Source organism: Streptomyces sp. LARHCF249, from assembly GCF_052871255.1.
On sequence record NZ_JBIXJQ010000011.1, the window covers coordinates 1 to 111,809 of the forward strand.

Annotated in this window: 104 protein-coding genes, 2 tRNA genes and 1 pseudogene (1 of these 107 running past the window's edge); 62 read left to right on the plus strand and 45 right to left on the minus strand. The window is 72.2% G+C overall.

Annotation, left to right across the window (positions count from 1 at the left end; all coding sequences use genetic code 11):
• Positions 1-135: 135 nt before the first annotated feature.
• Together ACIPUC_RS28125 and ACIPUC_RS28130 are read right to left on the minus strand one after the other, a co-directional pair.
• Positions 136-324: a DUF397 domain-containing protein gene (locus ACIPUC_RS28125; protein ID WP_446593070.1), complete on the minus strand. Its 189-nt coding sequence runs from the start codon at positions 322-324 to the stop codon at positions 136-138.
• Complete coding sequence (locus ACIPUC_RS28130) at positions 321-1,163, minus strand: helix-turn-helix domain-containing protein (protein ID WP_446593373.1); 843 nt, start codon at positions 1,161-1,163, stop codon at positions 321-323. The genes ACIPUC_RS28125 and ACIPUC_RS28130 overlap by 4 nt, the downstream gene beginning before the upstream one ends.
• Before the next feature lie 127 nt (positions 1,164-1,290).
• On the opposite strand from ACIPUC_RS28130, the gene ACIPUC_RS28135 reads away from it, so the two are divergent.
• The gene (locus tag ACIPUC_RS28135; RefSeq protein ID WP_446593071.1) at positions 1,291-1,710 is read left to right on the plus strand and encodes an ATP-binding protein; all 420 of its coding nucleotides are present in this window, start codon (positions 1,291-1,293) and stop codon (positions 1,708-1,710) included.
• Here ACIPUC_RS28135 and ACIPUC_RS28140 read toward each other — a convergent pair.
• From ACIPUC_RS28140 to ACIPUC_RS28170, 7 genes are all read right to left on the minus strand, one after another.
• Positions 1,707-2,213: a septum formation family protein gene (locus tag ACIPUC_RS28140; protein ID WP_446593072.1), complete on the minus strand. Its 507-nt coding sequence runs from the start codon at positions 2,211-2,213 to the stop codon at positions 1,707-1,709. The two genes, ACIPUC_RS28135 and ACIPUC_RS28140, sit on opposite strands and share 4 nt — an antisense overlap.
• A gap of 157 nt (positions 2,214-2,370) precedes the next feature.
• A complete protein-coding gene (locus ACIPUC_RS28145; RefSeq protein ID WP_446593073.1) occupies positions 2,371-2,649 on the minus strand; it encodes a type II toxin-antitoxin system RelE family toxin in 279 nt (92 codons plus the stop codon).
• A gap of 3 nt (positions 2,650-2,652) precedes the next feature.
• Positions 2,653-2,934 (minus strand): type II toxin-antitoxin system Phd/YefM family antitoxin, encoded by a 282-nt coding sequence (locus tag ACIPUC_RS28150; RefSeq protein ID WP_446593074.1) that lies wholly within the window; start codon positions 2,932-2,934, stop codon positions 2,653-2,655.
• A gap of 32 nt (positions 2,935-2,966) precedes the next feature.
• Positions 2,967-3,827, minus strand: a complete 861-nt coding sequence (locus tag ACIPUC_RS28155) for a TIGR03619 family F420-dependent LLM class oxidoreductase (protein ID WP_446593076.1) — start codon at positions 3,825-3,827, stop codon at positions 2,967-2,969.
• A 113-nt stretch (positions 3,828-3,940) separates the two neighbouring features.
• Positions 3,941-5,302 carry an ADP-ribosylglycohydrolase family protein gene (locus ACIPUC_RS28160; RefSeq protein ID WP_446593077.1) on the minus strand — a complete coding sequence of 454 codons (1,362 nt, stop codon included), beginning with the start codon at positions 5,300-5,302 and terminating at the stop codon, positions 3,941-3,943.
• Positions 5,303-5,576: 274 nt separating this feature from the next.
• Positions 5,577-8,168, minus strand: a complete 2,592-nt coding sequence (locus tag ACIPUC_RS28165) for a bifunctional FO biosynthesis protein CofGH (protein ID WP_446593078.1) — start codon at positions 8,166-8,168, stop codon at positions 5,577-5,579.
• Positions 8,169-8,220: 52 nt separating this feature from the next.
• On the minus strand, positions 8,221-9,003 hold the full coding sequence (locus ACIPUC_RS28170; RefSeq protein WP_446593079.1) for an SDR family oxidoreductase: 783 nt from the start codon (positions 9,001-9,003) through the stop codon (positions 8,221-8,223).
• A 240-nt stretch (positions 9,004-9,243) separates the two neighbouring features.
• Here ACIPUC_RS28170 and ACIPUC_RS28175 point away from each other — a divergent pair, with 240 nt between their 5' ends.
• On the plus strand, positions 9,244-10,623 hold the full coding sequence (locus tag ACIPUC_RS28175) for a serine hydrolase domain-containing protein (protein WP_446593080.1): 1,380 nt from the start codon (positions 9,244-9,246) through the stop codon (positions 10,621-10,623).
• Here ACIPUC_RS28175 and ACIPUC_RS28180 read toward each other — a convergent pair.
• The gene (locus tag ACIPUC_RS28180; protein ID WP_446593082.1) at positions 10,620-11,840 is read right to left on the minus strand and encodes an aminotransferase-like domain-containing protein; all 1,221 of its coding nucleotides are present in this window, start codon (positions 11,838-11,840) and stop codon (positions 10,620-10,622) included. The two genes, ACIPUC_RS28175 and ACIPUC_RS28180, sit on opposite strands and share 4 nt — an antisense overlap.
• A 128-nt stretch (positions 11,841-11,968) precedes the next feature.
• Here ACIPUC_RS28180 and ACIPUC_RS28185 point away from each other — a divergent pair, with 128 nt between their 5' ends.
• Positions 11,969-12,814: a hypothetical protein gene (locus ACIPUC_RS28185; protein ID WP_446593083.1), complete on the plus strand. Its 846-nt coding sequence runs from the start codon at positions 11,969-11,971 to the stop codon at positions 12,812-12,814.
• A gap of 152 nt (positions 12,815-12,966) precedes the next feature.
• Here ACIPUC_RS28185 and ACIPUC_RS28190 read toward each other — a convergent pair whose 3' ends face one another.
• From ACIPUC_RS28190 to ACIPUC_RS28200, 3 genes are all read right to left on the minus strand, one after another.
• The gene (locus ACIPUC_RS28190) at positions 12,967-13,176 is read right to left on the minus strand and encodes a DUF397 domain-containing protein (protein WP_446593084.1); all 210 of its coding nucleotides are present in this window, start codon (positions 13,174-13,176) and stop codon (positions 12,967-12,969) included.
• Positions 13,177-13,384: 208 nt separating this feature from the next.
• On the minus strand, positions 13,385-14,278 hold the full coding sequence (locus tag ACIPUC_RS28195) for a helix-turn-helix domain-containing protein (RefSeq protein ID WP_446593085.1): 894 nt from the start codon (positions 14,276-14,278) through the stop codon (positions 13,385-13,387).
• Between the two features lie 208 nt (positions 14,279-14,486).
• On the minus strand, positions 14,487-15,221 hold the full coding sequence (locus tag ACIPUC_RS28200) for a GOLPH3/VPS74 family protein (protein ID WP_362594380.1): 735 nt from the start codon (positions 15,219-15,221) through the stop codon (positions 14,487-14,489).
• 325 nt (positions 15,222-15,546) lie between these two features.
• On the opposite strand from ACIPUC_RS28200, the gene ACIPUC_RS28205 reads away from it, so the two are divergent.
• The 5 genes from ACIPUC_RS28205 to ACIPUC_RS28225 all read left to right on the plus strand — a co-directional run bounded on the left by ACIPUC_RS28205 (position 15,547) and on the right by ACIPUC_RS28225 (position 22,448).
• Positions 15,547-17,985 (plus strand): D-alanyl-D-alanine carboxypeptidase family protein, encoded by a 2,439-nt coding sequence (locus ACIPUC_RS28205; RefSeq protein WP_446593086.1) that lies wholly within the window; start codon positions 15,547-15,549, stop codon positions 17,983-17,985.
• 133 nt (positions 17,986-18,118) lie between these two features.
• Positions 18,119-19,993 carry an MFS transporter gene (locus tag ACIPUC_RS28210; protein ID WP_446593087.1) on the plus strand — a complete coding sequence of 625 codons (1,875 nt, stop codon included), beginning with the start codon at positions 18,119-18,121 and terminating at the stop codon, positions 19,991-19,993.
• A gap of 99 nt (positions 19,994-20,092) precedes the next feature.
• Positions 20,093-20,293: a hypothetical protein gene (locus ACIPUC_RS28215; protein ID WP_446593088.1), complete on the plus strand. Its 201-nt coding sequence runs from the start codon at positions 20,093-20,095 to the stop codon at positions 20,291-20,293.
• Positions 20,294-20,469: 176 nt separating this feature from the next.
• Positions 20,470-21,108 (plus strand): sortase domain-containing protein, encoded by a 639-nt coding sequence (locus ACIPUC_RS28220; RefSeq protein WP_446593090.1) that lies wholly within the window; start codon positions 20,470-20,472, stop codon positions 21,106-21,108.
• Between the two features lie 32 nt (positions 21,109-21,140).
• On the plus strand, positions 21,141-22,448 hold the full coding sequence (locus tag ACIPUC_RS28225; RefSeq protein WP_446593092.1) for an ATP-binding protein: 1,308 nt from the start codon (positions 21,141-21,143) through the stop codon (positions 22,446-22,448).
• Here ACIPUC_RS28225 and ACIPUC_RS28230 read toward each other — a convergent pair.
• The 4 genes from ACIPUC_RS28230 to ACIPUC_RS28245 all read right to left on the minus strand — a co-directional run bounded on the left by ACIPUC_RS28230 (position 22,351) and on the right by ACIPUC_RS28245 (position 26,314).
• On the minus strand, positions 22,351-23,190 hold the full coding sequence (locus ACIPUC_RS28230) for a nitroreductase/quinone reductase family protein (RefSeq protein ID WP_446593093.1): 840 nt from the start codon (positions 23,188-23,190) through the stop codon (positions 22,351-22,353). The genes ACIPUC_RS28225 and ACIPUC_RS28230 overlap by 98 nt on opposite strands.
• Before the next feature lie 231 nt (positions 23,191-23,421).
• Positions 23,422-23,494: transfer RNA gene (locus ACIPUC_RS28235), tRNA-Arg, on the minus strand.
• A gap of 238 nt (positions 23,495-23,732) precedes the next feature.
• Complete coding sequence (locus tag ACIPUC_RS28240) at positions 23,733-24,953, minus strand: MFS transporter (RefSeq protein ID WP_446593095.1); 1,221 nt, start codon at positions 24,951-24,953, stop codon at positions 23,733-23,735.
• A 5-nt stretch (positions 24,954-24,958) separates the two neighbouring features.
• Positions 24,959-26,314 (minus strand): NAD(P)-binding domain-containing protein, encoded by a 1,356-nt coding sequence (locus tag ACIPUC_RS28245; RefSeq protein WP_446593097.1) that lies wholly within the window; start codon positions 26,312-26,314, stop codon positions 24,959-24,961.
• Between the two features lie 176 nt (positions 26,315-26,490).
• Between ACIPUC_RS28245 and ACIPUC_RS28250 the strand changes: the two genes are divergently transcribed.
• The 3 genes from ACIPUC_RS28250 to ACIPUC_RS28260 all read left to right on the plus strand — a co-directional run bounded on the left by ACIPUC_RS28250 (position 26,491) and on the right by ACIPUC_RS28260 (position 27,738).
• The gene (locus tag ACIPUC_RS28250) at positions 26,491-26,859 is read left to right on the plus strand and encodes an ArsR/SmtB family transcription factor (protein ID WP_446593099.1); all 369 of its coding nucleotides are present in this window, start codon (positions 26,491-26,493) and stop codon (positions 26,857-26,859) included.
• 62 nt (positions 26,860-26,921) lie between these two features.
• Complete coding sequence (locus ACIPUC_RS28255; RefSeq protein ID WP_446593101.1) at positions 26,922-27,248, plus strand: ArsR/SmtB family transcription factor; 327 nt, start codon at positions 26,922-26,924, stop codon at positions 27,246-27,248.
• Positions 27,238-27,738, plus strand: coding sequence for an N-acetyltransferase family protein (locus tag ACIPUC_RS28260; protein ID WP_446593103.1), 501 nt, complete (start codon positions 27,238-27,240; stop codon positions 27,736-27,738). The genes ACIPUC_RS28255 and ACIPUC_RS28260 overlap by 11 nt, the downstream gene beginning before the upstream one ends.
• 60 nt (positions 27,739-27,798) lie before the next feature.
• Here ACIPUC_RS28260 and ACIPUC_RS28265 read toward each other — a convergent pair whose 3' ends face one another.
• The 3 genes from ACIPUC_RS28265 to ACIPUC_RS28275 all read right to left on the minus strand — a co-directional run bounded on the left by ACIPUC_RS28265 (position 27,799) and on the right by ACIPUC_RS28275 (position 29,992).
• Positions 27,799-28,839 (minus strand): ArsO family NAD(P)H-dependent flavin-containing monooxygenase, encoded by a 1,041-nt coding sequence (locus ACIPUC_RS28265; protein ID WP_446593105.1) that lies wholly within the window; start codon positions 28,837-28,839, stop codon positions 27,799-27,801.
• Positions 28,836-29,615: an aquaporin gene (locus ACIPUC_RS28270; RefSeq protein WP_446593106.1), complete on the minus strand. Its 780-nt coding sequence runs from the start codon at positions 29,613-29,615 to the stop codon at positions 28,836-28,838. Before ACIPUC_RS28270 ends, ACIPUC_RS28265 begins: the two co-directional genes overlap by 4 nt.
• 62 nt (positions 29,616-29,677) lie before the next feature.
• Positions 29,678-29,992 carry an ArsR/SmtB family transcription factor gene (locus ACIPUC_RS28275; RefSeq protein ID WP_446593108.1) on the minus strand — a complete coding sequence of 105 codons (315 nt, stop codon included), beginning with the start codon at positions 29,990-29,992 and terminating at the stop codon, positions 29,678-29,680.
• A gap of 71 nt (positions 29,993-30,063) precedes the next feature.
• On the opposite strand from ACIPUC_RS28275, the gene ACIPUC_RS28280 reads away from it, so the two are divergent.
• A complete protein-coding gene (locus ACIPUC_RS28280; protein WP_446593110.1) occupies positions 30,064-30,495 on the plus strand; it encodes an arsenate reductase ArsC in 432 nt (143 codons plus the stop codon).
• A 397-nt stretch (positions 30,496-30,892) separates the two neighbouring features.
• Positions 30,893-32,266 (plus strand): acyltransferase family protein, encoded by a 1,374-nt coding sequence (locus ACIPUC_RS28285; protein WP_446593112.1) that lies wholly within the window; start codon positions 30,893-30,895, stop codon positions 32,264-32,266.
• A 22-nt stretch (positions 32,267-32,288) separates the two neighbouring features.
• Here ACIPUC_RS28285 and ACIPUC_RS28290 read toward each other — a convergent pair whose 3' ends face one another.
• Together ACIPUC_RS28290 and ACIPUC_RS28295 are read right to left on the minus strand one after the other, a co-directional pair.
• Positions 32,289-32,687: a TOBE domain-containing protein gene (locus tag ACIPUC_RS28290; protein ID WP_446593114.1), complete on the minus strand. Its 399-nt coding sequence runs from the start codon at positions 32,685-32,687 to the stop codon at positions 32,289-32,291.
• Positions 32,688-32,739: 52 nt separating this feature from the next.
• A complete protein-coding gene (locus ACIPUC_RS28295) occupies positions 32,740-34,017 on the minus strand; it encodes a M6 family metalloprotease domain-containing protein (protein WP_446593115.1) in 1,278 nt (425 codons plus the stop codon).
• Between the two features lie 247 nt (positions 34,018-34,264).
• On the opposite strand from ACIPUC_RS28295, the gene ACIPUC_RS28300 reads away from it, so the two are divergent.
• The 3 genes from ACIPUC_RS28300 to ACIPUC_RS28310 all read left to right on the plus strand — a co-directional run bounded on the left by ACIPUC_RS28300 (position 34,265) and on the right by ACIPUC_RS28310 (position 37,575).
• Positions 34,265-35,047, plus strand: coding sequence for a TetR/AcrR family transcriptional regulator (locus ACIPUC_RS28300; protein WP_446593117.1), 783 nt, complete (start codon positions 34,265-34,267; stop codon positions 35,045-35,047).
• Positions 35,048-35,120: 73 nt separating this feature from the next.
• Positions 35,121-36,659, plus strand: a complete 1,539-nt coding sequence (locus ACIPUC_RS28305) for an MFS transporter (RefSeq protein WP_446593119.1) — start codon at positions 35,121-35,123, stop codon at positions 36,657-36,659.
• 154 nt (positions 36,660-36,813) lie between these two features.
• On the plus strand, positions 36,814-37,575 hold the full coding sequence (locus tag ACIPUC_RS28310; protein ID WP_446593374.1) for a dioxygenase family protein: 762 nt from the start codon (positions 36,814-36,816) through the stop codon (positions 37,573-37,575).
• On the opposite strand, the gene ACIPUC_RS28315 is transcribed toward ACIPUC_RS28310, so the two are convergent.
• Together ACIPUC_RS28315 and ACIPUC_RS28320 are read right to left on the minus strand one after the other, a co-directional pair.
• Complete coding sequence (locus tag ACIPUC_RS28315) at positions 37,572-38,219, minus strand: Uma2 family endonuclease (RefSeq protein WP_446593120.1); 648 nt, start codon at positions 38,217-38,219, stop codon at positions 37,572-37,574. The genes ACIPUC_RS28310 and ACIPUC_RS28315 overlap by 4 nt on opposite strands.
• A 130-nt stretch (positions 38,220-38,349) precedes the next feature.
• Positions 38,350-38,485: pseudogene (locus ACIPUC_RS28320) on the minus strand (GNAT family N-acetyltransferase); the annotation flags it as partial.
• A gap of 248 nt (positions 38,486-38,733) precedes the next feature.
• On the opposite strand from ACIPUC_RS28320, the gene ACIPUC_RS28325 reads away from it, so the two are divergent.
• On the plus strand, positions 38,734-39,711 hold the full coding sequence (locus ACIPUC_RS28325) for a sigma-70 family RNA polymerase sigma factor (protein WP_446593122.1): 978 nt from the start codon (positions 38,734-38,736) through the stop codon (positions 39,709-39,711).
• A gap of 67 nt (positions 39,712-39,778) precedes the next feature.
• Here ACIPUC_RS28325 and ACIPUC_RS28330 read toward each other — a convergent pair whose 3' ends face one another.
• Positions 39,779-40,750, minus strand: a complete 972-nt coding sequence (locus ACIPUC_RS28330) for a helix-turn-helix transcriptional regulator (protein WP_446593124.1) — start codon at positions 40,748-40,750, stop codon at positions 39,779-39,781.
• 63 nt (positions 40,751-40,813) lie between these two features.
• Between ACIPUC_RS28330 and ACIPUC_RS28335 the strand changes: the two genes are divergently transcribed.
• The 4 genes from ACIPUC_RS28335 (at position 40,814) to ACIPUC_RS28350 (ending at position 46,314) form a co-directional block, all read left to right on the plus strand.
• Positions 40,814-42,400 (plus strand): MFS transporter, encoded by a 1,587-nt coding sequence (locus tag ACIPUC_RS28335; RefSeq protein ID WP_446593126.1) that lies wholly within the window; start codon positions 40,814-40,816, stop codon positions 42,398-42,400.
• Between the two features lie 133 nt (positions 42,401-42,533).
• Complete coding sequence (locus ACIPUC_RS28340; RefSeq protein ID WP_446593128.1) at positions 42,534-43,295, plus strand: DeoR/GlpR family DNA-binding transcription regulator; 762 nt, start codon at positions 42,534-42,536, stop codon at positions 43,293-43,295.
• Positions 43,292-44,242 carry a 1-phosphofructokinase gene (gene pfkB / locus ACIPUC_RS28345; protein ID WP_446593130.1) on the plus strand — a complete coding sequence of 317 codons (951 nt, stop codon included), beginning with the start codon at positions 43,292-43,294 and terminating at the stop codon, positions 44,240-44,242. Before ACIPUC_RS28340 ends, pfkB begins: the two co-directional genes overlap by 4 nt.
• A 20-nt stretch (positions 44,243-44,262) precedes the next feature.
• Complete coding sequence (locus ACIPUC_RS28350) at positions 44,263-46,314, plus strand: PTS fructose transporter subunit IIABC (RefSeq protein WP_446593132.1); 2,052 nt, start codon at positions 44,263-44,265, stop codon at positions 46,312-46,314.
• 3 nt (positions 46,315-46,317) lie between these two features.
• Here the strand turns inward: ACIPUC_RS28350 and ACIPUC_RS28355 are convergent, their stop codons facing one another.
• Positions 46,318-47,088, minus strand: coding sequence for a DUF6227 family protein (locus ACIPUC_RS28355; protein WP_446593134.1), 771 nt, complete (start codon positions 47,086-47,088; stop codon positions 46,318-46,320).
• A 192-nt stretch (positions 47,089-47,280) separates the two neighbouring features.
• On the opposite strand from ACIPUC_RS28355, the gene ACIPUC_RS28360 reads away from it, so the two are divergent.
• Positions 47,281-47,922: a vitamin K epoxide reductase family protein gene (locus ACIPUC_RS28360; RefSeq protein ID WP_446593136.1), complete on the plus strand. Its 642-nt coding sequence runs from the start codon at positions 47,281-47,283 to the stop codon at positions 47,920-47,922.
• 92 nt (positions 47,923-48,014) lie between these two features.
• Here the strand turns inward: ACIPUC_RS28360 and ACIPUC_RS28365 are convergent, their stop codons facing one another.
• Complete coding sequence (locus ACIPUC_RS28365) at positions 48,015-48,428, minus strand: rodlin (protein WP_446593138.1); 414 nt, start codon at positions 48,426-48,428, stop codon at positions 48,015-48,017.
• 269 nt (positions 48,429-48,697) lie between these two features.
• Between ACIPUC_RS28365 and ACIPUC_RS28370 the strand changes: the two genes are divergently transcribed.
• The gene (locus ACIPUC_RS28370) at positions 48,698-49,156 is read left to right on the plus strand and encodes a hypothetical protein (protein ID WP_446593140.1); all 459 of its coding nucleotides are present in this window, start codon (positions 48,698-48,700) and stop codon (positions 49,154-49,156) included.
• 142 nt (positions 49,157-49,298) lie between these two features.
• Positions 49,299-49,538, plus strand: a complete 240-nt coding sequence (locus tag ACIPUC_RS28375; protein WP_446593142.1) for a chaplin — start codon at positions 49,299-49,301, stop codon at positions 49,536-49,538.
• Positions 49,539-49,606: 68 nt separating this feature from the next.
• Here ACIPUC_RS28375 and ACIPUC_RS28380 read toward each other — a convergent pair whose 3' ends face one another.
• The 4 genes from ACIPUC_RS28380 to ACIPUC_RS28395 form a co-directional block, all read right to left on the minus strand.
• On the minus strand, positions 49,607-49,951 hold the full coding sequence (locus tag ACIPUC_RS28380; RefSeq protein ID WP_446593144.1) for a hypothetical protein: 345 nt from the start codon (positions 49,949-49,951) through the stop codon (positions 49,607-49,609).
• 180 nt (positions 49,952-50,131) lie between these two features.
• Entirely contained in the window at positions 50,132-51,301 is a 1,170-nt protein-coding gene (locus ACIPUC_RS28385; RefSeq protein WP_446593145.1) for a chaplin, read from the minus strand.
• 121 nt (positions 51,302-51,422) lie between these two features.
• Complete coding sequence (locus tag ACIPUC_RS28390) at positions 51,423-51,656, minus strand: chaplin (RefSeq protein ID WP_446593146.1); 234 nt, start codon at positions 51,654-51,656, stop codon at positions 51,423-51,425.
• A gap of 218 nt (positions 51,657-51,874) precedes the next feature.
• On the minus strand, positions 51,875-52,285 hold the full coding sequence (locus ACIPUC_RS28395; RefSeq protein ID WP_446593148.1) for a rodlin: 411 nt from the start codon (positions 52,283-52,285) through the stop codon (positions 51,875-51,877).
• A gap of 231 nt (positions 52,286-52,516) precedes the next feature.
• Here ACIPUC_RS28395 and ACIPUC_RS28400 point away from each other — a divergent pair, with 231 nt between their 5' ends.
• The 9 genes from ACIPUC_RS28400 to ACIPUC_RS28440 all read left to right on the plus strand — a co-directional run bounded on the left by ACIPUC_RS28400 (position 52,517) and on the right by ACIPUC_RS28440 (position 63,927).
• A complete protein-coding gene (locus ACIPUC_RS28400) occupies positions 52,517-53,698 on the plus strand; it encodes a DUF3344 domain-containing protein (protein ID WP_446593150.1) in 1,182 nt (393 codons plus the stop codon).
• 19 nt (positions 53,699-53,717) lie between these two features.
• A complete protein-coding gene (locus ACIPUC_RS28405; RefSeq protein WP_446593151.1) occupies positions 53,718-54,905 on the plus strand; it encodes a glycosyltransferase in 1,188 nt (395 codons plus the stop codon).
• A 2-nt stretch (positions 54,906-54,907) separates the two neighbouring features.
• Positions 54,908-56,440: an exopolysaccharide biosynthesis polyprenyl glycosylphosphotransferase gene (locus ACIPUC_RS28410; protein ID WP_446593376.1), complete on the plus strand. Its 1,533-nt coding sequence runs from the start codon at positions 54,908-54,910 to the stop codon at positions 56,438-56,440.
• Positions 56,440-57,864 carry an O-antigen ligase family protein gene (locus ACIPUC_RS28415; RefSeq protein WP_446593153.1) on the plus strand — a complete coding sequence of 475 codons (1,425 nt, stop codon included), beginning with the start codon at positions 56,440-56,442 and terminating at the stop codon, positions 57,862-57,864. The genes ACIPUC_RS28410 and ACIPUC_RS28415 overlap by 1 nt, the downstream gene beginning before the upstream one ends.
• Positions 57,865-58,214: 350 nt before the next feature.
• Positions 58,215-59,924 (plus strand): murein biosynthesis integral membrane protein MurJ, encoded by a 1,710-nt coding sequence (gene murJ, locus ACIPUC_RS28420; protein WP_446593378.1) that lies wholly within the window; start codon positions 58,215-58,217, stop codon positions 59,922-59,924.
• Positions 59,914-60,690 (plus strand): polysaccharide deacetylase family protein, encoded by a 777-nt coding sequence (locus tag ACIPUC_RS28425; protein WP_446593154.1) that lies wholly within the window; start codon positions 59,914-59,916, stop codon positions 60,688-60,690. Before murJ ends, ACIPUC_RS28425 begins: the two co-directional genes overlap by 11 nt.
• Positions 60,687-61,964 (plus strand): glycosyltransferase, encoded by a 1,278-nt coding sequence (locus tag ACIPUC_RS28430; RefSeq protein WP_446593156.1) that lies wholly within the window; start codon positions 60,687-60,689, stop codon positions 61,962-61,964. The genes ACIPUC_RS28425 and ACIPUC_RS28430 overlap by 4 nt, the downstream gene beginning before the upstream one ends.
• Positions 61,961-62,788 (plus strand): lipopolysaccharide biosynthesis protein, encoded by an 828-nt coding sequence (locus tag ACIPUC_RS28435; protein WP_446593157.1) that lies wholly within the window; start codon positions 61,961-61,963, stop codon positions 62,786-62,788. The genes ACIPUC_RS28430 and ACIPUC_RS28435 overlap by 4 nt, the downstream gene beginning before the upstream one ends.
• On the plus strand, positions 62,785-63,927 hold the full coding sequence (locus ACIPUC_RS28440; RefSeq protein WP_446593159.1) for a GNAT family N-acetyltransferase: 1,143 nt from the start codon (positions 62,785-62,787) through the stop codon (positions 63,925-63,927). The genes ACIPUC_RS28435 and ACIPUC_RS28440 overlap by 4 nt, the downstream gene beginning before the upstream one ends.
• A 5-nt stretch (positions 63,928-63,932) precedes the next feature.
• Here the strand turns inward: ACIPUC_RS28440 and ACIPUC_RS28445 are convergent, their stop codons facing one another.
• Together ACIPUC_RS28445 and ACIPUC_RS28450 are read right to left on the minus strand one after the other, a co-directional pair.
• Positions 63,933-65,657, minus strand: a complete 1,725-nt coding sequence (locus ACIPUC_RS28445; RefSeq protein WP_446593160.1) for a glycosyl hydrolase — start codon at positions 65,655-65,657, stop codon at positions 63,933-63,935.
• A 51-nt stretch (positions 65,658-65,708) separates the two neighbouring features.
• On the minus strand, positions 65,709-65,924 hold the full coding sequence (locus ACIPUC_RS28450) for a hypothetical protein (protein ID WP_446593162.1): 216 nt from the start codon (positions 65,922-65,924) through the stop codon (positions 65,709-65,711).
• A 27-nt stretch (positions 65,925-65,951) separates the two neighbouring features.
• On the opposite strand from ACIPUC_RS28450, the gene ACIPUC_RS28455 reads away from it, so the two are divergent.
• From ACIPUC_RS28455 to ACIPUC_RS28475, 5 genes are all read left to right on the plus strand, one after another.
• Complete coding sequence (locus ACIPUC_RS28455; RefSeq protein ID WP_446593163.1) at positions 65,952-67,310, plus strand: carboxylate--amine ligase; 1,359 nt, start codon at positions 65,952-65,954, stop codon at positions 67,308-67,310.
• Positions 67,311-67,341: 31 nt separating this feature from the next.
• Positions 67,342-68,607 carry an NAD(P)-binding domain-containing protein gene (locus tag ACIPUC_RS28460; RefSeq protein WP_446593379.1) on the plus strand — a complete coding sequence of 422 codons (1,266 nt, stop codon included), beginning with the start codon at positions 67,342-67,344 and terminating at the stop codon, positions 68,605-68,607.
• Between the two features lie 45 nt (positions 68,608-68,652).
• Positions 68,653-68,898 (plus strand): hypothetical protein, encoded by a 246-nt coding sequence (locus tag ACIPUC_RS28465; protein ID WP_446593164.1) that lies wholly within the window; start codon positions 68,653-68,655, stop codon positions 68,896-68,898.
• A gap of 14 nt (positions 68,899-68,912) precedes the next feature.
• The gene (locus ACIPUC_RS28470; RefSeq protein ID WP_446593165.1) at positions 68,913-71,000 is read left to right on the plus strand and encodes a SpoIIE family protein phosphatase; all 2,088 of its coding nucleotides are present in this window, start codon (positions 68,913-68,915) and stop codon (positions 70,998-71,000) included.
• A gap of 71 nt (positions 71,001-71,071) precedes the next feature.
• The gene (locus tag ACIPUC_RS28475) at positions 71,072-71,239 is read left to right on the plus strand and encodes a hypothetical protein (protein ID WP_362594444.1); all 168 of its coding nucleotides are present in this window, start codon (positions 71,072-71,074) and stop codon (positions 71,237-71,239) included.
• Positions 71,240-71,280: 41 nt separating this feature from the next.
• On the opposite strand, the gene ACIPUC_RS28480 is transcribed toward ACIPUC_RS28475, so the two are convergent.
• Positions 71,281-71,727: a DUF6299 family protein gene (locus tag ACIPUC_RS28480; protein WP_446593167.1), complete on the minus strand. Its 447-nt coding sequence runs from the start codon at positions 71,725-71,727 to the stop codon at positions 71,281-71,283.
• Positions 71,728-71,895: 168 nt separating this feature from the next.
• Between ACIPUC_RS28480 and ACIPUC_RS28485 the strand changes: the two genes are divergently transcribed.
• Together ACIPUC_RS28485 and ACIPUC_RS28490 are read left to right on the plus strand one after the other, a co-directional pair.
• Positions 71,896-72,516: a DUF4352 domain-containing protein gene (locus ACIPUC_RS28485; protein ID WP_446593168.1), complete on the plus strand. Its 621-nt coding sequence runs from the start codon at positions 71,896-71,898 to the stop codon at positions 72,514-72,516.
• A gap of 57 nt (positions 72,517-72,573) precedes the next feature.
• A complete protein-coding gene (locus tag ACIPUC_RS28490; RefSeq protein WP_446593169.1) occupies positions 72,574-73,068 on the plus strand; it encodes a DUF5949 family protein in 495 nt (164 codons plus the stop codon).
• A gap of 80 nt (positions 73,069-73,148) precedes the next feature.
• Here the strand turns inward: ACIPUC_RS28490 and ACIPUC_RS28495 are convergent, their stop codons facing one another.
• Both ACIPUC_RS28495 and ACIPUC_RS28500 read right to left on the minus strand, forming a co-directional pair.
• A complete protein-coding gene (locus tag ACIPUC_RS28495) occupies positions 73,149-74,402 on the minus strand; it encodes a cytochrome P450 (protein WP_446593170.1) in 1,254 nt (417 codons plus the stop codon).
• A gap of 76 nt (positions 74,403-74,478) precedes the next feature.
• Positions 74,479-75,627 (minus strand): low temperature requirement protein A, encoded by a 1,149-nt coding sequence (locus ACIPUC_RS28500; RefSeq protein ID WP_446593171.1) that lies wholly within the window; start codon positions 75,625-75,627, stop codon positions 74,479-74,481.
• A 248-nt stretch (positions 75,628-75,875) separates the two neighbouring features.
• On the opposite strand from ACIPUC_RS28500, the gene ACIPUC_RS28505 reads away from it, so the two are divergent.
• The 10 genes from ACIPUC_RS28505 to ACIPUC_RS28550 all read left to right on the plus strand — a co-directional run bounded on the left by ACIPUC_RS28505 (position 75,876) and on the right by ACIPUC_RS28550 (position 87,359).
• On the plus strand, positions 75,876-77,288 hold the full coding sequence (locus ACIPUC_RS28505) for an MFS transporter (protein ID WP_446593172.1): 1,413 nt from the start codon (positions 75,876-75,878) through the stop codon (positions 77,286-77,288).
• A gap of 178 nt (positions 77,289-77,466) precedes the next feature.
• Positions 77,467-79,737 carry a formate C-acetyltransferase gene (pflB, locus tag ACIPUC_RS28510; RefSeq protein WP_446593174.1) on the plus strand — a complete coding sequence of 757 codons (2,271 nt, stop codon included), beginning with the start codon at positions 77,467-77,469 and terminating at the stop codon, positions 79,735-79,737.
• A gap of 27 nt (positions 79,738-79,764) precedes the next feature.
• Complete coding sequence (gene pflA / locus ACIPUC_RS28515) at positions 79,765-80,565, plus strand: pyruvate formate-lyase-activating protein (protein WP_446593176.1); 801 nt, start codon at positions 79,765-79,767, stop codon at positions 80,563-80,565.
• A gap of 68 nt (positions 80,566-80,633) precedes the next feature.
• On the plus strand, positions 80,634-81,731 hold the full coding sequence (locus tag ACIPUC_RS28520) for an MFS transporter (protein ID WP_446593177.1): 1,098 nt from the start codon (positions 80,634-80,636) through the stop codon (positions 81,729-81,731).
• Positions 81,728-84,058: a molybdopterin oxidoreductase family protein gene (locus tag ACIPUC_RS28525; protein WP_446593179.1), complete on the plus strand. Its 2,331-nt coding sequence runs from the start codon at positions 81,728-81,730 to the stop codon at positions 84,056-84,058. Before ACIPUC_RS28520 ends, ACIPUC_RS28525 begins: the two co-directional genes overlap by 4 nt.
• Positions 84,059-84,064: 6 nt before the next feature.
• Positions 84,065-84,664: a 4Fe-4S dicluster domain-containing protein gene (locus ACIPUC_RS28530; protein WP_443299424.1), complete on the plus strand. Its 600-nt coding sequence runs from the start codon at positions 84,065-84,067 to the stop codon at positions 84,662-84,664.
• A complete protein-coding gene (locus ACIPUC_RS28535) occupies positions 84,661-85,320 on the plus strand; it encodes a QcrA and Rieske domain-containing protein (protein ID WP_446593180.1) in 660 nt (219 codons plus the stop codon). The genes ACIPUC_RS28530 and ACIPUC_RS28535 overlap by 4 nt, the downstream gene beginning before the upstream one ends.
• Entirely contained in the window at positions 85,317-85,685 is a 369-nt protein-coding gene (locus ACIPUC_RS28540) for a hypothetical protein (protein ID WP_446593182.1), read from the plus strand. Before ACIPUC_RS28535 ends, ACIPUC_RS28540 begins: the two co-directional genes overlap by 4 nt.
• A gap of 2 nt (positions 85,686-85,687) precedes the next feature.
• Positions 85,688-87,121 (plus strand): NarK family nitrate/nitrite MFS transporter, encoded by a 1,434-nt coding sequence (locus tag ACIPUC_RS28545; protein ID WP_446593183.1) that lies wholly within the window; start codon positions 85,688-85,690, stop codon positions 87,119-87,121.
• Between the two features lie 37 nt (positions 87,122-87,158).
• On the plus strand, positions 87,159-87,359 hold the full coding sequence (locus ACIPUC_RS28550) for a hypothetical protein (protein WP_446593184.1): 201 nt from the start codon (positions 87,159-87,161) through the stop codon (positions 87,357-87,359).
• Positions 87,360-87,399: 40 nt separating this feature from the next.
• On the opposite strand, the gene mscL is transcribed toward ACIPUC_RS28550, so the two are convergent.
• The 6 genes from mscL to ACIPUC_RS28580 form a co-directional block, all read right to left on the minus strand.
• Positions 87,400-87,900: a large conductance mechanosensitive channel protein MscL gene (gene mscL, locus ACIPUC_RS28555; protein ID WP_446593185.1), complete on the minus strand. Its 501-nt coding sequence runs from the start codon at positions 87,898-87,900 to the stop codon at positions 87,400-87,402.
• Positions 87,901-88,023: 123 nt separating this feature from the next.
• Entirely contained in the window at positions 88,024-88,671 is a 648-nt protein-coding gene (locus ACIPUC_RS28560) for a hypothetical protein (RefSeq protein WP_446593187.1), read from the minus strand.
• A 169-nt stretch (positions 88,672-88,840) separates the two neighbouring features.
• On the minus strand, positions 88,841-89,674 hold the full coding sequence (locus ACIPUC_RS28565; protein WP_446593188.1) for an S-methyl-5'-thioadenosine phosphorylase: 834 nt from the start codon (positions 89,672-89,674) through the stop codon (positions 88,841-88,843).
• A gap of 87 nt (positions 89,675-89,761) precedes the next feature.
• A complete protein-coding gene (locus ACIPUC_RS28570; protein WP_446593189.1) occupies positions 89,762-90,067 on the minus strand; it encodes an FmdB family zinc ribbon protein in 306 nt (101 codons plus the stop codon).
• 67 nt (positions 90,068-90,134) lie between these two features.
• Complete coding sequence (locus ACIPUC_RS28575; protein WP_446593190.1) at positions 90,135-91,472, minus strand: MFS transporter; 1,338 nt, start codon at positions 91,470-91,472, stop codon at positions 90,135-90,137.
• A gap of 393 nt (positions 91,473-91,865) precedes the next feature.
• Positions 91,866-93,413, minus strand: a complete 1,548-nt coding sequence (locus tag ACIPUC_RS28580) for a potassium/proton antiporter (protein WP_446593191.1) — start codon at positions 93,411-93,413, stop codon at positions 91,866-91,868.
• Between the two features lie 224 nt (positions 93,414-93,637).
• Between ACIPUC_RS28580 and ACIPUC_RS28585 the strand changes: the two genes are divergently transcribed.
• On the plus strand, positions 93,638-96,454 hold the full coding sequence (locus ACIPUC_RS28585; RefSeq protein WP_446593192.1) for a penicillin acylase family protein: 2,817 nt from the start codon (positions 93,638-93,640) through the stop codon (positions 96,452-96,454).
• Between the two features lie 9 nt (positions 96,455-96,463).
• On the opposite strand, the gene ACIPUC_RS28590 is transcribed toward ACIPUC_RS28585, so the two are convergent.
• Positions 96,464-97,075 carry a 5-formyltetrahydrofolate cyclo-ligase gene (locus ACIPUC_RS28590; protein WP_446593194.1) on the minus strand — a complete coding sequence of 204 codons (612 nt, stop codon included), beginning with the start codon at positions 97,073-97,075 and terminating at the stop codon, positions 96,464-96,466.
• Between the two features lie 95 nt (positions 97,076-97,170).
• Here ACIPUC_RS28590 and galU point away from each other — a divergent pair, with 95 nt between their 5' ends.
• The 9 genes from galU (at position 97,171) to ACIPUC_RS28635 (ending at position 108,177) form a co-directional block, all read left to right on the plus strand.
• Positions 97,171-98,073: a UTP--glucose-1-phosphate uridylyltransferase GalU gene (gene galU / locus ACIPUC_RS28595; protein ID WP_446593195.1), complete on the plus strand. Its 903-nt coding sequence runs from the start codon at positions 97,171-97,173 to the stop codon at positions 98,071-98,073.
• A 4-nt stretch (positions 98,074-98,077) separates the two neighbouring features.
• The gene (gene glp, locus ACIPUC_RS28600) at positions 98,078-99,424 is read left to right on the plus strand and encodes a molybdotransferase-like divisome protein Glp (protein WP_446593197.1); all 1,347 of its coding nucleotides are present in this window, start codon (positions 98,078-98,080) and stop codon (positions 99,422-99,424) included.
• 71 nt (positions 99,425-99,495) lie between these two features.
• Positions 99,496-99,975: a cyclic pyranopterin monophosphate synthase MoaC gene (gene moaC, locus ACIPUC_RS28605; RefSeq protein ID WP_362591752.1), complete on the plus strand. Its 480-nt coding sequence runs from the start codon at positions 99,496-99,498 to the stop codon at positions 99,973-99,975.
• Positions 99,976-100,031: 56 nt separating this feature from the next.
• On the plus strand, positions 100,032-100,556 hold the full coding sequence (locus ACIPUC_RS28610) for a MogA/MoaB family molybdenum cofactor biosynthesis protein (protein ID WP_446593381.1): 525 nt from the start codon (positions 100,032-100,034) through the stop codon (positions 100,554-100,556).
• The gene (locus tag ACIPUC_RS28615) at positions 100,553-101,182 is read left to right on the plus strand and encodes a GNAT family N-acetyltransferase (protein ID WP_446593382.1); all 630 of its coding nucleotides are present in this window, start codon (positions 100,553-100,555) and stop codon (positions 101,180-101,182) included. Before ACIPUC_RS28610 ends, ACIPUC_RS28615 begins: the two co-directional genes overlap by 4 nt.
• A gap of 159 nt (positions 101,183-101,341) precedes the next feature.
• Positions 101,342-102,382 carry a divisome protein SepX/GlpR gene (sepX, locus tag ACIPUC_RS28620; RefSeq protein ID WP_446593199.1) on the plus strand — a complete coding sequence of 347 codons (1,041 nt, stop codon included), beginning with the start codon at positions 101,342-101,344 and terminating at the stop codon, positions 102,380-102,382.
• A 78-nt stretch (positions 102,383-102,460) separates the two neighbouring features.
• Positions 102,461-102,534: transfer RNA gene (locus tag ACIPUC_RS28625), tRNA-Ala, on the plus strand.
• Positions 102,535-102,709: 175 nt separating this feature from the next.
• On the plus strand, positions 102,710-106,693 hold the full coding sequence (locus tag ACIPUC_RS28630) for a hypothetical protein (protein ID WP_446593200.1): 3,984 nt from the start codon (positions 102,710-102,712) through the stop codon (positions 106,691-106,693).
• Positions 106,694-106,836: 143 nt separating this feature from the next.
• Positions 106,837-108,177 (plus strand): CoA transferase, encoded by a 1,341-nt coding sequence (locus tag ACIPUC_RS28635; RefSeq protein WP_446593202.1) that lies wholly within the window; start codon positions 106,837-106,839, stop codon positions 108,175-108,177.
• 26 nt (positions 108,178-108,203) lie between these two features.
• Here the strand turns inward: ACIPUC_RS28635 and ACIPUC_RS28640 are convergent, their stop codons facing one another.
• The gene (locus ACIPUC_RS28640) at positions 108,204-108,698 is read right to left on the minus strand and encodes a GNAT family N-acetyltransferase (RefSeq protein WP_446593203.1); all 495 of its coding nucleotides are present in this window, start codon (positions 108,696-108,698) and stop codon (positions 108,204-108,206) included.
• A 38-nt stretch (positions 108,699-108,736) separates the two neighbouring features.
• Here ACIPUC_RS28640 and ACIPUC_RS28645 point away from each other — a divergent pair, with 38 nt between their 5' ends.
• The gene (locus ACIPUC_RS28645; RefSeq protein WP_446593205.1) at positions 108,737-109,540 is read left to right on the plus strand and encodes an exodeoxyribonuclease III; all 804 of its coding nucleotides are present in this window, start codon (positions 108,737-108,739) and stop codon (positions 109,538-109,540) included.
• Here the strand turns inward: ACIPUC_RS28645 and ACIPUC_RS28650 are convergent.
• Entirely contained in the window at positions 109,522-110,181 is a 660-nt protein-coding gene (locus ACIPUC_RS28650) for a MerR family transcriptional regulator (RefSeq protein ID WP_446593207.1), read from the minus strand. The two genes, ACIPUC_RS28645 and ACIPUC_RS28650, sit on opposite strands and share 19 nt — an antisense overlap.
• A gap of 198 nt (positions 110,182-110,379) precedes the next feature.
• Here ACIPUC_RS28650 and ACIPUC_RS28655 point away from each other — a divergent pair, with 198 nt between their 5' ends.
• A protein-coding gene (locus tag ACIPUC_RS28655; protein ID WP_446593383.1) for a flavin-containing monooxygenase crosses the window boundary here: on the plus strand, positions 110,380-111,809 show its 5' portion. The gene runs 94 nt beyond the window's last position; 1,430 of the gene's 1,524 nt are visible here — the first part of the coding sequence; the start codon lies at positions 110,380-110,382; its stop codon lies off the right edge, out of view.

Below are 111,809 nucleotides of genomic sequence, written 5' to 3' on the forward strand. Positions count from 1 at the left end.
GGTCGGTCTGTCAAGGGTGGCCGAAGGCCATCGCGAAGCGACGCGACGAAGGAGCGCCCTTGACAGGGCGGCCCGACCCGGAGAGACAGTGGGACTGGCGGGAAACCCCCAAACCCTCCCTGATGAGGCCCGGGGTCAGCGGGCCCCTGTGATCCCGCCCAAGAACGCGCTCCAGCTCGCGGGGGCCACCGCCAGCTCCGGACCGGCCGCCACCTTCGAGTCCCGGATGTGGATGGCTTCCGTACATGCGGCGACCTCGACGCAGTCGTCGCCGTCACCGCTGCTGTAGCTGCTCTTGAACCACTGCAACTGTGAGCTGTTCACAGGGATCCTCGCATTCGCATCAACAGACCCACGGTGTCCGCAGGATTGAGGGCCTGGATGCGAAGTTTGGCATACCGCTGGTGCAGGACGCTGAGGTCTTGGGGGTCGAATATGACCCGGCCCATCTGCTGCCCCTCGCTGTACCCGCACCACTCGTGTTCGTGTGTTTCCAGCAGGCGGAAGGGGCCTCCGAGACCGGCATGTTCCGGGCTGACCTTCGGCATGATCTGCAGGTCGACGTTTGGCAGCTTCGAGCACTCCACCAGGTGGTCGATCAGCTCTCGCGTCACCTCCGGGCCGCCCGTCTGCCTCTCGATCACCGACTCGTCAATGATGAAACTGAAGACGGTGAAGGGAGTGCGGTACAGCAGAGACTGACGGGCCAGCCGGGCAGAAATGCGCTCCTCCACCAGTTCAGGCGTCGGTGGGGGAAGGACGCTCTCGATCAACGCCCGGGCGTAAGCCTCCGTCTGTAAGAGCCCCGGCACGGACCGGCACTCGTACGTGTTCAGCGCGACCGCCTTCTCCTCCAGCTCCGCCCACCGCCTGAACCACCGGGCCAGCCCTCGCCGCCGCGTCAGCTGGGCCGCCGCGATGTGGATGACCCCGAAAGTGTTCAGCGCCTCCTCCACCCGGTCCACGAACTTCGTCGAGGGGTGGCGCCGGCCCTGTTCCACCGAGCCGACGTACTGGACCGAGTAGCGGATCTTCGTGGCCAGTTGCTCCTGCGTCAGGCCGGCCCTTCTGCGGGAGGCCTTGACCACCTCGCCGAAGTTCCGCAGGTCGTTGTCCGGCTCGACCTCGCCGTCACCGCTCTCCTCGGCATGCGCATGCGCCATCGCGGTCACCTCCCGGCGCTCAGGCTCACGGACGGTGACCGCTACTGTCCAGATACTCGACTCGTACAGTTGAAAAGTAGCGGTTGCCGTGCTGGGAACAGCCCAGGCAGCGCGGGAGGTTGATGCCATGACCACACCCATCACCCCCACCGGGACCCTCGTACGCGTGTTCACTCAGCGTTTCAGTTCCACCCGGCGCGGGGCACGGCTCGCCCGGCAGCTGGCGCTCGTGGAACTGCATTCCTGGGGCTTCCCCGAGTCCACCGCGCTGTCCGCCGGCGCCGGGCTCCTCGTCGCCGAGCTCGCCGCCAACGCCGTCATCCACGGGCGGGTTCCCGGGCGGGACTTCGAGCTGCGGCTGACCCTGCTGGAGGGGGTGCTCCGCATCGAGGTGTCCGACGCCCGCCGGGACCTGCGGCCCGTCCCCCTGCCCCACAGCTACGGGGCCGAGTCCGGCTACGGGCTGCGCATCGTCGATGCCGTCGCCGCCGACTGGGGAACCGTGGACCGGCTGATCGGCAAGACGGTCTGGGCCGAGCTGCGCTAGGGAGTGGTGGCGCGGAACGAGCCGGTGCTGGAGCCGCTGGTGTCACCCAGGAAGCAGGTGATGTCGCGGTTGCCGAGGGCCCAGTTGCTGGCCTGCGGGGTGTAGTGGTAGATCTGCAGGGTCTTCGGGAGCTTCGCGGACTTGCCCACGTAGTCCGTGAGCGCCTTGCCGGTGCACTTCTCGTCGGCGATCACGACGATCTTCTTGTCACCCGGGTACGGCCCGTCCGGCAACGGGATGACGGCGAACACCTCCGCCTCGTGGGGCTCGCTGCAGGGCACGACGGTCACGGAGGCGGCTTCGGTACCGCCCTCGGCCTCGTAGTCCTTCAGGTCGTCGTCCGTGTCGAAGCATTCCCCCACGCGGAGGTCCTGCGTGTCGCCGGCAAAGGCGCGGGGGGCGTGGCCCAGAGCGCCGGTCAGGCCGAGGAGCAGCACGAACATCCATGCGGCGACGGCGAGCAGGCGGTTCTTCTGCGACGGTGGTTGCGGTGATCTGGACATGCGTGTGGTCCTCCTCGCGCAGAGGATGAGACGCGACCGACAGCCGACCACCGAGGGCCAACGGCCGGGCGGTGCACCCCTACCCACGCTACTCCCCGCTCCCGGTGAAGCGCCTGCGGGAGGCTGCGGCCGTGCGCCGGCCCCGTTCGCGCCCGCCTCAGCGATCGCAGTAGACCTCGCGGCGGTGGCCTACGGCCAGTACCCAGATGACCAGTCGGCCGTTCTCGACGGTGTAGACGACGCGGTAGTCGCCGATGCGGAGGCGCCAGCGGGAGGCGTGGCCTTGAAGGGCCTTGATGTCGAACGCTGCTGTGTCTCCGGCCGTGAGTGCCTTCTGCAGTTCGGCGAGCCGGTGCAGGATCCGTACGGCATCAGGGCGGGGGACCTTCAGCACGTCGCGTTGAGCGTGCGGGGTGAACCGGGTGACGTAGCCCATCCGTCAGGCCTGCTGGTCGCGGAGGAGCGCGGCCATCTCCTCGAGCGAAACGGATCCCTCCAGGCCCTCGCTCTCGGCTTCGTCGGCCAGGTCGTTCAGCCAGGCCTCTTCGGCGTCGTCGGCGAGGCGGCGGAGCCGCTGGTACTCGTCGATGTCGATGACGACGGCCTCCTGCTTGCCGCGCCGCGTGATGATCGTGGGCACTCCCTCGCGGCGTGCGCGGTCTATGGCGTCCGCAAGGTGGCTGCGTACCTCTGCCATGGACTCGATCACAGGCTCACTCATGGCATGAATGTACCAGATGTACATGAACGGGGTCAGAGGTACTGCGCGAACTCGTCCAGGGTCCGCAGGACCTCCGGTTCCGGGGCCGAGGGGAGCTGGAGGACGACCTCCTCGATGCCGAGGTCGGCGTAGTGGCCCATCTTGCCGGGAGTGGGCTGGACGGCGTACGGGACCACCCGGAGGGCCTTCGGGTCGCGGCCGGCGGTCTCCCAGAAGCGGCGCAGCACCGGCAGGGACTCGGTGAGGCCGCCGCCGCCGATCGGCAGCCAGCCGTCGGCGTGGTCGGCGATGGCGGTGAAGAGCTTCGGGCCGGCCTGGCCGCCGATCAGGGTGCGGGGGCCGTACAGGGGGACGCCGGGGCCGAGTTCGCGCGGGGCCTGGACCGGCTTGGGGTGGGCGGAGCTGGCCTGGACGGAGGAGAACTCGCCGACGTACGCGGTCGGCTCCGGGGCCCACAGGGCGCGCATCAGGGCCATGCGGTCGCGGACCAGCTCGCGGCGGGTGCGCCACTCGACGCCGTGGTCGGCGGCCTCCTCGACGTTCCAGCCGTAGCCGATGCCGAGGGTGAAGCGGCCGCCGGAGAGGTGGTCGAGCGTGGCGACCTGCTTGGCGAGGCCGATCGGGTCGTGCTGCGCCACCAGCGTGATGCCCGTGCCGAGGTGGAGGCGCTCGGTCACGGCGGCGGCCTGGCCGAGGGCCACGAAGGGGTCGAGGGTGCGCCCGTACATCTCGGGGAGGTCGCCGCCCATGGGGGCGGCGGTGTCGCGGGTGACCGGGATGTGGGTGTGCTCCGGGAGGTAGAGGCCGGCGAAGCCCCGCTCCTCCAGGCTGCGCGCGAGGCGGACGGGCGAGACGGTGCGGTCGGTGAGGAAGATGGTCGTGGCGATCCGCATGGCTTCTGGCACCTCCGAGACGTGGGACCCGCAACGGTACGGGCTGGGGCCCGGAATGTTGAGGGTGCGTCAGGCCGGTGTCGGCGGGGTCGGCCGCCGCATCGGCCGCCGCGTCAGCCGCGCGGGTACCGGGCCAGCCAGCCGGGGGAGGCGGCCGTGGGGCCGTGCAGGGCCGGGCCCTGGGTCATCTCCAGGGCGAAGTCGTCCGCGAGCTCCAGCAGCGTGGCGCGGCCTTCGAGTTCGGCGAGCCAGGCGGCCGGGAGGGCGGTCTCGCCGTGCAGGGCGCCGAGGAGGGCCCCGCACAGGGCGCCGGTGGCGGCGGAGTCCCCGCCGTGGTTGACGGCGAGGCGCAGGCCGTGCGGGATGTCCTCGGCGACGAGGGCGCAGTAGACGGCGACGGCCAGGGCGGCTTCGGCGTCGCCGGCGGCGAGCGCTTCGACGGTCGCGGGGCCGGGTGCGCCCCGGGTGACGGCGGCCAGGGCGCGCTGGAGGGCGTCGGTGACGGGCTGGTGGCCGGGGCGGCTGCCGAGGAGGCCGAGGGCGCGCTGGACGGCGCAGTCCAGGGACTCCCCGCGGGTCAGGCCGTGGACGACGAGGGCGAAGGCGCCGGCCGAGAGGTAGGCGGCGGGGTGGCCGTGGCTCTGCGCGGCGCATTCGACGGCGAGCTGGAGGACCAGGGCGGGCTCCCAGCCGACGAGCAGTCCGAAGGGGGCCGAGCGGGTGGTGGCGGCGGCGTTGCCGGCGGTGGGGTTCTTGGGGTGGGCGAGAGTGCCCAGGACGTCGTCGGCGAAGCCGGTGAGGCAGGCGCGGTCCGGGGCGCGGCGGGCGTAGAGCCACTCCTGTTGCGCGAGCCAGCCGTTGTCCTTGCGGCGCTCGTCCGGGCCCCAGTCGTGCTGGGTGGCGGCCCAGCGGAGGTAGGCGCGGTGGACGTCGGTGGGCGGGTGCCAGGCGCCGGTGTCCCGGCGTACGTGGGCCCGTATGAGGCCGTCCATGGTGAAGAGGGTGAGCTGGGTGGCGGCGGTGACGGGGGTGGGGGTGGGTGTGGTCAGGCCCTGCGGGCCGTGTTCCTCGCGGATGGCGTCGAGGGGGAGCGGGCCGACGGGTGCGCCGAAGGCGTCGCCGATGGCGGAGCCGAGGAGGGTGCCGCGGACACGGCTGCGGAAGTCCTGCTGCTCGAAGCGGCCCCACAGGCCGGTGGCCGGCCCCCCGGCACGCCTGTCGCCGGCCGGCCCGCGCCCGTGCGCCGTGCCGCGGCCGTCGGTGGCCTGTGCCGGGCCGTGCGCGTGCGCCGTGCCGCGGCCGTCCGTCGCGGCCGGGCCGACGGGTCCCATGGCGATGCCGCGGCCGTCCGTCGGGGCCGGACCGGATGGGGCCGGGCCGCCGGGGCCCTGCGGCGGGCCCGGGGCGGGGTGGCCGCCTGGACCTGTCGCAGTGCCCTGAATGACCGCCGCGCCCGCGCCGGTTGTCGCGTCCATCGCCCTCACCGTCCCCCTGGCCGTACCTGCGGCCGCCGCCGCGGCAGCACTGGCGCGCACTGTAGTGGACGGCTTCGGCCGAACCCGGAAGCGGCCCGTCAAGCGGTCCGTAAGCATGCGGAGAACGGCCGGAAAGCGAAGACTTTCGGCCGCCGCCCCGTGGCTGATGGCGCGTTGTGCCACTCGCCGCCTCCGGCCGGGACCGCATCCCAGAACGCCGGAGCCCGACCGGGCGCCACACCCCGGCCGGGCTCCGGCGGTCCCCCGAGGCCGCTCAGTCCAGTACGGGCAGCAGCTCCGGCAGGTGCCCGTCCGAGGCGAGGGCCGCGTCCTGGCGTTCGCGCGGCACCTCCCCGTACAGCGTCGTACGGGCCTTCGCGGGCCGCCCGGCCGCCTCGGCGACGGCGATCAGGTCCCGGACCGACTTGTACGAGCCGTAACTCGATCCCGCCATCCGCGAGATCGTCTCCTCCATCAGGGTCCCGCCCAGGTCGTTGGCGCCGGACCGGAGCATCTCGGCCGCGCCCTCCGTGCCCAGCTTCACCCAGCTGGTCTGGATGTTGGGGATGTACGGGTGGAGCAGGATCCGCGCCATCGCCGTCACCGCCCGGTTGTCGCGGACCGTGGGCCCGGGCCGGGCGATGCCCGCCAGGTACACGGGCGCGTTGGTGTGGATGAACGGCAGCGTCACGAACTCCGTGAAACCGCCCGCGTTCTTGGCCAGCGCCTCCTGCTGGATCCGGGCCAGCGTGCGGAAGTGCCCGAGCCAGTGCCGCGGCTGGTCCACGTGTCCGTACATCATCGTGGACGAGGACCGGATGCCGAGCTCGTGCGCGGTGGTGACGACGTCGATCCAGTCCGCCGTCGGCAGCTTGCCCTTGGTCAGCACCCACCGCACCTCGTCGTCCAGGATCTCCGCCGCGGTGCCCGGGATGGAGTCCAGACCGGCCTCCTTGGCGGCCGTCAGCCAGTCCCGTACGGACATGCCCGTGCGGGTGGCCCCGTTGACGACCTCCATCGGCGAGAAGGCGTGCACGTGCATCCCGGGGACGCGCTGCTTCACCGCCCGCGCGATGTCGAAGTACGCCGTCCCGGGCAGGTCCGGGTGGATGCCGCCCTGCATGCACACCTCGACCGCGCCCACCTCCCAGGCCTGGGCGGCCCGGTCGGCGACCTGGTCCAGGGACAGCGTGTACGCGTCGGCGTCCGTGCGGCGCTGCGCGAAGGCGCAGAAGCGGCAGCCGGTGTAGCAGACGTTGGTGAAGTTGATGTTGCGCGTGACGATGTAGGTGACCTCGTCCCCGACCACCGATGCCCGCAGGTCGTCGGCGATCCGGCAGAGCGCGTCCAGGGCCGGTCCGTCGGCGTGCAGCAGGGCGAGGGCCTGGGCGTCGGTGAGCGCGGTCGGATCGTCGGCGGCCTGCGCGAGTGCGGCCCGTACGTCGGTGTCGATGCGCTCGGGCAGCATCCCGGGCGCGGCCGCCTCGCGCAGCGCGTCCCAGTCGCCGTAGACGTGGTCGAAGTCCTCGCGGCGGTCGCCGGTGCGGCCCTCGGTGTCGATGGCGGTGTGCAGATCGGTGCGCCCGTACGCGGTGAAGCCCTCGTCCGGCTCCTGCCACGGCAGGCCCGCGACCTCGGCTGACTCGTTCGCCAGCCCGGTCTCCGGGTCGGCCAGCGCGCGCACGTGCGGCAGCAGCCGCGGGTCGAGCCAGGGCTCGCCGCGCCGTACGAACTCCGGGTAGACGCAGAGCCGTTCGCGCAGCTCGAAGCCGGCCGCCGCGGACTGCTCGGCCAGCACGTCGATCTGGGGCCACGGGCGCTCGGGGTTGACGTGGTCGGGGGTCAGTGGGGAGACGCCGCCCCAGTCGTCGATCCCGGCGCCGATCAGGCGGGCGTACTCCCCGTCGACCAGGTTGGGCGGTGCCTGCAGGCAGGCGGACGGGCCCATGATGTGCCGGGCGACGGCGATCGTGGCGACGAGGTCGTCGAGTTCGGCGTCCGGCATCCCGCGCATCGCCGTGTCCGGCTTGGCGCGGAAGTTCTGGATGATCAGCTCCTGGATGCCGTGGTAGGCGCGGGAGACGCGGCGCAGCGCGAACAGGGACTCCGCGCGCTCTTCGTACGTCTCGCCGATGCCGATGAGCAGCCCGCTCGTGAACGGCACGGAGGAACGCCCGGCGTCCTCCAGCACGCGCAGCCGGACCGCCGGCTCCTTGTCGGGGGATCCGTGGTGCGGGCCGCCCGGCTCGGACCACAGGCGGGTGGCGGTGGTCTCCAGCATCATGCCCATGGACGGGGCGACGGGCTTGAGCCGCTGGAAGTCGGCCCAGGACATCACCCCCGGGTTGAGGTGGGGGAGCAGGCCGGTCTCCTCCAGGATCCGGATGGAGATGGCCCGTACGTAGGAGATGGTGTCGTTGTAACCCTCCGCCTCGAGCCACTCGCGCGCCTCGGGCCAGCGGTCCTCGGGTTTGTCGCCGAGGGTGATGAGGGCTTCCTTGCAGCCGAGCGCCGCCCCGCGGCGGGCGATGTCGAGGACCTCGTCCGGGGACATGTACATCCCGTGGCCGGCGCGGCGGAGCTTGCCGGGGACGGTGGCGAAGGTGCAGTAGTGGCACTTGTCGCGGCACAGCCGGGTCAGGGGGATGAACACGCTCTTCGAGTACGTGATGACACCGGTCCGCCCGGCGGCGGCGAGCCCGGAGTCCCTGACGCGTGCGGCGGAGGCGGCGAGGTCGTCGAGCGCCTCGCCGCGCGCCTGGAGGAGTACGGCCGCCTCGGTCGCGTCGAGCGCGACGCCGTCGCGTGCCCGCCGGAGCGCGCGGCGCATCGCGTTGTCGGTCGGAGCGTCACTCGGAGTGGTCATGGGCCCGAGCATACGATCCGGTCGTACCGGTACGGGGCGGTCGCCGGGATGCTCATCGCATCAGCTCACCGGCGTTGACCAGGAGCGACTGGCCGGTTATCGCCCGCGCCCGGTCGGAGGCGAGGAAGGCGGCGGCGTCGGCGACGTCCCCGTCGGTGGCGAGGTCGGGCAGCGCCATCCGCTGGGTGAGGCGGGCATGGACCGCGGCCTCGGGGACGTTCTCGGTGTGGGCGGTGAAGGTGACGAAGGCCTGCACGGGCGGGCCCCACATCCAGCCCGGGAGCACGGTGTTGACCCGGATCCGGTGCGGGCCGAGTTCGCGGGCCATGGAGTACATGGCGGAGGTCAGGGCCCCTTTGGAGGCGGCGTACGCGGCCTGCTGGACCTCGCTCGGCGCGGCGACGGCGGACTGGGTGCCGATGATGACGACGGAGCCGCCGTTCTGCTTGAGCGCGGGCAGGCAGGCCCGGGTCATCCGGAGCGTCCCCAGCAGGTTCACGTCGATGATCTGCTGCCAGGTCCCGAAGTCGGCGTCTTCCAGGCCGCCGAAGTACGAGTCCCAGGCGGCGACGTGCACGACGGCGTCGATGCGGCCGAAACGCTCCTGCGCGAGCGCGGCGAGGGCCTCGCACTGCCGCTCGTCGCCGATGTCGGTGGGCAGGTAGGCGGTGTGCGCCCCGTCGGGGTCGATCTCGGCGGCGGACTTGGCCAGATTCGCCTCGGTGCGCGCCCCGAGTACGGCGTTCCCCCCGTCCCGCACCACGGTGGCGGCGACCTGGTGCCCGAGCCCGGCCCCGACCCCGGAGACGATGACGGTCTTCCCTTGCAGCAGCATGACGGCCTCCAGGAGCTACGTATCTGACGGCTCGTCAGGCTAGGGTCCCGGCAGCGCGATGTGAAGGGGCGGGTCGGGGGGCCGTTCCCGCCGGGCGGGCTCCCGGAGCGCTCGCCTCGCGACCGTGTCGGGGCGGGCCTACGCTGGTCCTGCTGCCCGGGTCCGCGTGCGTGGTCCGCGTACTCGTACGTGCGCTCGTATGTGCACGGGGACCCCTCCCCGTACGACAGGAGGCATGCCGTGAGTCCGACCCACACGCGGCTGCGCCGGGCCTGCGTGGCCGCCGCCGCAGCAGGTCTGCTCGTCGCCCCGGCCCTCGCGGGCCCCGCGTACGGGGCTCCCACCCCGGGCCCGTCCGTCTCCGCCGCTCCGTCCCCGGACAGCGACGCGGACTTCCCACAGCTCACCCCGGCCGTCGCGGCGAAGCTCGACGCCGCGATCCAGCGGGTCCTGCGCGAGGCGCAGGTACCGGGCGTGATCGTGGGCCTGTGGGCTCCCGGCAAGGGAAGCTACGTACGGACCTTCGGCGTGGCCGACAAGGCCACGGGCTCCCCCATGGAGACCGACTTCAACATACGGATCGGCAGCGAGACCAAGACGTTCACGGTCACCGCCCTCCTCGAACTCGTCGACCAGGGCAAGCTGGCCCTCGACGACACCATCGGCAAGTACGTCAGCGGAGTCCCGAACGGCGACCGCATCACCCTGCGCGAACTGGCGGGCATGCGCAGCGGGCTCTTCAACTACAGCCTGGACGCGGACTTCGGCAAGGCGCTCACCGCCGGTCCGACCCGGCCCTTCACGCCGCAGCAGCTGCTCGACTACTCCTTCAAGCACCCGGTGCAGTTCGAGCCGAACGCCAAGTGGCAGTACAGCAACACCAACCTGATCCTGCTCGGCCTCGTGGTCGAGAAGGTCGGGGGCAAGCCCATCCAGGAGTTCATCCGGCAGGAGGTGCTGGAGCCGGCCGGGCTGCGGAAGACGGTCTTCCCCACCGACGCGCACTTCCCCGACCCGCACCCGCGCGGGTACACCGACGACACGACCTCCGGCGGGAAGATCGTGGACGCGACCGACTGGGACCCGTCCTGGGCCTGGGCCGCGGGGGCGATGATCTCCGACCTCATGGACCTGCGCAGCTGGGCGCGCACCCTGGCCACCGGCACGCTGCTGAAGCCCGAGACCCAGGCCGAGCGGCTGAAGACCACCTCGATCAACGGCATTCCGGGTGCCGGGTACGGGCTGGGCATCTTCAACATCCAGGGCTGGATCGGCCACAACGGCTCGCTGCCCGGGTACGAGACCCTGACCGTCTACCTGCCGGAGGCCCAGGCGACCATGGTCGTCCTGCTCAACACCGACGTCCTGCACGACGGCCAGGAACCCAGCACGCTCTTCGGTGAGGCGATCACCAGCATCGTGACCCCGCGCCACGTGTACCCGGGACACGTGCCCGTCGCCCCCGAGTCCAAGACGCCCACCCCGACCGCGCCTACGCCGACCGCTGCGACGCCGACCGAGCCGACGCCGACCGCGCCTACGCCGACAGGTGCGACGCCGACCGCGCCCACGCCGACTGCCGCGACGCCGACCGCGCCCACGCCGCCCCCGTCGGGTTAGGCCCGGGCCGCCCGCCCCAGGCGTGCCAGGCCCTCCGTGATCTCCTCCGGGGTGTGCGTCGTGAAGGACAGGCGCAGCGTGCGGGGGTCCGGGGCGCCCGTGAAGAAGGGCGATCCCGGGACGAAGGCCACGTCGTGGGTGAGGGCCGTCTCGAGGAGGGCCGTCGCGTCGTGGCCCTCCGGGAGGCGGGCCCAGACGAACATGCCGCCCTCCGGACGGTTCCAGGCCGAGCCCGCCGGCAGGGCCTCCGCCAGCCCCGCCAGCAGGGCGTCGCGGCGGGCCCGGTAGGCCGTGCGGACCGTGGCCACGTGGGCGTCCAGGTCCACCGCCGCCAGGTAGTGCGCGGCGGCCAGCTGGTCCACCGTCGACGTGTGCAGGTCCGCCGCCTGCTTGGCGACCACCGCGGCCCGCCGCAGCGCCGCCGGCGCCCGCAGCCAGCCCAGCCGCAGCCCCGGCGCCATGATCTTCGAGAAGCTCCCGAGCAGGGCGGTACGGTCCTCCGCTCCCGGGTGCGCCGCCAGCCAGGGCACCTCCGCGCCCTCGTAGCGGAGCTCCCCGTACGGGTCGTCCTCGATCAGCCACAGGCCCCGCCGCGCCGCGATCTCCGCCACCGCCGCCCGGCGGGCCCCCGGCAGGGTGCGCCCCGTCGGGTTCTGGAAGGTGGGGACGGTGTAGAGCAGCTTGGGGCGGTCCCGCGCGACGATCTCCTCCAGGGCTTCGGGAATCAGGCCCTGCGCGTCGCAGGGCACCGCCACCACCCGGGCCCCGGCCATCCCGAAGCACTGGAGCGCCGCCAGGTAGGTGGGGTTCTCGACCAGCACCACGTCCCCGGGCTCGACCAGCGTGGTGGTGAGGAGCGTGAGGGCCTGCTGCGAGCCCGTGGTGACGAGCACGTCGTCCGCGCCGGCCGGCAGGCCCCGCGCGGTCGCCCGCCGGGCCACGGCCTCGCGCAGCTCCGGCGCGCCCTCGGTGGTCGAGTACTGCAGCGCCCGCCGCGCCGACGCGGCGAAGGCGGCGTCGTACGCGGCCCGCAGGCCCTCGGTGTCGAAGAGCTCGGGCGCGGGGAGGCCGCCGGCGAAGGAGATCACCCCGGGGCGTTCGGTGAGCGCGAGGATCTCGCGCACGGGAGAACCCCCCACCGAGGTGGCGCGCGAGGCGAGGGCGGGCGGCGGGGCGACGGCGGAGTCGGAGACGGTGGCGACGGCGGCAGCAGGCACGGGTGGCTCCTCCGGGAGTGGCGTGCGGGCATCGTAGCCATAGAAAGATGCAGACGACACCTATGTGTCACATGGTGAACGGCCCCCAAGGACTCCCGATCTGACGTGACATCAGCTAGACCGGTCGCATGACGACAGAAGAGCGGGACACCCGCGCCGAGGACTACGCCGAGCTGGCGGCCGTCGGCCCGTACGGCGTCCGCCCCGGCCATGCGCTGATCACCATGGTGGAGCCGCATCCGGGCCACGAGTACGCGTACAACCGCTGGTACGAGGACGACCACTACTACGCCGGGGCCATGGCCATGCCCTGGATGTACGCCGGCCGCCGCTGGGTGGCCACCCGCGAACTGCAGGAGCTGCGCTATCCGGAGAAGTCGGCCGTCGCCCAGCCCGTCACCGCCGGCTGCTACATATCGACGTACTGGGTCACCGAGGGCCGCTACGACGAGCACATGAAGTGGACGGTGGGCATCAACAAGCGGCTGGGTCGCGACGGCCGGGTCTACCAGGACCGCACCCACGTGTTCACGGCCTTCCAGGACCACGAGGCCACCGTCTACCGCGACGGAGCCGCCGGTCCCCGGGACTTCCACGCGCTCGACCATCCGTACGCCGGCCTCGTGGTGCAGGTCGTCGACGCCGACGGGCCGGAGCAGCGGGCGGAACTGCTGGAGTGGCTGCGCGCCCGGGCCCTGCCGAAGCGGCTGCACGGCTCGCCGGCCGCGATGGTGACGGTCTTCCGGCCGACGCCGCTGCCCGGTGACCGGATGACGTACGTCAAGCAGGTCGAGGGGATCGACACCCGCCTGACGCTCCTGTGGTTCCTGGAGCAGGACCCCCGGAGCTGCTGGGACCGTTTCCAGGGGCTGGACGCGGAGGTCGCGGAGGCGGGGCTGGGGCGGGTGGAGCTGGTGGCTCCGTTCATCCCGACGGTGCCGGGGACCGACCGGTACGTCGACCAGCTGAGGTAGAAACCGGGGTGGAAGACGGGGTGGAAGACGTGCGCGGACATGGCCGAGCCCCCTCGGCCAAGACGGCGGACCGGTCGAGAGGGCTTGTACTGCCTGTACTGCCTGTACTGCGGTTAACTCGTTCGGGTCGGTCGGGGCGCATGCCGTGACGTTCAGGCGAGGCGTCCCAGCCGGCCCTCGTTGACGCCGTCGACGAACGAGGTCCAGGAACCGGGCGCGAAGGTGAGGGAGGGGCCGTCCTGCACCTTCGAGTCGCGGACCGCGATGGCCTCCGTGACGGGGGACTTGACCTCGACGCAGGCGCCGTTGGCGGAATAGGAGGACTTGGTCCAGTTGTGCGTGGCGCCCTGACGAATAGCCATGTTTCTCTCCGGTTCAGCGAGTAGTTCCGTTTGTCGCGTCGGCCGGCTGGTTTTTCCGGCCGACGTGATCGACGCTACCCGCAGCTCCTGACGGGTGAAGGAGCCATTCACCCGACCGAGTGGCATATTCCATTCAGGCCTTCTGTGGCTGGGGAGTGACGGTGTACGGTACCGGCCCTCCCCGACGCCCCAGAGGATTCCTGCGGATTTACCGCGACTCGCCGACCTTGCCCGCGTATCCGTCGATGATGTCGGAGATGAACTCCCGCGTCGCGTCGACATTGAGGGCCTGGGCGCGCAGGTGCTCGTACATCACGCTGTACTTCTGCACGTCGTTGGCCTTCTCCAGGTACAGGTCGCTCGTCACGCCCTCGATGTAGACCACCGTCGAGTCCGACGCGTCCGGGAATTCCAAAATCGCGTACTGGCCGTTCACGCCGGGGTGCGCGCCGAGGTCGAACGGCATCACCTGCACCGTGATGTGCGGCTGCTCCGACTGCTCTATCAAGAACTCCAGCTGCCGGACCATCAGCTCCGGGTCGCCCACGCGCCGGCGCAGCGCGGCCTCGTCGATGACCGCCCACAGGCGCAGCGGACCGAGTTCCGGATTGTTGTTCTCCGTCTCGGAGAGCCGCTTCTGGCGGTGCATCCGGACCTGGACGCGCTTCTCCACGTCGGCCGGAGCGGTCTCCGGCCACGCGCCGCGGACCAGGGAGTGCGCGTACTCCGTGGTCTGGAGCAGTCCGGGGATCACCAGGGGTTCGTACGTGCGCAGGCTCGCGGCGTCCGTCTCCAAGCCGATGTAGACGCTGTACGGGATGTCGCCGAAGGCGTGCCACCAGCCCTGCTGGCGGGAGTCCTTCGCCATCTGCATGAGTGAGTCCACGAGCCGGGGGTCCTCCACCTCGTACACCTCGCACAGGTCGCGTACGTCGCGCTGGCTGATGGACCGGCGGCCGTTCTCCAGCCGGCTGATCTTGGACTGGGAGACGAGGAGGCGCTCGGCGACCTGCTCGGCCGTCATGCCCTTGTCCTCGCGGAGCTTGCGCAACTCCATGCCCAGTCGGCGGCGTCGGACGGTGGGATTGACATTGGACGCCACGTGAACGGCACCTCCGCCTTCTTCTGTCGTGCAGCTGTCTGTCTCTCTGCGTGTCTGATGCTGAGCAGACTGCCACCGAAGGGTGCTGCGGCGCTGGGGAACGGCCCGGAAAAACAGACGCGCGGGGCGGCGGGACCGGCGGACCGGCCTCGCCACCCCGCGCGCCGGCGTGGTGATGGCGTTGCGGTGGAGCGGGTGGAGCGGTGGATCAGTGCGCGGCCGCGCGGGCCATCGCACCCGTCCGGCGCGGCTGCAGCGGAACGCTGCCTGCCGTGGCCCGGGCGGGCGGTACCGGGGCGCGGTCACGGCGCGGCTGTGCGGCCACACCGTTCTGGACGTCCATCACGGCGTGCGCCACGAGTCCGCCCATCGGGTCGTGCCGGATCAGGTCCCGCAGCCGGGATCTGGACGACCGCCCCTCGTTGCCGGGGTACAGGTGCTTGCCGAGTCCGACCGCGTGGGCCAGTGCGGCAAGCGCGGCGGTCCGCGGGTCCGGCGGGACGCCGGTGCGGATCGCCGTGTCCAGCCGGGCACGGATCTCCCGGCTGATCGCCGTGTCCGTCGCCTGGTAGCGAGTCGTCGGCAGCACCCCGCACATCTGGCCCGCGACGGCATGGACCATGCCGCAGCGCTCCAGGTGAGCGAGGTAAATCTGGCGGAGCCCCAGTCGGGGTCCGCCAATCCAGTGGACGGCCCGTACCGGACTGCCGCGCCTGCGCAGCAATTCCAGTGCGGAGTCCAGAGTCGGATCTCCTGTCGGCCGTGGCATCACCACGGCGATACGATCCCCGTCAGGGGCTATCCGTCCTGCCAGAGCCAGCTCCACTAGCTGTGCCCCGGCCAGGCCGAGGTCGAGCGACTGCGGCTGCGCCGTGGTACCCGTGGCCGGGTCCAAGGCGAGCAGCAGAAGCTCCTCCGGAATTGTTCTGCGGCTCCTGCCCATCCATGCCTCCCCGCGTGGATGAGTGACAGGGTGACGCCTCTCACATTCATCTGTCGAGAGCGCGTGGCCGCTTTGTGGGGGAACCCGCAGCTATGTCGTTCTCGTCTAGCACGGGGGCGATGCCCCCTAGACGGGACACTGTTAGACATTCGGACAGCCGGACGTGGCGACGATGGAGGAGGAACTGGTGGCGGGCGAGTCCCCCGACAAGTCGGTTGAAGAAGGAACGTCGGGGGCGGCGTCGACCTCCGCGGAGCGTGATCCGAGGCTGTCGGTGTTCCGGCAGAGGGATCCTGAGGGCCCCTCGGGTGACGTGGACACAGGCGTGGACACAGACGCTGACGCAGACGCGGAACCGGAGCCGGATGGTTCCGACAGCCGGGACGCCCTCCGCGACGCGGTCGCGGCGTGGGTCGCCACGGCGGACGAGCCGTCCGACACGCCCGAGCCCGAGCCGACCGATCCCGCCCCGGCCGCCGATTCCGCGTCGGCTGCGCCGGAGCCTGCCCCGGCCGACAGCGACCGCACCACTGCCCTCCGCGCCGTGAAGCCGGCTCCTGCCGATTCCGCTCCGGCGGCGCCGGAGGCCGGCCCGGCCGACAGTGAGCGCACGGCGGTGTTCCGCGCGGTGCGGCCGACGACGCCGAAGGACGCCCCGGCGGATTCCGCTTCGGCGGCGTCGACGCCTGCCCCGACCGCCGAGGCCGCCCCGTCGGCTGACGCTGATTCCGCTCCGGCGGTCGCCGACGACCGCACCGCCGCGTTCCGCGCCGTGAAGCCGGCTCCTGCCGATTCCGCTCCGGCGGCGCCGGAGGCTGCCCCGGCCGACAGTGAGCGCACGGCGGTGTTCCGTGCGGTGCGGCCGACGACGCCGAAGGCTGCCCCGGCGGATTCCGCTTCGGCGGCGCCGACACCTGCCCCGGCCGACGAGGCCGCCCCGTCGGCTGACGCTGATTCCGCTCCGGCGGCGCCGGAGGCCGGCCCGGCTGATTCCGCTTCGGTCAGCGGGCCGGTCGACGAGCCGGTCGGCGGCGACCGCGCCGCGAAGCCTGCTGCCGTCGAGCGGCCCGCCGACTCCGCTTCGGCGCAGCCGAAGGCCGCTCCGGCCGACGAGGCCGCCGACAGTGAGCGGACTGCCGTGTTCCGAGCCGTGCGGCCGGACGCGCCCGTCAAGGAGCCCGCGCCCCGGGAGCGGACCGGGGTGTTTCGGATTCCCGCCGTGGACGCCGATGCGGAGGCCGGCGACAGCGAGCGCACGGCCGTGTTCCGTGCCGTGAAGCCGGCGGCCCCCGCCGATTCCGCTTCCGCGCCGCCCAAGGCCAGCACCTTCGTGCCGCTGCGGACCGACGAGCCCGGAGAGCAGGAGCCCAAGGCCACGCCCAAGGCCACGCCCAAGCCGACGGCCAAGGCCCCGGCGCCGGCTCCGGCCCCCGCCTCGATGGACCGCAGCGAGCGGACCACCCAGCAGCCGCTGCCGCCCAAGCCGCCGCTCGACATGCTGGCGGACCTCACGAACAACCCGCCCCCGCCGCCGAGCCCGCTCCGCACCGCGATCCGGCGGTTCAAGATCTACTTCCCGCTCGCCGTGCTCCTGGCGATCATCCTCGCCGTCGTGCAGCTGGTGCGCCCCCTGCCCGAGCCGAAGCTCGTGATGACCGAGAAGTCCTCGTACACCTTCGGCGGCACCAAGCCCGAGCTGCCCTGGCCCAGCGAGGGCCAGGCCTACATGGCCGCCGCCGGCCTCGGCACGCTCGGCCAGTCCGGCGAGCAGAAGCCCGTGCCGATCGCCAGCGTCACCAAGTCGATGACGGCGTACATCATCCTGCGCGACCACCCCATCAAGAAGGGTGAGCAGGGCCAGATGATCGACGTGGACAAGCAGGCCGAGACCGAGGGCAAGAAGAACGACTCGGTCAACAACGAGTCCACCCTCGACACGGTCAAGGAGGGCGACAAGATCTCGGAGTACGACGCGATCGCCGCCCTCATGATCCCGTCGGCCAACAACATCGCGCGGCTGCTCGCGCGCTGGGACGCCGGTTCCCAGGAGGCGTTCGTCAAGAAGATGAACGACACCGCCAAGGAACTCGGCATGGCCAACACCACGTACACCGACCCCTCGGGTCTGGACGCGACCACGGTCAGCACCGCCGAGGACCAGGTGAAGCTGGGCCTGAAGCTCGTCGAGATCGAGGCGCTGCTGGACATCACCAAGAAGCCCAGCTGGGTCGACCCGTCGGGCAAGTCCTGGCGGAACTGGAACGGCCTCGTCCCGTACAACGAGTCGCTCGGCATCAAGACCGGTACGACGACGAAGGCCGGCGGAAACCTCCTGTTCGCCGCCCAGAAGAAGATCGGCAACACCAACCAGCTGATCGTCGGAGCCGTCCTCGGCCAGCACAAGCCGCCGATCATCGACAGCGTGCTCGCCGCGAGCAAGCAGCTGATGATCGCCACGCAGAAGGCCCTCGAAGGCGCGCCCGTCGTCAAGAAGGGCACTGTCGTGGGTTACGTGGACGACGGTCTCGGCGGCCGGACCCCGGTCGTCGCGACCGCCGACGTGCAGGCGGTCGGCTGGGCCTCGCTCACCGTGAACGTCAAGCTGGCCGACGGCGGCGGCAAGATCCCGCAGACCGCCAAGGCCGGCACCGAGATCGGCGTGCTCACCGTCGGCGAGGGCGCCAGCCAGGTGAAGGTGCCGGTGGCGCTCCAGAGCGAGCTCGCAGCGCCCGGCATCGGCGGCAAGCTGACGCGCGTCGGCTGACCGCCGGGTGAGAGCGCGGATCCGGCGTCCCGGGCAACCCCGGGGCGCCGGGACGCGTCTTGGGTCCGGGGACGTAGACGTATGGGCGTAGACGTGTGTGCGGGTGTGGACTCATGTGTTGGGGAGTACGTCAGTGACCACCGCTGAGCAGCGGCAGCAGCAGGAGGGCCGGCGCGGCGAGGGCCACGGCGGCGGCGCGACGGTGTCCGCGCTCCCCGGCCCCGACCCGGCCCCCGGCCCGGGCGGCATAGGAACGCGGGCTCTGGACCGGGTCCGCCGCCATCCCATCGCCGCGTCGACGCTGCTCGCAGGGGTGTTGCACGTCGTCTGGTTCTTCAGCTTCGCCAACAGCGGCGGCGACCTCGCCGCGCAGGACGCCTGGGCCGAGTTCGTGGGCCGCCACCCCGACTCGGCGTACAACCTCGCCTGGTACGGAGGCATGCACCCCGTCTCGTACAGCGTGGTCTCGCCGTACCTCATGCACATGCTCGGTGTCCGGACCACGATGATGATCGCGGGCACCGTCTCGGCCGGGCTGCTCGCCCTGGTCCTGACCCGCTGCCGCGGCGTCGTGCGCGAGCCCCTGTGGCCCGCGCTGGCCGGGGTGTACGGGCTGCTGTGCAACGCCCTGTCGGGCCGCGTCACCTTCGGCCTCGGCGTGATGTTCGCGCTCGGCGCCGTCGCCGCCGTGTTCTGCTGGCCGCGCAAGTGGGCGGAGCGGCGCTGGGCCAAGGCGGCCGTGGCGGCTGCGCTGGCCGGGCTCGCGACCGCCTCCAGCCCGGTCGCCGGGCTCTTCCTCGGGGTGATCGCGGCCGCGCTGTTCCTGAGCGGGCGGCGGCCGGGGGCGTACGCGCTGGGCCTGGCCCCCGTGGCCGTGGTCGGGCTGTCGTCCTGGCTGTTCCCCTTCTCCGGGACGCAGCCGATGAAGTTCGGCTCGGCGTGGCTGCCGTTCGTGTTCGCGCTGGCGGTCCTGTTCCTCGTACCCGAGCGGTGGAAGACGGTCCGGATCTCCTCGGCCGTCTACGCGTTCGGGGTGTTCCTGACCTGGGCGATCGACTCCCAGATCGGCTCGAACGTCACCCGGCTGATCATGCTCTTCGGCGGGGCGGTGCTGCTCGCGGCCCTCCCGTACGCGGTCCCGCGCACGCGGCGGTGGTACGCGCTGCTGCTCGCCTTCGCCGGGCTGAACATCTGGATCACCACCAACAGCATCACGGACATCGTCCGCACCACTCCGGTGGCCGCCTGGAACCGCGAGCTGGCCCCGCTCGTCGACCAGCTGCAGAAGGCGGGCGCCGATCGGGGCCGGGTCGAGGTGGTCCCGGCCAGCAGCCACCGGGAGTCCTCTGCCTTCCCCTCGTACGTGAACCTCGCGCGCGGCTGGAACCGGCAGGCCGACCTGGAGCGGAACCCGCTCTTCTACGACGACACCCTGACCGCCGACAACTACCGGGCCTGGCTCGAGCGCTGGGCGGTGCACTACGTGGTGCTGCCCGCCGACAAACCCGACTCGGGCGGGGAGGACGAGGCGAAGCTGCTGCGCGAGGGGCTCCCGTACCTCCAGCAGGTGTGGGGCGACGCGAACTGGCAGCTGTTCAAGGTCCACCAGCCGACGGACCTGGTGTCCGGGCCGGCGACGGTGGTCCGGGCGGGCGCCGACCGGCTCGTCATCGACGTGAAGCAGGCCGGGCGGGTGCTCGTACGGATCCCGCACTCGCCGTGGCTGGGGCTCGTGGACGGTGCGGGCAAGCCGGTGGCGCCGCCGGACGAGACCTTCGCGTCGAAGGCGAAGGCGGCTTCTCCGAAGGAGTACGCGAACACGGCGGGATGCCTGTTCAAGGCAGCCCCGGACGACGCGGGCGACGTCTGGACGGAGCTGCTGGCGCCGGCCCCGGGGGAGTACCGGGTGGCGGCGAAGTACCAGCTGCCCCGGGGCACGCCCTGCCCGGAGGAGCTGATCCACGGCACGCTGGGGCCGCCGGAGCGGGCGGCGCCGCCCCGGCCTTGATCCACCATCCTTTACGTCCGGTCCGGGTGCGTTGGGCCGTATATCTGCATACCATCCCAGTAGTCCGATTGGGTGCTTCCCGAAGGAGTTGACGACGGGATGAGCAAAGAGCAGAAGCAGGACTTCCGAGAGGTCCCCCAGGCGCACGAGCCGGACCGGCCGCCGCGCCCGCCGGGCCACGGCTTCGACGGTCCGCTGCGCAGCAAGGTCAAGGGCGGGGCGCACACGAAGGCGGCCCTGAAGCGGGCCGGCACTCCGCAGGGTGACCGCATCGGCGAGCGCAGCAGAGGCCTGAGCTGACTGATCTGACCCTTTCGAGACGCCCTTCCGGCCCCGGCCGGGAGGGCATTTTCGTGCCGTCGCCACACCGTGACGACGTCCGTGACGACGTCCGTCACGACTTCGCGGGCGAGTATCCGGACAACCGTTACATTGCCGACGGACGACCCACACACGCCCCTCGTAACGTCCTGCCCATGACCCGCACCCCCGCACCCGCCCGCCGCGCACTGGCGGTGACCGCCCTCGCCGTCGCCGTCACCGGCACCCTCGCCGCCTGCGGCTCCGGCTCCGGCTCCGGGACCGCCCTGCCCCCGGATCCCAAGGTCGGCAGTACGGCGGCCCCGGTGGCCGACACCGGAGGCGGCGCCCCGGCGCTGCCCCGGTCCGAGCCGACCGGCATGAAGATCGATGCGGCGGGGGTGGACGCGAAGAAGATGGTCGACCTGAAGGTGGACGCCGCGACCGGCGAGCTCGGGGTGCCCGACGCCGAGACCGACGCGAACAGCCCCGGCTGGTGGACGCAGGGCGTCACCCCGGGCGAGAAGGGCGTCTCCGTCCTCGTCGCGCACTTCGACACCAAGTACGGCCCGGCACTGATGAAGGACGTCAAGAAGATCAAGCTCGGCGACCTGGTGGAGGTCTCGCGCGAGGACGGCAAGACCGCCAAGTTCAAGATCCGCGAAATCGAGGACGTGAACAAGGAGGACTTCCCGACCGACAAGGTCTACGGCGACACCGGCCGCCCCGAGCTGCGCCTGCTCACCTGCGGCGGTGAGCTGAAGGACGGCCACCGCACCAACAACGTCATCTTCTACGCCGACCTGGTGGCGTAGCGCCCGGGAGGCCCCATTACCGTGACCTCACGATGACGACCCTTCGGCTGCCCGCCTGGACCTCGACCCTGACCTGGAAGGCCGCGGTCTTCATCACCCTCATGTGCTGCGGGCTCGCGGCCCTGCTCGGCGGCCTCGTCCACGGCGCCATGACCCACCAGACGGTCAGCACGGCGCGCGAGAAGGCGCTCGCCAAGCTGGACCGGACCATCGCGGCGTACGAGATCGGCGCGCGGATGGCGCGCGGCGAGGGCATCGACCCCGTCGGCCTGCCGCCGGAGCTGCGCGCACTGGCGCTCAGCGGCAAGCGCGCCACGGCCATCGGCGAACACCGCGGCCGCTCCGCGATGTGGGCGGCGGCGCCGGCCGACCAGGACACCGCGATAGCCGTGTCCGTGGACTTCACCGCCGCCGAGCGGACCATCGCCGAGCTGGACCGGGCCATCCTCGGCTCCTCGGTGCTCGCCATCGGCGGCACCCTGCTCATCGGCGCGGTCGGCGTCACCCGGATCACCCGGCGGCTGCACCTGACGGCGCAGGTGGCCCGCCGGATCAGCGCGGGCGACCTGGACGCGCGGGTCGACGACAGCGCGCGCAACAAGGACGAGGTCGCGGCGGTCTCCCGGGCCCTGGACACGATGGCCTCCACGCTCCAGTGCAAGCTGGAGGCGGAGCAGCGGTTCACGGCGGACGTGGCCCACGAGCTCCGCACCCCGCTGACCGGCCTGAACGCGGCCGCCGAGCTCCTGCCGCCGGGACGCCCGGCCGAACTCGTACGGGACCGCGTCCAGGCGATGCGCGCGCTGACCGAGGACCTCCTGGAGATCTCCCGGCTGGACACGGGCAGCGAACGCGTGGACCTGGACACGTACGACCTGGCCGCCCTGGCGGCCCGCACGATCCGCGCCTCGGGCACCGACACGCGGCTGGAGGTGGTCTCGTCCCTCCGGGTGGAGACGGACCGGCGGCGCCTGGAGCGGATCCTCGGCAACCTCGTCGCCAACGCCCACAAGCACGGCGCGGCCCCGGTCACGCTGCGGGTGGACGGCCGGACCGTGACGGTGGCGGACGCGGGCCCCGGCTATCCGGAGTACCTGCTCACCGCCGGCCCGCAGCGGTTCCGTACGGAGGGCATGAACAAGGGCCACGGCCTGGGCCTGACCATCGCCGCGGGCCAGGCCCGCGCCCTCGGCGCCACCCTCGCCTTCCGCAATCCGCAGGAGGGCGGCGCCGAGGCCCGCGTTACGCTCCCAGAGCCCGCAGCACCGGAAGCAACTGCGCCTCCTCGCTGTCGAGATGCGCCTCCAGCTCCCGGCTCAGCCGCTCCACCCGCTCGCTGAACCCGGCGTCGCCGTCACCGGGCGGCCCGTCCAGCGCGCGTACGAGCTCCTCCTGGAGCTTCGCGATGACCTGGTGCTCGCCATCGAGCCTGCGGAAGAACCCGCCCATGTGCGGATGCTGTTGCTCCAGGTACGGGAACAGCCCGGCGCCCTCGCTCCGGTGGTGGAACTCCAGGGTGTGGCAGAACGCGAGGCAGTGCTGGCGTAGTTGCAGCCCGAGCGACCCGGGTCCACCGCTGCGCGCCTGCTCCCGTACGAGGGCCAGCTGCGCCCGCAGCCACCCGTGCACCTCGAGCAGCTTCCCGGCGACCCCGCCCTCCGCGGCGGGCACCTCGTGCGTGCGCTGGAGCGCCACGACGGGAATCACCCGCCCGGTCCGCTCCTGGTACTCCCCGTACCCGGGCGCCTCGCCCACGACGCGCGCGAACAGCTCGTCCCGCCGCGCCCCTTCGGCGGGTACGGCGACGGCCTCGTACTCCTCGGTCCCGGTCTCGACCTCTACGAGGGGACGCGCGAGCAGATTGTGATACCAGGCGGGATGCCGGTCGGCCCCGGCCGCGGACCCGACGACGAGCAGCTCCCCGCTCCCGTCCTGTACGAACCCGAGCGGGACGGTGTGCGGCTTCCCGGACCTGGCCCCGGTGGTGGTGAGCAGGATCAGCTCGGATCCTTCGAAGGGCCCGCCGACCCGGCCGGCGTTCGCCCGGAACTCTTCGATGACAGCTTGATTGAAAGAAGACACGGAGTGTGGATTCCTCACGGTGTGTATGCGTGCGATGGCAGCGGTACAACCGAGGGGGATCACCCGTAGCCGGTGGCGTAATTGCCCATGGGCCCGGTCCTTCGACAACAGGTGCCTGCCCGACCACCGCCCGGCCCACATCTCAGTAGGCGGCGTCACGCGACACGGGAGCCATCCAACCACAACGCGACGAGGACCCCCAGCCGATTACGGCGGGAGGTCCTCGTGATGTGCCCTCGGCAGGATTCGAACCTGCGACACCGGCTTTAGGAGAGCCGTGCTCTATCCCCTGAGCTACGAAGGCGTGCGGAGACCTGGCTGTGAGGCCTGGCCACCGCGGTCAGTGTAGCGGGTGGCGCTTGATCCGCATCTGCGATCTACGGCGCCTGCGCTTCGAGGCGGGTGCGACAGCTTGCTGAGCCAGGCGCCGCCGATGGGGATGAGCGGGCGGCGTTCGCACCGTCGGCACGGACCCGCTCGTGCGGGTCGCCCTCGGTGACGCAGAGGTCGTGAGGCGGGGGTCGTCCACTGTCCGGCCCGCCTTAATTCACCTTCAGGAGTGCCTTCTTGGCGGGGACGGCTGCCAGTGCGGTCGCGATGAGTGAGATGGCGGCCAGGACTGCGAAGAGGTGCGGGTAGCCGCCGAGGGGGCCGGCGAGGGCGGCGCCTGCCCAGGGGGCGAGGGCTGCGGTGATGTGGGCCGGGGCGCCGAGGAGGGCGGAGAGGCGGCCGTAGTGGGTGGTGCCCCAGCGGTCGGTGACGGCGGTGGCCTGGAGGAGGGTGAGGTTGCCGCGGACGACGCCCGCCAGGACCGCGAGCAGGACCAGGAGGGGCACGGGGCCGGGGACGACGGCGAGGGCTGCGGTGGTCGCGCCGCCGAGGGTGATGAGGGTGACGGTGCGCGTCGTGACGGATGTGCGGGTGGACAGGCTCGCGTAGAGGGTGCGGCCGAGGGTCTGGCCTGCCCCGCCCAGCCCGAGTGCCCAGGCGGCCTGAGTGGGCGTGGCGCCGCGTTCGGTGAGGAGCGGGATGAGCCCCATGACGACCGCGTACATGGCGAAGCTGGAGAGGGTGAAGGCCGCGGCGAGCAGGAGGAACGGCCGGCTGCGCGGGATGGGAGTGCGGTCGACGGCCGGTGGCTGCGGTGGGGCGGCCGGCCAGGGGGCGCGCAGGGCCAGGGCGTGCGCGGGGACGGTGATGACCGCGAGGATCACCGCGAGGACCGCGTACGTCGCCCGCCAGGTCAGGTGCTCGGCGAGGAGCGCGGTCAGGGGTGCGAAGACGGTGGAGGCCAGTCCGCCGGCGAGCGTGACGATGGTCAGGGCGCGGACGCGGTCGCGGCCCCACCAGCGGGTCAGGGCGGCGAAAGCGGGCGGGTAGAAGGTGGCGGCCATGGCGACGCCCGCCAGCAGCCAACCGATGGTGAACACGGTCAGGTTGGGGGCGGCCGCGACGAGCAGCAGGGCGAGCGTCCCGAGTGTGGAGCCGGCGGTCATCACGGCGCGCGGACCTCGCCGGTCGAGGATCCGGCCGATCGGGATCCCGGCGACGGCCGAGACCAGGAGCGCGAGGGAGAACGCGGCCGTTGCCGCGCTGGTGGACCAGCCGGTGTCGGCGGTCAGGCGTGGGAGGAGGACGGGGAAGGCGTAGTAGACGATGCCCCAGCTGGTGATCTGCGTGGCGCAGAGGGCGGGCAGGGCGGCGCGCGGCCGCGCCCGGACTTCCGCCCCGGGCGCGGCCGCGTCGGCCTGAACGTGGTTCACGGGGGTCAGCAGCCGCCGGAAGAGGCCGGGGCGCCGATCGTGAGCGTGGCGGGGGCTGCGCAGCAGCCGCCACCGGTCGCCTCGGCGGCCTCGGGCTGGTCGAAGAGGCCGGCGCCGCCGCACACTCCGGTCTCGGGCAGGGTGAGCTCGACGCGCTCGGCGGCTTCCCGGTCGCCGGCGAGGGCGGCGGCGATGGAGCGGACCTGCTCGTAGCCGGTCATGGCGAGGAAGGCCGTGGAGCGGCCGTAGCTCTTCATGCCGACGAGGTAGACGTCCTTCTCCGGGTGGGAGAGCTCCTTCACGCCGTGGGGGTAGACGGTGCCGCAGGAGTGCTGGTTGGGGTCGATCAGCGGGGCCAGCTCCAGGGGCGCCTGGAGGCGTTCGTCGAGGCCCAGGCGCAGTTCGGAGACGAAGGACAGGTCGGGGCGCAGGCCGGTGAGGACGATGACCTCGTCGACCGGGTCCAGGCGGCGGCCGTCCTCTGCGATCAGGACCAGCCGGTCCCCGTCACGCTCGATGGTGTCGGTGCGGAATCCGGTGACGGCGTCGGCGTAGCCGTTGTCGACGGCGGCCTTGGCGGCGAGGCCGAGGGCGCCGCGGGCGGGGAGCTGGTCGGCGGCTCCACCGCCGAAGGTCGAGCCGCTGATGCCGCGGCGCAGGATCCATACGGAGTGGGTGCCCGGCTGGTCCTCGGCGAGGTCGGCGAGGTAGGCGAGTGCGGTGAAGGCGGAGGCGCCGGAGCCGATGACCGCGGTGCGCTTGCCCGCGTAACGGGCGGCGACGGCAGGGTCCTTCAGATCCGGGACGCGGTAGGTGATGCGGTCGGTTGCCGCCTTCTCGCCGAGGGCCGCGAGTCCGCTGCCGCCGGCCGGGCCGGGGGTGGACCAGGTGCCGGAGGCGTCGATGACGGCACGTGCCCGGATGCGCTGCTCGGCTCCGTCGGCGGTCGTGTAGTGGATGACGAAAGGCTGCGCCTCGCGGTCGGCGTCGACGATGCGGTCCCGTCCGGAACGGGAGACGCCGGTGACCCGCGCTTCGTAGCGGACCTGCTCGCCGAGGACGTCGGCGAGGGGCTGGAGGTAGAGCTCGGCCCAGTCCCCGCCGGACGGGTAGGTGGCCGGGTCGGGCTTGACCCAGCCGGTGGGGGCGAGGAGCTTCTCGGCGGCCGGGTCGACGACCTCGCCCCAGGTGGAGAACAGCCGCACGTGTGCCCACTCGCGGACCGCGGCGCCGGCGGTGGGGCCGGCCTCCAGGACGAGGGGTTCGATGCCGCGGTCGACCAGGTGGGCAGCGGCGGCGAGTCCGGCGGGTCCGGCCCCGATGACGACGACAGGCAGGTCGGTGGTGGCAGGCGCGTTCACGGCAGGCTCCTCTTTTGTTTCGACATCCGTCGATGCTTGCCTCTCCAGCATGGCACCTGCTTCGATGAGCGTCAACATAGACATTCATCAAATCGGGGGTCTCTTGTGAAGGGCGCGGACGGGCCGCATCAAGGCCGCCTCTGCCGACCTGGTTCGATGTGTGTCAACATAGATGCATGTCTAATGCGAAGGTTCTGCCGCTCCTCGAGCCCGAGGCCGTCGCGCCCTGCTGCCCGCCGCTGACCGAGCGCGCCATGTCCGCGAACGAGGCCGAGGCCGCGGCGAAGATGTTCAAGGCCCTCGGCGACCCCGTACGCCTGCGCCTGTTCTCCGCCGTCGCCTCCGCCGAGGGCGGGGAGGCGTGCGTGTGCGACATCTCCGACGTCGGGGTGTCCCAGCCGACCGTCTCCCACCACCTGAAGAAGCTGAAGGAGGCGGGCCTGCTGTCCTCCGAGCGGCGCGGGACCTGGGTGTACTACCGGGTCGAACCGTCCGTGCTCGCTGCGATGGGGGCACTGCTGGGCGGCTCCGCCCGCGAGGCGTAGGACTACGGGTGGGACGCGGGCTTCTGGCGCCGGCCTGATCTATCGATTATCGTCGATGGACGATGAAGACCAGCCTGCCGCTCAGTGAAGAAGACGCCCACACGTACGCGGGCTGGTTCAAGGCCTTGGCCGATCCCACCCGCGTGCGGCTGCTCCACCTGGTGGCCGGCGCGGACCGGGCGATGAGTGTGGGCGAGATCGTGGCGCGGGCCGAGGTCGGCCAGTCGACGGTCTCGCACCACCTCAAGATCCTGGCCGAGGTGCGGTTCGTCCTCGCCGAGAAGCAGGGCACCTCCACCCTCTACACGGTCAACCGCACCTGCCTGACGGTCTTCCCCCGCGCCGTACGCGCGATCCTCGGCGAGGGGGCGCCCTCCGATGGCTGCTGAGATCACCATCGCGGCGATGGTGCCTGCGCACGCGGAGCAGGTGCTGGCGATCTACCAGTGCGGGATCGACGAAGGCAACGCCACCTTCGAAACCCGCGCCCCGACCTGGGCGGAGTTCGACGCCGCCAAGCTCCCCGAGTACCGGTTCGCCGCCCTCGGCGCCGAGGAGACCGTGCTCGGCTGGATCGCCGCCACACGGGTTTCGGATCGGTGCGCCTACGCCGGCGTGGTCGAGCACTCGGTCTACGTCCACCCCGAGGCGCGCGGCCGCGGCGCCGCCTCCGCCCTGCTGAAGGCCCTCATCGACAGGACCGAGGCTGACGGGATCTGGACGATCCAGTCCGGGATCTTCCCGGAAAACGCGGCCAGCCTCGCTCTCCACGAGCGAGCGGGCTTCCGGATCATCGGTACGCGTGAGCGCATCGGCCGCCGGCAGGGCATCTGGCGCGACGTGGTCCTGCTGGAGCGCCGGAGCCCGCTGATCGGCTGAGCTCCCCGTCCGGGGTGAGCCGACGGCGGTGGAAGCCGAAGTGCCGAGCTCCTCGGCGGTTCAGGCGCCGAAGAGTTCGGCGATCTCGCGGGCTGCGTCGCGGGCGGTGCGGCCGACGCCGATGAGGGTGGCGGAGGCCGGGCCGGTCCAGTCGCCGTAGCCGAGGAGGTGGATCCGCGGGTCCGCGAGGGCACGCGTGCCTTCGGTGGGGATGCGGCCGCCTTCGGTACGGAGGCCCAGCGGGGAGAGGTGGGAGAGGGCCGGGCGGAAGCCCGTGCACCAGATCACCGCGTCGCACGGCCAGAGGGTGCCGTCGGCCCAGCGGGCGCCGTCGGGGGTGAGGGTGTCGAACATGCGGTGGTCGGGGATGAGGCCGGCGTCCCGGGCGGCGCGTACGGGCGGGACGGCGACGATGTCGCCGAGGTCGGAGATGCGGGGACCGCCGGACTGGACGCGCCGGGTGGCCAGTTGGAACAGGGCGCTGCCGTCGATCTCGTCCGGGAGGTAGCGGGCGGGCCGCTGGGAGACCCAGCGGACCGTGGCGTGCGGGGCGAGGTCGGCGGCGATCTGAGCGCCGGAGTTTCCCCCGCCCGCGACGATCACGCGCTGGCCGGCGTAGTCCCAGGGGCTTCGGTACTCCACCGTGTGGTGCTGGCGGCCCCGGAAGGCCGACCGGCCGGGGACGGCGGGCAGGAAGGGGCGCCACCAGTTGCCGGTGGCGCTGATCACGGCGCGGGCGGTCCAGGGGCCCGTGTCCGTCTCGATGCGCAGGAGGCGTGAGGCGTCGTGGACGCCGGTGACGCGGACGCCGCGCTGGAGGGGGAATTCGTACCGCTTCTCGTAGTCGGCGAGGTACTCCAGCACGTGCGAGACGTCGGGGAACGGCTTGCCCTCCTGCTGCGGCATGAGGCGGCCGGGCAGGGAGGAGTAGGCGGCCGGGGAGAACAAGTGGAGGGAGTCCCAGGCGTGCTGCCAGGCTCCGCCGGGAGTCGTCTGGGCGTCGAGGATGGTGAAGTCGATGCCCGCCCGGCGCAGGTAGTAGCCGGCGGCGAGCCCTGCTTGGCCACCGCCGACCACCACCACATCCGCGTGCCGCGTCATGCGGCGGGTGCCCCCTGCTCCGTCTTTCCGCGCATGAAGATGACCGCCACCAGGGCCAGGCCCAGTACGGCACCGGCCAGCTGGGCGCCGATGAAGGCCGGGACCGAGGCCGGGGCGATGCCCGCGAAGGTGTCGGTGAAGGCGCGGCCGACGGTGACCGCCGGGTTCGCGAAGGAGGTGGATGACGTGAACCAGTACGCGGCGCCGATGTACGAGGCCACCGCGACGGGCGCGAAGCGCAGGCGGTCGGTACGGGCGAGGCCGAAGATCAGCAGGATCAGTCCGGCGGTGGCCACGACCTCGCCGAGGAGCAGGTTCCCGGCCGAGCGGTCGTGGGTGGACCACTTCACCAGGGGCTCGCCGAACATCGCGTCCGCCAGGATCGCGCCCGCGATCGCGCCCGCGATCTGGGAGGGGGCGTAGACGGCCAGCTCGCGCCCCGTGACCCCCGCTCCACCGCGACGGGCCGTCCACCACTCGGCCAGCGTGACGGCCGGGTTGAAGTGGGCGCCGGACACCGGGCCGAGGAGCACGATGAGCACGCCGAGGCCGAAGACGGTGGCCGTGGAGTTGGCCAGCAGCTGCAGGGCGACGTCCTGGGTGAGCTCGGTGGCCTGGATGCCGGAGCCGACCACGACCGCGACCAGCGCGGCGGTGCCGACCAGCTCGGCGGCGGCGCGGGCGATCAGCGGCGTGCGCGGCGGGGTCGCACCGGGTGCGGGCTGCGGCGCGTCGGCGTCTATGACGGCCTCCGCTGCGGGCTGGATGGCGGACAACGACTTCTCCTCGGGCAGGTGCGGGTGCAGGTAAAGGTCGGGGGCAAGGCAGAGCGGGCGGACTACGGGCAGGACCGCTTGACGTTCGCCTCGGCCGTGGCGCGGGCGGTCTGGGCAAGAGCGGCGAACTGGCCGGCGACGGCTTCGATGACCTCCGGGCGCAGGCGGTAGTACGTGAATCTCCCGCATGGCTCCGTCTCGACGACTCCGGCCTCGCGCAGCACCTTGAGGTGGTTGGAGAGGTTCGTCTGCTTGGCACCCGTCTCCTCCACGAGGTGGGTGGTGCAGAGCGTCTCCTTGGCCAGGAGGGTCACGATCCGGAGCCTGAGCGGGTCGGCCAGAACCCGGATCAGATCAGTGTCGACTGACGTCATCATGTACTGATACTGTCACATCACGCAGGGCTGATACCAGTCCGGGCTGAGTTCTTGGATTGAAGGAAGAGACGATGTCCTCCACCCCGCTCGCATCCGTGCTGTTCGTCTGCATCCACAACGCAGGCCGCTCGCAGATGGCCGCCGGATTCCTGCGCCACCTCGCGGGCGACCGGGTCGAGGTCCGCTCGGCCGGCTCCGTCCCCGGAGAGCAGGTCAACCCCTCCGCCGTGGCCGCGATGGCCGAGCTGGGGATCGACATCTCCGACCAGAAGCCCAAGGTCCTGACCCCCGAGGCCGCCCAGGCCTCCGACTACATCATCACCATGGGCTGCGGCGACGCCTGCCCGTACTTCCCCGGCAAGACCTACCTCGACTGGCAGCTCGAGGACCCGGCCGGCCAGGGCGTGGAAGCCGTCCGCCCCATCCGCGACGAGATCAAGGCCCTCATCGAGGGCCTCGTCGCCGAGATCGACACCAAGAGCGCGAAGAAGCAGGAGAGCTGACCCCGTCATGACGAACGACGTACGCGAGGTCGTCAGCATCGGCTCCGGCCCGGCCGGCTACACCGCCGCGCGGCGCCGTACACGGCCCGCGCACAGCTGAAGCCCCTGCTCTTCGGCAGCGAATCCGAGCTCGTAGCGGCAGGCTGAGCGCCGAAGAGCAGGTGGGCACCGCTCAGCCTCCTCGCCATGGGGCTGTCGCGCCCGATCCCGAGTCGCTGGGGGCGCCCGACCGACTCGGGAGTGCACGACCTGCCCGACGACCCCGGGCCGGTCCGTCGTGATGGAGCGCGGGCCGGGCAGGGCCGCCGGCGCTGTCCGGCGGACCTGGTCGAGCCGCTGACCTCGGGCGGTCCGTGGGCGACGGCCGGCCGCCGGGGCGTCGGCTATCGTCCCTGCGGTGAAGCTCATACCCACACGCTCCCCGCGGACGTCCGCCCCACCGGCCGCCGCACCCGGTGTCCGGCTCGGCTGGTTGGACGCGCTGCGCGGCGTCGCCGCGCTGATCGTGGCACTGCACCACTTCGACGTGCTGAGGATGCTGCCCTTCGGGGGCATGGTCTGGCGGAACTTCGACATGGGCCTGTTCGGCGTCATGCTCTTCTTCATCGTGAGCGGCTACATCATCCCGGCCTCGCTGGAGCGGCGGGGCGATGTCCGCGGCTTCTGGATCGGCCGGATCTTCCGGATCTACCCGGCCCTGATCGCCGCCTTCGTCCTCTCGATCATGATGCTGCCGGCCGGGGACGGCTCGGTCTCGCTGCTGAGGACCGGCGACGACCCGTCCTCGCTGGTCGCGAACGGCCTGATGCTCCAGGACCTGCTCGGCGTCAAGAACGGTCTGAACGTCACCTGGACGCTGTGCTACGAGATGGTCTTCTACTTCTTCGTCACCGCCCTGTTCACCCGCGGCCTGCACCGGCACAGCGGGCCGATCGCGGTGGCTCTGGCCGGCGTCGCCCTGGCGGCCGGTACGGCCGTCGGCAGCCAGCTCCTGAGCGCGGAACTCGGCTCGACCCGGCAGCTCCTGCTGATCGTGACGCCGATCGTGCTCGTGGGCCTCGCCGGCGTGCTGAGCGGCCGCCGGATGCCGACCGGGACGGGCGCCCTGCTGCTCGCCGGGGTCGGCCTGGTCCTGGTCACGCTGAACAGCCGGGCCCCCGCCTTCGAGACCTGGATGATCTTCGCGACCATGTTCGCCGGCACCGTGGTGTACCGGGCGCAGCACGGCCAGCTCGCCCGGGTACCGGCCCTGCTCTCCTGCGGGTTCGTCGTCGTCGCGGGTGTGCTGACCGGCTGGCTGTACAACCGGGGCGAGGCTCTGGAGCGGACCTGGTCCGCGGGCTGGAAGGCCTGGTCGATCGCCTACCTCGCCGCATGGGTGCTCTTCGGCATCGGCTTCCTCCTGCGGGGGCGCCGCTTCCCGAAGGCGCTGACCTGGCTCGGCGCGGTCAGCTTCTCGGTGTACCTGCTGCACATCCCGCTGCTGCGCGCCGTCGAACCGCTCGTGGGCGTTCCGCCGCAGCCGTCCTCGGCGCTCGGTCGGATCGCCTGGACGGGGGTGTTCCTCGGCGTCGTGCTGGCCGTCAGCTACCTGATGTACCGCCTGGTCGAGATCCCGATGCAGCGCCTTGGCCGGCGCGTGCAGAAGGCGGCGGACCGCCGGCGGCCGGGAACCGTGCCCCCGGCACCCCCGGCACCCGCCTCACCGGCGGCCCCTGCCGAGGCCGATGCGGCCGAGCGCGTCGAGCTCACCCTCCCCGCGCGTCACTGACCGGGGGAGGGGGCTGACCCGCTCAGCCGCGGTCGATGTGCACACTGGTCGACTTCACCCGGGCGGTGGCCCGCATGCCGACCTCCAGCCCCAGTTCCTCGACGGCCTCCCGGGTCAGCAGGGACACCACGCGGTGCGGTCCGGCCTGCACCTCGACCTGGGCCGCGACGTCGCCGAGCTTGATCCCGGTCACGATGCCGGGGAAGGCGTTGCGCGCCGAGGTGTACGGGGCGTCCGAGTCCTCGGCGGAGGCGGCCTCCTGAGCGGCCTCCACGCAGAACGCCGCCAGGTCGGGACCGTCGACGATGCGGCGCTTGCCGTCCCGGCGGGTGGGAAAGCGGTCGGCGTCCGCCCACCGGCGGGCGGTGTCGACGCTCACGCCCAGCAGCCGCGCGGCCTGTCCGATGGTGTAGGACTCCATGCGGCCCACCCTAGGGCCTGCCCTTCGGATCGGGCCGGTCCGGTCCGGAACGTCAGGGCCGGATGATCCGCACCTGGTAGCTGCCGTTGCGCAGTTCGCCCACCACCGAGACGCTGATGCCCGCCTTCTCGTCGGTGAACGTCTCGCCCGGGCGGAACGGCGCGTCCGACAGCTCCGCGTGCACGTTGGGCCGCCGGGTGCAGCCGCCGCTCGAGGTCGCGCTGTCCGACACCGTCACCGGACCGCGCCCGGTGTCCACGTCGGAGTCCACCTTGTAGACGAGGACGCCGGGTTTGCAGACGGCCTCGTCGTTCCCGGCCTGCGTGCGGACCTCCACCGCGTACCCGGCGGTCTCGGACAGCGGGATGAACGCCAGCTTCGTCCCGCCCGAGACCGCCAGCGGCGACAGGACGTGGTCGCTGGCGCCGGACTTCGACGCGCAGCTGATCTGCGTGCTGTCCAGCCAGCCCAGCTTCCACTTGTGCCAGCCCAGCAGGTCGTTGTTGGAGCCCCAGTCCTCGCTCATGATGTCCCAGTGCCCCACGGCGCCCCCGCCGTCGGAGGTGTACAGGTCGGGCAGCCCGAAGACGTGCCCGTTCTCGTGCGGGAGCACCCGGTAGCCGGTCTCCCGGTAGGTGCCGGAGCCGTCGTCCTGGCGGCTGTAGACGAAGGACGTGTTGGCGAGCGGCACGCCGTCGGCGACCGGCGCCTCGCCGTTGCCCGAGAAGGTCACCGACAGGACGGTGTCCAGGGCGGACGGCCCGGCGTTCGGCGTCACCAGGATGTTGACCAGGTCGTAGGTGCTGAAGTCCACCTCGGAATCGGCGGCCTTCGCGATGTGCTCGACGAGCTGCCGGTAGCCCGGTTCGTACGCGGACCCGCGCTCGATCCCGTACGCCGCGAAGGGCATCGGCATCCGCAGCCAGGTCCTTATCGGGGCCTCGGCCCGGTAGCTGAGCCGACCGTAGGAGCTGGTCCGGAACCAGTTGGACGTCTGGGGGAAGAACTCCGCCAGCCGGTCCATGGCCGTGCCCTCGCCCTTGGCGTCGGGGAAGTCGATCATCAGGTTGAGCGCCTTGACCTCGCCGGTCGAGCGCGCGTACCCGGGCGGCGTCGGCAGGCCCTCGGACATCTGCACGCCCATCGTGCCGGCGATCCGGCAGGGCGCGAGAGCGGATTCGGCGGTCGTGGCCACGGGCCCGGCCGCCGAGTGGCTGCGGCCGGATATCCCCGTGCTCGCCGTCGCGGTGACGCCGAGGGCCAGTGCGGTCAGGCCGATGTACAGGCCGGTACGGCGTGATCTGCGTATCCGCCGGCGGGTCTGCGGCATGGAGATCGCCTTCGGGTCCGCGGCAGCCGGCCCTGTCCGGACTGCGCTCTGTTCGTCACCCTCCGACGGCTGCGGCGCGCCCGCGCGCCGGGAGAGGCCGAACGTGAAGCGGTGCGTGACTCAGGTCACACGGAGGGGTGAAATAACCGGGGAGCGGATCCCCGTTTGTACGTGAGTCCCGCGAAGTGGGGACCGGCTCCCCGTTTGGACGGGCGCCGTACGTGTCACCGCGCCAGGGAGGCCCGGAATGAAGCGCCCCAGCACCACCGCCCCGGCGGCCCTGCCCGTCAAGGGAGCGGCCGTGGGCCTGGCGGCGCCCGAGGCCGCGGCCGCTACCGCGCCGCACGCGCCCCATGCGGCACACCCGGCGCACGCGTGTCAGGGGTCTCCGGGCCCGGGCTCGGGCCCCGTCCCGCGCCCGCGCGCCGACGCCGTCCGCAACCGCGAGCGGATCCTGGCGGCGGCCCGCGAGGCGTTCGTCGAGTTCGGCTCCACGGCCGCCTTCGACGAGGTCGCCCGCCGGGCGGGCATCGGAAACGCCACCCTGTACCGGCACTTCCCCGACCGCCCCACCCTCGTCCACCACGTCGTGCTCTACGTGATGGGCCGGGTCAGCGCCCAGGCCGAGGCCGCGCTCGCCGAAGAGCCCGACGCCTTCGCCGCGCTGTGCCGGTTCACGCACGCCGCCGCCGACGAGCGGATCGGGGCCCTGTGCACCATGCTCGACGGCGACTTCGACCTCGAGCACCCCGAACTCCTCGAGGTGCGCGACGCATTGGAAGCCGGCGTCGAGGCCCTGCTGGCGACCGGTCAGGACGCCGGACTGGTCCGCACGGACATCGGCGTCGGCGACCTGATGGTCGCCCTCTCGCAGCTCAGCCGCCCCCTGCCCGGCACCGCCTGCCTCGACACCGACCGCTTCGTCCACCGCCATCTCCAGCTCTTCCTCGACGGGTTGAGGGCCCCGGCCCGCTCCGAACTGCCCGGCTCGGCCGCCACGTTCGAAGACTTGAGGCAGAAAACCATGTGACACGCCCAGAACTCCCTCAATAGGCTTTACCGGTCGATTCCAGTCATTCCGCACAGTGAAATCGGGTACACCCATGCCAAAAACAGCCGCGACACCGCAGCTGGCCGCCGACCCCAGCCGCTGGAAGGCGCTCATCTTCATAGCCCTGGCGCAGCTGATGGTCGTCCTCGACGCGACGATCGTGAACATCGCCCTCCCCTCCGCCCAGACCGACCTCGGCATCTCCGACGGCAACCGCCAATGGGTCATCACCGCGTACGCGCTGGCCTTTGGCGGACTGCTCCTCTTCGGCGGCCGCATCGCCGACAAGTGGGGCCGTAAGAACGCCTTCGTCGTCGGCCTCATCGGCTTCGCCCTGGCCTCCGCGCTCGGCGGCGCCGCGACCGGCGAGGCCATGATGCTGGGCGCCCGCGCCCTCCAGGGCGCCTTCGGCGCACTCCTCGCCCCGGCGGCACTCTCCCTGCTCGCGGTGATGTTCACCGACGCCAAGGAGCGCGCCAAGGCCTTCGGCATCTACGGTGCCATCGCGGGCGGCGGCGGCGCCGTCGGCCTGATCCTCGGCGGCGTCCTCACCGAGTACCTCAACTGGCGCTGGACCTTCTTCGTCAACATCCCGTTCGCGATCATCGCGGCCGTGGGTGCCTGGCTGGTCATCCGCGAGTCCGCCGGCTCCCGCAACCGCGCGCCGCTCGACATCCCCGGCGTGGTGCTGTCCACCCTCGGACTCGTCTCGCTGGTGTACGGCTTCACCCGCGCCGAGTCCGCCGGCTGGTCGGACGGCGTCACCGTGGGCATGTTCATCGCCTCGGCGGTGCTGCTGGCGGCGTTCGTCTTCGTCGAGTCCAAGGTGAAGTCCCCGCTGCTGCCGCTGCGCGTCCTGCTGGAGCGCAACCGCGGAGGCGTCTACCTCTCGCTCGGCCTGGCCGTCATCTCGATGTTCGGCCTGTTCCTCTTCCTCACCTACTACCTCCAGGTCGTGAAGGGCTACTCGCCCGTCATGACCGGCTTCGCCTTCCTGCCGATGATCGCGGGCATGATCACGGGCTCCACGCAGATCGGCGCCCGGCTGATGACCCGGGTCGCGCCGCGCCTGCTGATGGGGCCGGGCTTCCTGCTCGCCGCCACCGGCATGCTGCTGCTGACCCAGCTCGAGGTCGGGTCCTCGTACCCGGCGCTGATCCTGCCGGCGCAGCTGCTGCTCGGCCTGGGCATGGGCACGGCGTTCATGCCGGCCATGTCCCTGGCCACGCACGGGGTGAACCCGGCCGACGCCGGCGTCGCCTCCGCCATGGTCAACACCTCGCAGCAGGTCGGCGGCGCCATCGGTACCGCGCTGCTGAACACCATCGCCGCCTCGGCGACGACGGCGTACCTGACCGACCACGCGGCCGAGGCCGCTGCGGGCGGCGCGGCGGGCAAGCTGATCCAGGCCCAGGCCATGGTCGAGGGCTACTCCTCCGCGATCTGGTGGGCCGTCGGCATCCTGGTCGCCAGCTCGGTCCTCGCGCTGACCCTCATCAACACCGGCCGTCCCGGCGCGGGCGGCCCGGTGGCCTCCGGTTCCGGCTCGGCCGAGGACACCGAGGTCAAGGTTCCGGTGATCGCCCACTGACGGGGGCGACGGCGGGAGTACCCGACCCGGAATGACTGACCACCCCGCTTGGTTCAAATTTGAATCAAGCGGGGTTAGTCTTTTTGGGCGACCCCGTACGGAGGAGCCGATACCGACGACCGAGGAGCGCCCCGTGACCCCCGCCCCGACCCGCATGCCGGCGCTCTACCTCAGCCACGGAGCGCCCCCGCTCGCGGACGACCCGGTCTGGCCGGGCGAGCTGGCCGCATGGTCCGCGGAGCTGCCCCGCCCCACCGCCATCCTGATGGTCTCGGCCCACTGGGAGGAGGCCCCGCTCGCCCTCGGCGCCACCCGGCAGGTCCCGCTCGTCTACGACTTCTGGGGCTTCCCCGAGCACTACTACCAGGTCCGCTACGAAGCTCCGAGCGCTCCGCGGCTCGCCGAGTCGGTCCGCAAGCTGCTCCGGGCACCCGGCACGCCCGTCCAGGACATACCGGACCGCGGGCTGGACCACGGCGCGTACGTCCCGCTGGTGGAGATGTTCCCGGAGGCCGACGTCCCGGTCCTCCAGGTCTCCATGCCGACGCTGGACCCGCGCCGCCTGATGGACATCGGCCGCAAGCTGGCGCCCCTGCGCGACGAGGGCGTCCTGATCGTGGGCAGCGGCTTCTTCACCCACAATCTGGCCGCCCTGCGCCACGCGGGCGTGCCCGCCTGGTCGGCGGAGTTCGACGCGTGGGGCCACGAGGCCCTGGCGGCGGGCGACGTGGACTCCTTGCTCGACTTCGAGGCGAAGTCCCCCTCGGGCCGCCTCGCCCACCCCCGTACGGAACACTTCGCCCCGCTCTTCGTCACCCTCGGCGCGGCGGAGGCCTCCGGCGACCTCACCGCCCGCCGCGACGCGGTGGACGGCTTCTGGATGGGCCTCTCGAAGCGATCCCTCCAGTTCGGCTAGGACGGGGCCCGCAGCGCCCCCGTGATCGCCTCGCCGATCACGAACCCCTTGGCGGGCCCTTCGGGTACGACCACCTCGGTCCCGTAGGGCATCCGCACCTCGGAGGCGTACCGCGCCTCTCCGGGCACGGGTCCGCTCAGCATGCTGACGGTGCCGTGCCCGTCGTAGTCGTCGATGATCACGTACACGGGGATCCCGGCCCGGGCGTACGCCCGGCGCTTGCGTTCGCGGTCGCGCTCGAGGGATTCCTTCCCGGGTGACACCACTTCCGCGATGAGCTGGACCGCGGAGGCATCGATTCCCAGACCGTCCTCGGTGACGTGCTCCTCGGCGTCTTCCAAGGCGATGAAGACGTCCGGGATCCAGACCTTGCGCTTGTGGATGACGTTCATGTCCTGGCGGGCGCGGAACTCGCTCTGTGCGAGGAAGGCGACCAACTCGTCCCTCAGGCGATTGGCGATCCGACCGTGTGAGTAGCGACCCGTGGGTGACACCTCGATGAACCCCTCGACGATCTCGGCGTGGTAGCCCTCGGGGAGTTCCATGGCTTTCCATGCCTGCCACAGGACGTCGTCCAGGTCCGACGGGGAAGTCGCGACCTTCGGCATTACGGCCTCCAGCGTCTCGTGGGCGAGAGCGGTCATGTGCAGCACCTCCTCTGAGTGTGGGCGTCGCCGACCGGGCGGCACAAGCGACTCTCCGACGCTAGGGAGGCGGCGTCCCATGCCGCGGGAATATGCAGCGACCTCACCCGGACGGGGGGTGGCCCAGCCGTTTCCGGTGAAATGGGCTGCTTGTCGCGTATCCAGCGGTTCGATCGCCCGTCCAGGCAACCAGAAGCCGGTGCGGGCCGTCTTCAGGGTGGGAGTGCAGCCAGGGGTCGGAGCTGTTCCGGAGTCAAGACGTCCGTGGAGGTCCGCCTCCCGGTCCGGGCCTGACCTGCACTTCTTCGTCCTGCGACACCCTGCCCCCTCTCGTGGCGGCGCAGGATACTGCAAGATCTCGAAAAAGAGGGGGCGGCGTGGGAATTCTGTCCCGATTCCAGTCGTTGTTTCCTTCGGAAGCGGGCACTCGGGAGAGTGTCCGGGGATGCACCGCCCCGCCAGGGCGGCCGTCCGGCAGCCGCACCGCGACCGAACTCATCGCAAGGGAGCACGCATGGCAACCCGCGCCGTCGCCCGTCGTCAGTCCACGAGCAGCGCCCGCGCTGTGGGCGGGGAGATCGCAGACCGCGACCTGGTCGGCATGTACCTGGACGAGATCGCGCGCACCCCGCTGCTCGACGCGGCAAAGGAAGTGGAGCTCTCCCAGATCATCGAGGCGGGCGTGTACGCCCAGCAGATCCTCGACGGAGTCATAGAGCGCGAGGACGCCACTCCGTCCCGCGAGGAGCTCGAGGCGCTGGCCGCCGAGGGCGAGCGGGCCAAGGAAGTCTTCATCCGCTCCAACCTGCGCCTCGTCGTGGCCGTCGCCCGCCGCTACCCGCGCAGCGGCCTGCCGCTCCTCGACCTCATCCAGGAGGGCAACGCCGGCCTGGTCCGCGCGGTCGAGAAGTTCGACTACGCCAAGGGCTTCAAGTTCTCCACGTACGCCACGTGGTGGATCCGCCAGGCCATCACCCGCTCCATCGCCGACCAGTCCCGCACCATCCGCCTCCCCGTCCACCTGGTCGAAGAGCTCGGCCGGATCCGCCGAGTCCAGCGCGAGTTCAACCGCGAGCACGGCCGGGAGCCGGAGCACGCCGAGATCGCCGCAGAGCTGGACTCGACGGAGAAGCGCGTGGGCGACGTACTGGACTGGGCGCGCGACCCGGTCAGCCTCAACATGTCCGTGGACGACGACGGCGACACGCAGTTCGGCGACCTCCTCGAGGACACGTCCGCCATCTCGCCGGAGCAGTCCGTCCTCTCGCTGCTGCGCAGCGAGGAGCTGGAGGACCTGCTCGGCAAGCTCGACCAGCGCACCGCGTCGATCATCAAGATGCGGTACGGCATCGACGACGGCCGCGAGCGCACCCTGACCGAGGTCGGCAAGCAGCACGGCCTGACCCGCGAGCGGATCCGCCAGATCGAGAAGCACGCGCTGCTCGAACTGAAGCGGATGGCCCGTGACACCGGCTTCGACGCCGTGGCCTAGGCAGGCCCGCAGCCGAGCCCCCCTGACGAGCCCCGGCACCTATCCCCCCCCAGGTGCCGGGGCTCCCTCATGCCCGGGCCAGCCGCTCGGCCAGCGCGTGCGCCGCCGCCGAGAGCGCCGCCGGGGCCTGCACCGTGAACGGCAGTCCCGTGAGCGCCAGCCGCGCCACCAGCCACTCCGGAGCGTCCCCGCTGTCGAAGCGGACCCGCGTGCCGTCGTCGACAGCGCCGTCATCGACAGCGCCGCCGCCGTCCGCGTCGGCGACGGCGGCCTCCCGCAGCCACTCCGGCAGCTCCGCCGGGCCCGCCGCGAAGGTGACCTCCACGGCGTACGTCTGCCGGCCCCGCAGTCCCCTGCGGACGAACTCCCGCGCGTCCATGGGCAGTTCCCGCGGCGCGAACCGGGCCCCGGTCGCGAAGGCCTCACCCACCCGGTCCACCCGGAAGGTCCGCCAGTCCCCGCGCTCCAGGTCGTACGCGACCAGGTACCAGCGGCTCCCCGCGCTCACCAGCCGGTACGGCTCCACCAGCCGCCGCGACCGGGCGCCGTCCCCCGCCTCGTACGCGAACCGCAGCCGCTCCGGCCCCGCCACCGCCGAGGCGATCGTCGTCAGCGTCCCCGGGTCCACGCTCGGCCCGTCGCCCCGGGTCAGTGCGACCGTGGCCGACTGCAGCGCGCCCACCCGGTGCCGCAGCCGCGACGGAAGCACCTGCTCCAGCTTGGCCAGGGCCCGTACGGAGGCCTCCTCCACCCCCTCGATCGCATGCCCGGCGCCCGCCCGCAGCCCCACCGCGATGGCCACCGCCTCCTCGTCGTCGAGCAGCAGCGGCGGCATCGCCGCCCCCGCCACCAGCCGGTATCCGCCCTCCGCCCCCAGCGTGGCCTCGACCGGATAGCCGAGCTCGCGCAGTCGCTCGATGTCGCGCCGGATCGTGCGGGGGCTCACCCGCAGCCGCTCCGCGAGCTCGCTCCCGGGCCATTCGCGCGGGGTCTGGAGGAGGGACAGCAGGGAGAGCAGCCGTGCCGGGGTGTCGGTCATGCATTCAAGGTTGCCAGCGAAATAGGTCACAGACTGACCTAGACCCCGTCTAGGTTTCTCTCCATGAGCACCGAGACGTCCCAGACATCGCCCGAAAGAGAGAACGGGCCCCTACGAGAAGAAGCCAGTTCGCCCGCCGACCGCCGCCGCTGGCTGGCGCTCGCCATCGTGATGACCGCGACCTTCATGGACCTGGTCGACGTCACGATCGTCAACATCGCGATACCCAGCATGCGCCAGCACCTCGGCGCGTCCACCAGCGCGATCCAGTGGATCACCGCCGGCTACGCCCTCGCCTTCGCCGCCGGCCTGATCACCGGCGGCCGTCTCGGTGACATCTACGGCCGCAAGCGCGTCTTCCTCATCGGCATCAGCGGTTTCACGGTCGCCTCGCTGCTCTGCGGCATCGCCGAGAACCCCTCGATGCTCGTCGCCTCCCGCATCCTGCAGGGCGGCATGGCCGCCATGATGGTCCCGCAGGTGCTGGCGATCATCCACGTCAGCTTCCCGCCGCACGAGCGCGGCAAGGTCTTCGGCATGTTCGGTGCCGTCGTCGGCCTCGGCGCCGTCTCCGGCCCGCTGCTCGGCGCGCTGCTCACCGAGTGGAACCTGTTCGGTCTCGAATGGCGCCCGATCTTCCTGATCAACCTGCCGGTCGGCATCGCGGCCGTGATCCTGGGCCGGATGTTCATAGCCGAGTCCAAGGCCCCCAAGGCCCTGCGCCTGGACCTCGTCGGCGTGGTCCTCGCGACCCTCGCCCTGGTCATGCTGATCTTCCCGCTCACCCAGGGCCGCGAGAACGACTGGCCGATGTGGGGCTTCGCCTGCATGATCGCGTCGCCGTTCGTCTTCGGCGCGTTCATCGCCTACGAGAAGTACAAGGTCAAGAAGGACGGCTCGCCGCTCGTCGAGCTCTCCCTCTTCAAGGTCAAGAGCTTCTCCGGCGGTATCGCCGTCCAGCTCACCTTCGGCATAGCGACCGGCATCTTCTTCCTGGTCTGGACGCTGTACATGCAGATGGGCCTGGGCTGGGGGGCCCTGCGGGCCGGCCTCACCGGCATCCCCTTCTCCCTGGCCGTCTCGGGCGCCGCGGGCATCTCGGTCGGCAAGCTCGTGCCGCGCTTCGGCCGCAAGGTGCTCCAGGCCGGTGCGCTGATCATGGCCTCCGGTCTGCTCCTCTACATCTGGGAGTCCGAGCACTACGGCATGGAGATCGCCGCCTGGCAGATGGCCGCCCCGCTGATCCTCATGGGCATCGGCATGGGCCTGATCGTGGCTCCGCTCAACGACACGACGCTGTCCGAGGTGCCGCGCGAGCACGCGGGCTCCGCCTCCGGTCTGATCAACACCACCGGCCAGATGGGCAACGCGCTGGGTCTCGCCCTGACCTCCGTCGTCTTCTTCGGGCTGATCGACGACGACATGGTGTTCGGGACGCCGTACGTCGAGGCCTTCCGCGGCGCGCTGTGGTGGGTCGCGGCCGTCCTGGTCGTGATCTTCGCGGTGATGTTCATGCTGCCGCGCAAGCCGGTCCCCATGGAGCAGCGCGAGGGCGGCTCCGAGCACCCTGCCACGGTTGCGGAGAACGGCCCGGGGAAAACCCGGGCGAAGGCCTCCGAGGACACCCCGGAGAAGGTCCCGGCCGTCTGAGGCCCTCCGACCCCTTTCACGGACATGCCCGCCTTTGTTGGCGGGCATGTCCGTTTCTCTTTGTTCTGGCTCCGATCGGGCGTACTGTATGGGCTAACCCACGCAGTCGGGCATTGAACGGACGTAAATCCACATGTACGCACCGGAGCGCCAGCAGGAGATCCTCCGCCTCGCCCGCGAGGCGGGCCGGGTCGACGTGCTTTCCCTCGCCGATCGGTTCCAGGTCACCGCCGAGACCGTACGACGCGACCTGAAGGCCCTCGACCGGGCCGGCCTGGTCCGCCGCGTGCACGGCGGGGCCATCCCGGCCGGCCGCCTCGACTTCGAACCGGACCTCACCGAGCGCGAGGCCACGGCCGCCGACGAGAAGGACCGCATCGCGGCCGCCGCCCTCGCCGAACTCCCCGACGGCGGCAGTGTCGTCCTCGACGCCGGCAGTACGGTCGCCCGCCTCGCGGCGGCCGTCCCCGTCGACATCGCGCTCACCGTGGTCACCCACGCGCTGCCCGTCGCCGCCCGCCTGGCCGACCACACCGGCATCGACCTCCACCTCGTCGGCGGCCGCGTCCGCCACCGCACCCGCGCCGCCGTCGACGCGTGGGCGCTGCGCGCGTACGCCGAGATCCGCGCCGACGTCCTCTTCCTCGCGACCAACGGGTTCACGGCTGACGGCGGGCTCACCACCCCCGACCTCGCCGAGGCCGCCGTCAAGCGCGCCGCGGTGGCCGCCGCACGCCGCGTGGTCCTCCTCGCCGACTCGGCGAAGGCCGGACAGGAGCACTTCGCGTGCTTCGGCTCCTTCGCGGACGTCGACCTGCTCATCACGGACACGGGGCTCGACCCCGCCCACAAGGCGGCGATCGAGGCCGCCGGTACGGAAGTTGTGCTCGTATGATCCTCACCGTCACCCCCAACCCCTCCCTGGACCGGACGTACGAGGTCCCCTCGCTGGAGCGCGGCGAGGTACTGCGCGCCACCGGCGACCGGGTCGACCCCGGGGGCAAGGGCGTCAACGTCTCCCGGGCGGTGTCCGCGGCGGGCGTCCGCACGACGGCGGTCCTCCCGCTCGGCGGAGCCCCGGGCACCCTGCTCGCCGCACTCCTCGTGGCGCAGGGCGTGGACGTCACCGCCGTCACGATCGCCGGCGAGACCCGCGCGAACATCTCGCTCGCCGAACCGGACGGCACCCTCACCAAGATCAACGCGGCCGGCCCGGAGCTCACGCCCACGGAGTCCGCCCTCCTCCTGGACACGGTCCGCACCTGCTCCGGCACCGCCTCCTGGATCGCCTGCTGCGGCAGTCTCCCGCAGGGCCTGAGCCCCGAGTGGTACGCCGACCTCGTGGCCCGCGCCCACGAAGCGGGCGCCCGGATCGCCCTGGACACCTCGGGCCCGGCCCTGCTGGCGGCGCTGCCCGCCCGCCCCGACGTGATCAAGCCCAATGCTCAGGAGCTCGCCGAAGCCGTCGGCCGGCCGCTGTCCACCCTCGGCGACGTCGTCAAGGCGGCCGAGGAGCTGCGCTCCCTGGGCGCGGGCGCCGTCCTGGCCTCCCTCGGCGCCGACGGCCAGCTGCTGGTCTCCGCGGAGGGCGCCCACTACGGCACCGCGCCGGCCCCGGCGGTCCGCAGCAACGTCGGTGCGGGCGACGCCTCCCTGGCCGGCTTCCTGATCGCGGGAGGCAGCGGCCGCGAAGCCCTCGCCTCGGCCCTGGCCCACGGCGCGGCCGCGGTCCAGCTGCCCGGCAGTGCCATGCCGACCCCCGCGGACCTGCGCCCCGACGCGGTCCGCATCACCCAGGACCTCCCCCTGGACCTCCCCCTGTCCGAACCCGCCACGGCCTGACGCGAGCAAAGGAGCCCGCGATGAGCGAGATGATCACCCCCGAACTGGTCGACCTCGACCTGTCCGCCGAGTCGAAGGAAGCGGCGGCGCGTGCGCTGGCGGTACGCATGGTGTTGAGCGGCCGGGTCACGGACCTGGACGGGTTCCTGGCGGACGTCGCGGCGCGCGAGGCCCAGATGCCGACCGGCCTGGAGGGCGGCATAGGCATCCCGCACTGCCGCAGCGCCCACGTCACGGCCCCCACCCTCGCCTTCGGCCGCTCCCCGGCCGGCATCGACTTCGGCGCCCCCGACGGCCCCGCGGACCTGATCTTCCTCATCGCCGCCCCCGCCGGCGCCGATGACGCCCACCTGTCGATCCTGTCCTCGCTGGCCCGCCGCCTGATGCGGCCGGAGTTCGCAACAGCCCTCCGCGCGGCCGCCACCCCCGCCGAGGCCGCACGTCTCGTGTCCGGCGAATCGGCTCCCGCGGCCGGTGCGGTGGCGGCAATACCCTCGGTGGACCGGGGCTCCGCCCCGGACCCCGCGCCTCAAACTCCCCCAGCTACCGCTGGGAGGGGCCCCCAGGCGGGGCCGGATGTGGCGGATGCCGCCCGCGAAGTGTTCCGCGTCGTCGCGGTGACGTCCTGCCCGACCGGGATCGCGCACACCTACATGGCCGCCGAGGCCCTCACGCAGGCCGCGGCCGAGGCCGGGATCGCGATCAGCGTCGAGACCCAGGGCTCCGCCGGATTCACCCGCCTGGCCCCAGAGGCCATCGCAGCCGCCGACGCCGTCGTCTTCGCCCACGACGTCCCCGTACGGGACCGGGCCCGCTTCGCGGGGAAGCCCACCGTCGACGTCGGCGTGAAGGCCGGTGTCAACCGCCCCGCCGAACTCCTCGCCGAGGCCCGCGACAAGGCCGCCCGCGGCGAGGTCGCCGACCACACCCCGACCCCCGTCGAACGCACCGGAGAGGAGGCCGACGGCTACGGGGCGAAGCTCCGCACCTGGCTCATGTCCGGGGTCAGCTACATGGTCCCCTTCGTCGCCGCCGGCGGACTGCTCATCGCCCTCGCCTTCGCCATCGGCGGGTACGAGATCAACACCGCCCCCTCCGTCGCCGAGCACTTCGCCTGGACCGAGGCCGCCAGTTGGGCCGCGCTCCTGTTCCAGACCGGCGGCCTCGCCTTCGGCTTCCTCGTACCGGTCCTCGCCGGATACATCGCCTACGGCATGGCCGACCGCCCCGGCCTCGTCCCCGGCTTCGTCGGCGGCGCGGTCGCCCTCACCATCGACGCCGGCTTCCTCGGCGGCCTGATCGCCGGCCTCCTCGCCGGCGGCACCGTCCTGGCCGTCCAGCGCGTGCGGATCCCCGCCGCACTGCGCGGCATCATGCCGGTCGTCGTGCTGCCGCTGATCGGCTCGGCCGTCACCGCGTTCCTGATGTTCCTGGTCGTCGGCAAGCCCGTCGCCTCGCTCCAACAGGCCCTCACCCAGTGGCTGTCAGGCCTCTCCGGCGCCAACGCGATCATCCTCGGCGTCATCCTCGGCCTGATGATGTGCTTCGACCTCGGCGGCCCGCTCAACAAGGTCGCGTACGCCTTCGCCATCGGCGGCCTCGCCACCCCCAACGAGGGCAGTCTGAAGGTCATGGCCGCCGTGATGGCCGCCGGAATGGTCCCGCCGCTCGCGATGGCCCTGGCCACCACCGTCCGCAGCCGGCTCTTCTCCAAGACCGAGCGGGACAACGGCAAGGCGGCCTGGTTCCTCGGCGCCTCCTTCATCAGCGAGGGCGCCATTCCGTTCGCCGCGGCCGACCCGCTGCGCGTCATCCCCGCCTCGATGGCGGGCGGCGCGGTCACCGGCGGCCTGTCGATGCTGTTCGAGTGCACCCTGCGGGCCCCGCACGGCGGCATCTTCGTGATCCCGCTGATCGGAAACCCGCTGCTCTACCTGATCGCCATCGCCGCCGGCACCGCAACCACCGCCGGCCTGGTCATCCTCCTCAAGGGCATGCGCCGCACCGCCGGGCCCGAGCAGCCCCAGGCTGCCGAGCCGGCCGACCCGCGAACGGTCACGGCCGCGGCCTGAGCGTCAGCGAACCCGCGCGCGGAGCTCCATCGCTCCGCGCGCGGCCGCCTCGCTCTCGTACACCTCGCACATGTGCCGCCCGTCCGGCGTCGCCGTGTGCTCGACCTCCCACAGGCTGACCTCCTCCCCGTCCAGCAGGACGAAGGCGTGCTCGTACAGGCTGAAGCCGGCCTCCCGCCCGCCCGTCGGGCCGTGCCGCCCGCCGAAGGACTGCGTGATCTGGTGTGCGTACGCCGACCGCAGCCGCGCCGCCACCCCCTCGCCGGGCCGGTCCGCGTTCTCCGCGCGGCGCAGCACCCGCCGGGCGTGGTCGGCGGACTGCTCCACCGCGTACTCCCGGTGCGGCCGCGCCGACGCGGAGGCCGCGAACAGCGCGGTCAGTACCGCCACGTCGTCATCGGGCTCCTCGTCGCCCGGCAGGAGCGTCGGGTCGAGGGCCGCCTCGGACGGGGATTCGCCGAACAGCCGGGCCACGGCCAGGCAGGTCTCCGCCTTGCTCGCGAAGAGCTCGTGCCGGATCGTCCGGTCGCCCTCCTGCCGGTACACCAGCTCCCACAGCGACACCGAACCGCCGTCGGCCAGTAGGTAGGTGTGCCGGTGGGTCTCCCGCCAGACGCCCGCCGCCGGGCTGTGGTGGGTGGTGTAGAGCGAAGAGCTGTGGGCGAGCGCCGTGCCGAGGCGCTCGACCAGCCGGTCGGGCAGGTCGAAGGAGTTCAGGGCGCGGCCGAGGAGCCGGCCGAGGTGTGCCTCGGTTGTCTCGTACGGATCGCTCACGGTGGGTCTCCAGGCCGTCGCAGCTTGTCACTTTGCGGAAGCTCAACGTAACCCCTGGCTCTGACATCACGTCCGGGGTTCGGTAAAACGTCCGGGAAGCATCGGGGGTTCCCGCCACACCTTCAGGTCAACTTGCGTACGGATGGGCATGGTTAGGCCCTCTCTGTGGTGAAGCGCGGGACTATGGGCCACATGGCAACGAATACAGTGGGCGTCCCCCGCCAGCAGGGGCAGCCCCGCACTCGACACGAGAGCGAACAGGGCGCCGCGCCACGAGGGCCGGCCTGGCTGCTGGTCCTCACCGGGGCGGCCGGGGTGCTGGCCTCCTGGGTCATCACCCTGGACAAGTTCCTCCTGTTGGAGGACCCCGACTTCAAGCCCGCCTGCAGCCTCAACCCCGTGGTCTCCTGCGGCAGCGTGATGGAGAGCGACCAGGCGGCCGCCTTCGGCTTCCCCAACCCGATGCTGGGGCTGGTGGCTTACGCCGTCGTGGTGTGCGTCGGCGCGGGACTGCTGGCCGGCGCGCGCTACCGCGGCTGGTTCTGGCTGGGTCTGAACGCCGGAACCCTCTTCGGTGTCGGCTTCTGCTCCTGGCTGATGGTCCAGTCGCTGTACGAGATCAACGCGCTGTGCCTGTGGTGCTGTCTGGCCTGGGTGGCGACCCTGCTGATGTTCTGGGCCGTCACCGCGCACAACTCCCGTACGGGGATCCTTCCGTCGCCCGGCCCGGTCCGCGGCTTCTTCGCCGAGTTCGGCTGGGCCCCGCCCGCCCTGCACATCGGGGTGATCGCCATGCTCGTCCTCACCCGGTGGTGGGACTTCTGGACCGGCTGACGCCGATGTCGCGGCACGCGCGCGAGGGCCCCGGCAGCTGGAGGCTGCCGGGGCCCTCGTTGCTTCGCTCCACGGGCACCGGGCCCCGGAGATCAGCTGTTGGCGGAGAGGTTGCCCGAGAGGATCGGGATGTTGCTGAGGATGTGCGAGAGGGACTCGTCGCCCTTGGCCTGGGTGGAGTTCTCGGTGCACTGCTGGTTCATCGGGTTCGACAGGACGTTGATGTCCTGGACGCCGATGTTGGCGATGATCGCCAGCAGGGACTCCGCGTTGACCTTCGCCGGCAGGCCGATGCAGGGCTTGTTCAGCGTGCCCTGGACCAGGCCGAGCTGCGGGCTCTGGTCGCCGTGGGTCTTCTGGTTGCCGTAGATCTGCTGCGCGCCGTTGCCGTTGACGGTGTTGACCCCGTTGTCGTTGCCGATGGCCATGGCCGGGGCCGCGGCAGCAGCGCCCGCGCCGACCGCGGCGGCGGTGACGACGGCGGCGGTCATGATCTTCTTGAACATCTTGATCCTTCTGTCGCACGAGTGCCCGCTGATGGAGCGCCCTGGTCAACTGCCCTGCCCGGGGCTTGGTTCCGCTGCTTCACTCAAACGGCCCGTGCGCCGGGAGGTTTTCCCCGGCCCGGGTGAGGGGGCCCCGGACGCCTGCGCGAAGCCCGTACGCAGCGCGCAGTCGGCCCGCCTCCGGTTGCGCTCGGTGAAAGGTGTTCGCACGGTGGGTGAGGGAGCGGATCGCTCCGGTCCGTATCCGCGCGACCACCAAAGGAACTTCCATGCACCCCACGAAGCCGTCCCGCGCCCGCCGCGCCCGTCTCCTCGTCCCGTCGGCCCTCGCCGTCGTCATACTGTCCGGCGCGGCGGCCCCCGCGGGCGCCGTGGACAGTGACCGCGCGGCCGCCCGGCAGCAGTTCGACACGACGGGGCAGCGCGCAGCGGCCGCCGGTCCGATCGACGACCTCATCAACGGGCTCCTCGAGACCATCAAGGGCCTCCTGCCGCCGGGCGTCAGCCTGCCGGACATCAAGATCCCGGAAATCAAGCTCCCCGAGATCAAGCTGCCGGAGATCAAGCTGCCGGAGCTCCCGGGGGTCGAGCTCCCGGAGATTCCGGGCGTGGAGCTGCCGCCGCTCACCCCGCCGACGCTGCCGGACCCGGCGGCTCCGGTGGAGATCGTGCCGGAGCTCCCCGAAGTCGAGATCCCGGAGATCCCGGAGATCCCGGACCTTCCGTAACGTCCGAAGCCGTTCGTGGTTACGACTATTGAGCTGAACAGGTCTGATCGCGGATGAAACCGTGTCGTCGGGGAAGGTGGACCGTTTCGCTCGATGTGAGCCCCGGATCGGGGCAGAACATCGAACAGAAGGTGCACTTCCCATGAACTCTGCCAAGAAGGCCGCCCTGGTCCTGGCCACCGCCGGTCTCGCTGCGGCTGGTGCCGCCGGCTCCGCCGTCGCCGACTCGTCGGCCGAGGGCGCGGCCGTGGGTTCCCCCGGTGTCCTCTCGGGCAACCTGGTCCAGGTCCCGGTCCACGTGCCGGTCAACGTCTGCGGCAACACCGTGAACATCATCGCGCTGCTGAACCCCGCGTTCGGCAACGTCTGCGTCAACGACTGACACCGGTCGTAGAACGACTGTGGGCGCCCCGGCCTCGCCGGTGGCGCCCACAGTCACGTACGGACCGCTCAGCGGGCGCCGCCGTTGAGCTGTACGCCGCCGAGGAGCGGGGACGCCTGGGTGGCGCCGTTCGCGAGGCCGAGCAGCTGGCCGGGCACGTTGTTGCGGACCTCGTTGACCCTCTGGACGGTGCCCAGGACGGTGTTGACGTGCTCGCCCTGTTCGGCCAGACCGGCGCCGACGATCTGCGGGAGCTGCTCGGAGACCGGGTTCACGGCCTCCGTCACCGTCGTCGCCCCGCTCGTCAGGCTCATGGGCACCTCGGACGGGGCGTCGGCCGCGAAGGCGGGGGCGGCGGCGCCGAGGGCGGCTACGGAGCCGGCGACGACAGCGGCGACCTTCGTGAGCTTCATTATCGAAATCCTCATTCTTTTCGTGGGCAGAGGCGTCAGCGGCGACCGGTCGCGCCGCTTTCGCCATGCGTAACGATTCCCCGCCGATCCGGAAACGCGGAGCACGGGTACATGACAGCGGCCGGAGAATCCGACAAGGGATTCTCCGGCCGATATTTCTTCCGATTACCGGTATTGCCGTCAGGCGATACGGGACCGCCGGTACAGAATGGCGCCGCCGAGGATCAGTGCCGAGGCGAGGACCGCCGCGGCCGCGGGCTGTCCCGCGCCGGTCTCGGCCAGCATGGGCGCGGTCACCTGCGCGGGAGCGGGGGCCGGTGCGGGTGCGGGAACCGGGGCGGGAGCGGCTGCCGGGGGCAGGTGGACGGGAGCGTCGCCTGCGGGGGCGGCCGGGGGCTGGTCGGCCGGCCGGGCCACCTCCGGTGCCGGGTGCTCCACGGGCCGGCTTCCGTGCGGCGGCCCGGGCGCGGGCGCCTCCTCCACGACGGGGGCGGGCGCGGGAAGCGGTGCGGGCGCCTCCTCGACCGGGGCGGGAAGCGGTGCGGGCGCCTCCTCGACCGGGGCCGGGAGCGGTGCCGGAGCCTCCTCGGGGACGGGCTCGGGCCCGGGAGCGGGGGCGGGCAGCGGCTGCGGGGCCTCGTCGACCGGCGCGGGCGCGGGCGCCTCGGGACTCGGGGCGGGCGCCTCCTCGACCGGGGCCGGGGCCGGAGCGGGCAGCGGGGCCGGGTGCTCCGCGACGGGCTCGGGCATCGGGTGGGGCCGCTCGGGCGCCGGGGGCGCGTGGTGCACCGGCGGGGGCGGAGCGGACTCGGGGTGGTCGTCGCACTCCTCCTCGCCCTCCACTGCGCCCGGGCCGCCGTAGGCGCCTTCGTGACGCGGCTCCTCCTGGCGCGGCTTCGCGTGCCTCGGCCCCGCGTGGCGGGGTTCCCCGTGCCGGGGCTGCTCGTAGCGCGGCGACTCCTGGCGCTGCTCCGGCACCGCGTGCCGCGGTCCCCGGGGCTCCTCGCGCTCCTCGAGGTAGCGCTCGAAGGCCTGGGCGTTCTCGGGGCTGAGGTAGCGCCCGTAGTCGTAGCCGTCGTCCGTGTGCGAGCCGGTCGTGGTGACGCAGGTGTTCCCCATCGCAGGGTTGAGCGCCGCACCCCCGTCCACGCTGTTGCCGCACACGTTGGGCGCGAAGGTGACCGGTACCGAGACGCTGTTGCCGGCCAGCACACCCGGAGAGTGCGAGGCCTCGGCCGTCGCTCCCGGATGCGCGTAGGCCGCGCCGGTCGCGATCGACAGCAGACTCGACGCCGCCGCCGCCGTGAGCATCCCCTTGCCCAGTACCTGTCGGCTCAGTACCTGTCGCATGGGTCCTTCCCTGTCTACCGGCCTTGGTGCCGGTGCTGAATCGAAGGTGGCCCCGGAGTGCACCGCCGTGCACTCCGAGGCCACCCCGAGGAGGTTTGCCCGTGTGGGCCGGGCCGCTTCGTCAGTGGTTGATGCAGACGTTGCCGAACGCGGGGTTCAGCAGGCCGATCACGTTGACGCTGTTGCCGCAGAGGTTGATCGGGATGTGGATCGGCACCTGGACGTTGTTGCCCGACAGGACGCCGGGGGAACCCACTGCCGCGCCGGAGGCGTCGGCGTCGGCCAGGGCGGGTGAGGCGGCACCGGCTGCCATCAGGGCCCCGGCGGCCAGCACCACTGCCTTCTTGTGCTTCATTTTCTTTTTGATCCTTCCCGCAGAGGCGTATCCACTGCCGAAATAACAACGAGTGATCCGGGCAAAAGAAACCGCATGTTTTTCGTGGTCCTCCGGAATTCATCCCGATGCTCCGGGGAATTCGGGAAGCGCGTCGAAGGCGTGCCGCCATTCGCGCATTCACGCGGCGAGGCCGCCGCGACCCGTAGGTGCGACGGCCTCGCTGGGGCGTCCCTCGGTCAGCTGCCGGAGGAGACGTTGCCGGAGAGGACCGGGATGTTGTCCAGGATGTGCGAGAGCGGCTCGTCGCCCTTGGCCTGGGTGGAGTTCTCGGTGCACTGCTGGTTCATCGGGTTGGACAGGACCGGGATGTCCTGGACGCCGACGTTCACCAGAGCCAGCAGCGACTGGACGTTGGCCTTGGCGGGCAGGGCGATGCAGGGCTTGTTGAAGGAGCCCTGGATCAGCGCCATCTGCGGGCTCATGTTGCCGTAGGTGGCCTGGTTCCCGTAGATCTGCGCAGCGCCGTTGCCGTTCACGGTGTTGATGCCGTTGTCGTTCCCGATGGCCATCGCCTGCGGCGCCATGGCGGCGCCCATGCCCGCGACCGAGGCCGCAACCGCTGCCGTGGCCATCATCTTCTTGATCATTGTCGTCCCTTTTTTGCAGGATTGCCCGGTGCTGGAGTACCTGGGTCAACGGCCCGGCCCCCGGCGGGGTTGCGTGACTTCACCCGGATGCCGCCGTTTCGGGCCGCGAGGTTGACGTTCGGACGTGCCCGGGTTCCGCCATTTCGGTTCGAACAATGGTGCAAGCGATAACGACCCGCCCACTTCCAGGGTGCGTGTTATCGCCCAAAAGGCCGTACGAGCGAGTCCGACGTGATTTCCAGCCCGATTTCTGACAAAGTTCACTCCTGTTTTGTCCCCTTGATCGAAAATGGAGACGGGGTCATGGGTTCCTCCCGCAGAATCCTCGGCACGCTCGTTCTGCTGTCCGGCCTCACACTTTCCGCGTTCGTTACCGCTGCGCAGGCGGCCCCCGCTCCAGACGTCCCCGCTCCCCGGGAGATGCCCAGGATTCCGTTCACCCAGCGTTACCATGCCGTGCAGCACGGCGGGCTGGTACGGGCCTCCAACTCCGGCATCAGCTGCCGCCGGGAGGAGTCCCCGCAGGCCGAGCCCTGCGCCGAGGTCAAGCGGGGGGCGGCCGGGGTCAACGGCGACTTCGAGATGTTCTACAGCGAGGTCGACAAGGACCCGGACACCTACAACTCCACCCGCGCCGAGCTCAAGGTCCCGCAGGGCGCGAAGGTCTCGTACGCCCGCCTGTACTGGGGCGGGAACCTGCGGGTGGGCGAGCAGAAGCCCCCGGAGGACAACGGCCGGGTGCTGGTCGCCGAGCCGGGCGGCGCGTACAAGGAGGTCCTGGCCGACACGGTGATCGGCCACCGTACGGACGCCGGCAGCGACGCCTACCAGGCCTCGGCCGACGTGACGCCGCTGGTGCGCGAGGGCGGCACCGGGATGTGGACGGTGGCGCAGCTCAACATCGCCATGGGCCACTCCGAGGCGGGGGCCTGGGGCGGCTGGACGCTGGTCGTCGCGTACGAGCACCCGCAGGAGCCGGTGCGCCGGATCTCGCTGTGGGACGGGTTCGAGTCGCTCGCCGCCCGTCCGGGCACCGGCGACGGGCTCATCGCGATGGACGGTCTGGACGTGCCGGCCGGCGCCTCCGGGCGGGTCGGGGTGGTCGCGTACGACGGGGACCGGGGCACCTTGGAGGACTCACTCACCGTGACCGCGGACAGCGGCCGCCGGGTGAGTCTCAGCGATCCGGAAAATCCTTTTAATGATGTTATGAATTCCACGATCACGGAATTCGGACAGCAAACGTTCGTGCGCCAGCCTGATTATGTGAACAATCTCGGCTATGACGCGGACGTGTTCGACCTGAGTCCCGCCCTGTCCGGTGGTGCCCGCAGTCTGAGCTTCAGGTTCACGGGCGAAAGTCAGGGTCATTTCCTCGGTGTGCTCTTCGTTCAGACAGACGCGCGCCGCTGAACGCAGGAGGCCACTCCACGTGCCCACACAGCCATGGGCGGCACTGCCCAGTACCATCCTCCACCTAGCCCAGCCCGTGGACGGCGGTGTCGCCCGGGTCGTCACCGATCTCGTGCGCGCCCAGACCGCCGCCGGCCTGCGCGCCGTCGTCGGCTGCCCGCCCGGCGGAACGCTCGCCGACGCCGCCCGGGAAGCCGGCGCCGAGGTGCTCACCTGGCGCGCCGGACGGGCCCCCGGACCCGGACTGCCCGCCGAAGTGCTCGGCGCCCGGCGGCTGCTGCGCCGCGTGCGGCCCGATCTCCTGCACGCCCACAGCGCCAAGGCCGGGCTGGCCGGGCGGCTCGCCGCCCGCGGCGCCGTCCCCACCGTCTTCCAGCCGCACGCCTGGTCCTTCGACGCCGTCGGCGGGGCCACCGGCGCACTCGCGCTGCGCTGGGAGAGGTACGCCGCCCGGTGGGCCGACCGGGTGCTCTGCGTCAGCGAGGCCGAGCGCCGCGCGGGCGAGGCCGAGGGGATCGCGGCCCGCTGGTCGGTGATCCGCAACGGCGTGGACCTCGACCACTTCCGGCCCGGCGGCCCCGACCCCGACCAGGACAAGGCCCGCGCCCGCGCCGGCCTGCCGCTGCCCGCCGCCTTCCGGGGCGACGGACCGCTCGCCGTCTGCGTGGGCCGGCTCTGCCCGCAGAAGGGGCAGGACGTCCTGCTGCGGGCCTGGCCGGAGCTGCTGGGCACCGTCCCCGGCGCCCGGCTCGCCCTCGTCGGCGACGGCCCCGACACCGAACGGCTGCGCCGCACCGCCCCCTCCGGGGTGCTCTTCGCGGGCGCCGCCCCGGACATCCGACCGTGGCTTCGGGCCGCCGATCTCGTTGTACTGCCGTCGCGGTGGGAAGGCATGGCGCTCGCCCCGCTCGAGGCCATGGCCTGCGGCCGACCGGTCCTGGTCTCCGACGTCAGCGGTGCCCGGGAAAGCCTGCCGCCCGGCCAGGGACGGCTCTGCCTGGTGCCACCGGAGGACCCGACGGCACTGGCCAAGGCCCTGGGACGGCTGCTCGCACAACCGCGGCTGCTCGCCGAACTCGGAGAGCAGGCCCGGCAGCACGCCCGGACCGACTTCGACGTGCGGCGGACCACGGACGCGGTCACCGGCCTGTACCACGAACTGCTGGGCAGGCCCCGGCCCTTGAACCAGGAGCGCATCAGCCGATGACGATGGACAGCGCACCCGCCCGGCACACCGGGCAGGGCGGCACGGGGCCCGCCGGCGGGGCCTTGGCGCCTGCGCCGAACGCAGCAGCACGCCGCGCCGCGACCGCCATCCACCCTCCGCGCGGGCCCAGGGCCGGCCAGGCCCGGCCCGCCGTACGCCCGCGGCGGGTCCGCCGCCGGGACGGGGTGCTCCCGCTGCTCACCGCCGACGCGCTGGCCGCCGTACTCACCGCGACGGCCCTGCCCGGAACCGCCCTGCCCGGCGCGGGCCTGCCGGCCGGGGCGGCCGCGCCCATCGCCGTCCTGCTCACCGTGCTGCACGCGCAGGCCGGGCTCTACCGGCCGCGGCTCGCGCCCTCGGCGCTCCTCGAACTGCCCGCGCTGGCCGGGCGGTCCGCCGTCCTGTGGTGCGGCGCCGCCGCGGTCGTCGCCGCCGTCGAGCCCGCCCGGGCCCTGAGCTGGAGCGCGCTGGTCACGGCCGTGTGCCTCCAGGTCGTACTGGCGTGCGCGGGACGCGGGTCCGTCAACCAGTTCCGCCGTCGCACCCGCCTGCGCCGGCCCGCCTCGGCCCTCGTCGTGGGACCCGGCGGTGGAGCGGGCGCGGTGGCCGCCGCCCTGCACGGCCGCCCCGAGTACGGCTTGCGCCCGGTCGGGCTCGCCGACACCGCGTCGCCCGCCGCGGGCGACACCGGCCCGCTGCCCGTGCTCACCACCCACGAGGACATCCGGCGCGCGGTCATCCAGAACTCCGTGCGGCACGCCGTGTTCACCTGCCCGCCCGAGGCCGACGAGCGCACCGCCTCCCTGGTCCGCCTCTTCCACGACCACGGCTGCCGGCTCTGGCTCGCCGACCCGGCCGGTACCGCCAAGGTCACCGGGATGCGGCTGGCGCACCCCGCCGACCAGTTGTGGGGGTACGCCGTGCAGCCCCTGCTGCCCCGGCCCGCGCGGCCGCTGGAGCGCTGGGTCAAGCGGGGCATCGACGCGGCCCTCGCGCTGGTCGCGCTGGTGGCCGCCGCGCCCGTGATGGCCGCCTGCGCGCTGGCCGTCCGCACCTGCGACGGGCCGGGGGTGATCTTCCGGCAGGAGCGGGTCGGCCTGTACGGGCGCCCCTTCACCCTGCTGAAGTTCCGTACGCTGCGCGCCGACGAGCACGAGTCCGCCACTCGCTGGACGGTCGCGGGCGACCGGCGGATGAGCCCGGTCGGGTCCTTCCTGCGCAAGTCCTCGCTGGACGAGCTGCCGCAGCTGTGGAACGTCGTACGGGGTGACATGAGCCTGGTCGGCCCGCGCCCCGAACGGCCCTTCTTCGTCGCCAAGTTCTCCACCGTGCACCCCGGCTACGAGGCCCGGCACCGGATGCCCGTCGGGATCACCGGCCTGGCGCAGATCAACGGCCTGCGCGGGGACACCTCCATCGAGGACCGGGCCCGGTTCGACAACCACTACATCGACACCTGGTCGCTGTGGCAGGACCTGTGGATCCTGGCCCGCACCGCGGCCTCCTTCTTCCGCTTCCGGCTGGGGGGCAGCTGATGAGCCTTGCGGTATCCCTGAACGGCGTCCGGCGCACCCACCGCCCCGGCGGTCCGGGGCTGCTGCGGCGGCACTGGCCGCTGCTGCCGCTCGCCGCGACCGTGCTGTTCCTGCTCGCACCGCTCCCGGCCGGGGACGCGACCGCCTCCGGGAAGGTCGGCCCGGCCGACGCGGCCTCGCTGCTGCTGGTCTTCGTCTGCGCCGTGCAGGCCCTGCGCGGGCGGGTGCGGGGGCTGACCCCGCTGGGTGTGCTCGTGCTCGGGGCGCCCGCCGTGGGGCTCGCGGTCGCGACGATGACCGCGGGGGATCCGTACGCCGCCCTGCCGGGCTTCGTGCGCTACCTCCAGGTCTTCGTACTGGTCCCGGCGGCCGTGGTGCTGCTGGTGCGCGACGCCGGGGAGTTCCGGATCGCCGCCGGGTGCTTCGTGGTCCTGGCGCTGGTGCAGGGTGCGGTGGGCGTCGTGCAGTACGCGACCCACACCGGGGCCTCGTACCAGGGCGAGGACATCCGGGCCGTGGGCACCTTCGGCCCCGGTGACGTCATGGGCATGGCCACGGTGGTCGCGTACGGGCTGGTGGTGGCGACGGCCGTCGCGCTCGCGCCGGGGCTGCCGCGGCGGGCCCGGCGGATCGCAGGGGGCTGCGCGCTGGCGTTGGTGCTGCCTCTGGTGCTGTCCTTCAGCCGGGGCGCGTGGATCGCCACGCTGGGCGCGGCGGTGCTGGTGATGCTGCTGGCCGGGATCCGGCGGGCGCTGAAGGTGCTGCTCGCGCTGGCCGCCGCCGGGGTCGTCCTGGTGGGCGGGCTCGGCGTCGGCTCGGAGATGGTCGCGGAGCGGCTGACCTCCATCACACAGGTCTCCAGCGCGCCCGACCAGTCGGTGACCGACCGCTACACGATGTGGGCCGCGGCCGGGTCGATGTGGCGGGAGCGGCCGGCGGTGGGGGTGGGGCTGAAGGGCTTCCCGGCCCACCGGGACGGGCATGCCTCGCTGGGGCTGTCCTCCGGCAGTGACACCGCGGGCGCGGGGCAGGCGTACGTCCGCCAGCCGCTGCTCTCCCCGCACAACATGTACCTGCTCATCCTGAGCGAGCAGGGGCTGATCGGGCTGACCGCGCTGGCGGGCGGCTGGGCGGCGCTGCTGGTGGCGGGCGCACGGCGGCTCGCCTCCGGCTCCGGCGGCGCGGGGCGGATCCGGGACTGCGGGCTGATCGCGACCGGCCTGTTCGTGTGGCAGCTGACCGACTTCCTGTACGCGGACATCGGCGGCCCGTCCACCGTGCTGACCGGAGTGATCATCGGCCTCGCCGCCTGGTGGGCCCTCCCCGCCCGGGGAGACGCGGATCCGGGCGGCCCGCCGCCGCTGCCCGCCGCCTCCGGCGCGGCTGTGCGGGGCCCGGTCCCCGAGGGTTCGAGCGGCCGGTGACCGACACGACGCCTTGGCGGCCCGCCTCCGGCCCTCCGGCCGGGGCGGGCCCCGCCCGTGTCCCGGACGGCCCGGACACGGCCACGCCGACGCCGGCCCCCGCCGCCTCGCCGGGCCCGTTCCGGGAGCCCGTCGTGGCCGACCCCGGCTCCCTGCCGGACCCCGCCCTCGAGCCGCTCCGGGGTCCGGTCCTGCCGGGCTCCCCGATCGGGGCCGAGCCCGGCTTCGTGCCGGATCCCGGCAGCGGGTTGCTTCGGGGTCCCGTGCTGGCCGGCCGGACAGCGGGTTCGGCGGATTCCTCGGCGGGCCGCGGTGGTGTGGCCAGGGACCGCGGGTTCGTCGCCGGGGCGGTGCCCGGTGCCGCCGGCCGGCGGGTGCGGGTGGCGGCGTACGCCGCCGGTGGCCCGGCTGCGCCCGGCGGAACGCCCGCCGCGAGTGGGAACGGACCGGCGCCGCTCGGGCGGTTCCTGGCCAAGGCCGCCGCCGTCACCGCCGGGCTGACCGCCGCCGGGGCGGTGTTCGGCCTGGTGCGGGACCAGACCATCGCGCACCTCTTCGGGGCCGGGCACGACAGCGACTCCTTCCTGATCGCCTGGACCGTGCCCGAGATGGCCTCGACGCTGCTCATCGAGGACGCCATGGCCCTGCTGATGGTGCCCGCCTTCAGCCACGCCCTGGCCCGGCGGGCGGCCAGCCGGGCCGGTCTCACCCGCAAGGAGGCCCGCGCGCAGGACCCCGTACGGCTGCTCGTGGGGGCGACGCTGCCGCGGCTGGCCGTGTTGCTGGCCGCCGTGGCCTCCGTGCTCATCGTGGCCGCACCACTGGTCGTCGCCGTACTCGCGCCCGGCCTGCCCGATCCGGAACTCGCCGTCCAGTGCACCCGGCTGACGGCCCTGACCGTCGTCTCCTTCGGCATCGCCGGATACTTCAGCGCGGCCCTGCGCGCGCACCGGTCCTTCGTGCCGCCCGCCGCGATCTACGTCTCGTACAACGTCGGCATCATCGGCACCATGTTCGCGCTGCACGCCCTGTGGGGGGTGCGGGCGGCGGCCGTCGGTGTCGCAGCCGGCGGACTGCTGATGGTCCTCGTCCAACTGCCCGCGTTCGTCCGGAACGTGGGCTTCGGACCGTCGCGGGCCAAGGGCGCCCCCCGCTGCCAGCGCGACCGCGACCGGCCCACCCTCATCGCTTTCGGGGTCATCGCCCCGGTGATCTTCTTCGCCGTGTTCCGGCAGTCGCAGGTGCTCGTCGAGCGGTTCCTCGCCGCATCCCTCCCGCCGGGCGCCATCTCGCACCTCAACTACGCGCAGAAGGTCGCGCAGATGCCGATGGTGCTCTCCCTGATGATCTGCACCGTCACCTTCCCCGTCGTCGCCCAGGCCATGGCCGGCGGGGAGCGGGAGAAGGCCCGGCGGCGCGTCGAGCAGGACCTGGCGCTGGCCTGCCTCGCCGTCCTCATGGGCACCGCCCTCGTCATCGGCTACGCGCCCCAGATCATCCAGGTCCTCTTCGAGCGCGGTGCCTTCACCCACCAGGACACCCTCGCCACCGCCTCCGTCATGCGGGTCTACGGATTCGGACTCCTCGGCCACTGCCTCGTCGGGGCACTGTCCCGGCCCTTCTTCTCGACCGCCCGGCCCACCTGGTTCCCGGCGCTCGCGATGGGCGCCGGACTGCTCGTCAACATCGTGGCCGGAGCCCTCGCCGTCGGCTGGTGGGGCACCTACGGCATCGCCGCCGCCAACGCGGCCGGCATCACCACCACCGCCGTCCTGCTGCTCACCGGCCTGGGCTCCCGGATCGTCCCCATCCAGGTCCGGCGGGTCGCGGTCAGCATCGGGCGGCTCGCGGTGTCCGCGGCCGCCGCCTGCGCCACGGGCTGGATCGCCGGGCCCATGATCCCCGACCCGATGCTCAGCGCCGCCCTCGGCTGCCTGCTGGTCCCGGCCATGTTCGGAGCCACCGGCACCGCCATACGGGCCCTCGAAGTCACCGCCCTCCCCGGTCAGATCGGCCGGTTCACCTCCCAGTTCACGCAGAGGTTCCGCAATGTCCGCTGACACCGACACGGCGCCCGCCGCCGTGGTGGTCCCCACCCGCCGGACCGCATCGCCGTGGGTCCTGATGTACCACTCGGTCGCCGAGTTCACCGACCCCGCGGAGGACCCGTACGGGATCACCGTCACCCCCCGCGCCCTGGAGGGCCAGCTGCTGTGGCTGCGCTCGCGCGGGCTGCGCGGGGTGTCGGTCGGCGAACTGCTCCGGGCCCGGTCGGCCGGACGCGCGGCCGGGCTGGTCGGGCTGACCTTCGACGACGGCTACACCGACTTCCTGACCCACGCCCTCCCGCTGCTGCGCCGCCACGGCTGCACCGCCACCCTCTTCGTGCTGCCCGGGCGGCTCGGCGTGGACAACGTGTGGGACCCGCTGGGTCCGCGCAAGTCCCTGCTCACCGCCGAGGGCATCCGCGAAGTCGCCGAGGCCGGGCAGGAGATCGGCTCGCACGGACTGCTCCACCAGGACCTCACCGCGGCCACGGACGACGTGCTCCAGCAGGAGCTGCGGGGCAGCCGCGACCTGCTGCGCGAGCTGACCGGGACGCTGCCCGAGGGGTTCTGCTACCCGTACGGACACCTCGACGCCCGGGTCGTCGCCGCCACCCGGGCCGCCGGGTACGGGTACGCGTGCGCCATCGACCCCGGACGGCTCGAAGGCCCGCACGCCCTGCCCCGTACGCACGTCAGCCAGGCCGACGGCGGCGCGCGGCTGCGGATCAAGCAGGTGCGCCACCAGGTGCGGGAGCTGCGGCGGGTGGTCCTCCCGTGAAGGCCCTGCACATCATCACCGGGCTCGGGGTCGGCGGCGCCGAGCAGCAACTGCGGCTGCTGCTGCGGCACATGCCGATGCGCTGCGACGTCCTGACGCTGACCAACCCGGGGCCGGTGGCCGAGGGGCTGCGCGCCGACGGGATCCGGGTGGTGCACCTCGGGATGCGGGGCAACCGGGACCTGGGGGCGATGCCGAGGCTGGTGAAGTTCATCCGGCGCGGCCGGTACGACCTCGTCCACACCCATCTGTACCGGGCCTGCGTGTACGGGCGCCTCGCGGCCCGGATCGCGGGCGCCGGGGCGACCGTGGCCACCGAGCACTCCCTCGGCGAGGCCGAGATCGAGGGGCGGCCGCTGTCCGGCGGGGTGCGCGCCCTGTACCTGGCCAGCGAGCGGCTGGGCGCCGCGACCGTGGCGGTCTCGGACACCGTGGCCGCCCGGCTGGAGGGGTGGGGGGTGCCGGCCGCACGGGTGCACGTCGTACCGAACGGGATCGAGTCCATCCGCTTCCGCTTCGACGAGGGCGTACGGCGCTCCACCCGGGCCCGGACCGGGCTGCCGGAGCGCGCCTTCGTCGTCGGCGGGGTCGGCCGGCTGGTGCCGGGCAAGCGGTTCGACGTCCTGGTGCGGGCCGTGGCCGCGCTGCCCGGGGCGCACCTGCTGCTGGCCGGGGACGGGCCCGAGCGCGCGGCGCTGCGGCTGCTCGCCGCCGAGCTGGGCGCGCAGAGCCGGATCCACCTGCTGGGGGAGCGGGACCCGCTGGGCGACAGCGCCGACGGCCGCACCCCGGGGATCCCGGCGCTGCTGGCCGCCATGGACGTCTTCGTCTCGCCCTCGCGGGAGGAGGCCTTCGGGCTGGCCGTGGTCGAGGCGCTGGCCGCGGGGCTGCCGGTGCTGCACGTCACCTGTCCGGCCATCGACGACCTGCCCGCCGCGCAGGCCCCCGGCGCGCGGCGCATCGGTACCGGCACGGACGAGCTGATCGCGGCCCTGCGCGGGCACATGGAGGCGGGTTCCCGGCGGCTGCCGCCGCCGCCGGTGGTCCGCCGCTACGACATCGCCCGCAGCGCGCGGCAGCTGCTGGACGTGTACGACCTCGCGCTGTCGGCTGCCGTGCCGGCTGCGCCGGGGCGGGCGGGTCCGCGTGCGGGGGCGGCGCCCTCGCCGGGGGCGCTGCCCCCAGACCCTCCCCCAGCCGCCGCTGGGGGTGCCCCCAGCGCCGCAAACGCCGACGTGGCAGGAACGAACCCCCCTTCACCCTTCAGGAAGTGAGCAGACCCATGGCCGACAGCGCCGACAAGAAGAAGCCCGAGAACACGTCAGAGAACAAGTCCGAGACGAAGCCCGAGGCGAAGCCCGGGAAGAAGTCCGAGAAGAAGTCCGACCACCGGTCCGGGAAGCGGCGGCTGCGGCTGCGGCCGCGGCTGCTGCCGCCCCCCGTCTGGTGGCCCTTGCCCGCGTGCGCCCTGCTGGGGCTGGCCGCGGGTGGGGCGTACGGGGTGCTCAAGGCCCCCGAGTACGCCGCCACCAGCTACGTCGTCGCCGTGCCGGACGACACCACGGAGCCGGCCACCGCCCTCGGCTTCGCCCAGGCCTACGCCCGTATCGCCACCAGCAGCTCCACGCTCGCCTACGCCCAGCCCCGCGCGGGCATCGGCGCGCGCCAGCTGCGGACCCAGGTGCGGGCCGAGACCTCGCCCGAGTCCCCGATGATCGCGATCACCGGTACCTCCAAGAGCCCGGCAGAGGCCGCCGACATCGCCAACGCCGTCGCCGACGCGCTGTCCCTGAGCAGCAATCAGGCCGCGAAGAACACGGGCGTGCAGCTGCTGCTGTTCAACCAGGCCGTCGCTCCCACAGACCCGGCCTCCCCGTCCGCCGCCCTCGGCGGCGCCGTCGGGATGTGCGCCGGCGGTCTCCTGGGCGGACTGTGGCTGCTGGCCCGGCCCGCCCGGCGCAAGGAGCAGGAGCAGGAGCAGGAGCCGGTGCACGCGCGGCCGCGGGTGTCCGTGGAGCACCCGGCCGTCGAGGAGTACGCATCGCTCCCCGCGCAGGGTGAGCACGCCGAGACCAAGGAGAAGGAGTCCGTCCGATGAGTTCGGGCCCCGCCGCGGCCCTGTCGGTCACGCTGTGCCGCGACCCCCGGCAGTTCGCCGCGCTGGAGGAGCCGTGGAACCGGCTCGTCCGTGCCTGTCCCACCGCGACCCCGTTCCAGAGCCACGCCTGGCTGCACTCCTGGTGGCTGTCGTACGGGAAGGACGGCCGGCTCCGGATCGTCCTCGTGCGGCGCGGCGGGGAACTGGTCGGCGCGGCCGCGCTGATGCTCGTACACCGGCCGCTGCCGCTGCTGGTGCCGCTCGGCGGTCCCATCACCGACTACTTCGACGTGCTCGTGTCCGCCGAGCACGCCGACCAGGTCGTCCCGGCGCTGGCCCGCGGGCTGCACCGGGCGGCCCGGGGCGCGGTGGTCGACCTGCGCGAGGTCCGCCCCGGGGCCGCGGCCGAGGCGCTGTACAAGTACTGGCCCGGGGTCGGCGCCCGGCTCCGCGACTCCACGTGCATGGAGCTGCCCGCGCTGCCGTTCGACGAGCTGGTCAAGCGGATGCCGGCCTCCGGTGGCCAGCGGGTCCGGGCCAAGCTCCGCAAGACCGACGCGGCCGGGATCGAGGAGCGCGAGGCCGGCGAGCAGGAAGTGCCGCGTGCCGTACGGACCCTGCTGCGGCTCCACGAGAAGCAGTGGCGCGGCCGCGGGGTGACCCCCGAGCACCTCAGGCCCCGGTTCGCCGAGCACCTGACCCGGGCCACCCGCCGGATGGTGCGTGCCGGGGAGGCCCGGCTGACGGAGTTCCGGCTGGACGGCAAGGTGGTGGCGGCCAACGTCACGCTGCTGTCGGCCGGGCTGAGCGGCGGCTACCTGTACGGCGCCGATCCGGACCTGCGCGCGCGCAAGGTGGACGTGGCGACGCTGCTGCTGCGCCACGACGCCGGGCGGGCGCTCGCCGACGGCCGCCCGGTGGTGAGCTTCCTGCGCGGCAACGAGCCGTACAAGAACCACTGGCGGCCCGAGACCGTGGTCAACCAGCGGTTCCTGCTGGCGACCAGCGCGCTCGCGCCCCTGCTGCGGCTGCACGAGTCGCAGGTGACGGGGCGCGAGCGGGCGGTGGACGCGCTGCGGGAGGCGCTGCCGGCCGCCAGGGACTGGCGGGCGCGGCTCAACGAACTGCGGGTGCGATGACCGGTCTAGAAGGGCCAGAAGCCGGAGCCCTCGCCCATGTCGACCTTGACGCAGACCGACTGCTTGCCGACCAGCTTGGAGAGCCACTCGCCGAAGTTGAGCGGTACGCACCACTCCTTGCTGTTGACCGGCGGCTTCGCCGGTTCCGGCAGCGGCTGCGGCGTCGGTCGGGAGGGCGTGGGCTCGGGCGACGGCACGGGGGTGGGGGCCGGCGCGGTCGGGATCGGGGCTTCGGAGGGTGTGGGGACCTGCGGCGTCGGCACGGCCGGCGAGGGCACGGGCGTCGGCTCGGGCACCCCGGGGGTCGGGACCAGCGGGCTCGGGGTCACCGGGGGCGTGACCTCGGGCGTGGGGACGGCAGGGCTCGGGGTCACCGGGGCCGGGATCACGGGCGAGGGCTTGGGGACCTCGGGCGTCGGGGCCTCGGAGGGGCTCGGGAGGGGCGTGGGGACCTCGGGCGTGGGCACGGCGGGAGTCGGGTCCACGGGGGTCGGGGTCGGGGTCGGGGTCGGCACGGCCGGGGTCGGGACCTGCGGGGTCGGGAGGTCCGGTGTCGGGACGGCCGGGGTCGGGACCTGCGGGGTCGGGAGGTCCGGTGTCGGGACGGCCGGGGTCGGCACGGCCGGCGTCGGGACGAGCGGCGAGGGTACGACAGGCGTCGGGACCACCGGGGTCGGGACCACCGGCGTCGGGACCACCGGGGTCGGGACCACGGGCGTGGGCACCACCGGGGTCGGGACGACCGGGCCGGGAACCTCCGGACGCAGCGCCTCGCGGAAGACCTTCGAGGACTGCGGGTTCTGCTTGCACTGCCACACGCCGTGCGGGCAGTAGTCGGTGATGGTGTGGTAGAGCGGCTTGTGCTGCTCGATCCACTTCAGCATGCGCCGCACGTACTCCGGATTGTCCCCGCGCCGGAACAGCCCCCACTCCGGGTACGAGATCTGCTTGCCGTGTGCCTTCGCGAAGTCGACGTGCTTCTGGAGCCCGTAGGGCTGGGTGATCTGGTCGTCGAAGTTCTCGCCGGGACCCTGGTCGTAGGAGTCCATTCCGATGATGTCGACGAAGTCGTCGCCCGGGTAGCACTTCGTCCAGCCGATCGCGTCCTTGCCCCTGTTGGGCGCGAAGTCGAACTTGAACTTCTGTCCGGGCACGGACCGCATCGCGGTGACGACGCGCTTCCAGTACACCTTCCAGTTCTGCGGGTCCGGCCCGCAGCGGTGGGTGTAGGTGATTCCGTTCATCTCCCAGCCGAGCACGATGACCGTGTCCGGCACGCCCAGCGCCACCAGCCGCTCGGCGAGCCGCTCGAAGTGCCGGTCGAACCGGCCCTGCGCGCCCGCCCTGATCAGCTGTGCCACCCGGTAGTCGGGCACCCGGCCCTCGTTGCGCTCCTGCATGGGGACGTTGAGGACGAACATCCGGTCGTCCGCGGCCCGGCGCCAACGGGCCCAGTCCTCCAGGAAGCCGACGTTGCCCTCGATGCCCGCCCACTGGTCGCCGGGCAGGTAGGTGTGCCCGACCCGGATCTGCTTGCCGCCGAGCCAGCGCGACAGGTACGGGATCCGGGCCACGCCGGGCGGCCCGTAGTCGAGATAGGCGCCCATGGCGATGTCCGAGCCCTGGGACCGTTCCTTCGCGGGGTCCGCGAGCGCGGCCCCGGTGGCGAGCAGTCCGGCCGCGACCGTACCGATGCAGGTGCTCGCCAGTCGGCGGCGTGGTCTGGGCATGGCGTCTCCCGAGCTTTCCTGAATCGGTGTGCTTGCCAAAGACGTTAGGCATCAGATCTGACGAATGCCCTGTCCGGTGACCGCCCCGTAGGCCATTCGCAGCTGCGCATCCTCCCCGCTTGGTCCGACTAGGTGAAAGACACCGCTGTCATGCACGCGTTTCTCAGCCATGTGCCCGCCGTTCTGCTCAGACTCGATCGCAATCCGTTCCACCACGGAACCCTCGGCGCCGTCAGATCCCTTGGCCGCCGGGGCGTGGAGGTCCATGCCGTCGTCGAGGCCGGGGGAGGTCCCATGGGACGTTCGCGCTATCTGCGGGCCGTGCACGACGGGCCGGTGGGCGGGGTGGACCCCGAGGCGCCGGAGACGCTGCTCGAGTGTCTGACCGGGGTGTCGGAGCGGATCGGCCGGCCGGCGGTGCTGGTCGCCATGGACGATCTGAGCGCGATCACGGTGTCGCGGGTCGCGCCGATGCTGACGGACCGTTTCCGGATTCCCCATCAGCCCGACAACCTGCCCGCCCGGGTGGCCGACAAGGCCGAGCTGTCGCGGCTCTGCGCGCGCTGGGACGTCCCGCACCCGGAGACGGTCATCCCGGCGAGCGGCGGCGAGGCGGCGCGGGCCGCGTGGCGGCTGGGCCTGCCGGTGGTGGCCAAGTGGAGCAGGCCCTGGCTGCTGCCGGCCGCGGCCGACGGGCTGCGCAGCACCACGCTGGTGCACACCGTCGCCGAGGCGCGGCGGCTGTACGAGCGCTCCGCCGAGGCCGGCAGCCGGCTGCTGCTGCAGCGGTTCCTGCCGGGCGGGCCGGACACCGACTGGTTCTTCCACGGGGCCTTCGCCCGGGGCGGGCGTCCGCTGCTGGCGGGATCGGGCCGCAAGGAGCTGTCGTGGCCGGTGCGGACGGGGCTGACGGCGGTGGGCCGCTGGCTGCCGGACCCCGAGGTGGAGGAGGCGGGGCTGCGGCTCGCCGAACGCCTCGGCTACCAGGGGATCCTGGACCTGGACTTCCGCCGGGACGAGCGGGGCACCTTCCGGCTGGTGGACTTCAACCCGCGTCCGGGCGCGCAGTTCCGGCTGTTCACGGACGCGGCCGGGCTGGACGTCGTACAGGCGATGTACCTGGATCTGACGGGCCAGCGGGTTCCGGAGCCCGCCGGCGGTCCGGGCCGGGTGTTCGTCGCCGAGAACTACGCGCTGCTGGCCGCGGTGCGGGGCCGCCTCGGGGCGGTGCGGGCGGTGGCCTCCGCGGGTCCGGCGGCGGCCGACCGGGTGGGCGGCGCCGCGGACCGGGGCCCGCAGGCGGCCGCCGTCCGGCGGGCCGGCCCGGAGCGGGCGACGGCGCCGGGGACGGTGACGGCGGGCCGGCCCGGGCGGCCGGCGGCGAGGGGCCGGGGCCGGGTGGAGGCCGCCTGGTTCGCCGTCGACGACCTGCTGCCGTTCCTGGCGATGCTCCTCGCCTTCCTCGGACGAGGATGCGGCAAGGGCGCCCGCGCGCTGCGGGGCGTCCCCGCTCCGCGGGGGCGGCGCACCGTCCGCGCGACCGTCCGGGCGCCCCGCCAGCGGGGGCGCGAACAGCCGCCCGCCGCGGGCGGATCCGCCTCCCGGCCCGCGCCGCCGGAGGCACCGGCGCCGGACGAGCTGGTGACCCGTTGAGCACGACAGTGGAAGGACGGCCGTGAGCCGGATGGAGGATCTCGTGGTGGTCGGCGCGGGCCCGTACGGGCTGTCGATCGCCGCGCACGCGGCGGGTGCGGGGCTCGACGTACGGCTGCTGGGGCGGCCGATGGCCTCCTGGCGCGACCACATGCCCGAGGGCATGTACCTGAAGTCGGAGCCCTGGTCCTCCAACCTGTCCGCGCCCGACGGCCGGCACACCCTGGCCGACTACTGCGCCACCCGGGGACTGGTCGCGGAACACGGCACTCCGCTGCCGATCGGCACGTTCAGCTCGTACGGGATGTGGTTCGCCCGCCATGCCGCGCCCGAGGTGGAGGAGGTGACCGTCACGGAGGTGACCCCGCAGGGTGACGGCTTCCGCGTCCGCACCGCCGAGGGACCGCCGGTCCTGACCCGTACGGTCGCCCTCGCGGTCGGGGTGATGCCGTTCGCCCACCACCCCCCGGCGCTGCGCGAGCTGCCCCCGGGCCACTACTCGCACAGCAGCGGCCACCGGGACCTGAGCCGCTTCGCCGGCCTCGAGGTCGCCGTGCTCGGAGCCGGGCAGGCGGCCCTGGAGACCGCCGCCCTGCTGGCCGAGCAGGGCGCCCGGCCGTGCCTGGTCGCCCGGCGCTCGCAGCTGAACTGGAACGCGGTGCCGCAGCCCCTGAGCCGCCCCGCGCTGCGCGCCCTGCGCGATCCGCACAGCGGGCTCGGCACCGGCTGGCGCAGCTGGGTGTGGTCGGAGCTGCCCTGGGCGGTGCGGCGGCTGCCCGCCGCCACCCGGGCGCGGATCGCGGCGACGGCGCTGGGCCCGGCCGGCGCCTGGTGGCTGCGGGACCGCTTCGAGCGGCGCGTCCCCGCCCTGCTCGGGCACCAGCTGCACCGGGCGGTCGCCGTGGGCGAGCGGACCCGGCTGGGGCTGACCACCAGGGCCGGCGAGTCCGTGGTCCTGGACACCGCGCACGTCATCGCGGCCACCGGGTTCACCCCGGACCTGGCCCGCCTGGAACTGCTCGACGCGGGGCTGCGGGCCGCGCTGGAGACCGTGTGCGACAGCGGGACGCCGGAGCTGAGCCCGGGCTTCGAGTCCTCGTGGCCCGGCCTGTTCTTCGCGGGGCTGCTGACGGCTCCCTCATTCGGCCCTTCCATGCGATTCGTGCACGGTGCGGGCTTCACGGCGGGGAGACTGGTGAGAGGGGTCCGCGAACGGCTCGGCGCGCGGGGCCCGCTGCCGGGCTCCACCGGTGGGGCCCGGTGTTCCCGGGCCGCAGCCGGGCATGCCAAGACGTAGCTGCGGTGTGATCCGCAGTGAGACCGGCGGTGAGAGGGGTCCGCGATGAGCGCGGAGCGAGCACAGGGCCGTGGCTGGGTACGGATTCCCGGCAGCCGCAGCGAACAGCCCGCGACGGCCCGGCCCCCCGGGTACGACCGCGGCCCGTACGCGACGGGGTCCCACTCCGTCCAGCCGCCGATCTACCTCTCCCTCGTCAAGCGCTGGCGGGAGGCCGGGCGCACCCTTCCGGGGCATCCTGACGAGGAGTGGGAGCGGCTGATCTCCCAGCCGTGCTGGCCCGGCCGTTAGGTGGTGTGTGTCTCGTGGCAGCGGCGGAGCGCGACCGTCCCGAGCAGGACCGGAAGACTCCCGAGACCGGGCCGGGGGAACGGCTCGCGCTGAACGGCATGGGCAGTTTCGAGTGGGACCTGAAGGCCGGCTCGCTCGCCCTGGACGAGGCCGGGATGTCGGTCTTCGACCTGGAGCCGGAGGGGTTCGACGGCACCCCGGAGGGGCTCGGGCTGCGGATCACGCCGGAGGACGGCGCCCGGCTGGCCGAGACCGTCAGGGGGGTCCTGGAGGGCGGCGCCGAGTCGTACGGGGCCTACTTCACGGTGAAGCGGCGCGACGGCCGCGACCAGTGGACGCACACCCAGGGCCGGGTGCTGCGGGACGGGGACGGGCAGCCGCGGCGGATCGTGGGGATCGTCCGGGACGCGACGGCGGAGCTCGCCCAGGCCACGATGCTGCGCAAGCTGGAGACGGCCCGGGCCCAGCAGACGACGATCGTCCAGCGGACCACGGAGGCGCTCTCGCGGGCGGTGACGGTCGACGACGTCACGGCCACGCTGACCGGGGCGGGCGCGCTGGAGCGGCTCGGCGCGGACGGGCTGGCCCTGGGGCTGGTCGAGGGCGGCACCATGAAGATCATCGCGCTGAGCGGGGAGACCCTGGAGATCCTCAGCGAGCGGCGGTTCACCCGGCTGGACGGTTCGCTGCCGCTGTCCCAGGCGGTGCTCAGCAGGCAGGCACGTTTCGTCACCTCGCTCACCGCGCTCGGTGAGGAGTTCCCGCTGCTCCGCGACTACCTGAGCCGGATCCGGTTCGACGCGGCCGCCTATCTGCCGCTGATCGCGCAGGCCCAGGCCATCGGCGGCCTGGTCCTCTTCTACCGGCGCCGCAGCGAGTTCAGCCCGGAGGAGCGCAACCTCTGCCTTGGGCTCGCGGGCATCGTGGCCCAGTCCCTCCAGCGCGCGCTCCTCTTCGACCAGGAGCGGGAGTTCGCCACGGGCCTGCAGGCCGCCATGCTGCCCCGGCGGATCCCGGAGATCACCGGCGGGGAGATCGCGGTCCGCTACCACTCCGCCTGGAGCGGGCGGGAGGTCGGCGGGGACTGGTACGACGTCATCGCGCTGCCCCGCGACCGGGTCGGCATCGTGGTGGGCGACGTACAGGGCCACGACACGCACGCGGCGGCGATCATGGGCCAGCTGCGCATCGCGCTGCGGGCGTACGCGGGCGAGGGGCATCCGCCGTCCACCGTGCTGGCGCGGGCCTCGCGCTTCCTCGCCGAACTGGACACCGAGCGCTTCGCGACCTGCATGTACGCGCAGGTGGACCTGGAGACGGGCGGGGTGCGGGCCGTGCGCGCGGGCCACCTCGGTCCGCTGATCCGGCACACGGACGGAAGGACGGGCTGGCCCAACGTGCGCGGCGGCCTGCCGCTCGGGCTGGCCTCCGTCTTCGAACAGGAGGAGTTCCCCGAGACCCGTCTCGACCTGGTGCCCGGGGAGACGCTCGTCCTGTGCACGGACGGCCTGGTGGAGGAGCCGGGCACCGCCATCACCCAGGGCATGGACGCGCTCGCCCACGCGGTCCGCAGCGGCCCGCAGGAGGCCGGGGCCCTCGCCGACCACCTCTCGGACCGGCTCTGGGAGCGCTGGGGCTCCGGGGACGACGTGGCCCTGCTGGTGCTGCGCCGGGCGCCCGACCCGGGCACCCACCGCGCCCCGCGCATCCACCAGTACATCCACCAGGCGGACCCGGAGGGGCTCTCGGAGGCCCGCTACGCCCTGCGCCAGGCGCTGCGCGACTGGGGCATGCCGGACCTCGCCGACGACGTGGAACTGGCCGCCGGGGAACTGCTGGTCAACGCCCTGCTGCACACCGACGGCGGGGCGGTGCTGACGATGGAGGTACTGCCCGAGCCGGTCCGGCGGATCCGGCTGTGGGTCAAGGACCGCTCCAGCGTGTGGCCGCGCCGGCGCACCCCGGGCGAGGCGGCCACCACGGGGCGCGGGCTGCTCCTGGTGGACGCGCTGGCGACGCACTGGGGCGTGGAGTCCCGGGGCGAGGGCAAGGCCGTCTGGTGCGAGTTCGACGCCGCCGGCAGCCCCCGGAGCGCGGGGTGACCGGGCCGTCACCCCGAGTTGTGGACGGCCCGGGGCGGGGCGATGATGCGCGGTATGGAACGGATCGTGCTGTGCGCAGGCTGAGCAAAGGCGCCGCGACGGGCATCCTGGCCCTGCTCCTGCTGGCCGCCGGAGTACCGACGGTCGTGGACTGGACGACGGGGCGGCCGCACGCGGACCCCGGGTGCCAGTCGGTGGCGTTCATGTCGATGACGGACGTCGCGCCCGAGTGCCGGTAGCGGCGGCTACCGGCCGGGCACGCCTCGGTCGGAGCGGCCGCCTAGTGGCGGACGGTCAGCCGGATCTCCTGGCGGTCCTCCGCGACCGTCTCGATGGAGCGCGGCATCAGCCCCGAGAAGTGGATCTCGTTGAGCTGGGCCTCGGCGAGCGCCGGGCCCGGGTGGACGGCCGGCGTGAACTGGAGCGTGCCGGTCGCCTCCCACTCGTGCTCCCGTCCGTCGCACCGCGCCTCGCCGCCGCCGAAGGCGACCCGCGTGCCGTCCTGGACGACGGCCGCCGCGATCTGGAGCTTCGCCCCCACGGGTGACGGGCTCGAGCAGTGGTAGGTGCCGGAAAGGGTGACCTTTCCGTCCTCGGAGATATGACCGTACGGCTGTACGGAAATTCCCTGGTCGAAAGAAGTGGCACCGGCGGGTGCGGTGAAAACCGCCGTGGCGGCCAGTGCCGACAGGGCTGCCAGGGCGATGCGGGTTCCGTGAATACCCATCGTTCCTCCGGGTGGATGCGGGTGGCGGGATTCCGTCGGAACGAATTGTGCTGGCAGTCGGCGGGCAACTCGCCGCACACGCCCGCCGGGCGTACTCGTGTCGGTGTGTGCAATTCCCCGCTCGGGCGCGTGAGACTGACCGAAATACGTCCCCGGAGGGATCCCCGCATGCGCCAGTCCGCCGCCCCCGTCCGTTTCCGTTCCGCCTTCCGCTTCCCGCGGTGCGCCGTCGTCCTCCTCCCGCTGCTGGTGGTCGGCGCCACGGCCTGCCAGAGCGCGCCCGAGGGGGCCGCCGTCGCCCCCGCCGCGGCGCCCGCCGTCGTGGTGGACGACGGGCTGCCGGCCGCCGAGGGGGCGAGCGCGCGGACCGGTGCGAAGGATGCCCGTGTGGGTGAAGCCGTACGGGTGCACGGCCAGCAGGTCGGCCGGCACCTGGAGGCGGTGCTGAGCGCGTACGTGGACCCCGCGGTCAGCGTGGAGAAGAACTTCGCCCCGCCCGCCGGCAAGCGCTGGGTGGCCGCCTCGATGTCGTTCGTCAACGTCGGCGGGGCCTCGTACGGGGCGCTCGGACGCATGTGGGCGCACGACAGCGCGGGGCAGCGCCACCCGGTGGTGCCCACCGGTGAACTGACCACCGGCAAACCCCTCGTCTTCGATTCCCTCGCGGTCGGTGAGCGGGCGGAGGGATGGGTGGTGTTCGAAATCCCGGAAAACGCTCGCATTGAGCGGCTCCAGTACCAGGACGCGAACATCCAGGCGAATTCCGGAGGGGGATTCTGGGCCGTCTAGCCCGCGCGGGTGAAAGGCCGTGAAAGGCCCGGGCGGCAGACCACTAGGGTGCGGCGCATGACTTCTACTCAAGCCGAAATCGACCGGTCCCAGCTCGGCACCCTTTCGGTGCTCGCCTGGATCGGCGACCCCTCCGAGGCCCACGACATCCCGTACCTCCTCGCCTACACCCTCGGCGACGGCCCGGGCGGCCGGGAGGCCGGCGAGGCGGCGGCCCGCGGGCTGCTGGAGGAGATCGGCCTGCCCATCGGCGACGTCGTCATGGACGGCACCCGCAACCCGGCCGCCTTCCCCGTGCAGATCCTGCTGGAGGGCAACCAGATCGCGCTCACGCTGCCCGGGATGAACGCCAAGTGCACCGCCCCCGACGAGTGGGTCGCCGCGGCGGACGAGAGCGGGCAGGCGTACTTCCTGTTCGCCACGCGCGCCTGGCCCGAGGCGGTTCCCGGCAAGCCGGTCGACGCGGAGACCCTCCAGGCGTTCGCGGGGGACGAGGCGGTGCTCACCGGCAGCGCCCACTGCGTGCTGACCGTGCGGCGCCTGAAGAAGTAGCCGCGCACCGGGCCGCGCCGCCACCACGGCTCCGGCCGCCGGGCTCCCAGCCTGCCCGGTGGCCGGTCCCGGTCCCGGCCTCAGGGCCGTTCGAAGGTGAACTTGAGCGAGCGGACCCGGTTGTCGAAGTTCGACCCCGCCAGATCGGGAAGGCCCACCGCGCGCAGCCCGACCGGCCGGGTGAGCAGTTCGCCGAAGAGCGCCTTCATCTCCACCCGGGCCAGGTGCGCGCCCAGGCAGAAGTGCGGTCCGCCGCCGCCGAATCCCAGGTGGGGATTGGGCGAGCGGGTGATGTCGAAGGCGTCGGGGTCGGGGAAGACCGCCTCGTCGCGGTTGGCGGAGGCGTAGTACAGGACCACCTTGTCGCCCGGGCGGAACAAGTGCCCGCCCAGGGTGTGTTCGGAGGCGACCGTCCGGCGGAACTGGATGATCGGCGTCGAGTGGCGGATCATCTCGTCCACCGCGCCGTCGGCGTACTTCTCGAAGTCCGAGAGCAGCAGGTCGCGTTGGCCGGGGTTGTCGGTCAGCAGGGTGAGCCCGTGCGTGATCGCGTTGCGGGTGGTCTCCACCCCGGCGACCATCAGGAGCGAGAAAAAAGCGCCGAGCTGGCGGGCGCCGAGGGCCTGGCCGTCGACGTTCGCGCAGACCAGCGCCGAGATCAGGTCGGCGGTGGGGTTCTTGCGCCGCTCCCGCCCGATGCCGGCCACCATCCGCTGCATCCGGGCCAGCGCCCGCAGGCCGCGGCCGGGCATCCGCAGGCGGGTGGCGAGACCGCGCTCCACGCCGATGTTCTCGGAGGCGTGGTTGACGCGGTCGGCGATCTCGGGGCGGTAGTGCTCCGGGATGCCCATCATGTTGCAGATGACCTCCAGGGGCAGGCGGGAGGCCACCGCCGAGACGAACTCGTCGGGCTCCTCGGCCAGTACGTCGTCCACGATGCGGGTGGCCACGGCGTGGATGTCGGCCTCGGCCGCCGCCAGCAGCCGGGGCGTGAACGCCCGTTGCACGATCTTGCGGAGCTGGGCGTGGTCGGGGCCGTCCAGATTGACCATCGAGTCCCCGAACAGGGCGCGGACCCAGCGGGCGGGCTCGGGCGTGGTCACGCCGGGGGCGCTGGCGAAGACCTTGTGCAGCCGGCTGGCCTCTTGCACCTGGGCGTGCCGGACGAGGGCCCAGTGCCCGTGCCCGGGCCCTTCCGGCACGAAGACGGGGGATTCCTGCGCCCGGAGCCGGGCGAATGCCTCCAGGCGGTGGGCGGGGGGTGCCTGCCAGAAGCCCGGCTCGGCCAGTTCCCGGCCGGGTGCCTGGCCGGGGCGTTGTGCGGGGAGCGTCATGCCCTGCCCAACGCCGCCGGGGCTGCGGGAGTGACGGCCCGGCCCGGCGCCGCTGCCCAGGAGCGGGCCTCCCCGGTCAGCGGGGGGTGCGCGTGGACAGGGTCAGGCCGACGGCGACCGTGGCCGCCGCGACCAGGCCCGCGTACAGCACCGCGTACGTACCGGTCCAGGTGCAGGCCAGGATGGCCACGGCGGAGAGCGGCAGCGTGAGCTGCTGCGCGGGGCCGCGCTTGAAGTGGCGGGAGTGCAGGAGCCACACCATCAGCAGGAAGAGCGCCGACGGGACCATGACGGAGGCGTTCGCGGCCAGCTGGGAGATGTGCGCCTTGCCGACCGCGTGCTCCACGGCGACCTCGATGCCCGCCCCGATCGCCGCGCCGGAGGCGAAGATCAGCAGGTGGCCGTATCCCCACGGGATGGCCTCGCGGTTGGAGGTCAGCCGCTCGTGCATCGGCACCGCGAAGTAGATCCACCACGCCGCGAACACGATCAGCAGCCCGCCGCCGGCGATCGGCAGCAGCTGGTCCAGCGCCTCGTGCTCGTCGAGGGCCGACTTCACCGCCACCGTGCTCGCGGCGATCGTCTCGCCCAGCACGATGATGGTGAACAGGCCGTACCGCTCCACGATGTGGTGCGCGTGCCACGGCGTCTGGTGGCCCCGCTCGGCGATCACCGGGACCAGCAGCTCAGCGGCTGCCACGGCCAGGAAGAGCCACCGCTTCCAGCCGTCCGGGGCGAACAGCAGCGCCACCCAGGCGGCCTGGCAGACCACCAGCCCCGCCGCGTACTTCAGCGCGGCCGTGCGCGCCGCCCCGCGCTCCCCGGCGGCGGCCCGCAGCCACTGGGCGGTGAGCGCCACCCGCATGATGAGGTAGCCGATGACGGCCACCGTCCAGTCGTTGTCGTCGAACGCCCGGCTCACGCCCGCCGCGTAGACGAGTACGCCCGCGATCTGGACGAGCGTCGCGATCCGGTACGGCACGTCGTCGACGTCGTAGGCGGAGGCGAACCACGTGAAGTTCATCCACGCCCACCACACACCGAAGAAGACGAAGAAGTAGCCGATCACCCCGGTGCCGGGATGGCCCTCGGCCAGCGCGTGCACCAGCCGGGCACCGGCCTGCGCGATCGCGACGACGAAGCAGAGGTCGAAGAACAGCTCCAGCGGGGTGGCCGCACGGTGGTGCTCGTCGCGGCTGCGCGCGGTCATGGGGGAGTACGCCATACCGGCCAGCAGACCAGATGCGCGCGGCTTCGGCAGGCCAGACGCGCGGCCCTCACCGTCCGGGTGCCCCCGGGCGGTCGCGCACCGCTCCGGCACCGGCCGGGCCACGCGGCCCGGACGGTGACCAACGCACTGTGGGCGGCGGGACCTTGTCCCGTCGCCCACAGTGCGTTCTCCTCTGCCGCGGGGCGCCCGCGGACACGGAATCTGGAGAGGCAAGGACACCCCTCGACCTCTGAGGACACACCATGAGTTCCGCCACGAAGGACGCGGTACGGGCGCAGCCGGCTGCCGATCCAGCGCAGTACCGTCCGGGCCGCACCATCACCGACTGGACGCCGCAGGACCCGTCCTTCTGGCGGAGCACCGGGAAGAAGGTCGCGACCCGCAACCTGTGGATCGCGGTGCCGGCCCTGCTGGTGGCCTTCGTGGTCTGGCAGGTGTGGAGCATCACGGCGATCAATCTGAAGGACGTCGGCTTCGGCTTCTCACAGTCCCAGCTGTTCTGGCTGACGGCGGTCCCGGGCATCACCGGCGGCACGGCGCGCGTCCTCTACACCTTCATCGGCCCGATGATCGGCCAGCGCCGCTTCACCGCCCTGTCCACGGTCGTGCTGATCGTGCCGCTGCTGTGGCTGGGCTTCGCGGTGCAGGACCCGTCGACCTCGTACGGCACGATGATCGCGATCGCCGCGCTGTGCGGCATCGGCGGCGCGAACTTCTCCTCCTCGCTGGCCAACATCGGCTTCTTCTACCCGAAGCAGGAGAAGGGCAACGCGACGGGGATCAACGGCGGTCTGGGCAACCTGGGCGTGTCCGTGGTCCAGCTGCTGACCCCGATCCTGATCACCTCGTCCGTCCTGGCGATCGGCGCGGGCCAGAAGAAGGCGAACGGCTCGGAGATCTACCTCCAGAACGCGGCCTTCGTGTGGGTTCCGGTGCTGATCGTCCTCGCCGCGGCGGCCTGGTTCGGCCAGAACGACCTGAAGGCGGCCTCCACCCCCTTCAGCCAGCAGAAGATCATCTTCAAGCGCAAGCACAACTGGCTGATGACCTGGCTCTACGTCGGAACCTTCGGCTCCTTCATCGGCTTCGCGGCGGCGCTGCCGCTGCTGATCAAGACCACCTTCCCCGCGTACTCGGTGGCCGCCTACGCCTGGATGGGCCCGGCGCTGGGCGCGCTGGCCCGCTGGGCGGGCGGCTGGATCGCCGACAAGATGGGCGGTGCCCGGGTGACGATCCTGTCCTTCCTGGGCATGGGCGCCTCGATCATCGGCGTGATCACCTTCCTGCCCGCCGGTTCCGACCGCGGTTCCTTCCAGGGGTTCTTCCTCTGCTTCCTGTCGGCCTTCTTCTTCTCGGGCATCGGCAACGGGTCGACCTTCCGCCAGATCCCCGTCATCTTCCGGGGACAGCACCTGAAGGGCCTGACGGAGGGCACCCCGCAGTACGCGGCCGCGCTGAAGCAGGCGGAGATCGAGTCGGGCGCGGTGACCGGGTTCACGGCCGCCATCGCCGCCTACGGGTTCTTCTTCATCCCGGCGATGTTCGCCAACTTCGCCGTGACCAGCGCGATGTGGGGCTTCGTGGGCTTCTACGCCTCCTGCGTGGTCGTGGCCTGGTGGTTCTACGCCCGCCGCGGCGCCGAAGCCCCGAGCTAGACCCTGCGGGGGACCTTCGGCCCCCTGCGAAAGCCCAGGTCAGGCGGGGGTCGGGGGTCGGGCGGGCGGAGGTCGCGGGACCTTCGGGCTCCAGGTCGGGACCAACGCGCCGCCAAATGATCGATCAAAAGGCGTGCAATGGATGCAGGCAACGAGGCGACGGAAGAAGGTGCGGGCGATGACTGCCACCCCTGCGGAGACCACGGAGAACGGCGGGGCCCGGAACGGCTTCAAGGGCGGCCTGTGGCGTGACGCCATCGACGTCCGCGACTTCATCCAGCAGAACTACACACCGTACGAGGGCGACGCCGCCTTCCTCGCCGGCCCCACCGAACGCACCACCGCCGTGTGGGAGGCGATCACGGACAAGTTCCCGGAAGAGCGCGAGAAGGGCGTCTACGACGTCGCCCACGACATCCCGTCCTCGATCAACGCGCACGCCCCCGGCTACATCGACCGCGACAAGGACCTGATCCTCGGCCTCCAGACCGACGCCCCGCTCAAGCGCGCGATCATGCCGTACGGCGGCTGGCGCATGGTCGCCGGCGCCCTGGAGACCTACGGCTACCCGGTCTCCGGGGACCTGGAGAAGGTCTTCACCGAGTACCGCAAGACCCACAACGCCGGTGTGTTCGACGCCTACACCCCCGAGATCCGCGCCGCCCGCAAGGCCGGCATCGTGACCGGCCTGCCGGACGCGTACGGCCGCGGCCGCATCATCGGCGACTACCGCCGCGTGGCCCTGTACGGCGTGGACCGCCTCATCGCCTTCAAGAAGGAGGAGAAGGAAGAGCTGAACGCCCTCCCGGCCGGCAACCGCTCGCTGGAGGAGACGATCCGGCTGCGGGAGGAGCTCGCCGAGCAGATCCGCGCCCTCGCCGAGCTCAAGGCGATGGCCGCCGCCTACGGCTGCGACATCTCCCGCCCGGCCGCCACCGGCCGCGAGGCCATCCAGTGGCTGTACTTCGCCTACCTGGCCGCCGTGAAGGAGCAGAACGGCGCGGCCATGTCGCTGGGCCGCACCTCCACCTTCATCGACGTCTACCTCCAGCGCGACATCGAGGCCGGGCTGCTCACGGAGGAGCAGGCCCAGGAGCTGGTCGACGACTTCGTCATCAAGCTCCGCATCGTCCGCTTCCTGCGCACCCCCGAGTACGACGAGCTGTTCTCCGGCGACCCGACCTGGGTCACCGAGTCGATCGCCGGGATGGGCGAGGACCGCCGTCCGCTGGTCACCAAGACCTCCTTCCGCTACCTCCAGACCCTCTACAACCTCGGCCCGGCCCCCGAGCCGAACATGACCGTCTTCTGGTCGCCGCAGCTGCCGCAGGGCTTCAAGGAGTTCTGCGCCCGCGTCTCGATCGACACCTCCTCGGTGCAGTACGAGTCCGACGAGCTGATGCGCCCGCGCTTCGGCGACGACACCGCCATCGCGTGCTGCGTGTCGGCGATGCCGGTCGGCAAGCAGATGCAGTTCTTCGGCGCCCGCGTGAACCTCGCCAAGACCCTCCTCTACGCGATCAACGGCGGCCGCGACGAGGAGTCCGGCGCCCAGGTCGGCCCCGAGACCGGCGCCCTCACCTCCGAGGTGCTGGACTACGAGCAGGTCATGGCCAAGCTCGACGCGCAGATGGAATGGCTCGCCCAGATCTACGTCCACGCCCTGAACGTCATCCACTACATGCACGACCGGTACGCCTACGAGCGCATCGAGATGGCCCTGCACGACCGCGACGTGCGCCGCACCATGGCCTGCGGCATCGCCGGCCTGTCGGTTGCCGCCGACTCGCTGTCCGCCATCAAGCACGCCAAGGTCACTGCGGTGCGCGACGAGACGGGCCTCGCCACCGACTACACCATCGAGGGCGAGTACCCGGCGTACGGGAACAACGACGACCGGGTCGACGACATCGCCGTGTGGCTCGTCGGGGAGTTCATGAAGAAGGTGCGGGGGTACGAGACGTACCGGGGTGCCGAGCACACCCAGTCCGTGCTGACGATCACCTCGAACGTCGTCTACGGCAAGAAGACCGGCAACACGCCGGACGGACGCCGGGCGGGCGAGCCGTTCTCCCCGGGCGCCAACCCGATGAACGGCCGCGACACCCACGGCTACGTCACCTCGGCGCTGTCGGTCGCGAAGCTGCCCTACGAGGACGCCGAGGACGGCATCTCGCTGACCAGCACCGTCACCCCCGACGGGCTCGGCCGCACTCCCGAGGAGCGGATCAGGAACCTGGCGGGCGTCCTCGACGGGTACACGGCGGTCGACGGCTTCCACATGAACGTGAACGTACTCAGCCGCGACACGCTCATGGACGCGATGGAGCGCCCGGAGAACTACCCGCAGCTGACCATCCGGGTCAGCGGCTACGCGGTGAACTTCGTCCGCCTCACGCGGGACCAGCAGCTGGACGTGCTGAACCGCACCTTCCACGGCTCGCTGTAGAGCCGGACCACGGCTGGAGCACCTGCCATGACCGTCCTCGTCGGCGCCCACACCGCCCATGCCGCCGCCACTCCCGCGGCCGCCGCGACCCGGCGGCCGAGCGAGGGCTCGGTGCACTCCTGGGACCTGTCGACCGGGGTCGACGGGCCGGGCACGCGCTTCGTGACCTTCCTGTCCGGCTGCCCGCTGACCTGCCTGTACTGCCACAACCCCGACACCTGGAGGATGCGGAGCGGCAAGAGGACCCCGGCCGACGCCGTGATCGCCGAAGCCGCCAAGTACCGCACGTTCATCGCCGCGTCCGGCGGCGGGGCCACCGTCTCGGGCGGCGAGCCGCTCCTCCAGCCGGTCTTCGCGGGCGAGCTGCTGCACCGGATGAAGCACGAGCTGGGGCTGCACACCGCCCTGGACACCTCCGGCTTCCTCGGCGTACGCGCCACCGACGCGCTGCTGCGCGATGTCGACCTGGTCCTGCTCGACATCAAGTCCTGGGACCGGGAGACGTACCGGCGTCTCACCGGGCGCCCGCTGCGGCCCACTTTGGACTTCGCGCAGCGCCTGGCCGACCTCGGCAAGGAGGTGCACCTGCGCTTCGTGCTGGTGCCCGGTCTCACGGACGCGCGGGAGAACACCGAGGGGGTCGCCGCCTTCGCCGGCTCCCTCGGCAACGTCTCGCGGGTCGACGTCCTGCCCTTCCACAAGCTGGGCGAGGGCAAGTGGCAGGCGCTGGACATGAACTTCACCCTCCACGACACGCCCTCGCCCGACGCCGAGCAGGTGGCCGAGGCGAAGGAGGTCTTCGCGGCGCGGGGACTGACCGCCGTCTGACCCCGTTCGGCCCAACCATGGGCACCACATAACGGGCTGAATCGGTATAGAACGCCTAGCGTGGTGCTGTGTCAGAGCCCACGGAAGTCCTCGCCGCAGCCCCGCCGCCATCCGAGGTACCCGAGACCCCGCCGCCGGTCAGGAGATCCGTCACCGCACGGGCCACCCTGGCCGGCGCCGCCGTCTCGCTCCTGCTCATCGCCGCGATCGTGCTGGGCAGCCGGCTGCTGCGCGACTTCGACTCGGCCCTGCTGCCGTACGCCGTCGCGACCGTCTTCCTGGCCTTCGGCGTGGCCTACCGGTACACGGTGTGGGTGTCCGCGCCCGGCGCGCGCCGCCTCTTCAAGAAGGGCTTCGGCAGCTTCTTCTCGGCCGCCAACTTCCGCAGGGCGCCCACCGCCCTGCCGAAGATGATCGCCACCTACCTCGGCTTCCAGAAGTTCCTCGGCGCCCGCTCGCGCGCCCGCTGGGCCGCCCACCAGCTCATCTTCTGGGGCTGCATCCTGGCCGCGCTCATCACCTTCCCGCTGACGTGGGGCTGGTTCACCTTCACCTCGGGCAGCGGCTCCGGCCCCGGATACGACATGCGGATCTGGGGCTTCAAGGTGCTCGGCTTCAACTCGCTGAACATCCTGGGCTGGCTGATGTTCCACGGCCTCGACATCGCCGCGGTCCTGGTCATCCCCGGGGCCTCGTACTTCCTGTGGCGCCGGATGAAGGACCGCGGGGCCATCACCGGCCAGCGCTTCGCCTACGACCTGCTGCCGCTGATCTGCCTGATCGTGATCTCCGTGACCGGGCTGCTGCTGACCTTCTCGTCGATCTTCCTGCACGGCGGCGGCTACGAGTTCCTCGCCATCCTGCACATGGTGTCGGTGGTGTTCACCCTGATCTACATCCCGTTCGGGAAGTTCTTCCACATCGTCCAGCGGCCGGCCGCCGTCGGCATGCAGCTGTTCAAGTACACGGCCCGCCAGGAAGACCAGGTCTTCGCCTGCAAGCGCTGCGGGGAGCCCATCGACACCACCCCGTACGTGGAGAACCTGCGCGGCACCATGCAGGACCTGAAGCTCGACTTCAACGCCTTCGTCGAATACTGCCCGCGCTGCAAGCGGGTGCTGCGCGGCAACGCCTACCTGACCCACGTCAAGAAGGGCTTCAAGTGACCGCGACCGACCCCGCCAAGGCCGTGTCCCGGCCCGTGCCCGTCCCCATCGACCCCGCCATCGTCCCGCCCGGCACCCGCAACTTCCGCGACGCGGGCGGCATCCCCGCAGACCAGTGGCACGCCGACCAGAACGGCGAGACCCTCGTCCCCACCCACTGCTGCTTCTGCGGCGTGCAGTGCGGGATGTACCTGCGCGTGGACAAGGGCGGCAAGGTCTTCGGCGTGGAGCCGCGCAACCACGACATCAACCGGATGCGGCTGTGCCCCAAGGGCATCAACGCCTACCAGCAGGTCAACCACCCCGACCGGCTCACGAGTCCGCTGCTCCGCCGCTCGCGCGACGAGGAGTTCAAGGAGGCCTCCTGGGAGGAGGCCCTCGACTTCACCGTCTCCGAGATCCGCCGCATCCAGCAGGCCTACGGCAACGACGCCTTCGGCCTGCTCGGCGGCGCCAGCCTGTTCTCCGAGAAGACCTACCTGGTAGGCAAGTTCGCCCGGGTCGCCCTGAAGACCAAGCACGTCGACTACAACGGCCGCCTGTGCATGGTCAGCGCCGCCGGGGCCAACAAGCTCGCCTTCGGCATCGACCGGGCCGGCAACCCCTTCTCCGACATCCTGCTCTCCGACTGCCTGCTCATCGCCGGGTCGAACGTGGGGGAGTGCTTCCCCGTGATGACCCAGTACCTGTGGGGCGCCCGGGACCGCGGAGCCTCGCTGATCGTGGTCGACCCGCGGGAGACCGCCATCGCCCGCACCGCCGACATCCACGTCGCCCTCAAGCCCGGCACCGACGCGGCCTTCTTCAACGCCGTCCTGCACGTGATCGTCGCCGAGGGGCTGACCGACGAGGACTACCTCGCCGCCCACGCCACCGGCTGGGAGGAGGTCAAGCAGACCGTCGCCGGCTACCCGCCCGCCCGGTCCGCCGCGATCTGCGGCATCCCCGCCGAGCAGATCGTCCAGGTCGCCCGGGTCTTCGCCGCGGCGGACAAGGCCATGGCCTGGCACGCCCGCGGCATCGAACACCATTCCCAGGGCGTCGAGAACTGCCTCACGGTGATCAACCTGTGCGTCGCCACCGGCAACATCGGCAAGCCGGGCGCCGGCTACGGCACCATCACCGGCCAGGGCAACGGCCAGGGCGGCCGCGAGCACGGCCAGAAGTCCGACCTCCTCCCCGGCGGCCGCTCCATCTCCAACCCGGAGCACCGCGCCCAGATCTGCCGGATCTGGGGCATCGAGGAGTCCGAACTCCCGGGCGCCGGAACCTCCATGATGGAGATGGTCTGGCAGATGCAGCGCGGGGAGATCCGCGGCCTCATCGGAATCTGCAACAACCCCTTCGTCTCCCTCCCCAACTACGCCGTGGTCAAGGACGGTTACGACACCGCCGAGTTCCACGCCCAGTTCGACTTCTTCCTCTCCGAGACCGCCGCCAACGCCCACGTCGTCTTCCCCGTCACCACCTGGGCCGAGGACGAGGGCGTGATGGCCAACGCCGAGGCCCGGGTGGTCAAGCACAACAAGGCCCAGGAGCCGCCCGCCGGAGTACGCACCGACACCTGGGTCATCTGCGAGCTGGCCAAGCGCCTCGGCGCCGGGCAGCACTTCGCGTTCCCGGGCTCCCGCGAGGTGTTCGAGGAGCTGCGCACCGCCTCCGCCGGCACGGTCAACGACTACTACGGCATCACCTACGACCGGCTGGAGGAGACCGGCGGGATCGCCTGGCCCTGCCCCTCCACCGAGCACCCGGGCACACCCCGGCTGTTCGAGGACGGCCGGACCTACCACCCTGACGGCAAGATCCACATGCAGGTCGTGGAATGGCATCCGCCCATGGACGCCTACACCGAGGAGTACCCCCTCTCCCTCACCACCGGCCGCACCGTCGCCCACTTCCTCTCCGGCAACCAGACCCGCCGCCTGGGCGCCCTCGTCGAACAGACCCCGCGCCCCTGGGTGGAGGTCCACCCCTCGCACGGCTTCAAGGACGGCGACCCGGTCCGGGTGGTCACCCGCCGCGGCAGCGAGGTCTTCCCGGCCCTGGTCACCGAGGCCATCCGCCCCGACACCGTCTTCATCCCGTACCACTGGCCCGTCCCGACGTCCGCGAACGCCCTGACCATCGACGCCCTCGACCCCCGCTCGAAGATCCCCGAGTACAAGGTCTGCGCCGCCCGGGTCGAGGCCGCCGAACGGATCGACGAGGTCCCCGCGCCTCCCACAGCCCCCGGCCACGAGGCCTACCCGGAGACCCAGGCCTCCCGCACCGACCCCCTGCCCCCCACGTCCCCGCAGGGCCGTGGCACGGCGGAGAGGAGCTGACCCGCCATGATGGGCCGCACGATCTTCATCGACCCGGGTCGCTGCATCGGCTGCCAGGCCTGCGTCTCCGCCTGCCGCGAATGCGACTCCCACCGCGGCAAGTCGATGATCCACCTGGACTACACCGACCCCGGCATGTCCGTCGCCTCCCTCCCGACCGTCTGCATGCACTGCGAGGACCCCGTCGCCCCCTGCGCCGAGGTCTGCCCCGCCGACGCGATCCTGGTGACCGCCGACGGCGTCGTCCAACAGGCCGACACCACCCGCTGCATCGGCTGCGCCAACTGCGTCAACGCCTGCCCCTTCGGCGTCCCGAAGATCGACCTCCAGGCGAAGCTGCAGATGAAGTGCAACCTCTGCTACGACCGCACCGCCTACGGGCTGGCCCCCATGTGCGCCACCGTCTGTCCCACCGGCGCGCTCTTCTACGGAACCCTCGAGGAGCTCCAGGCCGAGCGCCCCGGAGTCCAGGTCGCCGACTCCTTCGCCTTCGGCGACGTGATGGTCAGCACCGGCGTGGCGATGGTCGTCCCCGCCGACAAGGTCCAGTGGCCGGTCCCCGGCGGGCTGCCCGTGGTCGAGGTGAACGGAGTGGACGTCCGATGAGCGTCACCGAACAGCCGGCTCCCGCACCCGGCCGCGATCCCGACGGCGACGCCGCCGCGGAGCAGCTCCGCGACCGGATCAGCGCCGACTCCCTCACCACCCGCCGCGACTACCTGCGGATCGTCGCCACCGTCTCCGGCGGCCTGGCCGTCGGCGGGGTCGGTGTCGCCGCCGGCATCCTGCACCGGCACGGCGACAGCGAGAAGCTGCCCGAGGCCAAGCTGGTCGCCGAACAGCTGGAGCCCGGCCGGTCCGTCGCCTTCCGCTTCCCCGGCGACGAGGACCGGGCGCTGGCCGTGCGACTGGCCGACGGCACCCTCGTCGGCTACTCCGCCGTCTGCACCCACCTGGCCTGCGGCGTGCTCTGGCGCGAGGACCGGGGCGTCGACGGAGAGCTGTACTGCCCCTGCCACGAGGGCGTCTTCGACGTCCGCACCGGCGAGGTGACCGCGGGCCCGCCGCCGCGCCCGCTCCCCATGGTGTTCCTGACCGAGCAGGCCGACGGCAGTGTCTGGGCCATCGCCACCGCCCGGTCGGGAGAGCCGGCCAAGGACGCCCTGTGCCGGCAGTTCGGCGATTCCCGCCCCGAGACGGCCGCCAGGCTGGGCTGCCCCGGAGCGCATCGCGCCGCCGCGAACGAGAGCGGGCGGACATGAGCGACGCACAGCTGCCTCCGCGCCCCGACTACCACCCGGGGAGCGCCCAGCCCCGGCTGAACCGGCCGGTGCACGAGCGGTATCCGCAGATCCGCTCGACCAGCGGCTACGGGGACCCGCGGATCCGGCACACGGGCCCCGGCCCGGGCGCCGGCACCGAACAGGAGCCGGAGCGGTCCTCGAAGCTCAACGCCCGCCTGGCCCTGGCCCTCACCGTGGTCATCGGACAGCTCTGGGCGCTGACCGTGACCGTCAACGAGTGGATGAAGGGCAACACCGGCACGGCCTGGTGGGGTGCGGGATTCCTGGTCCTGTCCTTCCTCGTCGTGATCGCGCTGTGGCTCCTCGACCCGAAGGACCGGTGACCATGTCCATACCCACCCCCACGCCCACCCCGACCGCGGTGCGCCCGCACCGCGCGGAGAGCTACAAGCCCGGCGCCGCCATCGGCGACTGGCGGCCCGAGGACGAGGGCTTCTGGCAGTCCACCGGCCGCAAGGTCGCCCAGCGCAACCTCTGGATCTCGATCCCCGCGCTGATGCTCGGCTTCGTGGTCTGGCAGGTCTGGTCGGTCACCGTGGTCAAGCTCAACGACGTCGGCTTCGGCTTCTCCAAGTCGCAGCTGTTCTGGCTGACGGCCATCCCCGGCATCACCGGCGGTACCTTCCGGATCCTGTACACCTTCATCGGGCCGATCTTCGGCGAGCGGAAGTTCACCGCCTTCAGCACGATCATCCTGGTCGTCCCGATGCTCTGGCTGGGCTTCGCGCTCCAGGACACCGGCACCCCGTACTGGGAGCTGGCGCTGATCGCGGCCGTCTGCGGCATCGGCGGCGCCAACTTCGCCTCCTCGATGGCCAACATCGGCTTCTTCTTCCCCAAGCGGGAGAAGGGCAGCGCCAACGGCCTCAACGGCGGGCTCGGCAACCTCGGGGTGAGCGCGGTCCAGCTGATCGCCCCGCTGGTGGTCACCGCCGCCGTACTCGGTGCCCCCGCCGGCGGCCCCCAGCACGACGCCAAGAACAACACCGACATCTGGCTGCAGAACGGCGCCTTCCTGTGGGTGCCGCTGCTGGTGGTCATGGCGCTGCTCGCCTGGTTCCTGATGAATGACCTCAAGGTGGCAGCGGCCCCCTTCAGCCAGCAGAAGGCCATCTTCAGGCGCAAGCACAACTGGCTGATGACCTGGCTCTACGTCGGAACCTTCGGGTCCTTCATCGGCTTCGCCGCGGGCCTGCCCCTGCTGATCAAGAACAACTTCGAGACGCAGGGCTACCAGGCCACCACCTATGCGTGGATCGGCCCCTTCGTCGGCGCGCTCATGCGGTGGGCCGGGGGCTGGCTCTCCGACAGGATCGGCGGCGCCAGGGTCACCCTGCTGTCCTTCGTCGGCATGGCGGCCTCGCTGGTGGTGGTGATCTTCGCACTGCCGCACAGCGGCGACCACGGCAGCTTCTGGGCCTTCTTCACCGGCTTCCTGGCGGCCTTCGCCTTCTCCGGGCTCGGCAACGGCTCGACCTTCCGGCAGATCCCGGTGGTCTTCCGGGACCAGCACATGCGGGAGGCCGAGGGCAAGGGGCCCGAGGCGCAGGGCGCCGCGCTGAAGCAGTCCGAGATGGAGGCCGGCGCCGTCACCGGCTTCTCCTCCGCCATCGCCGCCTACGGCTTCTTCTTCATCCCCGCGATGTTCGCCGCCATGGCGGTCACGCACGCGCTGTGGATGTTCATCGGCTTCTACGCCACCTGCCTGGGCGTGTGCTGGTGGTTCTACGCCCGCAAGGGCGCCGAGGCCCCCAGCTGAGCGGGGCCGCCCACGAGGGCGGCCGTACTCTGGAGGCATGAGCACCCCCGCCGCCCCCGACCCGCAGCACGCGCCCGCCGCGGTGCCGAAGCCCAAGCCCCGGCTCGTCTTCGACGACCCGCTGGACCAGCAGTCCTCGGACGACACCGACCGGGGCTGGGGCGAGCGGCCGCCCGCCGGCGGAAGCACGGCCGACCTGGCCCGCTTCCTCGACGAGAAGCCCCCGCACCACATCTGAGCCGCCAAGGCGGCCCGACCGGCCCGACCGGCCCGACCGGCTAAAACGCGTCGCGCGACCCCGGCGCCCCGGCGCCCCCGCCGTTCGCCCCGCGCTGCGCGACCAGCACGTCCCGGATGTCCTTGAGGACCTCCAGCTCCGTGATCTCCATGCTCTCCTGGACGCCTTCCTTGGCCTTGCGGCGCGCCTCCACCTTCGCGAGGTACTTCGCCATCGGCAGCACCATGAGGAAGTAGACGACGGCCGCGGTGATCAGGAAGGTGAGCGCGGCGTTGAGCACCGAGCCCCACAGGATCTCCACGCCCGTGGGCTGGCCGCTCGGGTCGAGGCCGCAGGGGTCCTTCAGGCACGACTTGTAGACGTCGAGGTTCTTGGTCCCGATGGCTCCCACCAGCGGGCCGATGATGCCCTTGACGATGGAGTTCACGATGTTCGTGAACGCCGCGCCGATGACCACGGCGACCGCGAGGTCGACCACGTTGCCGCGCATCAGGAAGGCCTTGAAGCCCGCCAGGACGCTCTCCTTCTTCTTCTCGCTCACCACTGAGCCCTTCTTCACTTGTGCCGAACACGGAGCCAACGGTTCCGAAAACTACGGCAGTCCGTGCGCGGTGTGTCCAATCGGTCCCCACCTCGAGGTGACTTGACCGGCCTGGTGTGCGAATCAACACAACGTCACCGCCAGCCTGGCCGTCGCGCCCGCGCCGACGAGAGCCCGCGCGGTGTCCCGGGGAACCGACAGGACCACCAGGGCCCCGCCGTCCCCCACCTCCGGATCGGGACCGGGCACTTCGGCAACGCGGGCCCCCGCCGCCACCACCCTCGGCGGGCCCGCACGCTCCGCCGCGACCACGTCGACCCGGTCCCCGGGCCGCAGCAGCCGCACCGTCGCCGCGTCGGCGATGCGCACCGGGGCCGACACCATCCGCACGGCCGCGGGCGGAGCGGCTCCCCTGGAGGCCCGTGCCTCCGCGGGCGCGGCTCCCCGCGAGGCCTGCGCTTCCGTCCCGCCCACGGCCAGCGCCGCCGCCGCGACGGCCAGCCCGGCCGCGACGGCCCGCCGCCGGCGCCGCAGGGCCCTGCGCAGCCGGTCGCCACCCCGCCCGACCCGCAGCGGGGGAAACGCGGGGACGTGGCGCGCGGGGGGACATGGAGAGGAGAGGGCCGAAGCCGGAGGGGACGAAGCCGACCCAGTCGAAGGGAGCGAGGGCGTACGCAACGACGGCGTACGGGACGAGGGCGTACGCAACGAGGGCGTACGGGACGAGGGCGTACGGGACGACGGCGTACGGGACACGGGCGTGCGGGACATGGGGTCCACCACCAAACCGGGTGAGTCGCGAGGTCCGGACCCAGCGCCCGGACACCCCTCACGATCCGGCTTCCCGCGGATTTCCGCTCCGCCCTGTGGACGGCCGCCGCTTTGTGGACAACCCCGTCACCCTCACGTGCGAGGGCCGAGCCCTGGCAGCAGCAACGGGCTACGGCAGTTCGATGCCGAGGTCCCAGCCGTCGTGGGCGTGCGTGCACAGGCAGGCGCGCGACTCCGTCGAGGGGAGGGCGGCCACCGCGTCGAAGAGGACCTCGCGCAGACGGCCCACGTTCTCTCCGAAGACCCGCAGGACCTCCGTGTGGGACACGCCCTCACCGGTCTCGGCGCCCGCGTCCAGGTCCGTCACCAGCGCCATCGACGTGTAGCAGAGCCCCAGCTCCCGGGCGAGGACCGCCTCCGGGTGGCCCGTCATGCCGACCACCGACCAGCCCGCCGCCGCGTGCCAGCGCGACTCGGCGCGCGTCGAGAAGCGCGGCCCCTCGACGACGACCATCGTGCCGCCGTCCACCGGCTCCCACTCCCGCCCCCGGGCCGCCGCCAGCGCGACCGAGCGCCCCACGGGGCAGTAGGGGTCCGCGAAGGTGGTGTGCACGACGTTCGGCACGGTGCCGTCGGGCAGCGGCTCCCCGTCGAAGAAGGTCTGCGCCCGGGCCTTCGTACGGTCGACCAGCTGGTCGGGAACGAGCAGCGTGCCCGGGCCGTACTCGGTCCGCAGGCCGCCGACCGCGCACGGGCCCAGGACCTGGCGGACGCCGACCGAGCGCAGCGCCCACAGGTTGGCCCGGTAGTTGATCTTGTGCGGTGGAACGGTGTGGCTGCGCCCGTGCCGGGGCAGGAAGGCCACCTGCCGCCCGGCCAGCTCACCCACGTACAGGGAGTCGCTCGGTGGCCCGTACGGCGTCTCCACCTGGATCTCGGAGACGTCCTCTAGGAAGGAGTAGAAGCCCGAACCGCCGATGACACCGATCTCTGCGTTCACCATGCCGCCACCCTAACGGGGCATGCGAAAGGCCCCGCTGCCCGGTGGGCGGCGGGGCCTTTCGGCGTACAGGCGCGTGGAGCGGGGGCGTCAGGCAGCCGAGGTGGAGCTGCTGCCCGAGCTCGACGACGTCGAGGAGGACGAAGCGGCGGGTGCGGCGGCCGTGGACGTCGACGGGGCCGAGGCCGGCTTCGAGGCAGGAGTGCTGCTCGACGAAGCGCCGCGGCTGTCGTTCCGGTAGAAACCGGAGCCCTTGAAGACGATGCCGACCGCGGAGAACACCTTCTTCAGGCGTCCGTCGCAGTTCGGGCACACGGTCAGCGCGTCATCGGTGAACTTCTGCACGGCCTCAAGGCCCTCACCGCATTCGGTGCACTGGTACTGGTAGGTCGGCACGAATTTCCTCCTGGCACTCTCACTCAATGAGTGCTAACGACGCTCCATGGTGACGTATTCCGGCGGATCAGTCCACCGTCACCGGCACGCGGTGACCCATCCCACGCTCGTTCACCGTGTTCCGGACCGCCTGCGGGGCGGCCGGCGCGGACGAGTTCACGATCCGGCTCGGAGCCGTCGGCGCCAGCTTCGCGCGCAGGGCCAGCAGGGTGACCAGGGCCAGCGCGGTGGCGGCCATGGGCACCAGGAAGCCGTACGAGGACCCGTGCGCGTCCGTCAGGCGGCCGGCCAGGGTCACGGCGACGGCCTGCCCGAAGGCGACCGCCCCGGTCAGCCAGGTGAAGGCCTCGGTGCGCGAGGCGGCCGGGATCAGCTGCTCGATCATGGTGTAGCCGGTGATCAGCGCCGGGGCGATGCACAGGCCGACGACCAGGCCGAGCGCCCCCAGCAGGATCACCGAGTTCGCGGCCCACAGGACCGAGGCCGCGGCGGTGAGGCCGACGTAGCCCAGGATCAGGCGGCGGCGCGGGCCGATCTTCCAGGCGATGGCGCCCATGGCGATGCCGGCGACCATGTTGCCCGCGGCGAAGACGCCGTAGAGCAGGCCGTTGGCGCCCGGGTTGCCGATCTCGTTGGAGAAGGCGGCGAGCGAGACCTGCATGCCGCCGAAGACGGCGCCGATGCCGAGGAAGGCGACGATCAGGACGCGCAGGCCCGGGAAGGACAGGGCGGAGGCGTGCTTCTCGCCGTTCGCCGGGCGGCCGACCGGCTTGGGCTGGGTGGCGCGCTGCGCGGCGAAGATCAGGCCGCCGACGAGCGTCAGGGTGGCCTCGGTGATCAGGCCCGCCGAGGGGTGGACCTGGGTGCACAGGAAGGTCGCGAGCACCGGGCCGACGACGAAGGTGAACTCGTCGGTGACGGACTCGAACGCGGCCGCGGTCGGCAGCAGCGGGGAGCCCTCCAGCTTGGCGGCCCAGCGGGCCCGGACCATCGGACCGGCCTGCGGGACGGAGGCGCCGGCCGGGACGGCGGCCAGCACCAGCGCCCACAGCGGGGCGCCGAGCAGTGCGAGGCCGGCCAGTGCGCCGACGGAGGCGGTGTGCGTCAGGGCGGCCGGAACCAGGACGGCGCTCTGGCCGAACCGGTCGGTGAACTTGCCCATCAGCGGGGCGAACAGCGCCATGGACACACCCGTGACGGCGGTGACGACGCCGGCGGCGCCGTAGGAGCCGGTGGTGTGCTGGACGAGCAGGAGGATGCTGACGGTGAGCATCCCGAAGGGGAGCCGGGCGGCGAAGCCGGGAAGTACGAAGCCCAGGGCCCCGGGGGTGCGCAGCAGCTGCCCGTATCCGGGTCGGGCGGTGGTGGACGTAGCGGATGTTCCGGTCGTGACCGCGGATGTCACGGCCTTGCCTTTCCGCTGCCTGGTAGAGCGTCCCCGTCTGCGGACGGTGCGTCGCCTTGTGAGCGACCGCACCCGTACATGTGGGAGCCCCGAGAGCTGTCCTCTTGCGCAGAACCGAGTGATACCTGGGCGCCCACTGCGGAGGGAGCCACGGCCGCTTTGCGGTCGCGCCAGCTCTGCGTCAGGCAGAGTTGGTTCGATCTGTTGTGCCTTTATCGTACAGGGGAACCCGCTACCACGCCCTGTGATTGCGCTGACAAGCCATGTCTTCACCTGCGATTAACGGGCCTGTCGCCCATGGAGACCCGTGCATATAGGGGCAAAACGGGTCAGACGCCACTGAAAATGGCTGAATTAGAGCGCTGCTCTAAACCCGGGCTCCACCGGGACGCGTCACCGGCGCGAGCCCGGCGGCCCGCCCGCCGGCCCGTTCCCGTTCGTCCCCAGCCACCCGGCCAGCTTGCCGCCGCGGGCCACCGCGCGCAGCCGCGCCTCCGCCGCGTCCCGTACCGGATCCGTGGCCACCACCAGCAGCTCGTCCCCGCGCCGCAGCACGGTCGACGGCAGCGGTACGAAGCTCTTCCCCTCCCGGACCACCAGCGTGACCGAGGCCCCCGGCGGCAGTCGCAGCTCGCTGACCTCGACGCCGTGCATCCGCGAGGCCGGCGGGATCGCGAAGGAGAGCAGGTGCCCGCGCAGCTTCTCCAGCGGCGCCGACTCGATGCCGAGGTCCGAGGCGGTCTCGTCGGTGGCCCCGAGCTCCAGCTTGCGCGCCAGCCAGGGCAGCGTCGGCCCCTGCACCAGGGTGTAGACGACGACCAGCACGAAGACGATGTTGAAGACGCGGTCGCTGCCCTCGATCCCGGACACCATCGGGATGGTCGCCAGGATGATGGGCACGGCTCCGCGCAGGCCGGCCCAGGACATCAGGGCCTGCTCCCGCCACGGGATCCGGAAGGGCAACAGGCTGACGAGGACCTCCAGCGGCCGCGCCACCATCGTGAGGACCAGCCCGATGACCACGGCCGGCCAGAAGTCGTTCACCAGCTCGTGCGGGGTGACCAGCAGGCCGAGCAGGACGAACATGCCGATCTGGGCGATCCAGCCGAGTCCGTCCGCGAACCCCCGGGTCGCCGGCCAGTGCGGGAGCTTGGCGTTGCCGAGCACCATCGCCGCCAGGTACACGGCGAGGAAGCCGGAGCCGTGCGCCATCGCGCCCGCCGCGTACGCCGTCACGGCGATCGCCATCACGGCGATCGGGTAGAGGCCGGAGGCGGGCAGCGCCACGTGCCGCAGGCCGTACGAGCCCAGGAAGCCCACGGTCAGGCCGATCGCGGCGCCGATGGCCAGCTCCAGGGCGATCTTGCCGAGCAGGACGTACCAGTCGTCGATCGGGCCGACGGCGGCGAAGGCGACGACCAGGATGACGACGGGTGCGTCGTTGAAGCCGGACTCGGCCTCCAGGACGCCCGTGATCCGGGAGGGGAGCGGGACCTTGCGCAGGACGGAGAAGACGGCGGCCGCGTCGGTCGAGGAGACGACCGCGCCGATCAGGAGGGCCTGGCGCCATTCCAGGCCGACCAGGTAGTGCGCCCCCGCGGCCGTGATGCCGACGCTGATCGCGACGCCCACCAGCGATAGGACGATCGCGGCCGGCAGGGCCGGTTTGATCTCTTTCCACTTGGTGCCCAGACCACCCTCGGCGAGGATCACGACGAGTGCGGCATAACCGATGACCTGCGTCAGCTCGGCGTTGTCGAATACGACGTTGCCGATGCCGTCCTGGCCTATCGCGATGCCTATGCCGAGGTAGATGAGCAGGCTGGGGAGGCCGCTGCGTGAAGAGATGCGTACCGCCGCGACGGCGACGAGCAGCACGAGCGAGCAGACCAGCAGAAGCTCATTGAGCGTGTGGACAGTCAGCGGGCGACCCTTCCTCAAAGCGCGCGGCGGATCCGGGGGATCGTTCCTCCAGCGGCAGGTTCGGCGAGTAGTTCGTTACCTTACCTAATCTTTGACGTTCCCTTTACGTGCTAGCCACATTGTGAAACGCCTGTTCGTCCGTGTCCTTGCCAGCTCCACCCCTGGCGGATCAACGAGCGGGGTCCTGCGCCTATGGTTGCTCCCAGCACTCCCAGGACCACCCTGCCCCTCTAAGGACAGCGATGCCCGCCAACGAAACCGCTCCTCCCGTCAAGAAGAAGGGACGACGCGCCCGTCTGATCGTGCTCGTGCTGGTCCTGGCGCTCTTCGCGGGCCTCGGCTACGGGGCGTACTGGAGCGTGGACGGCGTGCGCGCCTCCTTCCCCCAGACGACCGGCTCCCTCAAGGTGCCGGGGCTCACCGGGACCGTCGACGTCAAGCGCGATGCCCACGGCATCCCCCAGCTCTACGCCGACAACGACGCCGACCTCTTCCGCGCGCAGGGCTTCGTCCACGCGCAGGACCGGTTCTGGGAGATGGACGTACGCCGCCACATGACCTCCGGGCGGCTCTCGGAGATGTTCGGCGCGGGCCAGGTCGAGACCGACGCCTTCCTGCGCACCCTGGGCTGGCGGCAGGTCGCGCAGGCCGAGTACGACAACAAGCTCTCGCCGGAGACCAAGAAGAACCTGCAGTCCTACGCCGACGGGGTCAACGCGTACCTGAAGGGGAAGTCCGGCAAGGACCTCTCCGTCGAGCACGCCGCCCTCAAGCTCAGCGACGACTACCAGCCCGAGCAGTGGTCGCCCGTGGACTCGGTGGCCTGGCTCAAGGCGATGGCCTGGGACCTGCGCGGCAACATGCAGGACGAGATCGACCGCGCGCTGATGTCGAGCAAGCTCACGCAGGCGCAGATCGACGAGCTCTACCCGCCCTACCCCTTCGACCGGAACAAGCCGGTCGTCGACGGCGGCAAGATCGAGGGCGGCAAGTACGTACCCCAGGGCACCGGCGGCTCGGGCAGCGGCTCCGCCATGGGCTCCCAGGCCTCAACGGCGACGGGCGGCGGCAACGGCACCGGCCTCGCAGGCAACGCCACCGCCCAGGGCGCGGCCGTCGGCCTGCGCACCCAGCTGACCTCCCTGGCCAAGACCCTGGACGAGATCCCCGCGATCCTCGGCCCCAACGGCAGCGGCATCGGATCGAACTCCTGGGTGATCTCGGGCCGCTACACGACCACCGGCAAGCCGCTGCTCGCGAACGACCCGCACCTGTCGCCGCAGCTGCCCTCGGTCTGGTACCAGATGGGCCTGCACTGCCGCACGGCCTCGGCCCAGTGCCAGTACAACGTGTCCGGCTACACCTTCTCCGGCATGCCCGGCGTGATAATCGGCCACAACGCCGACATCGCCTGGGGCATGACCAACCTCGGGGCGGACGTCACCGACCTGTACCTGGAGCAGGTCAAGCCCGAGGGCTACGTCTACGACAACAGGGTGATCCCCTTCGCCACCCGTGACGAGGTCATCAAGGTCGCGGGCGGCGCCAGCAAGAAGATGACCGTCCGCATCACCAACAACGGTCCGCTCGTCTCCGACCGCAGCGACGAGCTCGCCTCGGTCGGCTCCCGCGCCCCCGTCGCCAGCTCCGCGCCCGACCGCGGCAACGGCTACGCCGTCGCCCTGCGCTGGACCGCCCTGGAGCCGGGCAAGTCGATGGACGCGGTCTTCAAGCTGAACAAGGCCAAGGACTTCAACGAGTTCCGCAAGGCCGCCGCCGACTTCGAGGTGCCCTCGCAGAACCTGATCTACGCCGACGGCAGCGGCATCAACGGCAACATCGGCTACCAGGCCCCGGGCCGGATCCCGGTGCGCGGCGCCGGCGACGGCCGGATGCCCGCGCCCGGCTGGGACTCCAAGTACGCCTGGAAGACCGACAAGGCCGGCAACGTCGAGTACATCGCGCAGAACGAGCTGCCCTACGAGTCCAACCCCTCCCGCGGCTACATCGTCACCGCCAACCAGGCGGTCGTGGAGAGCGGCACCGGGGCCGGCAAGTACCCGTACCTGCTGACCACCGACTGGGGCTACGGCGCCCGCAGCCAGCGGATCAACGACCTCATCGAGGCGAAGATCAAGGACAGCGGCAAGATCTCGACCGACGACATGCGCGCCATGCAGATGGACAACAGCAGCGAGATCGCCGCGCTGCTGACCCCGATGCTGGCCAAGATCGAGGTCTCCGACCCGGACGTGCGCTCAGCGCAGAAGCTCCTGGAGGGCTGGAACTACACCCAGGAGAACGACTCGGCGGCCGCCGCCTACTTCAACGCGGTCTGGCGCAACATCCTCAAGCTGGCCTTCGGCGACAAGATGCCCAAGGAGCTGCGGATCGAGGGCAGCTGCATGAACGTCCGCGCCGACAGCAGCGGTCCCATCGACGAGCTCGCCGAGCTGGTCCGCGAATGCGGCACCCGCGGCGACGACTCGGCGCAGCCGGACGGCGGCGACCGCTGGTTCGAGGTGGTCCGCCGCCTGTCCAAGGACGAGAAGTCGCCGTGGTGGAGCGCGCCCAAGAAGGGCTTCTCCCAGCCGGCGACCACCACCCGTGACGAGCTGTTCGCCCGGGCCATGGAGGACGCCCGCTGGGAGCTGACCGCCAAGCTCGGCAAGGACCAGTCCACCTGGAGCTGGGGCCGGCTGCACCAGCTGACGCTGAAGAACCAGACGATCGGCACCGAGGGCCCCGGCTTCATGCAGTGGCTCCTCAACCGCGGCCCGTGGAACCTGGGCGGCGGCGAGGCCACCGTCAACGCCACCGGCTGGAACGCCTCCAGCGGCTACGGGGTCACCTGGGTGCCGTCGATGCGGATGGTCGTCAACCTCAACGACCTCGACAAGTCGCGCTGGATCAACCTGACGGGCGCCTCCGGGCACGCGTACAACGCGCACTACACGGACCAGACGACGATGTGGGCCAAGGGCGAGCTGCTGGACTGGCCGTTCGGCAAGGACGCCGTGGACAAGGCGACGGTCGACACCCTGACCCTCAAGCCCTAGCGCCTCCCATCAGGAGAAGCGGAGCACCCCGGAAGGGGTGGCCACCGCCTGGACGGGGTGGTCGTGCGGTTCCTCCGGGACCCGCGCGACCACCTCGTCGTCGTAGAGGAGAACGACCAGCGCCGGATGGACCCCGGCGCGCTCCAGCCGCTCCAGGACCCGGTCGTACGAGCCCCCGCCGCGGCCCAGGCGCATCCCGCGGCCGTCCACCGCGAGCCCGGGCAGCAGCACGGCGTCGGCCGCGGTCACCGCGCCGGGGCCGAGCGCCGGGCCGGTGGGCTCCAGCAGCCGCATCTTCCCCGGGTGCGCGGTCTCGGCGAGGCCCTGCGGACCCTCGTACGCCGCCCAGTCGAGGTCGTTGTCGGGCAGCAGCAGGGGCAGCAGCACCCGCTTGCCGGCCGCGCGCAGGGCGTCGAGCAGGGCGCGGGTGCCGGGTTCCGTGCCGACGGAGACGTACGCCGCCACCGTTCGGGCACCGGCCAGTTCGGGTAGCTCGAGGGCCGTGACGGCCAGCGCGTCGGCCGCCGTGCGGCAGGCGTCGGGGGACAAGGCGCGGCGGGCGGCGAGGAGTTCCCGGCGCAGTCGAGCCTTCCTGGAAGCGGGATGCGGATTCTCTGTCACAGCGGATTCAAATATCCTCGGGAAATCGGCACATAAGTGGACCTACCTACCGCGATCTGGCCAGGCGTTCGGCAGGACCCACTATCGTTCGGGGCATGACTATGTTGCACCCCGTGATCAAGAAGGCCGTGATTCCGGCTGCGGGCCTCGGTACTCGCTTCCTTCCGGCGACCAAGGCGACCCCGAAGGAAATGCTCCCCGTTGTGGACAAGCCGGCCATTCAGTACGTGGTCGAGGAGGCCGTGGCGGCCGGGCTCGACGACGTCCTCATGATCACTGGGCGTAACAAGCGCGCTCTCGAAGACCACTTCGACCGGAACTACGAGCTGGAGTCGGCCCTCACCGCCAAGGGCGACGACGACCGGCTGAAGAAGGTCCAGGAGTCCAGCGACCTGGCCACCATGCACTACGTCCGCCAGGGCGACCCCCGGGGCCTCGGCCACGCCGTGCTGTGCGCCGAGCCGCACGTCGGCCGCGAGCCCTTCGCCGTCCTGCTCGGCGACGACCTCATCGACCCGCGCGACCCGCTGCTGCGTCAGATGGCCGACATCTACGCCCGCACCGGCGGCACCGTCATCGCCCTCATGGAGGTCGACCCGGCCAACGTGCACCTGTACGGCTGCGCCGCCGTCGAGGCCACCGACGAGGACGACGTGGTCCGCATCACCGGCCTCGTCGAGAAGCCGGAGCCCGCGGACGCCCCCAGCAACTACGCGGTCATCGGACGCTACGTCCTCAACCCCGCGATCTTCGACATACTGCGGGAGACCGAGCCGGGCCGCGGTGGGGAGATCCAGCTCACCGACGCCCTGCAGAAGCTGGCCGCCGACGAGACCATCGGCGGTCCGGTGCACGGAGTCGTCTTCCGGGGCCGCCGCTACGACACCGGCGACCGCGGCGACTACCTGCGGGCCATCGTCCGCCTCGCGTGCGAGCGCGAGGACCTGGGCCCGGAGTTCCGCACCTGGCTTCACCGTTACGTCACGGAGGAGATGTAGCACCTTGAGCAGTTCCGCACCGCAGGACACCGGCCACCGTCTGTGGTCCGTGGACGAGCACCTCGCGGACGTCCTCGCCACCGTCCGGCCGCTGGAGCCCATCGAGCTCCAGCTGCTCGACGCCCAGGGCTGTGTCCTGGTCGAGGACGTCACCGTGCCCGTCGCCCTCCCGCCCTTCGACAACAGCTCCATGGACGGCTACGCCGTCCGTACGGCCGACGTCCAGGGCGCGAGCGAGGAGTTCCCCGCGGTGCTGACGGTCGTCGGGGACGTCGCGGCGGGCAGCGGCGAGCTGCCCACCGTGGGCCCCGGCGAGGCCGCCCGCATCATGACCGGCGCCCCGCTGCCGCCCGGCGCGGAAGCCGTCGTACCGGTCGAGTGGACCGACGGCGGCACGGGCGGCGGCGCGGCCTCGGGGATGATCCCGGCCAGTGCCGCCCCGGAGGGCGCGGGCGGCGAGGTGCGGGTGCACCGCCCCGCCGAGGCCCGGGCGCACGTCCGCTCCCGCGGCAGCGACGTACAGGCCGGTGACCTGGCCCTGGTGGCCGGGACGGTTCTCGGGCCGCCGCAGATCGCCCTGCTGGCCGCCATCGGGCGGGGCACCGTACGGGTGCGGCCGCGCCCGCGCGTGGTCGTCCTGTCCACCGGCAGCGAGCTGGTCCAGCCGGGCGAGGCGCTGGCCTCCGGGACGATCTACGACTCCAACAGCTTCGCGCTGGCCGCGGCCGCGCGGGACGCCGGGGCCATCGCCTACCGGGTCGGCGCCGTCGCGGACGACGCCGACACCCTGCGCGCCACCATCGAGGACCAGCTGATCCGGGCCGACCTGCTCGTCACCACGGGCGGGGTCAGCGTCGGCGCCTACGACGTGGTCAAGGAGGCGCTCTCCTCCGTCGGCTCGGGCGACGCGGCCGCCGAGGACGTTGCCGGCGGCGGGATCGACTTCCGCAAGCTCGCCATGCAGCCCGGCAAGCCGCAGGGCTTCGGAACCATCGGCCCCGACCACACCCCGCTGCTGGCGCTGCCCGGCAATCCGGTGTCCTCGTACGTCTCCTTCGAGTTGTTCGTGCGCCCCGCGATCCGGGCGCTCATGGGCCTGCCGGAGTCCGAGGTGGGCCGTCCGTCCGTACGGGCGGTGCTCAAGGCCGACAAGGCGCTGGGCTCCCCGGCCGGCCGCCGGCAGTTCCTGCGCGGCAAGTACGACGCCGCGAGCGGGACGGTCAGCCCGGTCGGCGGATCGGGCTCGCACCTGATCGCCGCACTGGCCCACGCCGACTCGCTGATGGTCGTACCGGAGGACGTCACCTCGGTGGAGCCCGGGAGCGAGCTGGAAGTGGTCCTGCTCGGCTGAAGCCCGGCCGGTGCGGGTAGCGTGTGTCGCACCACACAGGCCCCCCGGGCCCAGAGCGGAGCGGCACAGCGATGAGTACCGAGAGCAGGCTCACCCACATCGACGAGGCCGGGGCGGCCCGGATGGTCGACGTCTCGGAGAAGGACGTCACCACCCGGACGGCACGCGCCAGCGGGCGGGTACTCGTCTCCCCCCGGGTGATCGAGCTGCTGCGCGGCGAGGGCGTCCCCAAGGGCGACGCCCTCGCCACCGCGCGGATCGCCGGGATCATGGGTGCGAAGAAGACCCCCGACCTGATCCCGCTGTGCCACCCGCTGGCCGTCTCGGGCGTGAAGGTCGACCTGAAGGTCGCCGACGACGCCGTCGAGATCCTCGCCACCGTGAAGACGACCGACCGTACGGGCGTCGAGATGGAGGCCCTGACGGCCGTCGCGGTCGCCGGGCTCACCGTGATCGACATGGTGAAGGCCGTGGACAAGGGCGCGGTCATCACGGACGTGCGGGTGGAGGAGAAGACCGGCGGAAAGTCCGGCGACTGGGCGCGCTCGTGAACGCCCCGCGCGGCGGCGAGGTGCACAGCCACAGCCACCTTCCGGAGCCCGCGCCGGTGGCGCCCGTACCCGCTTCCGCGGGCAGGGCCCTGGTGGTCACGGCCTCGAACCGGGCCTCGCAGGGCGTGTACGCCGACAAGGGCGGCCCGCTGCTGGCCGAGGCGCTGGAGAAGCTCGGTTTCGCGGTGGACGGCCCCCGGGTCGTCCCCGACGGCGATCCCGTCGAGCAGGCGCTGCGGGAGGGCGTGGCCGCCGGGTACGAGGTCATCCTGACCACCGGAGGGACCGGAATCTCGCCGACCGACCGCACCCCGGACGCCACGGCGCGGGTGCTGGACTACGAGGTTCCGGGCATCCCGCAGGCCATCCGGGCCGAAGGGCTGGCGAAGGTGCCGACCGCGGCCCTGTCCCGCGGCCTGGCGGGCGTGGCCGGCCACACCCTGATCGTCAACCTGCCGGGTTCGACGGGCGGGGTGCGCGACGGCCTCGCCGTCCTGTCCCGGATCCTGCCGCACGCCGTGGACCAGATCCGCGGCGGCGACCATCCCAGACCCGCGGAGCCTTCCGGGAGCGCGAGCTGAACGGCCCCTCCTGGCCGGTCGTCCTGACGGACGGCGATGTCACGCTCCGGCCGATAAAGCTGCGGGACCAGAAGGCGTGGCGCGAGGTCAACCGCCGCAACCGCGAGTGGCTCCGGCCGTGGGAGGCCACGATTCCGCCGCCCGCGCCGTGGGGGCCGGTGATCCAGCGGCCGACGTACCGCCAGATGGTGCGCCACCTGAGGGCGGAGGCCAACGCCGGCCGCATGCTGCCGTTCGTCATCGAGTACCAGGGCCGCCTCGTCGGCCAGCTGACGGTCGCCGGGATCACCTGGGGCTCGATGTGCGCGGGCCACATCGGCTACTGGGTGGACCGCGAGGTCGCGGGCCGCGGTGTGATGCCGACGGCGGTCGCGCTCGCGGTGGACCACTGCTTCCGGAAGGTCGGCCTGCACCGGATCGAGGTGTGCATCCGCCCCGAGAACGGGCCGAGCCGCCGGGTGGTGGAGAAGCTGGGCCTGCGCGAGGAGGGGCTGCGGCCGCGCTATCTGCACATCGACGGGGCCTGGCGCGACCACCTCGTCTACGCGGTCACTGCGGAGGAGGTCCCGGAGGGTCTGCTGAGGCGATGGCACCGGGCACGCCATGCGAAGTCCCCGCCGAAATGAAAAAGCGAATATCCGTTCGAATTGAGACCCGAACGGAACCGATTCGCCCATAACCTGATCCGAAGAGTCACAAAAAAAGTCCGTGATATCAGCGAGATCGCGCGACACACCGGCCCAATTGGCCGATCCCCTCGCCCGTACCCCTCTACGGTGTGAGGTGTGAGCAGCAGCGGCCTCATCTACGCAGTCATTGTCGGGGCCTGGGCCGCCTACTTGGTGCCCATGTGGCTCCGGAGGCAGGACGAGCTGAACGAAGCCCGTCCGACGGAACGCTTCTCCACTGCCATTCGGCTGCTTTCCGGCCGGGCGGGAATGGAGCGCCGTTACGCCAAGGGACTGCGTGAGCGCGGTGACGAGCAGGCGGAGCCCCAGCCCCACGCGGACCCGGACGCCGCGACGGAAACGGTGAATTCCGTGGACGCCGACGCCCGGGCCGTCGTCGTGCCCCCGACCAGGGCGGAGCCGAGACCGGCCGCCGCCGAGCGGGAGCAGCGCGCGGAGCGGGCCCGGCGCGAACAGCGCCTCCAGGTCCTCGCACGCCGCCGCCGCACCACCGCGCTCCTGTTCCTCGTGTTCACCCTCGGCGCGGTCGTCGCCGCGGTCGGCGGGCTGCGCTTCCTGTGGGCCCCGGCCGTGCCCGCCCTCCTGCTGAGCTCGTACATCGTGCACCTGCGGGTCCAGGAGCGCCGGCGCTACGAGTTCACGATGGACCGCAGGCGCGCCGAGGCCGCCGCCCGGCAGCTGCGGGAGAACCGCCAGCGCCGTTGCCACCCCGAAGGCACCGCGGGCGAGGGCGCCGAACCGGACCCCGCGCCACCGGTCTCCCCGCAGGAGGCCGGACGGCGCGCGCTGGTCGAGCAGACCGACCACGCGGAGTGGGTGGACCAGCAGCGCGAACGCGAGCGCGGCCCCGCCCGCGGTGACAGCTGGGAGCCCGTCCCGGTCCCGCTGCCCACGTACGTGACGGCCCCGGTCGCCCCGCGCGCCACCGGACCGGCGGCGCCGGACGCCTGGAGCGCCACCCGCTCCAGCACGGCCGAGCCGACGGAGCCCCGGCTGCGCGCCCAGCCCGCGGTCCCCGCCCCGAAGAAGGAGTCGAAGCCCCCGAGCACCCCGCGCCCGCGCGGCCGCGACCGGGGCCGCACCCCCCTGTTCGACCAGTACGAGAGCGAAGACCGCCCGCGCGCCGCGAACGAGTGATCGGTGACCTGCGCGGACCCTCCCGGATACGCGTTTTGGACCACCCGCGCGGGGATGCTAATGTTTCACACGTCGCAAGGGCCTGTGGCGCAGTCTGGTAGCGCACCTCGTTCGCATCGAGGGGGTCTGGGGTTCAAATCCCCACAGGTCCACAGACGATGAAGATCCCGTCCGATCGCAAGATCGGGCGGGATCTTCTGCTTTCCCCGTGCGTACGTACTCACGCGTAAACCCCCTGCGTTACCCCAGCCCGCGGCGGCTAAACTCCGCCTGCCCGTAACTCCCGTGATGGTCACCGGGGTCGGGCCTGCTTGAACTGGGGGGTTCATGAGCTTGCTGCCCATTGGCAGAAGAGCGGACAGAAGACGGGGGAGAGGCCGCGGGGCCGTTGCCGCCGGCGCCCTGCTGCTCGCCGTACTGACCGCGGCCACCGGCCCGACCGGATCCGCGTTCGCGGCGGCGGCGCCGCCCGAGGCCGCCGCCTCACCGCAGACCGAGCCCACCTCGCCCGCCAAGGCCGGGCCCCAGGCCCCGCCGAAGGCGGACCCGAAGGCCGACCGCGAGGCCGCCGTGCGGGCGCTCGCGCAGAGCGACGCGGCGGAGGCCTGCCCGGCCGCCCTCGCACCGCACACGACCGCCAACTGCACGATCGAGCCGTACAAGACGGCCTCCTTCACGCTCACGCTGCCGCAGCAGAAGGACGTGGTGCTGTACCAGGTCCTCCACACGGGGTGGGCCAACTACCGGCTCATCGCGCCGGACGGCACCGCCGTCACCTGTGAGAACCTCCTCGGCTCCGGCTACGCGGACGGCGCCATGCGCTGCGCGACGGGCACGGCGGGCACCTACAAGCTGGAGGTCTCGGACCAGAGCGGCTCGCAGAACGACGTCTCGGCGGGGTACGTCCCGCTGCTCACCAGCACCGTCTGCAAGCCGGTCGGCGCCGCCGACCGCAAGCTCGGCGCCCCGACCGTGTTCCACGGTTCTCTGGCCGCCGGCTCGGCGGGCGACTGCTACACGCCGGACCTGGCCGCGAACGACGTACTGCGCACCTACGCCTCCACCTACCGGGTGCTGCAGACGGTCTACGACGCCACCGGCAAGGAGATCTGCACCTCGCGGAACCGCGAGGGCGACACGCTCGACTGCAAGCTCACGGGCACCGCGCCGTACCGGATGTCGGTGCTGCAGGGCTCAGGGGCTGCCGAGGAGTACGACGTCACCGCGGCCCGGCTCTCCAAGCCGGAGGGCTGCGCGGTCGTCGAGCCGCAGGCGTTCGGTGCGTCCCCGGACCTGACCTCCACGGCGCGCTGCCGCACCCTGCGGGTGTCGCAGGCCGCGCACTACACCTTCGGGCCCGTCGCCGCCGGCGCCGTCCCGTACGGCGCGCTGTTCGCGGCCGACGGGACCGCGCTCGTCGCGGGCTGCTCGCAGGGAGCCTGTGAGCTGGCCCCCGGCGACTACACCTGGGCGGTCGACCCCCGGAGCACCGAGGCCGGAGCCTTCGGCATGGCCTTCCTCTCCGCCAAGGAGACCCGGGGCTGCACCGCGACCCACGACAACGGCCTGGCGGCGGGCCCGGCCACCGGCACCTTCGGCGGGCCCGGGCAGCACCTCTGCCTGACCCTGCCGACCGCCACGGGCAAGGGCGTCTACCTGCTCAACCGGCCGCCGGCCGAAGGCACCAGCACCGGAGCGAAGGTCTACGACGCGTCGGGCGCCCAGCAGTGCGACAACGGCGGATACGGGTACCGGGTCTGCAAGCTGACCGGCACGGCCCCGTTCCGCGCCGTGCTCAGTGGCGAGGCGTCCAAGGCGTTCGCGCTGGTCATCCACCGGACCGAAGAGACCGCGGGCTGCACCGCATGGCGGCAGACCGGATTCGACGGCACCTGGGGAGCCGAGGCCTCGCTGTCCCCGGAGGTGCGCCAGGTGTGCCTGAGCGTGCCGGCGAACGCGCACTCCACGGCCGAGATGCTCGACTACGCCAATCTCGCCAACACCGTCAACGCCTCGGTCCAGCTGGTCGATCCGGCCGGCACCGTGGCGTGCAACACGGCCGGCGGCACCACCACCATCTGCCCGCTCGCCGCCGGTGTTCCGTACACCGCGATGCTGCTCCCTTCGGGGTGGCAGTCCGACACGTACAAGCTGGTCCGGCGCGATGTCTCGGCGACCGCGAACTGCACCGTGCCGGCTTCGACGAAGGTCGGCGGCCAGTCCACGCCCTTCGACCTGACCTCGGCGCTCGACGCCCGCTGCGTCCGGGTCGCGGGGGCCGCCTCGGACAGGTTCTGGCTGAGCTCGCGCACGCTCGGGAACCCCAGGTACGAGCCCTCGACCCTGCTGATGGCCGTCGACGCCGACGGCAAGCACGTCTGCCGCCAGGGGGGCGTCTCCTGCCAGGTCACCGGCTCGACCTCGTACGTGGCGATCGTGCTCGCCTCGGGGTACCGGGACAAGCCGATCCACACCGACGTGGACGCGTGGAAGGCCGCCACAGCAGCCGGCTGGGCCCCGGAGTGCGCCGCCAACCGGGTCTCGGTCGACGGCTTCTCGGCGCGCAGCGGGGTGCTCTCGGAATCCTCGACCGCCTACTGCGCCGTGATCGGCGTGAAGCCCGGCCAGTCCTTCGACGTGGTGGGCAACAGCAGCTCCACCACCGGCAGCCACCCGAGCGTGAACCTGCTGAGCGCCACTCAGTGGAACAGCTCGTACCTCGGGTACCAGTGCACCCAGTACCACAACAGGTTCGGTGGCGACTGCATGGCCACGAACAACGGCGAGGCCGGCGAAGCCCTCCTGATGCTCAGTGCCTCCAAGGCCGCCACGCCGGTCGAGTACAGCATCCAGGGCGTCTGCCGATTCGGCTGCACGCTCCCGCCGGCCCAGCTGCCGACGTCCATCAGCCCCGCCACCGGCGCCGCCGGGACGCAGACCCAGGCCGTCATCCGCGGCACCGGGCTCACCCTGGGCACCAAGGTGAAGCTGAAGTCCGACACCACGGACGCCACGTTCATGAAGCCCCTCTCCGTGAACGCCGACGGCACCGCGCTGACCGTCCTGGTCAACACCAACGGGCTGGCGGCCGGCACGTACGACGTGGTCCTCGACGGCATCGGGTACACCAGCGGAGTGCCCTCCCCGGGCTACCTGCCCAAGGCGTACACGGTGACGGCCGCGGCGACCCCGGCGAAGAGCCGGTTCGTGCCGATCACGCCGTCGCGGTTCCTGGACACGCGTGACGGCACCGGGGCGACGAAGGCCCGGGTCGGTCCGGGGGGTGTCGTCACGCTGCAGGTCGCGGGTGTGAAGGGCGTCCCGGCGACCGCGGTGACCGCGGTCGTGATGAACGTGACCGCCGTCCACCCGACGGAGGCCGGACACGTGATGGTGTACCCGAACGGGCAGCCGAAGCCGGCGGTGTCGAACCTCAACTTCTCCGCGGGGCAGATCGTGCCCAACCTGGTGACCGTCCCGGTCGTCAACGGGAAGGTGGACCTGCGCAACAACGCCGGGTACGTCGACCTGATCGCGGACGTCACGGGCTACTTCACCGACAAGGCGGCGACCGGTTCGGCGCTGACGCCGATCACGCCGTCGCGGTTCCTGGACACGCGTGACGGCACCGGGGCCACCAAGGCCCGGGTCGGTCCGGGCGGTGTGGTCACCCTCCAGGTGGCCGGTGTGAAGGGCGTCCCGGCGGCGGGGGTGACCGCGGTCGTCATGAACGTGACCGCCGTCCACCCGACCGAGGCCGGGCACGTGACCGTCTACCCGAACGGGCAGGCGGCGCCGGGGGTGTCGAACCTGAACTTCACCGCCGGGCAGGTCGTGCCGAACCTGGTGACCGTGCCGGTGGTGAACGGGAAGGTCGACCTGCGCAACAACTCGGGCTCGGTGGACCTGATCGCCGATGTCACCGGCTACTACTCGGCGAGCGGGTCGGCGTTCTCCGCCGGTTCGCCGGTGCGGCTGCTCGACACCCGGGACGGGACCGGCGCCCGCGCCGGGGCCGTCGGCCAGGGCGGCATCGTCAGCCTGCAGGTCGCAGGGGTCGAAGGCGTGCCGCTGACCGGGGTGACCGCGGTGGTCCTCAACGTCACCGTCACCCGCCCCACCCAGGACGGTCACCTCATCGTCCAGCCCCACGGGGTCGCGCGTCCGAACGTGTCGAACCTCAACTTCCTGGCCGGGCAGACGGTCTCCAACCTGGTGGTCGTCCCGGTCGTGGACGGTCGGGTGACCTTCTACAACAACACCGGCTCCGCCGACGTGATCGCCGACCTGAACGGCTGGTTCACCGCCTGACGGACCCGTAAGCACACCGAGGGGCCCGTCCGATCCCACGATCGGGCGGGCCCCTCTGCCGTGGGCCGCTTTCGAGGACGGGATCCGCACAAACGGTCGAAGCGACCTTCGTCGCAGGGGTGTTGAGCGGGTTGAATGGGCCCATGACGATCACAGGGGAGCCGGACGGCGCGACGGCACAGGCGTGGGACGCGCTCGGCGGGGCTCCGGAGCTCGCCGGGCGGGTGCGGTACCGCGGGACACCGGGGCTGGGGCAGGGGCCGCTGCCCGTGCGGGAGTTGGCGCGGGCCGCCGTCGGAGCGTGTGCCCTGGCGGCGGCGGAGCTGGCCGCCGTACGGGCCGGGGGCGGGGCCGGCGACACGGTCCCGCCCGTCGTGGACGAGGGCGCGGTCGCGACGGCCTTCGTCAGCGAGCGGCACCTGCGGGTGCGGGGGCGGGAGCCGGTGAACTTCGCGCCGCTGTCCGGCTTCTGGCGGACGGCGGACGGCTGGCTGCGCACCCACGCCAACTATCCGCACCACGAGGCCGCGCTGGTACGGGCCCTGCGGCTGCCGTCCGCGGCGCCGGAGGCGGTACGGGCCGCAGTGGCGGGCCGGACGGCCGTCGAGGTGCAGGAGCGCGTGTACGGGGAGGGCGGGCTCGCGGTCGCCGTGGCGCGGGAGTACGGCGACCCGCGGCCGCTGGTCGAGACCGTACGGGAGTCCGGGGCGCCGGGCCGGACGCTCGGCCGGGCCCCCGCGGGGCTGCCCGCGGCCGGGGTACGGGTGCTGGACCTGACCCGGGTGATCGCCGGGCCGGTCGCGACGCGCACGCTCGGGCTGCTGGGCGCGGACGTGCTCCGGATCGACGCGCCGGGGCTGCCGGAGGCGGCCGACACCTACGCGGACACCGGCTTCGGCAAGCGGTCGGCGCTGCTGGACCTCACGGCGGCGGCGGACCGGGCGGTGTTCGAGGGGCTGCTGGCCGGGGCGGACGTGGTGGTGACCGGATACCGGCCGGGCGCGCTGGAGCGGCACGGGCTCGCGGCGGCGGAGCTGCTGGAGCGGCGGCCGGGGCTGGTGGTGGCCCAGCTGTGCGCCTGGGGCTGGGACGGGCCGTGGGCCGGGCGGCGGGGCTTCGACTCGCTGGTGCAGGCGGGCTACGGGATCGCCGCCCGGTGTGCCGGTCCGGACGGCGCGCCCGGGGTGCTGCCGGCGCAGGCGCTCGACCACGGCACGGGGTACCTGGTCGCGGCCGGTGTCCTGCGGGCGCTGGCGTCGGGGGGCGGGCGGGCCCTGCGGTTCTCCCTGGCCGGGACGGGGTCGTGGCTGGTCAGGGAGGTGCCGGCGGCCGGGCCCGGCGCACCGGGGTACACGGCCGCGCCGTGGCTCCGCGAGGCCGACTCGGGGTACGGACCGCTCCGGTACGCGGCGAGCCCCTTCGGGGACTGGGGGCGGGGGCCGTCCCGCTGGGGCGCGGACCGGGCCGCCTGGCTCCCGCGGTAGGGCCCCTGCGGGGCCGGACGGGAGGGCTAGCGGAGCGGCTTTGCCATGCAGCGGCTCGAGTCGTGGAAGCGGTAGTGGCCGAACTTGGCGGACATGGCGTAGCCGGAGGACAGGTAGAGGGCTATCGCCTCCGGCTGCTGGTCGCCCGTTTCCAGGACCATGCGGGTGCGGCCCGCCGCGCGGGCGTCGTCCTCCAGGACCGCCAGGATCCGGCGGGCCAGGCCCAGGCCGCGGGCCTCCGGTATGACGTACATGCGCTTCAGCTCGGCGTCGCCGTCCGCATAGCCCTCGTCGTTCTGCTCCTGGCCGCGCCACCCGCCGCTGGCGACCGGTGCGCCCGCGGCGTCGTACGCCAGCAGGTAGAGGCCCTGCGGCGGGAGGAACATGGCGGGGTCGAGGAAGGTGGCGTCGCCCTCAGCGTCGTTGTACCGCGCCTGGTACTCCAGCTGGACCTGGTCACTGAGTTTGACCGCGTCCGGGTGGTCGTACGGCACGGGGCGGAGGTTTATACCGTGAGACATTCGAATAGCGTACGGAAGCCTGCCGCTATGGTGCAGGGATGCTCACTGTGACCTCCGTGAATGTGAATGGGATCCGCGCTGCCGCCAAGAAGGGCTTCGGGGCGTGGCTCGAGGGATCCGACGCCGACGTGGTGTGCCTTCAGGAGGTACGGGCCGAGGAGGGGCAGATCCCGGACGAGGTGCGCAGCCCCGGGGGCTGGCACACCGTGTTCGCGCCGGCCGCCGCCAAGGGGCGGGCCGGGGTCGCGCTCTACACCCGGCGCGCGCCCGAGCGCGTGCAGGTGGGGTTCGGGAGTGACGAGTTCGACACCAGCGGGCGGTACCTCGAGGTCGACCTGCCCGGCGTGACCGTCGCCAGCCTCTACCTGCCGTCCGGTGAGGCCGGGACGGAGCGGCAGGAGGAGAAGTACCGCTTCATGGCGGAGTTCCACACCTACCTCCGGGCGGTGCGGACGCGGGCCGCAGCGGACGGCCGCGAGGTCGTGGTCTGCGGCGACTGGAACATCTGCCACCGGGAAGCCGACCTCAAGAACTGGAAGACGAACCGCAAGAACGCCGGCTTCCTGCCCGAGGAGCGGGAGTGGCTCGGGAAGGTCTACGACGAGGCCGGGTACGTGGACGTCGTGCGCGAGCTGCACCCCGACACCGAGGGCCCGTACTCGTGGTGGTCCTACCGCGGGCGGGCCTTCGACAACGACGCGGGCTGGCGCATCGACCTCCAGGTCGCCACCCCGGGCCTGGCGGCGAAGGCCGTGAAGGCGTTCGTGGAGCGGGCCGAGACGCACCCGGAGCGCTGGTCCGACCACGCGCCGGTGACGGTCGTCTACGAGCTCGGCGTGTGACCCGAGCCGGATGCCAGCAGGCGGTCCATCGCCATCGTCAGTTCGGCTTCGACCACGCTCTTGGCCAGGGGGCGCAGGCGGGGGAGGGCGTCCTGGGGAAGGTGGGCCGAGATCAGCTCGGTGAACAGGGCCGCCATCGCGTCCGCGTGCTCGCGGACGCGGCGGCCCGTCTCCAGGACGGCCGCCAGGGGTACGCCCTCGCGCACCAGGGCCGAGGAGACGTCCAGCAGGCGGCGGCTGACGTGCACGATCTCGTCGCCGTCGGTGGCGAGGTAGCCGAGGGCGAGCGAGGCGGCCAGGTTCTCCGGGGTGACCTCGCCCTCGAAGTAGTCGGCCAGCGCCTCGGGGGTCAGCCGGACCGGGGTCTCCTGCGACCAGCCGATGCCGAGCAGCTCGCCGAGCTGGCTGACGTCGCGGCCGTTTTCGAAGGCGGCGGTCAGCTCCGCGATCCCGCCGAGCGTGTGGCCGCGCTCCAGCAGGGCGGCGATGGTGCGCAGCCTGGCCAGGTGGTGGTCGTCGTACCAGGCGATGCGGCCCTCGCGGCGCGGCGGCGGGAGCAGTTTGCGCTCGCGGTAGAAGCGCAGGGTGCGGACCGGGATGCCGGCCGCCTCGGCCAGTTCCTCCGTACGGTATTCGCGCACTGTCGCCCCTGCTTCCCTCTCCACCACGGCCGAAGCCTATGGCGTACTGGCGGTAACTTTCCCGGCGCGACCCCTACCCATGAGTACGGGGCTCCTCTACCCTCCCGATTGTGCCAGTGATTGCTGGCAGCGTTTCGGATGGCGGATGTGGACGGGAAGGCGGCGGGCATGGGCGGCGAGGACATCACGAGCGGCGACATGACACCACGTGAACACGTGCGCGTGGCGGTGATCGGGTCCGGATTCGGCGGGCTCGGCGCGGCCGTACGGCTGCGGCGCGAGGGGATCACGGACTTCGCCGTGCTCGAGCGCGCCGACTCGGTCGGCGGTACCTGGCGCGACAACAGCTATCCGGGGTGCGCGTGCGACGTCCCCTCGCACCTGTACTCCTTCTCCTTCGCACCCAACCCGGACTGGCCCCGGACCTTCTCCGGGCAGCCGGCCATCCGCGCGTACCTGGAGCACGTCGCCGACACCTTCGGACTGCGCCCGCACATCCGGCTGGGCCACGAGGTCCTGATGATGCGCTGGGACGCGGACGAGCTGCGCTGGGAGATCGAGACCTCGGCCGGAACGCTCACCGCCGACGTCGTGGTCTCGGCGACCGGTCCGCTGTCCGACCCGAAGGTGCCGGAGGTCCCCGGGCTCGCCGGGTTCCCCGGCAAGGTCTTCCACTCCGCGCGCTGGGACCACGACTACGACCTCACCGGCAAGCGCGTCGCCATGATCGGTACGGGCGCTTCCGCCATCCAGATCGTGCCCGCCATCGCTCCCGGCGTGGAGCGGCTGACGCTCTTCCAGCGGACCCCGCCGTGGGTGATGCCGCGCACCGACCGGGCCATCACCGCCGTGGAGCGCTGGCTGCACCGCCAGCTGCCCTTCACCCGGGCGGCGCGCCGCGGGCTGCTGTGGGGCATCCGGGAACTGCAGGTCAGCGCCTTCACCAAGCGGCCGAACCAGCTCGGGCTCATCGAATCGCTGGCCAAGGCCAACATGGCCCGCTCGATCAAGGACCCGGCGCTGCGCGCCAAGCTGACGCCCTCCTACCGGATCGGCTGCAAGCGGATCCTGCTCTCCAGCGAGTACTACCCGGCGCTGGCGCGGCCCAACGTGGACCTGGTCGCCTCCGGGCTGAAGGAGATCCGCGGCTCGGTCCTGGTCGCCGCCGACGGGACGGAGACCGAGGCCGACGCGATCGTCTTCGGCACCGGCTTCCACGTCACGGACATGCCGATCGCCGATCGGGTGGTGGGCGCGGAGGGCAGGACCCTCGCGGAGGAGTGGAAGGACGGGATGCAGTCGCTGCGCGGGGCCACCGCGGCCGGCTTCCCCAACTGGATGACGATCATCGGCCCGAACACCGGGCTCGGCAACAGCTCGATGATCCTGATGATCGAGTCGCAGCTCACCTACATGGCCGACTACCTGCGCCAGCTCGGCATGCTGGGCGGGAAGGTCGCGCTGGCCGCGCGGCCCTCGGCCGTGAACAAGTGGAACCGGCAGGTCCAGGCCCGGATGGAGCGGACGGTGTGGAACACCGGCGGCTGCACCAGCTGGTACCTCGACGCCCAGGGGCGCAACACCACCGTCTGGCCCGGCACCACGGGCGAGTTCCGGAAGGAGACGCG

Coding starts and splice junctions, on each gene's coding strand:
- ACIPUC_RS28585 (WP_446593192.1), top strand. CDS start 93,638: ATGCCCGCCAACGAAACCGCTCCTCCCGTCAAGAAGAAGGGACGACGC.
- ACIPUC_RS28565 (WP_446593188.1), bottom strand. CDS start 89,674: ATGGTGAACGCAGAGATCGGTGTCATCGGCGGTTCGGGCTTCTACTCC.
- ACIPUC_RS28160 (WP_446593077.1), bottom strand. CDS start 5,302: ATGGACGCGACAACCGGCGCGGGCGCGGCGGTCATTCAGGGCACTGCG.
- ACIPUC_RS28280 (WP_446593110.1), top strand. CDS start 30,064: ATGTCCTCCACCCCGCTCGCATCCGTGCTGTTCGTCTGCATCCACAAC.
- ACIPUC_RS28480 (WP_446593167.1), bottom strand. CDS start 71,727: ATGGGTATTCACGGAACCCGCATCGCCCTGGCAGCCCTGTCGGCACTG.
- galU (WP_446593195.1), top strand. CDS start 97,171: ATGACTATGTTGCACCCCGTGATCAAGAAGGCCGTGATTCCGGCTGCG.
- ACIPUC_RS28535 (WP_446593180.1), top strand. CDS start 84,661: ATGAGCGTCACCGAACAGCCGGCTCCCGCACCCGGCCGCGATCCCGAC.
- ACIPUC_RS28190 (WP_446593084.1), bottom strand. CDS start 13,176: ATGGCTATTCGTCAGGGCGCCACGCACAACTGGACCAAGTCCTCCTAT.
- ACIPUC_RS28375 (WP_446593142.1), top strand. CDS start 49,299: ATGAACTCTGCCAAGAAGGCCGCCCTGGTCCTGGCCACCGCCGGTCTC.
- ACIPUC_RS28630 (WP_446593200.1), top strand. CDS start 102,710: ATGAGCTTGCTGCCCATTGGCAGAAGAGCGGACAGAAGACGGGGGAGA.
- ACIPUC_RS28360 (WP_446593136.1), top strand. CDS start 47,281: ATGGCAACGAATACAGTGGGCGTCCCCCGCCAGCAGGGGCAGCCCCGC.
- ACIPUC_RS28185 (WP_446593083.1), top strand. CDS start 11,969: ATGACGACAGAAGAGCGGGACACCCGCGCCGAGGACTACGCCGAGCTG.
- ACIPUC_RS28560 (WP_446593187.1), bottom strand. CDS start 88,671: ATGTCCCGCACGCCCGTGTCCCGTACGCCGTCGTCCCGTACGCCCTCG.
- ACIPUC_RS28395 (WP_446593148.1), bottom strand. CDS start 52,285: ATGATCAAGAAGATGATGGCCACGGCAGCGGTTGCGGCCTCGGTCGCG.
- pflB (WP_446593174.1), top strand. CDS start 77,467: ATGACTGCCACCCCTGCGGAGACCACGGAGAACGGCGGGGCCCGGAAC.
- ACIPUC_RS28215 (WP_446593088.1), top strand. CDS start 20,093: ATGAGCAAAGAGCAGAAGCAGGACTTCCGAGAGGTCCCCCAGGCGCAC.
- ACIPUC_RS28505 (WP_446593172.1), top strand. CDS start 75,876: ATGAGTTCCGCCACGAAGGACGCGGTACGGGCGCAGCCGGCTGCCGAT.
- ACIPUC_RS28250 (WP_446593099.1), top strand. CDS start 26,491: ATGTCTAATGCGAAGGTTCTGCCGCTCCTCGAGCCCGAGGCCGTCGCG.
- ACIPUC_RS28170 (WP_446593079.1), bottom strand. CDS start 9,003: ATGCTGCTGCAAGGGAAGACCGTCATCGTCTCCGGGGTCGGGGCCGGG.
- ACIPUC_RS28310 (WP_446593374.1), top strand. CDS start 36,814: ATGCCGGCGCTCTACCTCAGCCACGGAGCGCCCCCGCTCGCGGACGAC.
- ACIPUC_RS28370 (WP_446593140.1), top strand. CDS start 48,698: ATGCACCCCACGAAGCCGTCCCGCGCCCGCCGCGCCCGTCTCCTCGTC.
- ACIPUC_RS28265 (WP_446593105.1), bottom strand. CDS start 28,839: ATGACGCGGCACGCGGATGTGGTGGTGGTCGGCGGTGGCCAAGCAGGG.
- ACIPUC_RS28315 (WP_446593120.1), bottom strand. CDS start 38,219: ATGACCGCTCTCGCCCACGAGACGCTGGAGGCCGTAATGCCGAAGGTC.
- ACIPUC_RS28200 (WP_362594380.1), bottom strand. CDS start 15,221: ATGGGCAGGAGCCGCAGAACAATTCCGGAGGAGCTTCTGCTGCTCGCC.
- ACIPUC_RS28335 (WP_446593126.1), top strand. CDS start 40,814: ATGAGCACCGAGACGTCCCAGACATCGCCCGAAAGAGAGAACGGGCCC.
- ACIPUC_RS28380 (WP_446593144.1), bottom strand. CDS start 49,951: ATGAAGCTCACGAAGGTCGCCGCTGTCGTCGCCGGCTCCGTAGCCGCC.
- ACIPUC_RS28485 (WP_446593168.1), top strand. CDS start 71,896: ATGCGCCAGTCCGCCGCCCCCGTCCGTTTCCGTTCCGCCTTCCGCTTC.
- ACIPUC_RS28300 (WP_446593117.1), top strand. CDS start 34,265: ATGAAGCGCCCCAGCACCACCGCCCCGGCGGCCCTGCCCGTCAAGGGA.
- ACIPUC_RS28325 (WP_446593122.1), top strand. CDS start 38,734: ATGGCAACCCGCGCCGTCGCCCGTCGTCAGTCCACGAGCAGCGCCCGC.
- pflA (WP_446593176.1), top strand. CDS start 79,765: ATGACCGTCCTCGTCGGCGCCCACACCGCCCATGCCGCCGCCACTCCC.
- ACIPUC_RS28540 (WP_446593182.1), top strand. CDS start 85,317: ATGAGCGACGCACAGCTGCCTCCGCGCCCCGACTACCACCCGGGGAGC.
- ACIPUC_RS28645 (WP_446593205.1), top strand. CDS start 108,737: ATGCTCACTGTGACCTCCGTGAATGTGAATGGGATCCGCGCTGCCGCC.
- ACIPUC_RS28290 (WP_446593114.1), bottom strand. CDS start 32,687: ATGGAGTCCTACACCATCGGACAGGCCGCGCGGCTGCTGGGCGTGAGC.
- ACIPUC_RS28425 (WP_446593154.1), top strand. CDS start 59,914: ATGTCCGCTGACACCGACACGGCGCCCGCCGCCGTGGTGGTCCCCACC.
- ACIPUC_RS28260 (WP_446593103.1), top strand. CDS start 27,238: ATGGCTGCTGAGATCACCATCGCGGCGATGGTGCCTGCGCACGCGGAG.
- ACIPUC_RS28545 (WP_446593183.1), top strand. CDS start 85,688: ATGTCCATACCCACCCCCACGCCCACCCCGACCGCGGTGCGCCCGCAC.
- ACIPUC_RS28150 (WP_446593074.1), bottom strand. CDS start 2,934: ATGAGTGAGCCTGTGATCGAGTCCATGGCAGAGGTACGCAGCCACCTT.
- ACIPUC_RS28220 (WP_446593090.1), top strand. CDS start 20,470: ATGACCCGCACCCCCGCACCCGCCCGCCGCGCACTGGCGGTGACCGCC.
- ACIPUC_RS28500 (WP_446593171.1), bottom strand. CDS start 75,627: ATGGCGTACTCCCCCATGACCGCGCGCAGCCGCGACGAGCACCACCGT.
- ACIPUC_RS28140 (WP_446593072.1), bottom strand. CDS start 2,213: ATGTCCAGATCACCGCAACCACCGTCGCAGAAGAACCGCCTGCTCGCC.
- pfkB (WP_446593130.1), top strand. CDS start 43,292: ATGATCCTCACCGTCACCCCCAACCCCTCCCTGGACCGGACGTACGAG.
- ACIPUC_RS28465 (WP_446593164.1), top strand. CDS start 68,653: ATGAGCGCGGAGCGAGCACAGGGCCGTGGCTGGGTACGGATTCCCGGC.
- ACIPUC_RS28530 (WP_443299424.1), top strand. CDS start 84,065: ATGATGGGCCGCACGATCTTCATCGACCCGGGTCGCTGCATCGGCTGC.
- ACIPUC_RS28340 (WP_446593128.1), top strand. CDS start 42,534: ATGTACGCACCGGAGCGCCAGCAGGAGATCCTCCGCCTCGCCCGCGAG.
- ACIPUC_RS28490 (WP_446593169.1), top strand. CDS start 72,574: ATGACTTCTACTCAAGCCGAAATCGACCGGTCCCAGCTCGGCACCCTT.
- ACIPUC_RS28155 (WP_446593076.1), bottom strand. CDS start 3,827: ATGCGGATCGCCACGACCATCTTCCTCACCGACCGCACCGTCTCGCCC.
- ACIPUC_RS28415 (WP_446593153.1), top strand. CDS start 56,440: ATGAGCCTTGCGGTATCCCTGAACGGCGTCCGGCGCACCCACCGCCCC.
- moaC (WP_362591752.1), top strand. CDS start 99,496: ATGAGTACCGAGAGCAGGCTCACCCACATCGACGAGGCCGGGGCGGCC.
- ACIPUC_RS28275 (WP_446593108.1), bottom strand. CDS start 29,992: ATGATGACGTCAGTCGACACTGATCTGATCCGGGTTCTGGCCGACCCG.
- ACIPUC_RS28460 (WP_446593379.1), top strand. CDS start 67,342: ATGGAGGATCTCGTGGTGGTCGGCGCGGGCCCGTACGGGCTGTCGATC.
- ACIPUC_RS28640 (WP_446593203.1), bottom strand. CDS start 108,698: ATGTCTCACGGTATAAACCTCCGCCCCGTGCCGTACGACCACCCGGAC.
- ACIPUC_RS28550 (WP_446593184.1), top strand. CDS start 87,159: ATGAGCACCCCCGCCGCCCCCGACCCGCAGCACGCGCCCGCCGCGGTG.
- ACIPUC_RS28635 (WP_446593202.1), top strand. CDS start 106,837: ATGACGATCACAGGGGAGCCGGACGGCGCGACGGCACAGGCGTGGGAC.
- ACIPUC_RS28450 (WP_446593162.1), bottom strand. CDS start 65,924: ATGGACCTCCACGCCCCGGCGGCCAAGGGATCTGACGGCGCCGAGGGT.
- ACIPUC_RS28445 (WP_446593160.1), bottom strand. CDS start 65,657: ATGCCCAGACCACGCCGCCGACTGGCGAGCACCTGCATCGGTACGGTC.
- ACIPUC_RS28305 (WP_446593119.1), top strand. CDS start 35,121: ATGCCAAAAACAGCCGCGACACCGCAGCTGGCCGCCGACCCCAGCCGC.
- ACIPUC_RS28455 (WP_446593163.1), top strand. CDS start 65,952: ATGGGACGTTCGCGCTATCTGCGGGCCGTGCACGACGGGCCGGTGGGC.
- ACIPUC_RS28410 (WP_446593376.1), top strand. CDS start 54,908: ATGGACAGCGCACCCGCCCGGCACACCGGGCAGGGCGGCACGGGGCCC.
- ACIPUC_RS28145 (WP_446593073.1), bottom strand. CDS start 2,649: ATGGGCTACGTCACCCGGTTCACCCCGCACGCTCAACGCGACGTGCTG.
- ACIPUC_RS28165 (WP_446593078.1), bottom strand. CDS start 8,168: ATGACCACTCCGAGTGACGCTCCGACCGACAACGCGATGCGCCGCGCG.
- ACIPUC_RS28135 (WP_446593071.1), top strand. CDS start 1,291: ATGACCACACCCATCACCCCCACCGGGACCCTCGTACGCGTGTTCACT.
- ACIPUC_RS28385 (WP_446593145.1), bottom strand. CDS start 51,301: ATGCGACAGGTACTGAGCCGACAGGTACTGGGCAAGGGGATGCTCACG.
- ACIPUC_RS28225 (WP_446593092.1), top strand. CDS start 21,141: ATGACGACCCTTCGGCTGCCCGCCTGGACCTCGACCCTGACCTGGAAG.
- ACIPUC_RS28390 (WP_446593146.1), bottom strand. CDS start 51,656: ATGAAGCACAAGAAGGCAGTGGTGCTGGCCGCCGGGGCCCTGATGGCA.
- ACIPUC_RS28330 (WP_446593124.1), bottom strand. CDS start 40,750: ATGACCGACACCCCGGCACGGCTGCTCTCCCTGCTGTCCCTCCTCCAG.
- ACIPUC_RS28130 (WP_446593373.1), bottom strand. CDS start 1,163: ATGGCGCATGCGCATGCCGAGGAGAGCGGTGACGGCGAGGTCGAGCCG.
- ACIPUC_RS28495 (WP_446593170.1), bottom strand. CDS start 74,402: ATGACGCTCCCCGCACAACGCCCCGGCCAGGCACCCGGCCGGGAACTG.
- ACIPUC_RS28440 (WP_446593159.1), top strand. CDS start 62,785: ATGAGTTCGGGCCCCGCCGCGGCCCTGTCGGTCACGCTGTGCCGCGAC.
- ACIPUC_RS28255 (WP_446593101.1), top strand. CDS start 26,922: ATGAAGACCAGCCTGCCGCTCAGTGAAGAAGACGCCCACACGTACGCG.
- ACIPUC_RS28350 (WP_446593132.1), top strand. CDS start 44,263: ATGAGCGAGATGATCACCCCCGAACTGGTCGACCTCGACCTGTCCGCC.
- ACIPUC_RS28365 (WP_446593138.1), bottom strand. CDS start 48,428: ATGTTCAAGAAGATCATGACCGCCGCCGTCGTCACCGCCGCCGCGGTC.
- ACIPUC_RS28295 (WP_446593115.1), bottom strand. CDS start 34,017: ATGCCGCAGACCCGCCGGCGGATACGCAGATCACGCCGTACCGGCCTG.